Origin of the sequence: Acutalibacter caecimuris (genome assembly GCF_034335085.1) — a bacterium.
Lineage (GTDB): Bacteria > Bacillota > Clostridia > Oscillospirales > Acutalibacteraceae > Acutalibacter > Acutalibacter caecimuris.
Genome location: NZ_JAWXXJ010000001.1, coordinates 1 through 111,106, shown reverse-complemented (window position 1 = coordinate 111,106; position 111,106 = coordinate 1). Strand labels below are relative to the sequence as shown.

Genomic DNA, 111,106 nt, shown 5'->3' with positions numbered 1-111,106 from the left:
CTTTGCCAGCCGCCCGCCCCGCACAGGCTCCATCACCCACACCGGGATATGGTACTCTTTCAGCAGTTCCATCTTGGCTTTGGCGTCCTGCAATGTCCAGTCCACATAGTTCAGTTGTAGCTGGCAGAACTCCATGCCCTCGTGGTAAGCCTCCAAAAACCGCCGCATGACCTCCACGCTGCCATGGGCCGAGAAACCCAAATGCTTGATTTTTCCCGCCTTTTTCTGCTCCAGCAGGTAGGAATAAATGCCGTATTCCTCCTCTTTTAAGTAGGCATCAATGTTCATCTCGTTGACGTTGTGGATAAGGTAGAAGTCAAAATACCCCACTTGCAGCTTTTCCAACTGTTTGGGGAATATCTCCTTCACCTTGGGCATATTGGCCAGGTCATAGCCTGGGAATTTGGTCGCCAGGTAGAAACTCTCCCTGGGATGTTTCTTCAGCGCCTCCCCCATCACCAGTTCCGAGTTGCCACTGTGGTAGCCCCAAGCGGTGTCAAAATAGTTGACGCCGTGGGCCAGGGCATAGTCCACCATCTCCTGGGTGGCGGCAGCGTCTATCTTGGCGTCGTCCCCTTCCACGGTAGGCAGGCGCATGGCGCCCATGCCCAGGGCAGAGAGTTTCAGCCCCTGAAAGTCCTTGTAAATCATATGCTCGCTCCTTTCCGGTGGTTGCTGTCAGATACCATTATACAACCTGGAGCCCAGTCCAGGTCAAGGGTTTTCTATATGCTTTTCCCCGCAATCCCCCCGTCCTCTCCACGCCCCCAAATGCGAAAAAAAGGGTACGGCAGGGATAAGGGCCAGAAAGCCGCCAATCCCCCACCGTACCTCTGTGATATGTGCGTAAAACCGTTCACATTATGGCAGAAAAAACGCCGAATGGGACAGGGAAAGTTCCCCGCTGGCGTCTTTGAGGAAATGGTTCTCCTCGAAAAAGACGAAAAGGCGCAGGCTGGGCCCTTCAAAATGGGGGATGGCGAAATAGAGCCGGTTCACCACCGAAGAATCGTCCTCCAATATATCCTGGTCAGCCAAAGCCAGCCGGAAAAGTTCGTCCTGCGCCAGCGGGGCGCTGCCGCCCAACCAAGTAATGTATTCGGCATAAAGCTGTTCCTGTGTCATAGCCAGGCTGCCCCCTTTTCTTTCGCGTCTACTGCCCATAAAGCCGCAGCTATCTTTTGATGCGTATGATGCGTACCGCAAATGTCCTTCCGTCCCCCGGCTGATCCCTGCAAGTGCGCCCCTCGGCAATAGCCCTCCCTTTGTCAATCCGGTTTTGCCCCTTTCCCCTTCGGCATCACCATACCAATGAAGAGGAGTACGATGGAGCGCAGCAATTCCGAGCGGTTATCCAACAGCCATTGGGCCCAACTGGGGTAGCAGGTCGCGCCGGCCATTGTCAGCCGCCCCACCCGGCCGTAGATTTTGACGGGGTACGGGTACTGGCAAAGGTTCTCCACCTCTACGCACAAGTCCCGTATCTCCGCCGTGTCCCCTTCTACCTCCACATGGCCCAGTTCGCTGAATTTGGTTTCCGCGAAATAGGTGACTTCCAGAATATCCCTTTCCGAATTGGTAAACCGGAAATGCTCCAGGGGGATATGGTCCAAGCTGGTGGCCAGGCTGACCGCCGGATCCTGGGTGCCGGCCGCCAGTGGGGCCAGATCAAACCGGATGGACTTACAGCCAATGATCCGGTAGTTCCCGGTAGGCATCTGCACCGTGGCACCAAGCATATGGAGGTCATGGCTGCTCTGCAAATAAATACCCATACCCTTTGGGAAGTTTTTCAGTTCGATCTGGTTCTGCTCCTGGCTGCCAAATTCCTTCCCCCGGCTAATTTCTATGTCATAGATAAAGTCCTCCCAGGCATTCGCACCACCCGTATCCTCCCCTGGCGCCAGCGTAAGGGTCATGCCAAACTCTCCTGAAATAGTCCCGCAGCCGTCCACAAAGGGGAACACCTCGGTACCGGACAGCCAATAAGAGGGCGCATACTCGCCAGACAAAACCGCCTGTAGCACCTCCTCCGAGGCAGCCGTACTGACTGCATAGATCACATCCGTTTCGCCGGCCCTGAATTGGATTCTCCCATTGCCATAGCTGTCAGAGGTGATGCTGTACATGGCCTCTTCCTCCGGGTGGAGGGTAAATGCCGCCCTGTCACTGGCCCCGTCAAAATAAATGGTAGATGAGTGGGGGGTCAATATCTGCGCGCCCAAAAACAAGGTCATGGTCAGCAACAGCGCTATAAACAGGCCCTGATACCCTTTCACCCATCCCTTTATGCGCCTCAGCGTATATAGCGTATATCTTACATATTTTGTTGTCATTGCCCCTGTTTTCTCTTATATACCACGATAGCATATAACGATGCTCCTGCTTTTACCGACCCAATTCACTTCACAGTTCAGCAGTTCCAAATGCCGTACAGGCACCAGGGTGCGGTCCCGGTCAATGCGGGCAGGGGTGTCAAAACTCCTTTTCTGCCCGTTTAAGTACACCGTGCGGGAACCAATGGGTATCTCCAGCGCGTTCCCATCATATCGGATGGTGACGATCTGTTTTCTCCCGTTCCAGCCCACCATCCCGCCCATCTGCCGTACCAAAGCAGCTATCGGTACCATGGTGCGGTCATTCATCAGCCGGGGAACCACGCCCAGGTCGTCCCAGTAGATCGGCCCCAAGCGCGTTAGGCCCTTCCCCTGCATGGCCGACTGCTTGTCCTCAGCAGCGTACATATAGGGGTCGCCAATTTTCATCACGATCACCCTGTCATTCTGATTCCCCGCATATTCCAAAGGGGGGAACCCCCGAAGATCGATCACCGCAGGGCTGGAAACCCTCTTCCCGTCAGAAACCGTATATGTGTTGATTCCCCCCGGCAGGGTTTCTGCATCAAAAAACTGGCTTTGTTCAATGTTTTCAAATACCTTGACGCCTCCCCAGGAATCTATCCGGGTCAGTGTATAGGGCCCACCATCCACAGGCCCGTCCCACGCCAGCTTGACGCCTATTAAGTAATCCTCGTCCCCCCATCTCTCGGACACCGCCTCTGTGGTCAATAAAAACAGGTCTGATTCCCCTACCACAGAAAAGGGGGTATAGATTTCGTTTGCCTCATTGTATGCCCGAAACAGATATTTGCCGGGTTGCAGGCCAATGTCGATTTGAAAAGCCATCTCCCTGGTTTCCCGGTAAAATACCAGGCCACCTGCCCCCTGCCGGGAGATTTCCACTGAAACCGTGTCGCCGCTCCAGGTATTAAAATAGCCCGACAGTACCACCTGGAGGACCGTATGGTCCGTACTGTACACCTGCTTGTCCAAAAGGTCGCCGTACTCCATCCAGGGGGTGGGCGACGGATAAGGCTCCCCATTTGCACAGGCGGGAACCGGGCCAAAAATGCCCGTTACCACCAGCGTAAGGGCCAGTATACAGGCTGCAAAGGTTTTCATCGTGTATTTCTCCTTTCTGTTTGGGGGTTTTTGACATAGGTTCCAACTGCTTTCGGCATAGGCCGGTGTCGTCGTCCCCTACCACATATGCCATATTTTGAAACCGCCGCCACCTATATAGTCGACGTCTACAGACCAAAATTAAGCATAAACTCAAAATTTCTTTAACATTCTTGCTTGCAGTGATACCCCAAATCACCGCGATCCTCTATGCCCCGGCGAAAAAAGCAATAAAAACAGGGCCTAGGGGATCACCCCCTGGCCCTGCACCAATCTGTAAACCTGCTTATGCCGTAATATCTACGCCCTGCCGGTAGCCGGCCAAAATGCCGGTATCAAAGGGTTTCCCCCAGTCCCAGCCCGGATCCTGCTGATGGACATACTCGCCCAACCGGGCAGCCTCCTGGTGGAAGATCTCGTTGAGCGTCCAAGAGGCGCTCAGCCTGTCTTCCGGCGCCAGGGTCATGGTATAGTCCCGTATGGCGGCGCTGATGTCCTCCCCGTCGCTCATTCCATACCCATTCTGCATATGGTCAAAGGCAATCTGCTTGACCCGCTGTACCATGCCCTTATCTACCGGCACGATTTTCCGGTAGTCCCCGGCCCCTTGCAGGCTCATTCCGGGCGTACCATACGGGTTGACATGGGGCCCGGCCTGCCGCTTTTGGGCAAGTTCCCCTATCCGCTGTTGCTGCCGGCTTTGTATCATTTGTTTGACCGTCATATAGCTGCCTCCTTAGCAGGCCGTTTGGCCTATTCCCTACAAAACCTCTTTATATATTTTATCGGCTTTTTGCGGCAAAAGATAAGTGCCTGCCCAAAAAACGTCCCCTATTGCCCGCCTGCCAGCGCCATATAGGCTGCCGGACGTTATTCTCCACACCTAAAACAGGGGGTGCCAAAAGGCGGGTTATATCACGGCGCCCTAGCCCCGGAGGCAACGGCGTATTACTTTAATATATGCACACACCTCTTTCCGGTTCCCCCTTGCACTTTCCAGCCCAAAGCGGTATAATATTCCTGCTTGTTGCGCACATCTATACTTACTCAGGAGGCTGATCAGCTTATGAAAGAACTTCGGATCGGGATCATCGGCACCGGCATGATCTCCAACCGGCACATGACCATCTGGTCCCATATCCCCGGCACAAAAGTCGTGGCCGGATGCGACATTGACGAGGCCAAGGTAAAGGCCTGGGGCCAGCGCTACGATATCCCCGAAGAAAACCTATATGTGGACTTCCGGGAAATGCTGAAACGGGACGACCTGGATGCCATTGACGTGTGCGTGCACAACAACCTGCACACCCCCGTGTCGGTGGCCGTTATGAAGGCCGGCTACCCCTGCTACTGCGAAAAGCCTATGGCCGCCAGCTATGCCGACGCCAAGATCATCTACGACGCGGCCAAAGCCACCGGTCAAAAACTGGCTGTGCAACTGAGTTCTATTTACAATTTGCAGACCCGCCTGGCCAAAAAGATGATTGAAGAGGGCAAGCTGGGCAAGCTTTACCACGCCCGCAGCGTGGGCCACCGCCGGGAGGGCCGTCCGGGTTTTGATATGCCCAATTTCTCCCGTGATTTTATCTCCAAAGAGGTTGGCGTACATGGCCCCCTGTGCGACCTGGGCATCTACCACCTCTCCCAGATGCTCTACGTTATGGGGATGCCGGAGTTGGACACCGTATTTGGCGTATCCTCCGCTGACTACTACCAGGACCCCCGGCTGCTGCCGCCCGGCCTCAGCTATGATGTGGAGGATTTGAGCGTGGGCATTGCCACCTTTAAAAACGGCGTATCCCTGGACATCTACGAGGACTGGGCCATGCATATGGACGAAGTGGGCACCAGCTTTATTGCCGGCTCTTTGGGCGGCCTGAAACTGATTGATGTGGACACCACCGGCGGCGACCTGGCCGTGCCGAAAGGCGGGCGTATCTCCGGCGGCGGCAGCGCCCAAAAGCCCACCCTGGAGTTCTTCGGCTATGAGGACGGGCTTAAGACCTCTAAGGTCATCAACTGCCAGGAAAACGGCCGCAAGGAGGCCCAGGTAGACCCCAAAATGGCCCTCTATAATGACAACCAGGTCCACTGGGTGGCCTACCTGCGGGGCGACCTGGATGACAGCACCCGCATCGACTCCCCCTACATTGCCATGGAAACAGCCCTGCTCTCTGACGCTATCTTTATCTCCCAGCAGCTCCACCGCAGCGTTACCGGCGAGGAAGTCCGGGCCATGTCCCAATCTGTGGCCCTGCACCGGCAGGAAACGCCCTGGGGCGTCATTGAGTACGATTTCTAACGGTTCCCCGGCCATACAGGCCCTCACAAAAGGAAAAAAGCACGCAGAGGCCCCCTCTGTGTGCTTTTTTCTGTATGGCAAAAGGCCGTTTTGTGCGTCCTCTCTCCCCTAGAGTCTGTTTTAAAACGCCGAAACGCCGTCTATTTTGCCCCAATACGGTGCTTTCTGTGTCAAAAATCCTCGAAAGGCTGCAAGCCTTTCTGGCGGCAAGCCTTTCTTGCGGTTTTTTCCTTGAAAGCCCTCGTTTTTGGACAAAAATCCGGCATTTCTCCGGTTTTAAAACAGACTCAAGGCCATCATGGCTAGGCCATACGTCACCACATTATACACATTGATGCCGATAATGACCAGCATTAGGCACAATAAAAGGCGTTCTACAGCCCTGTTATCCATCTTTTTGCTTAGGGCGGCCCCCAGCAGCGCGCCCCCGGCGCCGCCTACGGCCATTAGCAGCAGGTGCTGCCAGGCAAACTGGGGCACGTTCTGCTGGGCTATGGCGCTGAGGAGGCTGGCTGCCTGGGAAAACAGGATGATAAAGATCGAGTTTTTGGCCGCCTCCTTGGCCTCCATAGAGAAGAACAGGAACAGCAGCGCTACATTTAGCGGCCCACCGCCAATGCCCAAAAAGGCAGACACCCCCCCCCAAAGCCAGCCCAACCAGGGCACAAACCGGCAGATTTGCTAGGTGATAGGCGGGTAATTCATCCTTTTTTAGGGTATATAGCCATACCAGCACGGTAGTTACCAGCAACAGGGAGGATTGGGCCAATCCCAACACGTTCTCATCCGCGCCAGCCTTTACCAGCTCGAACAGCCACTTGCCCAGCAACCCGCCAAGGGCCGCGCCCAAGGCCAGGGGCGTGGTGGTTCTCACCCGCAAGCGCACGCCGTTGCCCCGGCTCTTCAGCAGGGACACCACAGACATGGCCAGCACTGTGCAACCAGACAAAAAACTGATGGTGGATACCGGCAATATGTGCAAAGCATCCAAGATCGGCTTGATAATGACCCCGCCTCCATACCCGGCTACAGCACCCACGCCCGATGCGGCCAGGCATACCAAAAACATCACAAGGCCCGTCATCTTAGCCTTCCCCCTTCCTGTTGGCGAATAGAGCGTGCCAGCACTTGTAGGCGGGGCAGCGCATAGGCAAAAAACGCCTTGTAGGCCGGGCAGAAGTAATTGCTGCCTGCTGCTAAAGGCTCCCGATCCCGGCGGCAGCCGCCCCGGCAGACGGGGGCGTAGGGGCAGGTTTGGCAGCCTTGCCGGCCCGCGCTGCCCTGCTGGAGAAATCGCTTGGCGGTTTCACAGGTGGCTAACGCCCGGAAACCCTGCTCCCGGATATTGCCCAGCCGCCATTCGTCCAGGCAATAGAAGTCGCAGGGGTAGACGGAGCCGTCAGCCTCTACCACATATTGTATGACACACTGGCCACTGAGGCCACAGTGCTCTGGCGGGCAGCCCAGCAGCATACCCAGCAGGTTTTCGAAATAGCGGATGTAGATGAACTTGCCCGCAGTTACGTCCCGGTACCACAGGTCAAAGAGGGTGGTAAGGAAACTGGCGTATTTTTCAGGTGTGAGGGAGTAGGGCGATGCGCCTCGGTCCTCGTCCAGGGGGTCTAAGCATGGTATATATTGCTGATAAGGAAAGCCGGATCGTCGGTAAAAATTATATATTTTAGCTATATTTTCAGCGGTTCTGTTGGTCACAACGGTGAGCAGGTTGAACTCCACCTGATGGGCTGCCAGCTTTTGCGCCGCTTGCAGCACCCGGTTAAATGTGCCTTTCCCGCCGGGATCCAGGCGGTTTTCGTCGTGTACATCCTTGGTGCCGTCCAGGCTGAGGCCTACCAGAAAGCGGTTTTCCCGGAGGAATTGGGCCCATTCGCTGTCCAGGAGGAGGCCGTTGGTTTGGATGGCGTTGGCGATTTCCGCGTGGTGGACGTTGTACTGCTTTTGCAGTTGCACCAGGCGGCGGTAAAAGCCCAGCCCCCGTAGGGTGGGCTCTCCCCCCTGAAAGCCGAAGGAGCAGCGGGTGGTGGCGTAGGAAAGGGCGCTTTTTACTAGGGTTTCTAGGGTTTCCTCGGACATGGAACCGTAGGAGAAGGTTTCGCGGTGTAGCTGCTCGTCGTGGTAAAAGCAGTAGTTGCAACGGATATTACAGCCCCCGGAAGAGGGCTTGATCAACAGGCTGAGGGAGGGCATGGGCAGGCTCCTTTCCGGTTAGGGGACAGAAAAAGGGGGAAAAACGGGTTTTTACCCCCCGTTCCCAGGCAGTTTATGGGGCGGTTAGGATAGGATAATCCCCCGGTCTTGAGGGGTTATCAGGGCGGTCTTGGCAGGGTCTTAACAGGTTCTTTAATTTAGCTTAGTAAAGTTTTGCGCGGTATTCTCTTTTTGAGGGGGGTGCTTTTTTTGCCTCCGGCGGTTTAGGGGCGTTGCCCCTAAAAACCCCACCACTTTTGAAAAAGTGGACAAAACTTTTATGTTTTTCTTTTTTCCAGAAATAGGGAAAGGATAAATTGCGATAGAATATTATGAAGTTTATAATCTAACAAATTTATTTGATTATATATTATTATAACTATAATTTTAAAAAATTATAATAAAATGATTGCTTATATAATAACAAATATTATTTTATGTTGGACGAAAACAGATAGATGTAGTTTAACATTATACAAATTATAATTAAATAAAATTGTTATAAATAGATTGCTTATATGGTGGGGGTTATCTGTAGAAAGGTAAAGAAGGCATAGGAGTATCAGTGAGAAATAAGAAGGCGAAACACAGAAGTTTCGTCGTCTCACCTGCCGGTTCGGTCGGCTCGTGACGGCCGCCCCCGGCGGCCCTCGCCCTTTTCAAAGGTGGTGGGGTTCTTAGGGGTGAAACTCCTAAGCCGCCGGAGGCAACACGGGGGGAGGCAGGGGCTACAGGAGGTCGAAGAGGGTGGTTTGGCGGGGGGTTGGGATGGGCTGGGGGGCTTTTTGCTGGGTGCAGGCCCCGGCGGGGAGGGCTTGCAGGAAGGGGGACGGCTGGGGGGAGGTGGTGAGCAGCAGCGCCTGCTTGGCGCGGGTGAGGCCCACATAGAACAGGCGGCGTTCCTCCTGCTGGCTGGCCGGGGGCTGGCCGCCGGCGAAGGGGATCAGCCCGGCACGGACCCCATAGAGCAGCACAACCGGGAATTCCAGCCCCTTTGCGCCGTGGAGGGTCATCAGCGTGACCGCGGCGGCGGTGTACCGCTTGCCGTTGCAACGGCGCAGGTCGCTTTCCACGCCGGTTTCCAGGGCCTCCAGGAACGCCGGCATCCGCCGGTAAAAGGCCGCCATCTGGCAGAGTTTCTCCAGGCCGGGATCCTCTGCCAGGCCCATCTCCCCTGCCCATTGCTCCAGCAGTACCTGGGGGCTTTTGGTCTTTAGCCGGGGCCGGAACTGTTCCGCCAGGGCGGCGTAGGCGGTTTCGGCCTGCCCGGTGGGGCTGCCGCCCCACAGCAGCAGCCGGGCCGTGTGGGCGGCCAGGCCGTCTGCCGGGCTCAGCAGGGACCGGAAGAAACAGGCCGCTGCCCGGACGGCCTTCTCCTGCAAAAAGGGCTCGCGGCCGGCCACCTGGTAGGGGATGCCCTCTTTTTGCAGGCATTCTTCCAGCAGGGCCGCTTGCCGGTGGGTGCGGTAGAGGATGGCGATGTCCTCGAACCCCCAGGGGCCCCCTGGGACGGCGGGCTGGGCGTGGGCCTCCAGCATCCCCACACCGCCGGTGAGGCGGCCGATCTCTTTGGCCAGAAAGATGGCCTCGGCCAGGGGGCTGGGGGCCTCTACCACCCGCACCGGCGGGCCCGCCGGGCAGTGGGGGCGCAGCAGCCTTTCCCCGCCCGGATTGGGGGCAATGGCCTGGGTGGCCAGGGAGAGGATTTGGGGGGAGGAGCGGTAGTTCTCGGTAAGGGTGACGGTAAGGGCCCCGGGGAAGTCCCCGGCCAGCTTTTGGAAACAGCCGGCGTCCGCCCCACGGAACCCGTAGATGGCCTGGTCCGGGTCGCCGATAACGAACAGTTCCCGGCCCCCCTGGTTCCAGGCCCGGATCAGCCGGTATTGCAAAGGGGTGACATCCTGGAACTCATCCACCAGCAGGTAGGGGAACACGCCGGCATCCGCCCCTGCGGCGGCTTGCAGGGCCTTTAGCAGCAGGTCGTCAAAGTCTAAGAGGCCCCAGCTTTCCAAGCCGGCCTGGTAGGCGGCCAGCACCGGGGGCTCTACAAAGGTGCCCGGCGGGCCCAGGCTGGACTTCTCGTTGGAGATTTGGGTGAGCAGCCGGGACACGGGGGTTGACAGGGACAGTTCCCGGCAGACGGCCTCGGCCAGGGCATGGGTTTCCGCCGGGCCGGCCAGCGGGAGGGCTGTGCCCCCGGCCAGCAGGCGCTGGTGGGCCAGGGCGTGGAAGGTGCCGATTTGCACCTTGGCGGCCGGGCCCTTGCCCAACTGGGCCTGGATGCGCGCCCGCAACTGGCCGGCGGCCTGATTGGTAAAAGTTACCGCCGTGATGTGGGCGGGGCTGACCCGCCGGGTTTCTATCAGGTGCAGGATGTGGGCGGACAGGGTGCCGGTTTTGCCGGTGCCGGGGCCTGCCTTCACCAGAATGGCCCGCTGGGTGGCAGTAATGGCCTGGCGCTGGTGTTCGTTCCAGCAGGGGGCCGGGGGCGGGGGCGGCGGGACAGGGGCCGCCTGGGCAGGCGCTGGGGCGGGCCGGGCGGGCAACCGTGGGGGTTGGGCCGGGTTGGGGGAATCTTGAAACAGGGCGGTTTGGCCTTGCAGGGTTTGGCGCTCGCCGGGGGTGAACAGGCGGAGGGCGCCGTACATACCGTCAAAGCCGGGGCTCCAGGTAAGCTGGCCTGCCCGCAGGCGGCGGACGCCCTCTGCCACCAGGGGGCCGGCCACGGCGCGGATGTCCTCCAGCGGGAGGGCCCGCAGGATGGGGAACTCCGGGCCCAGCTTTTGCAGCAGGGTTTGGTAGAGGCCCGCTGCCCGGGCGCTGGCAGCCGTACAGCCCAGCGAGGCGGCGATGAGCTCCGGCAGGGGGACCAGGCTCTCGTAAACGGGGGCCCCGGCAGGGCGGTAGCCCAGGGGGCGGGCGGCCAGTTGCTCCACCCGGTGGGACACCCCGACCGTCAGCTTTTGGCCGCAGACCGGGCAGACGCCGCCGTAGCGGCCGGTTTCCTCCGGGGAGAGGCACAAGCCGCACTTCCGGTGGCCGTCGTAGTGGTACTTGCCCTCCTGGGGGAAGAACTCCAGGGTGCCCAGGAAACCCCGGCCGGTTTCCAGGGCGGCTTGCAGGCCCGGATAGGACAGCTCGGTATCCAGAAGGTTGGCCTCGCGGCCCAGCTTGGCCGGGGAGTGGGCGTCGGAGTTGGAGATCAGCCGGTAAGGGTCCAGGGCGGGCACCCGCCAGTTCATGGGCGGGTCGGAGGAGAGGCCGGTTTCCATGGCGTGGATATGGGGCGACAGGTCGCCGAAACAGGCCTCTACGGAATCAAACCCGGAAAAAGCCCCGAAAAGGGAGAAATGGGGCGTCCAGATATGGGCGGGGATGTAGACCGCCTGGGGGCAAAGGGCGAGGAGGATCTCCAGCAGGTCGTGGCAGTCCAGGCCCAAAATGGGCCGGCCGTCCCCATGGAGGTTGCCGATCTGCTCCAGCCGCCGGGACACCCGTTCGGCTTCCTCCAGGCCGGGCAGGAGGAGGAGGCTGTGCACCTTGCGGACACGGCCCTCTTTTTTGTAGATGGAACTGATCTCGCCGGTGACGGTAAAGTGGGGGCGCGGGTTTTCCGGGGCGGTGTTGTCCCGGATGCGGTAGGCCTCTTTGAGCACGTAAAGGCCGTTTCCGGTGGGTTCCAGCTTGTCCCGCAGCTCCTGCCGCCAGGCCGGGTGGGTGAAGTCCCCGGTGCCGACGAGGCCAATGCCCTTGCGCCGGGCCCAGAGGTCCAGGTGCTCGGGCGTGCTGGCCTTGCTGGTGGCCCGTGCGTAGTGGGAGTGGATGTGGAGATCTGCAATGTACATAGGTAACTTCCCTTCATCTGGCAGGGATATGGGACGCGTGCCGTTTTTTGCCGCTTTATGCTGCTTTATGCCGCTTTATGCCGTTTTATGTAAGTATACCACCTTTTGCGGAGAATGGCAAGCTGGCCTTGGCCGGGGCGGGGTTGGGGTGCCGCCGGGGGGGCCTCCGGGGGTGCCTCCGGCGGCTTAGGGGTTTCACCCCTAAGAACCCCACCACTTTTGAAAAAGTGGACAAAACTTTTGCGCGCGCTTGACGGGAGGCTTTTTTTGTTCGTGTGGGGAGGGATTCTGGGGGGTTTTATTACTTTTTTTCTTTTCTTATTTTTTCTTTTTTTCTTTTTCTTTTTTTCTTTTTTATTCCTTGTTGTTTATTTCTTAGGGCTTGTTTGAAAATAGAGGAAATGACGGATTTTTGACCAGAAACGGTCAGATTCAAGGAGAAAACCGCAAGTAATACTTGCGTATTACGAGGATTTTCGACGCAGAAGATGGTTGTTTCTGGGTAAAAAGACGGCGTTTTCGATTTTTCAAACAAGCCCTAATTTTGCTTTTTTGTTTTATTTTATTTTTGTTTTTCCATAATTTATTTTTCTGTTTTGTTGTTTTTCTTTTATTCTTCTTATTTTTTGGTGCGGGGGAATAGAGAAAAGAGCAGGCCCGGCGTAATCCGGGGCTGCTCTTTTTGTTTTACCTTCCTCGCGTAATGCAAAGGAATGGTGTAAATTTTGTGTAAAGCAAGGTTTCAGTTAGGCAAGAATCCCGTGTTTTCGGGGGATTTCAATGCATCATTAATACATCCCGCCCATGTCCGGGGCCGGGGCTGCGGGCGGGGTGGGCTCTTTGATGTCCGCTACCAGGGACTCGGTGGTGAGGATGGTGGCGGCCACGGAAGAGGCGTTTTGCAGGGCGGAACGGGTAACCTTGGTGGGGTCTACGATGCCGGCCTGGATCATATCCTGGAACTCGCCGGTAAGGGCGTTGTAGCCCTGGCCCACCTTGTGGTCCCGCTTAAGCTGCTCCACGATCACGGAACCCTCGATGCCGGCGTTGGCGGCGATCTGGCGGACGGGCTCCTCCAGGGCCTTGAGCACGATGGCGGCGCCGGTCTTTTCGTCGCCCTCGGCGCTGTTTACATAGGCCTGCACGGCGGGGATGGCGTCGATAAGGGCGGTGCCGCCGCCGGCTACGATGCCCTCTTCCACAGCGGCCTTGGTGGCGGCCAGGGCGTCCTCGATGCGCAGTTTCTTTTCCTTCATCTCGATCTCGGTAGCGGCGCCCACCTTGATGACCGCCACGCCGCCGGCCAGCTTGGCCAGGCGCTCTTGCAGCTTCTCTTTGTCGAACTCGCTGGTGGTGGTTTCGATCTGGGAGCGGATCTGCCCGACCCGTGCCTTGATGGCCTCGCTGTCCCCGGCGCCGTCTACAATGATGGTGTTCTCTTTATCCACCTTGACCTGGCGGGCATGGCCCAGCATATCCACGGTGGTTTCCTTCAGGTCCAGGCCCACTTCCTCAGAGATAACCTGGCCGCCGGTGAGGGTGGCGATGTCCACCAGCATCTCCTTGCGGCGGTCGCCAAAGCCGGGGGCCTTGACGGCTACGCACACGAAGGTGCCCCGCAGGCGGTTGAGGATCAGGGTGGTGAGGGCCTCGCCCTCAATGTCCTCGGCGATGATCAGCAGCTTTTTGCCGGACTGGACGATCTGCTCCAGCAGGGGCAGGATCTCCTGGATGTTGGAGATTTTCTTATCGGTAATGAGGATATAGGGGTCGTCCAGCTCGGCCACCATTTTGTCGGTATCGGTGGCCATATAGGGGGTGACATAGCCCCGGTCGAACATCATGCCCTCGACTACCTCGCTGTAGGTTTCGGCGGTCTTGCTCTCCTCTACGGTGATGACGCCGTCGGAGGTGACTTTCTCCATGGCGTCGGCGATCAGTTGGCCGATCTCGTCGCTGGAGGAGGAAACGGCGGCTACCCGTGCGATGTCTTTGGTGCCGCTGACCTTCTGGCTGTTCTGGACGATGGCGTCCACGGCAGCCTCGGTGGCTTTTTGCACGCCCTTGCGCAAGACCATGGGGTTGGCGCCGGCGGTGACGTTCTTCATGCCCTCACGGACCAGGGCCTGGGCCAGCAGGGTGGCGGTGGTGGTGCCGTCGCCGGCCACATCGTTGGTTTTGGTGGCGACTTCTTTGACCAGTTGGGCGCCCATGTTCTCGTAGGCATCCTCCAGCTCCACCTCTTTGGCGATGGTGACGCCGTCGTTGGTGATCAGGGGGGCGCCGAACTTCTTATCCAGCACCACGTTGCGGCCCTTTGGGCCCAGGGTGATCTTTACCGTATCGGCCAACTGGTTGACGCCGCTGAGCAGCGCCTTGCGGGCCTCCTCGCCGTAGACGATCTTCTTAGCCATATCTGCATCATGTCCTTTCTGATGGGTGTTTTAAATAGATTGTGTTTTTGCTTGACGTATGCTGCCGGGGGCTCTTACTCCACCACGGCCAGGATGTCCGACTGCTTGACGATGGTGTACTCCTCGCCGTCGATCTTCACCTCGGTGCCGCTGTACTTGGCGGAGATGACCCGGTCCCCTTCTTTCAGGTACATTTTTACCTCTTTGCCGTCGATCTCGCCCCCGGGGCCAACGGCGATGACCCGGGCGATCTGGGGTTTCTCCTGGCTTTTGGCAGCCAGGACGATGCCGCTTTTGGTGGTTTCCTCGGCATCCTCGGTTTTAATAAGGACTCTGTCCAGCAAAGGCTTTACCTGCATTGCAAACACCTTCGGCCCAAAATTTTAATGGCGGGGCCTTCCCTTTCTCCCGGCTTTCCGCCGCCGGGGGGCGGTATCCGCCGGGGCGCGCCGTGGCACGGCCCAGCGATAAGAGATAACGCAATTTGTGTTTTAGCACTCACCACTCTCAAGTGCTAAACCTATTCTATCCTTATGGTCAGTAAAAGTCAAGAGGCTTTTTCACATTTTTTTACAATTCACAAATCTTTCACATTTTCGCCCCGGTTTCCTGTGCGGGGGCGCCCTGCCAAAGCCTTGAAAAAAAGCTTGCAATTTCTTTGGTTTTGTGCTATCATAACCTTTAGTAAGCCGATGGGTAAGGAGGTGTTACACTTGCCGAACATCAAATCTGCCAAAAAGCGCGTGAAGGTCATTGCCACCAAGACCATGCTGAACCGCGCTGCCAACTCGCAACTGAAAACGCAGATCAAGAAGGCCAACGCGGCCATTGAGAGCAATGCGGACAACAAGGTTGCCGAGGTGCGCACCGCCATGAAGAAGATTGACCAGGCCGCTGCCAGGGGCATTATCCACAAGAACAATGCTGCCCACAAAAAGGCTGCCCTGGATAAAAAACTGCACGCCGGCGCGTAAGCTGCTTGCTTTATTACGCTGGTTTTGTTAGTTTGCTTTTCGAAGGCTCGGATCCTGCTGGGTTCCGGCCTTTTATCTTTTTGCGGGTGTCCAAAGCGGAGAGTTTGTGACGAAATTTTGGCCTCCGGCGGCGGAGAGTTGGCGTAGCCAACTCTTGGGCCCTGATTCTCGGCTGTCGCCCCCTAAGAACCCCGCCACCTTTGAAAAGGGCGAGGGCCACCGGGGGTGGCCGTCACGAGCCGACCGAACCGGCAGGTGAGACGACGAAACTTTTACTATTTGTTCGCTGGAGCCTCGTTTTTTAACTCTTCATTTTGGACGCTTCCTTTACAAATATACCCTTGACTTTTTGTAGAATACTGGTTATTATATATACATACCTATTATTTGGAGGTGGCCTATATGAAAAAGGGGACGAAACTTACACTGCTGATCGGTTTGATTACCGCCATTGCGGCCGTAGCGGCCTCGGTAACGGCCCTGCTGCTGTATTTGGATCACAAACGGGACGAGGAAGAGCTGGAGCACTATTTGGACTGCTCGATCCAATAAAAGCGGCGGCCCTCCAACGCCGGAAGGAGGTGGGCTTTGCCATGCCCAAACGGGCCCCCTGCCCCTCCCCGCCCCTGCTTAGGAGGATGTACCCTTGTTGGACAAACATGGCTTTGACCTTTGGGCGGACGGCTATGATCAGGCCGTTGGCCTTTCTGACGAAAGCAACACCTACCCCTTTGCCGGCTACAAAAAGGTACTGGGGCGTATTTTTCAGGACGTTTTGGCAGCCGGCCCCTGCCGGGTGCTGGATATTGGCTTTGGCACGGCCACACTGACCGCCCGGCTGTATGATATGGGCTGCCAGGTGTGGGGGTTGGATTTTTCGCCCAAAATGCGGGAGGCCGCACAGGCAAAGATGCCCGGCGCCCACCTGTTTTTGGGGGATATGGCTGCTGGACTGCCCTCGGAGCTGCTGGGGCAGACGTATGATTGTATCCTTTCTACCTACGCTGTCCATCATCTACCGGACAGGGAGAAGGCCGGGTTTTTGGCGGGGCTTTTACCCCTGCTGGCCCCCGGCGGGCAACTGCTGGTGGGCGACGTGGCCTTTGGGACCCGCGGGCAACTGGAAGCTTGCCGCGCCCGGAGCGGGGACGATTGGGACGGGGAGGAATTCTATTTGGTGTATGAAGAGTTGCGGGAGCATTTCCCGCAGATGCAGTTTGAGGCGGTTTCCCACTGTGCGGGAATTGTGCGCCTGACGGCCGGATAACCGAAATACCCCGCAGCATAGGGCTGCGGGGTATTTTTGTGGGTTTTGCGGGGCGGCTGTGCCTTTTCGCCTTTTTTGCCTGGATGCTTATGCCTTATCCCGCGGCCTGGCCAGCAGTGCCGCCAGGTAGCCGAAAAACACCGCCGCTGTGGTGCCCGCCGCGCCGGCTGTCAGCCCGCCGGTGAACACGCCCAGGAAACCCTGCTCGACCACCGCTTTGCGCACGCCCTCGGACAGGGCCCAGCCGAACCCGCACAGGGGCACCGTGGCCCCTGCCCCGGCGTAATCTACCAGGGGGCCGTACAGGCCCACGCCCCCCAGCAGCACGCCCAGGGTGACGAAAAGCACCATGATGCGGGCCGGGGTCAGGCCGGTGAGGTCGATGAGCAACTGGCCAATGAGGCAGATGAGCCCGCCCACCCAAAATGCGTTGAAGTATTCCATGTGGCAGTCCCTCCTTTACAGGTTAGACTGCCCCTTTTTTTGCGGGATATTACCCCAACGCCCCGGCCAGCTCCCCCAGATCGGCAAAAACCAGGTCGGGCCGGATGGGGCTTTCCGCCAGCATTTGGGGGGTGGTTTCGCCGCTCATCACCAAAATGGAGGTGACGGCGCTGTCTGCTGCCACGGCGATGTCCGTATAGAGGCGGTCGCCGACTACCGCAAGTTCTTGTGGCTGGCAGCCCGTGTGTTTCAACATATAGCGCAGCGTGTGGGGCGAGGGCTTGCCGAAGAACGGGCACTGCACCCCGGTGGACGCTTTGACCAGCGCGGCGATGGAGCCGCAGTCCGGGATGAAACCGCCCTCTACCGGGCAGTTCCAGTCCGGGTTGGCGCCGTAAACCGCCGCGCCCTGGCGGATGAACCCGCAGGCCAGCCGCAGCTTTTCGTAGGTGAGGGTGGTGTCAAAGCCCAGCACCACGTAGTGGGGGGCTGTGTCGCTTAGGGCGATCCCCGCCTGCCGGAAGTCCTCCTCCAGGGCGGGGGTGCCGACCACGTAGGCGCTCTCCCCCGGCCGGTTCTCCGCCAGCCATTCCAGCAGGACGCCGTTGGAGATCAGCATTTTTTCGGGGGGCACCGAGAGCCCCATGCGGCCAAGTTTCTCCAGGTAGGCCTGGCGGTTTTGGGAACTGTTGTTGGTGAAAAAGCAGTAGTCCCGGCCGGTTTCCAGCACCCGGCGAAGGAAACCGGGGGTGAAGGGGAACAGGCGCTCCCCCAGGTAGATGGTGCCGTCCATATCCAGCACAAACATTTTGATGTGTTGCAGGCGCTCTGTATTTTGCATGGGGCCTCCTTTTGGGGCTGCCGGCAGAGGGGGCCGGGGCCGGAAGATGGTTTAAAAAAGTAGGGCGGGGCATGGGGCGGGCAGCCTCCCCCCTGGCCGGGAAGGCCGGGCCGGGCGCTTGGGGCTACTCCACCGTTACGGACTTGGCAAGGTTACGGGGCTTATCGATGTCGCAGCCCTTCATGCCGGCGGTATAATAGGCGAACAGTTGCAGGGGCAGGATGCTCATGGAGGGTAGCATGAAACCGGCGGTTTTGGGCACGCAGAACTGCCAGTCGGTTTCCTGGGCCAGGGTTTCCCGCAGGTCTTCGGTGGTGATGCCCAGCACCACCGCCCCCCGTGCCTTGACCTCCCGGATATTGGACATCATTTTGTCGAAGAGCCGCCCACAGGTGCAGATGGCGATGACCAGCGTGCCCTCTTCGATCAGGGAGATGGGGCCGTGTTTCAACTCCCCCGCGGTGTAGGCCTCGGAGTGGATATAGGAGATCTCCTTCAGCTTCAGGGAGGCTTCCAGCGAGGCGGCGTAGTCCACATTGCGGCCGATGAAGTACATATCTTTGGCGTGGAAGTACTGGGACGCCAGGTACTGGACCGCCTCTTTATCTTGCAGGCAGCGCTCTGCCAGGGCGGGCAGGCGCTCCAGCTCCCGGATATAGCCGGCCAGTTCCTCCGGCGGCAGGGCCCCTAACTGCTGGGCCATATAGAGGGCGATCAGGTAGACCACGGCCAACTGGGTGCTGTATGCCTTGGTGGAGGCCACGGCGATCTCCGGCCCGGCCCAGGTGTACAGCACATGGCCGGCCTCGTTGGCAATGGTGCTGCCCACCACGTTTACGATGGCCAAGGTTTGGGCCCCCTGCCGCTTGGCCTCCCGCAGGGCGGCCAGGGTGTCGGCGGTTTCGCCGGACTGGCTGATGATGATCACCAGGGTGCGGCTGTCCAGGACCGGGTCCCGGTAGCGGAACTCGGAGGCCACGTCCACCTCAATGGGCAGGCGCAGCAGTTGTTCGAAGGCATACTTGGCCACGGCCCCCACATGGTAGGAGGTGCCGCAGGCCACAATGTAGACCCGGTGGATATCCCGCAACTGGGCGGGGGTGAACACGATATCGTCCAGCACCACCCGGCCCGCCCGGATGCGGGGGGAGATGGTTTTGCCCAGGGCCTCGGGCTGCTCGCAGATCTCCTTCATCATAAAGTGCTCGTAGCCCCCCTTCTCGGCGGCGGCCACGTCCCACTCCACCAGTTCTTCGGGCTTATCCAGGGGTTCCAGGTCCCCGTCGAAGAACCGGGCCCTGTCCCGCTCCAGCACGGCGATCTCCCCGTCCTGGAGCCGGCAGATCCGCCGGGTATGGCGCAAAATGGCGGTCACGTCGGAGGCGATGAAGTTCTCCCCCTCCCCCCGGCCCACGATCAGCGGGCTGTCCTTGCGCACGGCGAAAACCTTTTCCGGGCAGGCGGCGCAGATAATGCCCAGCGCGTAGCTGCCCTCTACCCGGGCGATAACTTGCTGGATGGCTTGCAGCACATCGCCGTGGTAGTAGTATTCCAGCATCTGGGCCACCACCTCGGTGTCGGTATCGGACACAAAGGCCACGCCCCGGCGCTTGAGATGGTTTTTTAGGTACAGGTAGTTTTCGATGATGCCGTTGTGCACCACCGCGAACAGGCCGCCGTCGCTGACCTGGGGGTGGGAGTTGACGTCGGAGGGCGCCCCATGGGTGGCCCAGCGGGTGTGGCCAATGCCTGCCAGGCCCGGCAGCCCGGCCCCGTCTGCCAAAATACCCCGCAGCACCGACAGCCTGCCCTTTGACTTGACAACCTGCACGCCGCTGCCATTGTACACGGCTACCCCTGCCGAGTCATAGCCCCGGTATTCCAGCCGCTCCAGCCCCTCTAACAGTACCGGGGCAGCCTGCTGCCCACCTATATAGCCTACGATCCCACACATGGTGATGCGCCTCCTTTATGGGGTTAATTTGCTTGGTTTGCTTTTTTACCTCTGGCGGCTTAAACCCCTTTCTGAAGAAAGGGGTTTAAGAATCCCCAAAGACTTTTGTGACGTTATCTGCCGCTCTTAGGAGGCCGGGTGGTTTGCTCGACCGGCGGGTGGGAGCGGGTTTTTTGTTTCTTTTTGTTGGGGATGGGCGTGGAGGTTCAGCGGTAGATGATGTCCTCGCGGCCGGGGCCGTTGGAAACCATGGTGACGGGGACGCCCAGGGCCTTTTCGGCAAACTCTACGTACCGGCGGGCGTTTTCCGGCAGGTCCTCGTACCTTCTGATGCCCCGGATATCGCACTTCCAGCCGGGCAGGGTTTCCAGCACGGGCTTGCACTTTTTCAACTGGGCTGTGGGCGGGAAGTGGTCGATCTGCTTGCCGTCCAACTCGTAGGCCACGCACACGGGGATCTCGTCCAGATAGCCCAGGGCGTCCAGCACGGTGAAGGCCACATCGGTGGCGCCCTGCACCATGCAGCCGTAGCGGGCGGCCACCAGGTCCAGCCAGCCTACCTGCCGGGGGCGGCCGGTGGTGGCGCCGAACTCGCCCTCGTCGCCGCCCCGGCGGCGCAGCTCCTCGGCCTCCTGGCCAAAGATCTCGGACACAAACTCCCCGGCGCCTACCGCGCTGGAATAGGCCTTGACCACGGACACGATTTTGCCGATGGCATAGGGCGGGATGCCCCCCGCCCCCACCGCGCCGTAACCGGCCAGGGGCGAAGAGGAGGTGGTCATGGGGTAAATGCCCATGTCCGGGTCCCGCAGGGAGCCCAACTGGCCCTCCAGCAGGATGGTCTTGCCCTCCCGCACGGCGTTGTACAGCAGGGTGGTGGTGTCGGCGATATAGGGGGCCAGCATCTCCTTGTAGGTCATCAACTGCTGGTAGATCTCCTCCCGGTCCAGGGGCTGCTGGTGGTAAAGCTGGGTATACAGCACGTTTTTCAGGCCCAGCACATGGTCGATGCGCTCCATGAGGGCGTCTTTGCCGTCGAACAGGTCGCTGAGCTGGAAACCGATTTTGGCGAATTTGTCGGAATAGAAGGGGGCAATGCCCGATTTGGTGGAGCCGAAAGCCTTATCGGCCAGACGGGCCTCTTCCAGGCCGTCCAACTCCTTGTGGTAGGGCATCAGCACCTGGCAGCGGTCGGAGATCAGCATCTTCGGCTTGGGCACGCCGCCCTTTTGGATGTATTCCAGCTCGCTGAGGAAGTTTTCCGGCGACAGGGCCACCCCGTTGCCAATGATGTTGGTGATGTTTTGCCGGAATACCCCCGCCGGCAACTGGTGCAGCACGAAACGGCCGTACGCGTTGATGATGGTGTGCCCGGCGTTGCAGCCCCCCTGGAACCGCACCACTATGTCCGAGTTCTCGGCCATGGTGTCTGTGATCTTGCCCTTACCCTCGTCGCCCCAACAGGCGCCCACGATTGCTTTTACCATATTTCTCCTAGCCTTTCTTTTGCTTGTGTTGCTTGCTTGTGTATTTTTGTTAAAGGCGGCCTCCGTGCCTCCGGCGGGCAGGGAAACTTTTTGAAAAAAGTTTCCCTGCACCCTTCAAAAACTTTTGTGCCGTTAGCTGCCTTTTCTCTGACCTTTTTGCTTGCCGCTCGACCCTTCGGCCGCTGCGTGTCCGGCGTTTTTCTTTTTCTCTTTACTTATTTTTTATTTTCTTCTTTCTTTTTCTTATTTATTTTCTTCTTAATTTTATTTTTCTTTACTTTATTTTTCTATCTGTTTCGTATCTATTTATTTTATGTTTTTTCTTTTTCTTTATCTATTTTTTCTTTATCCATTTTATTATCTTTTTATTTTTCTTTTTATCCATTTAATTTTCTTTATCTTTAGTTATTCTTCTTGGTTTTATTTTGCTTTTTGGCCTGCGCTTGCCGGTTTAATTGCCGGGATTGGGGTCTGGGTTTCTGTGCCGCGCCGGGCCTTACCTGGCTCTTACTTGGTTGCTTTTCGGTAGCCCTCTGCCGTAAGGGAAAGGTACAGCAGCCCGGCTTCCTCCTTTTCCACCTGAAAGCCCACGGAACGGTGGAGCTTTAGGGCAGCGGCGCGGGCGGGCTCAAAGGTGTTGGTGACCTTGCCGGCAGCCAGTTCCCCGAAGGCATACGCCAGCAGCAGGCGGAGGCCCCCGGCGGAATAGCCCTTGCCCCGCTGGGCGCTGTGCAGCACGATGCCCATCTCATAGACCCCCGGAGCGGTGGTCTGGTACAGGCTTACCTCGCCCAAAAATGCCCCGGCCGCTCCAGCCTCCTGCTGCCGCAGGTAGGCGTAGAACCGCTCCGGCTGGGCGTTGACCCAGCGGGCATACCAGCCGGGCCAGTCGCTCTCTGGAAAGTCTATGCAGCCCGTATCGTTATGATACGCCGGGAAACCAAGTGCATAACCTTTGTTATACCCCATGGTGGCCGGGTCAGCCAGCATTTGCCGGCGGAACCAGAGGTCCTCCAGGCGGGGCACATACAGTTCGATTTGGCTCAAACAGTTACCTCCGGTTTCTCGGTTTCCATATCTTTATATCTGTCCAGCACGGGGCCGGCCACGTCAGCCAAAAACTCCCGTGTCTGTTCGGGGGCGCGGCCCACATACTTCTCCGGCTGGAGGATGTTTTGCAACGCCTCCATGCCCACCCCGAAGAGGGGGTCGCCGGCGATGCGTTCCAGCAGGTCGTTTTCGCCGCCCTGCTCCTTTACCACCCGGGCCGCGGCCATGGAGTGTACCCGGATGGCCTCGTGCAGTTGCTGGCGGTCGCCGCCCCGCTTGACCGCGTCCATCATGATGTTCTCGGTGGCCATAAAGGGCAGCTCTTTCATCAACCGCTGGTGGATGACCTTGGGGTAGACCACCAGGCCGTCCGCCACATTGGCGTACAGGTTGAGGATGCCGTCGGTGGCCAGGAAGGCTTCGGCCACGCTGATGCGCTTGTTGGCGGAGTCGTCCAGCGTCCGCTCGAACCACTGGGTAGCGGCGGTGAGGGCGGGGTTCAGGGCGTCGCTCATCACGTAGCGGGCCAGGGAGGCGATGCGCTCGGTGCGCATGGGGTTGCGCTTATAGGCCATGGCGCTGGAGCCGATCTGGCCCTTCTCAAAGGGCTCCTCCACCTCTTTCAGGTGTTGCAGCAGGCGTATATCGTTGGAGAACTTAGCGGCGCTTTGGGCAATACCGGAAAGGAGGTTTAACATCTGGCTGTCCAGCTTGCGGGAATAGGTTTGCCCGGACACGGGGAAACTATCTGTGTAGCCCAGCTTTTGGGCGATGCGGCGGTCCAGTTCCTTCACCTTTTCGTGGTCGCCCTCGAACAGCTCCAGAAAACTGGCCTGGGTGCCGGTGGTGCCCTTGCAGCCCAGCAGCCTGGCCTTGCCCAACTGGTACTCCACGTCCTCCAGGTCCAGCAGCAGGTCCTGCATCCACAAAGCGGCGCGTTTGCCCACTGTGGTGGGCTGGGCCGGTTGGAAGTGGGTAAAGGCCAGGGTGGGCAGGCCGGCGTAATCCCCGGCGAATTTTGCCAGCACCCGCAGCACGTTCACCAGCTTGTCCCGGATCAGCTTAAGGGCGTCGGTCATGATGATGATGTCGGTATTGTCGCCCACATAGCAAGAGGTAGCGCCCAGGTGGATGATGCCCGCCGCCTGGGGGCACTGCTGGCCGTAGGCGTACACATGGCTCATCACATCGTGGCGGACCTCTTTTTCGCGGGCCTCGGCCACCTGGTAGTTGATGTCGTCCGCGTGGGCTTTCAGCTCGTCCACCTGCGCCTGGGTTACGGGCAGGCCCAGTTCGTGCTCTGTTTCGGCCAGGGCGATCCACAGCCGCCGCCAGGTGCGGAACTTCATGTCCGGGGAGAAAAGGTACTTCATCTCCCGGCCGGCATAGCGGGCGGACAGTGGGGATTCATACACATTCCGGTTGCTCATTGACGGGTCGCTCCTTCCAGGGATACAAAAATACAAAAGGTCAAAATAAACCGCACCATTCGGCACGCAATCTCAGGATGCGCGCCAAAACGGCACACATACATTGTTATTGTACTTGATGGGCGGGCCGATGTCAAGGTGTTTCCTGCAAGCATTACAATTCGCTAGGGGTAATCCAAATTTGCAACTTCCTTCTGGTGAATTTGTAAAAATTTTACGGGGTGCTGTTTTTTTACTTGCAATATCATGGGTTTTGTGGTAATATAGAAACATAATTTGCAGGACAAGATAGACGGACTTGCAGTTTGGAGGTAAAATTTATGTCTTATGTATCTACCCAGCTAGAACTGCTGAAAGCCAAAAACACCCATGAGCCGGAGTTTTTGCAGGCGGCGGAAGAGGTGCTGACCTCTTTGGAGCCGGTGATAAACGCCAACCCCAAGTATGAGCAGGCCGGTATTCTGGAGCGCATTACCGAGCCGGAGCGCCAGGTCATCTTCCGGGTGCCCTGGGTGGACGATCAGGGCAAGGTACAGGTGAACCGGGCCTTCCGGGTACAGTTCAACTCGGCCATTGGCCCCTACAAGGGCGGGCTGCGGCTGCACCCCTCGGTGAACCTCAGCGTCATCAAGTTCCTGGGGTTTGAGCAGATCTTTAAAAACAGCCTGACCGGCCTGCCCATCGGCGGGGGCAAGGGCGGCAGCGACTTTGACCCCAAGGGCAAGTCTGACCGGGAGGTGATGGCCTTCTGCCAGAGCTTTATGACCGAGCTGTTCCGGCATATCGGCGCGGACACCGACGTGCCTGCCGGGGATATCGGCACCGGGGCCAGGGAGATCGGCTTTATGTTTGGCCAGTACAAGCGGCTGACCAACCGCTTTGAGGGCGTGCTGACCGGCAAGGGCCTGGCCTACGGGGGCTCTTTGGCCCGGACCGAGGCCACGGGCTACGGCTTGCTGTACTTTACCAATGCCATGCTGAAAAAGAACGGCCACGAACTGGCCGGTAAGACCGTGGCCATCTCCGGCGCGGGCAATGTGGCCATTTACGCTGCCCAGAAGGCCATACAGTTGGGCGCGAAGCCGGTGACCATGTCCGACTCTACCGGCTGGGTCTACGACCCGGAGGGCATTGACCTGGCCGCGGTGAAGGAGATTAAGGAAGTGAACCGCCAGCGGCTAAGCGAATACAAAAAGCACCGGCCCAACGCGGAATACCACGAGGGCAAGGGCGTGTGGAGCGTAAAGTGCGACGTGGCCCTGCCCTGCGCCACCCAGAACGAACTGAACGCGGACGACGCCAAGCAACTGATTGCCAACGGGGTGATTGCCGTGGCGGAGGGTGCCAATATGCCCACCACCCTGGAGGCCACCCAACTGTTGCAGCAGGCGGGCGTGCTGTTTGCCCCGGGCAAGGCGGCCAACGCCGGCGGTGTGGCTACCTCCGCTTTGGAGATGAGCCAGAACAGCCAGCGGCTTGCTTGGAGCTTTGACGAGGTGGATGCCAAGCTGAAGGGCATTATGGAGGATATCTTTGCCCATGCGGACGCGGCTGCCGAGCAGTACGGCCACGCGAAGAACTACGTGATGGGTGCCAACATCGCCGGGTTTGTGAAGGTTGCCGACGCCATGATCGCCCAGGGCGTGGTGTGACCGGCCGCATCCGCTGCAACGGGATCTGCAACCGATAGAAAAAACCGCCACTTTGTCAGGTGGCGGTTTTGCTCTATGTTCCCCCTGCCTGGGGGGACCGTTATTCCGGCTGGGCTACCAGGGGTTTCCCGTCCTGGCCCAGCAGCGGCGTAAGGCCGCCTGCGTACCCGTCTTTATGGAACAGGTAAAGGACGCCTGTTTCCCTGTCCTTCCAAACTTCTGTTACGTTCAATTTTCCCTTGCTGGAAACTTTTTCAAAACGGTCCATCTTGATGCTCCTTTTGGGTTGAAAATTTCCGGGCAGTACCCCGCACGGCCCTGTAGGGGCCAAAAGGCGGTGTTTTTAGCCTTTTAAGCAGGCCTTGATGCCCGAAAGGAATTATAGCACAGCCACTTGGCTGTGTCAAGCCCGGCGGAGGAGGGTGTGTCCAAAGCGAAGAGTTTAAGAGCAAGGCTCCAGCAAACAATCCGGCAAACAAATAGTAAAAGTTTCGTCTTCTCACCTGCCGGTTCGGTCGGCTCGTGACGGCCGCCCCCGGCGGCCCTCGCCCTTTTCAAAGGTGGTGGGGGTGGAGGGGGCAAGGCCCCCTCCCCGCCGGAGGCCGTTACTTCGTCATTAAGCACTCGTTTTGGGCACGCCCAGGGGGGCCTTCCCCCTTGACAAATCCTTTGCAATCGATATAATAAGAGTGAAAACCCAATACGGCGCAGCGCAGGCGGGAACCGCCGGTAAGCGCGGGGGACGACCAATCAACCGGAAAAGGCCGGCGGCGATCCCCCAAGGACAAAGCGGCTGCCTGCGCGGCGCAACATAGCGAATATAGATTTGCCATACCTTTGACCGCGTGAACGTCAACAGAACCTGCCGGGGGCTGTGCCCATCGGCACGGCCCTTCCGGCTTTCGGAAGGAGTTTCCTGATTTATGAGCTATTCAAGCAATTCGAGCAATGCAAGCAATGCAAGCAATTCAAGTAAAAAGCCGGCCGGCCCAACCGGGCCCCAGCCGGCGAAAAAGGGCCTGAAAGCCTACTTGCAGCTATACCTGGTGGACGCTATGAGCGCGATGGCCCAGGGCTTATTTGCCTCGCTGCTGGTGGGCACCATTGTCTCTACATTGGGCACCCAACTGGGGGTGCCTGTGCTTACCGAGGTAGGCAACTTTGCCAAGGGCATGGCCGGGCCCGCCATGGCCATTGCCATTGGCTACGCCCTGAAGGCCCCGCCGTTGGTGCTGTTCTCCCTGACCGCTGTGGGCAGCGCCGCCAACTCTTTGGGGGGCAGCGGGGGGCCGCTGGCGGTGCTGCTCATCGCCATAGCCGCCGCTGAACTGGGCAAGCTGGTCAGCAAAAAGACCCCGGTGGACATTCTGGCCACCCCCCTGGTGACCATTGGCGCCGGTGCGGCGCTGGCCTACCTCATCGCCCCGGCGGTGGGGTCGGTGGCCACGGCCTTTGGGCAGTTGATTAAGGACGCCACGGTGTTGCAGCCCTTCTGGATGGGCATGGTGGTGTCGGTGCTGGTGGGCATTGCCCTGACCTTGCCGATCTCCTCTGCCGCCCTGTGCGCCGCTTTCGGGCTTACGGGCCTGGCCGGGGGCGCGGCTGTGGCAGGCTGCTGCGCCCAGATGGTGGGCTTTGCGGCCATCAGTTTCCGGGAGAACCGCTGGGGCGGGCTGGTGGCCCAGGGGCTGGGGACCTCTATGTTGCAGGTGCCCAATATTGTGAAGAACCCCCGCATCTGGATCGCCCCCACCCTGGCAGCGGCCATTACCGGGCCCATTGCCACCTGCCTGTTCGGGCTGGAGATGAACGACCCCTCCGGCGGCGTGGCCTCCGGCATGGGTACCTGCGGGCTGGTGGGGCAGATCGGCGTATACTCCGGCTGGGTCAACGACGTGGCAACCGGCGCCAAAGCTGCCATTACCGCCTTTGACTGGGCCGGGCTGCTGCTGGTATGCTTTGTCCTGCCCGCCCTGCTGGCCCTGGCCTTTGACCTGCTCTTCCGGCGGCTGGGCTGGGTGAAACCGGGGGATATGGCTTTGGATTGAGGTTTGCCGTGGGCCTAGGGCCTCCGGCGGCTTAAGGGGCTCCGGTCTTGCCTGCTGGCTCGGTCGGCGCTAAACGGTCGCCTCTGGCGGCTTAAGGGGCTCCGCCCCTTAAGAATCCCGGCCAAAGGGCCAGCGGCCCTCTGGACTCCCGACCACGCGCACCGGGGGCGGTATTGCCGGCTGTTTTTGCCCGCGAGTAGCGTCGGAGGGTGTTTACACTTTTTGGTTATGCTGATGGGGAAAGCCCATACGCGCTGTGCGTATGGGCTTTCTTTTTTTGCTTTCTTTCTTTTTTGCTTTCTCTTTTTGCTTTTTATTGTATATTGAAATGGCCAAAGCCCCTTCCGGCAGGCCCGCGCCCCTGCCGCCTATTTGTGGTAGGGGGAGCCCCGCAGGATCAGCAGGCCCCGGTAGATCTGCTCGCAGAGCATCACCCGGGCCAGTTGGTGGGGGAAGGTCATGGGGGACATGGAGATGCCCGTCCCGGCCGCCTTGACCGCCGGGGCCAGCCCGTGGGAACTGCCGATGACAAAGCTGACGCTGCCCGGCGCCTGCATGGCATCCCCCAAAAGCCGGGCCAGGCCGGGGGAATCCAGGCGTTTCCCCTCAATACACAGGGGGTAGGCCGCCCCCCGCAGCCGGGGCAAAATGGCCTTGCCCTCTTTCTCTAAGGCCGCCACTACCTGGGCCGGCGAGGGGGCGGCGGGCAGTTTGGCCTCCGGCAGTTGCACCACCCGGAACCGGCAAAGGCCTCCCAGGCGCTTTTCGTATTCCCCCACCGCCGCCTGCCAGAAGGGCTCTTGCAGCTTGCCTACACAGATCAGGTCTACGCCCAGCATCAGAAGATCACCGCCCTGCCCTTAGTGTTCTCCCGGGGCGCGGTTTCCAGCAGGTAGTCTACCTCTTGGACATAGCCCGCCTGGGTGAGGGCCGCTATGCCGGCCTGGGCGGCCAACTGGGGGGTGTTGTTTTCGCTGCTGAGGTGGCCCAGAATGAACCGCTTGACCCCTGACTCTGCCAGGCCCGGCAGGATGCCGGCACAGGCGGCATTGGACAGGTGGCCGTGGCTGGAGAGGATACGGCGTTTCAGGTAGGCGGGGTAGGGGCCGTTGCGCAGCATCTCCACATCGTGGTTGGACTCCAGCACCACGGCGTCGCAACCCAGCAACTGTTCCTTTACCATGCCGGTAAGGCAGCCCAGGTCGGTAGCAAAGCAGAACTTCCGGCCGTCGGCGGTGTCTATGCGGTAGCCCACCGGCTGGGCGCAGTCATGGGACACCGGGAAGGCCCGTACCTGCATACCGGCCAGCGCCGTGCCGCCGGAAATATCCACCAGCTCTACGCCCTCCAGCCCCGGTGCAATGGCCTCCAGCGTGCCGGGGCTGCCGTATACGGGCAGGCCGTACTTTCTGGCCAGCACCCGGATGCCGCTGGTATGGTCTGTGTGCTCGTGGGTCACCAAGATGGCCCGTACCGCCTGGGGGGCTATGCCGCAAAGGCCCAGCACGCCTTCTATCCGGCGGCAGGAAACCCCCGCGTCGATGAGCACCCCCTCGCTGCGGGAGCCTATGTAATAGCTGTTCCCGGAACTGCCGGAAAACAGCGGGCAGAGCCTTGCCATGCCGCATCCTCCTCAATAAAACCGCCCCGCCCGGATGAACCGCCGCGGGGCCGATGCCTCTTTTAACCGCATTCTACCTGGGCTTAGCCCACATGGTAATGGGCGTAGCCTTCCGGCGTGGATTGCAGGTGGATATCCGCCCCTAAGGCGGCCAGCTTGTCCACAATGTTCTCGTAGCCCCGCTCAATAAACCGGATGTTCTCTATCTGGGTCACGCCGCTGGCCATCAGCCCGGCCAGCACCATGGCCACGCCGGCCCGCAGGTCCAGGGCCCGCACCGGCGCGCCCTTCAGGGCCGGTACGCCCTCTACCACCGCCAAACTGCCCTCTACGGTGATTTTGGCGCCCATATTCCGCAACTCGTCCACATACTTAAAACGGCCGCCGCTGAAAATGCTTTCCGTCACCATGCTGATGCCCCCGGCCGTGGTCAGCAGGGTGGTGATCTGGGGCTGCATATCCGTGGGGAAACCCGGATGGGGCAGGGTTTTTACATTGCACTTGCGCAACTGCCGGTCGCAGAACACCCGGACGCTGTCATCCCCCTCCTCCACGGTCACGCCCATTTCCACCAGCTTGGCGGAGATGGACTCCAGATGCTTGGGGGTCACGTTCTTCACGGTGATGTCCCCGTGGGTGGCGGCGGCGGCCATCATATAGGTGCCCGCCTCGATCTGGTCGGGGATAATGGCGTAGGTGACGCCCCGCAACTGCTGCACCCCGTGTATCTTGATGGTGTCCGTGCCCGCGCCCCGGATGTCGGCGCCCATGGTGTTGAGGAAGTTGGCCAGATCCACCACATGGGGCTCACGGGCGGCGTTTTCAATTACCGTAACGCCCAGCGCCTTTACGGCGGTGAGCATGATGTTCATGGTGGCGCCCACGGAAACCACGTCCAGGTAAATATGGGCCCCGTGCAGGTCGTTGGGGGCGGACACCGAGATCATGCCGCCGTTGTCCAGGCTGTGCACACACCCCAGGGCCTCAAAGCCCTTCAGGTGCTGGTCAATGGGGCGCACGCCAAAATCGCAGCCGCCGGGCATGGGCACCGAGGCCCGCCGGGTACGCCCCAGCAGCGCCCCGATAAAGTAATAGGAACCGCGCATTTTCCGGGCCACATCGGCACAAACCATATGGGTTTCAATGGGCCGGGGGTCGATGTCCATGGTGTGCCGGTCCGGGTAGGTGATGCCGGCGCCCATCTCCGCCAAAATGCGGGCGGCGTCTTTCACGTCAGAAATATCCGGCAGGTTTTCAATGCGGCAGGGGGAATCAGACAGGATAACGGCGGGCAGAATAGCCACCGCGGCGTTTTTCGCCCCGTTTATATTGACCTCGCCACACAGGCGGCGGCCTCCGTGAATCACATATTTATCCAAAATTACACATCCTAACGGCGCAATTTGCGGCCGGGAATTTAACTTTTGACCACACCAGTAGTATTGGGACTTTATGCTATAATAATACATCCTGCCAAAAAAGTCAAGTGGGCGTTGCGGGAGGGCGGGTTCCCCGCCCTCCCGCAAGCCCCGGCCTTTTACCACCCGGCCCTGCAAGGCCCGGTTTCCCGGCGGGAAATACGGGGCAAAACGCCTACCGGTTTCGCCGGTATTGGGCCCCTGCAAACCTTGCCCACAAGCCCCGACATCGCCCCTTACCAACGTAACACGCGGCCTTTCCCATCACCCCATGTAAGCCCTTCAAAAAAAGAAAGAAGAAATAAAGCCAATAAAAGCCATAAAGGCGCAGCCGCCCCCTATGCCCCTACGCCTTGCGGGAGGCCACATAGCGGGTCCAGCGCCGCAGCGCTGGCGGGGTCCAGGGGCAGCGCCCCTGGTGGGGTTTGGGGCAAAGCCCCAACAAAAAAAGCAGGAACCCCCCGGCGGGGCGCAAAGAGGGCCAAGCTACATCCCCAAGAGGCGTTTCACGGCCCAGCGCTGGGTTTCCAGGTAGAGGCCTTGGGCGGCGTCTTTGGCCGGGACCAAGCGCGGGGTATGGCCGGGCTCGGTGGGCGGTGCAAGGGCCTGGCCCAGGGCGCCGGTATAAAAGTGGCAGATGGGATGAAAAAAGGGGATGCTGGGGTGCTGCAAGTAGGCATCGACACAGCCAAGGTAGGCGCCCGGCGTGGCCTCCCGGCCCAGTTCCTCCAGGCATTCGCGGCGGATGCACTGGGCGTGGCCCTCCCCCGGCTCTATGCCCCCGCCGGGGAGAAACCAGCCTTTGGGCGTTTCCACCACAGCCAGCAGGCCGCCTTCCAGGGCCAGCAGGTAGGCCCCCTCGCGGTCCACGTACCCGGCGCCGGGCAGGGGGCTGCCAAAGGTGGCGCTGGCCGGGCAGCGGTTTTGGGGGCGGGCCGCCCGGTCCCGCTCATCCGTCACCAGCACCAGACTTTCCGGCAGGTTAGGGAAACTCTCCTTGAGCGCCAGCGGGTAGATCGCCGCCCCGGCCACTTCATCCCCAGCCAACCAGTGGAACAAATGCTCGTCCCCGTCGGTGTCTGTCAGCGTGAAATCCTCCGTCAGGCTGGGCAGGGCGTCCCAATCCGGCTCCACCAGAAAATACAGGGCGATCTCGTGGACCGGCACATCCAGGCTGAAAAAACTCTCGCACAGCCACAGGGGCCGCACCACCCGGGCGCTGATGTCCAACTCCTCCCGCAGTTCCCGAAGGACCGCCTGCTCCGTTGTTTCCCGCAGGCGCACCCGGCCACCGGGCAGGTAATAGTGGGCGATATCCGCCTCCTTCATCGCCAGCAGCCGCCCGTTGTACACCATCACCGCTGCCGCCCGGAAATTGAACAGGCCCTCATCCCGGCGGCATTTGCAGTCCATCAGGCTGCCCGGCCAGGCACCGTTGGCCGCCAGCGTAAACTGCCCCGGCAGGCGCAGATGGGCCTGGCCCAGCACAGCAGGGCACAGGTTTTCGCGGTTGACCTCCTCCCCGCCCAGCCAGCGGAAATAGTGGGTGTTCCCGTCTGTGTCCCTACGGGTAAAGGGTTCTGTCAGGCTGGGCAGCCGCTCCAACTCCCGCGGGCCGGCCTCTACTTCAAAAACCACCGCCAGCTCATGCCAGGGCGTGCCCCCCGGCCCGGCAAAGCTGCTCTCCCATAGCCACAGGGGCCGCACCGGCTGCACCCCTATGCCCAGTTCCTCCCAAAACTCCCGGCGCAGGGCATCCGCCATGGTTTCATGCAGTTTCACCCGGCCGCCGGGCATATAGTGGAAGGAGTCGCCGGGGACGTCCTGGCCCTTCATGCCCAGCACCCGGCCGTTATGTACCAATACGCCGGTAACTTTGTAGCTAAACGCCGCATTCTCTGTAGAAATTGTACAATCCATAATAAGGAACCCTCCTTGCAGGCCGATTCGAGTCAGACTCTTATCATACCACAACAGGAGGGGCCAAATGTAAATTTTCTGTTAATTTTCAGCCGGGCAGCCCTGCCGCACCAGCCGGCCGCCGGCCAGGGCCAGGGTGCCTACATCCCCCACAAAGCTTTGCAGGTAGCTGGCCAAAACCCCCAGCGCGTCGGCCATTTCTTGGGATTCCGCCCCCCGCTCCAGCACGGCCAGGGTGGACATACCGGCCCGTATCAGCCGGTGAAGTTCGCCCAGTTCCTCAAACAGCCGTTCCAGGGATTCCCGGTCGATCTCTCCGTTCCCCATATAACTTCCTCCTTGCAATTTATCCGCAAGGCTGGTATAATAGGTTTGCCAAACCATGCGCTTGCGGGTTTGTTTTTTTGAGGATGTTGGCACGTCTTTCCAGGAGGGCCAACATCCTACTTTTTTTTAATGGCCTGATTGACACACGCAATGCCCCGGCGCAGTGAGGCTGCGCGGGACTCCTGATGATACGCCGCGTTTTCGTCCAGCTTTTCCAGCGTTGCATCATCCAGCCGCACCGTGATCTGTGTGGCTTTCGGGTTGTCAATTTTGGGCCTTCCCATCTTTCCAGACAATCGCCCACCTCGCTTTCTGGCTTTGATTATAGATTACGACAGTCAAATTGTCAAGGGGATTTGCAAAAATAATTTCCTTTCAGGCCCGCGCCGTGGAAGGGGCAGTTTTCTGCAAACCCTCTTGTTTTATTTTTTTGCCTTGATAATGGGTTTTTCCTCCCCCCGCAGCAGGCGGCCGATATTGGCCCTATGCTTAAAGAGCACCAGCCCGCCGATAAACGCCGCGATGCCTGTTGCAAAAACCAGATAGCCCAGGGAGCAGCCCTTGGGGAAATAGTCCAGGAAAAGCACCAGCAGGAAGGTATACACCGGGTACAGCGCCGCACTGGCCACAGAGGCCAGGGAGATGATCTTCTTCCAGAGGAACAGGACGCCGAAGGTGGCAATGGCCAGCAAAAAAACCCGCCAGTCTGTCAGGGCGATCATGGCCGCGGCGGCAACGATGCCCTTGCCCCCACGGAAACCGTAGTAAACAGGGAAGATATGCCCCACCACACAGGCTGCCCCGGCCAGGGCCCTGGCCACCTGCACCACCTCCGGGTTGGCAGGCCCGCCGGCCATGCCGTAGTACAGCGTTACCAGGAAACCGGCCAATGCTACCGCCGCCACGTTTTTCAGGAAATCCCCCACAAAGGTGAGCAGGGCGGGCAGCTTGCCCACGCTGCGCAGCACGTTGGTCATACCCGCGTTGCCGCTGCCCTGGTCCCGGATGTCCCGGCGCTGGTAGAGGCGGGTCAGGATAATGGCCCAGTTGATGCCCCCCAGCAGGTAGCCGGCAACCATCCCCCCTATGATAATAAGCACAATGGCCCCATGCCCGCTCATTTGTCCGCCCCCTTCTCATCCTTCTTGTCCCGGATCAGCAGCCGCACCGGGGTGCATTCCAACCCAAAGGTTTCCCGTATGCGGTTGACGATAAACCGCTGGTAGGAGTAGTGGAACAGTTCGTGGTCATTGACAAAGCACACAAAGGTAGGGGGCTTTGTGGATGCCTGGGTCATGTAGTAGATCTTCAGCCGCCGGCCCTTGTCGGTGGGGGGCTGCACCCGGGCCACGGCCTGGGCCAGCACGTCGTTCAGGGCGCCGGTGGTCACCCGCATGGCGTTGCTCATGGCGGCCAGCTTGATCAGCTCAAACATCCTGTCCAGCCGCTGGCCGGTCTTGGCGGAGATAAAGAGGATGGGCGCGTAACTCATAAAGGCGAAGTCCTCGGCCAGTTTCAGGCGCATCTGGTCCATGGTCTTATCGTCCTTCTCCACGGCGTCCCATTTGTTTACACACACAATGCAGCCTTTGCCAGCCTCTACGGCAATGCCCGCCACCTTCGAGTCCTGCTCGGTAAAGCCCTGGGTGCCGTCGATCATCACAATGCACACATCGGCCCGCTCCACGGCCATTTCCGCCCGGAGGTTGCTGTAATACTCCACCGAATCCTCCACCTTGGACTTTCTCCGCAGGCCGGCGGTGTCAATAAAGGTAAAGCTGCCGTAGCTGTTCTCCACGGTCATGTCGATGGCGTCCCGGGTGGTGCCGGCTATGTCGGAAACAATGCAGCGGTTCTCCCCGGCCACCCGGTTAACCAGAGAGGACTTACCCACGTTGGGCTTGCCGATCACCGCCACCTTGATATCCTCCCCCTCCGGCCCCTCTTCGGGGGTAGCGGGCAGCACCTCCACCACCCGGTCCAGCAGGTCGCCGGTGCCGTGGCCGTGGACAGAGGACACCATCACCGGGTCGCCCAGGCCCAGGTTGTAGAACTCGTAGAACTCGGCGGGCGGTTCGCCAATGCTGTCGCATTTGTTCACACAGAGGACCACCGGCCGGCCGCTTTTCAGCAGCAGTTCCGCCACCTCCTGGTCCGTGGCGGTAACCCCGGCGCGGATGTCCGTAACCAGCACAATGGCGCAGGCAGAGGTAATGGCGATCTCCGCCTGCTCCCGCATCTGGCTCAGCAAAATGTCCTTGGAGGCAGGCTCCAGCCCACCGGTATCCACCAGGGAAAACTGGTGGCCGCACCACTCGGCATCGCCGAAAATGCGGTCCCTGGTCACGCCGGGGGTGTCCTCCACAATGGAGAGCCGCCGGCCCAGGATTTTATTGAACAGGGTAGACTTGCCCACATTAGGCCGGCCCACAATGGCTACGATCGGTTTTGGCATAAAACCGCCCCCTCAAAGTAAAATAAAGGTCAAATTAGCAAATCACGCCGCCGGCAAACCGGCGGGAAAAGACCCCGGAACCCTCAGTCATGCTCCCAACTGCCGGATTCATAGGGGTTATGGCCTTTGCCGCCCGGCTGCTCCCGGCCCAAAATAGCCGCCAACAGGTCCTCGCCGCCGGCCCCCACCCGCCTGGCAGGCGTCCCCAGTTTTTCCGAGAGCCCCGCCAGCGTCATATCGTCCAGGAAGATATCCTCCCCCGCCTTCAGCATATTACCCGCCACCAGCAGTTCGTCCCCCAGGTCCCGGCCCGCCAGTTGGGCGCAAATGTCCCGCCCTGTAAGCAGCCCGGTCACATTCACCGTGCCCCCGAAAAAGTCATTCCGCACAGGCACCATATCTATCTTTAAATTATGGCACTTTTTCCGCAGTACGTCAAGCATTTCGTTGAGAAAAGCGTATGCCCCCTCCCCGGTAGGGATGGTCACCCGCCGCCGGCCGGCCCAGGGCTCCATATCCTCCACCGCCCACAGGAAACCGTCCTCCAAATCCCGCAGCATTCCCACGCCGTTCTCAATTTGGGGGAAATCCTCGTAAAACTCCACCGGGGGCAGCGCCCGCCCGGCCAGTAAATACAGTTCGTCCGAGGCATACACCGTGCGGGCGCCCCGCTGCTCCCGGCACAGCGCGCCGTACTTTTCTATAATAGAAAGGGCCGCCTGTGCCGACGCCTGGTCAAAGGGTTTTAGGGGGTACAGCCCCTGCCGGTAGCGGGTAAGGCCCACAGGCACGCAAGCCACGCTTTGCAGGTTCTCCCCCAGCCCGCACAGCTCCCCCAGCGAAAATTCCAGCGCCGCCCCGTCGTTCAGCCCCGGGCACAGCACAATCTGGCAGTTCAGCCGGATACCCCCCGCGGCCAGCCGGTACAGGTGCCCCAGGGCCTCCCCGGCAAAGCGGTTGCCCATCATCTGGCAGCGCAGGGCCGGGTCCATGGTGTGCACCGAGATGTTGATGGGGCTGATGTGCATTTCCAGTATCCGGTCGATCTCCCGGCTGTCGATGTTCGTCAGCGTAATATAGTTGCCGAACAGGAAACTCAGCCGGTCGTCGTCGTCTTTGAAGTACAGGGTGTCCCGCATCCCCTTGGGCAACTGGTCGATAAAGCAGAACACGCACTTGTTCCGGCAGGCGTGCTGCTTGTCCATCAGGTAGCTTTCAAACTCTAGCCCCAGCCCCGCATACTGTGGCTTAACCACGTCCGTTTCATACGCCTGCCCGGCCCGGCGCAGCACCAGCCGCAACTCCCGCTCGGTTTCGTAAAAGCGGTAGTCCAGCACGTCGGCAATGGGGTGCCCGTTTATGCTGACCAACTGATCCCCCGCCAGAATCCCCGCCCGTTGTGCCCGGCTGCCTTCCTCTACGCTGTATATTGTAACCATTGCTGGCACTCCTTTCTGGGCTGGCCGCCTGCTTGGCGCTCCCCCGCTTCTTTGCCTCCGGCGGCTTAAGGGACTTTCTGTAGAAAGTCCCTTAAGAAACCCCAAAGACTTTTGTATCGTTATCTGCCGCCCTTGTGGGGGCAAGTCCCTCCGCTCGACCGGCGGTTGGGCGCTCTCTGTGTGTTTGTTTGCCTCCGGCGGCTTAAGGGACTTTCTGTAGAAAGCCCCTTAAGAAACCCCAAAGACTTTTTTGCCGTTATCCGCCGCCCTTGTGGGGCAAGGCCCTCCGCTCGACCGGCGGTTGGGCGCTCTCTGTGTGTTTGTTTGCCTCCGGCGGCTTAAGGGACTTTCTGTAGAAAGTCCCTTAAGAAACCCCAAAGACTTTTGTACCGTTATCTACCGCCCTTATGGGGGCAGGCCCTCCGCTCGACCGGCGGCCCGGCGGTTCGCTGCGTCTTTTTTTGCCTCCGGCGGCTGTGGTTGGGCGGTTACAACCGGCTCTGCAATGCTCTACCTTTGTAATCAAAAAAGGGAGCGCCTGGGGGCGTTCCCTTTTTATCGTTTTTTGCACGCGCCCTTACTGATCTACGTCGATCACTTTCCGGCTGTTATAATAGCCGCAGGTGGGGCACACCCGGTGGGGGGACTTGAAACTGCCGCACTGTGAACACCTGGTCAGCGCGGGCACCTTCAGTTTCCACACATTGGAACGCCGCTTGTTCTGCCGCGCACTGGATACTTTTCTCTTAGGAACCGCCATCTTCAGCACCTCCTCGCCGTCAATCTATATGGATGCAATCCTTTATAAAGCTATAAAAGCTGCCGCAGGACCTCCAGCCTGGGGTCGCCCTGGGGGACGCCGCAGCCGCAAAGGCCTTCGTTCAGGTTTTTGCCGCAAAGATGGCACAACCCCTTACAGTCCTCCTTGCAGAGGAACTGCCCCGGCATATCCAAAAGGATATCCTCCAACAAAAGCCCGTCCAGGTCCAGCTTTTCTTCCGGCACAAGCACCAGTTCGCCGTCCTCCTCGCCCTGGGTTTCCCGGACAAGGGTATGGGCAAATTCCCTGGTATACGCGCGGGTGAATACCTCGGCGCAGCGGTCGCAGGGCATGGTAAGGGTAAACCCCGCCTTTGCCACAAGGGCCACCGAGCCCGCAAAGCCTTTCAGCCGGACCTGAACCTCAACGGGCGCACAAAACGGCTTGGCACCGCCCAATTCCACCCCGGAAAAGTCCAGCTTATAGCAGGCCGTATCCTCCAGCCCGTCCGCCTGAAAAAACCTTTTTAAGTCAATCACCATATTCACACCTCATGCCGTACCAAAATATTATAGCCGCCAGCCCAGCATTTGTCAAGGCTTTTCCGCAAGGAACCCGAAATTGGCACGCCCTATGATTAGTTTGCAGGGTACAAGCACCATTAGCTTGCTACCCAGCAAGCTAATTTTTTTATACCTTTATGCCAGAAAAGAGGTGAAAACAGCATGGCAGGCTACGCTTTTCAATCCCTCCAGGCCAGGCAAAAGCTCCAGACACTTTGGGAGGAGCAAGGCCAGACGGCAAAGGCCCTGGCCAATTCCCTGAGCGTGCCCCTCTCCACTGTCTACACGGAGCTGCGCCGTGGCAGATCAGGGGACAGGCTTCCGGACCAGCGCCTCAAATATGACGCTGACCTTGCCCAGCTAAGGATGCAACAGGAGCTTGAGCAGAGAGGCCGCAAGACTGCCAGGGCATAACACCCGCACCGTCAAAACTTCTAACCAAGGAGGAAATCAGACCATGCCCCCTGTCAAGCCCATCATTCTGAACGCACGCACGCCCCAGGGGGAGTGCATCGGAGCCGTCCGGCTCACCCCGGAGGCGGAGCGGGTGGTCCGCCGGTTGAGCTTTAAGACCGGCCTCCCCATCCGCCAGATCGTCTCTGAAATCATCATCCAGGCTGAAAACCTCATCGAGATCAACACCCCCGGCGCTGAGGAGGATGACACCCTGGACCAGAACAACTAAGGAGGAGAACACAACATGAAAGTCCCCGTCTCAAGCATCGCCCCCGGCAAGACTGTCCTCTATCGTGGGGAGCCCTGCATCGTCCTGGAGCACCGCAAGGAGGGCACCCTGCTGGCCGTGGCCGAGCAGATTGAGCAGTCCTTTGGCAAGACCAACAACTTCAAGGATGAGGACAACGCCCTCCGGGTGCACCTCAACGGCGCTTTCCTGGACAGCATCACCCAGGGGCACCCGGAGGAGGTCATCACCCGCACGGTGGACCTCACCGCCCTCAACGGCTCCAAGGAGTACGGGACCGTGGAGTGCAAGGTGGCCCCGCTCACCTTGGATGAGCTGCGCAAGTACCACGGCATCTTGCCCAACCCGGAGAGCTGGGAGTGGTCCGTGACCCCCTGGTCCACGCCCTGCGTGGATGATGACCACGCCTGGGTCTTGAACTCCAACGGCAGCCTCAACGGCGTCAGCTGCTCCGGCACCCACGGCTCCCGCCCCGCTTTCCTCATTCCCTCCGATTTTGCGGTGGAGGATGACAGCAACCCGCTGGAGGGGTACAGCAACCGGGAGCTCATAGAGGAGCTTTTCCGCCGGGTGGACAAATGAGGACCGCCCAGGACCCGTGGGACAAGCCCCGGCGCAACCCCTGGCCCATCGTCATGGCCTGCGCCGCCATCGCTCTGGCCATCATCCTGGCCCTCACCGTTTCCGCCCTCACCTTAAACTTTATCTTTGACGCCCTGCTGGCGGACAAGCCCCCGGTGACCGTGGCCACGTCTGCCCCGGAGCCCACCAGCACCCCACCGCCCACCGCTCCGGCTGAAACGCCGGAGCTGGTGAGGCACCGGGATGACATTGTGAGTGACGGGCGGCTCCTGGCCTATGACCTCCAGGAAATCATGCAGGACCAATGTGAGCGCTACGGCGTGCCCTATGCCCTGGCGCTGGCCATCGCTGAGGTGGAAACCCACTTTGACCCGGACGCCACAAGCCCCACCAGTGACTATGGCCTCATGCAGATAAACCAATGTAATCATGAATGGCTCCAAGGCCTGGGCATGGACCCGCTGACCCATGCCGGAAATATTGAGGCTGGCGTCTACATCATCGGCGGCTACCTTGACCGCTACGGGGACACGGAGCGAGCCTTGATGGCCTACAACTGCGGCCCCAGCGGTGCCCAAAAGCTCTGGGACGCCGGTGTCTACCAAACGGACTACACCCGCAAGGTCATGACCGCCCTGGAACACTGGACAAGCATTTTGGAGGACTGACCTATGCCCTATTATACCACCTGCCCCTATTGCGGGGCCCACCTTGACCCCTGTGAGCCCTGTGACTGTCAATCTGAAAACAAGGAGGATTTACAAGATGAGTAACCTGTCCATGACCATCAATGTGGAGGCCCCGGCCCTGGTGGCTGCCGTTGAAAAGCTGGCCGCTGCCATGACGGTGGACCCCAACATCCTGACCCCTGACGCTCCCCGGCCCCAGATGCCCGCTCCGGCGGCTGTTCCGCCCCAGATGCCCGCTCCGGCGGCCCCTGTTACGCCCCCCGCTCCTGCGCCCGCTCCGGCTCCTCAGACTGCCGCTCCTGTCATGCCGGTGGCCGGTGCCCCCACCTACACCCTGGACCAAATCTCCAAGGCCGGGGCCGCCCTGGTAGACGCCGGGAAGATGGAGCCCCTGCTGGCCCTGCTGACCAAGTACGGCGTCCAGGCCATCACCCAGCTCCAGCCCGCCCAGTATGGCGTCTTTGCCACGGAGCTGCGAGCTCTGGGCGCTCAGATTTAGGAGGTGCCCCATGCCCCCTGAGAAACACGCTTTGCTTTCCGCATCATCCGCCTCCCGCTGGCTGGCGTGCACGGCGGCCCCCCGCTTTGAGGAGGGGCTGCCGGAGAGCACCAGCGACTATGCGGAGGAGGGCCGCCTGGCCCACGCCATTGCGGAGCTCAAGGTCCTCAAGAAGTTTACCATCATGACCAACCGCACCTATAACACCCGGCTCAACAAGCTCAAGAAAGAGGCCCGCTATGACCCGGAGATGGACAAGACCACGGACCTCTACCTGGAGCACCTGCTGGAGCAGGCCATGACCTACAACAGCTCCCCCACCGTGGCCGCTGAGGTCAAGGTGGACTTTGCGGACTATGTGCCGGAGGGCTTTGGCACCTGTGACTGTGTGATGATTGGGGGAGATACCCTTTGCATCACCGACTACAAGCACGGCAAGGGCGTCCCCGTGTCCGCTGAGGGCAACCCCCAGATGCGGCTTTATGCCCTGGGTGCCCTCAAGCGCTATGCCCCCATTTTCGGGGATGCCATCAAAAAGGTCCGTATGAGTATTGACCAGCCCCGCCTTGACAGCTACACCACGGACACCATCACGGTGGAGGAACTGCGGGCCTGGGGAGAAAGCATCAAGCCCACCGCACAAAAGGCCTTTTCCGGCCTGGGGGAGTTTGTCCCCGGTGACCATTGCCGGTTTTGCCGGGGCAAGGCCCAGTGTCGGGCCCGTGCCGGTGTCAACACCGCCCTGGAGGACTTTGCCGGGTGTGTCCCGGCGGGCTCCCTCTCCCCGGAGGAGCTGCAATCTATGGAGGCCGCCAAGGCCAGCGGGATGGAGGCCCCCGGCCTCCTCACGGATGAGGAAATCGGTGACCTGCTGGTCCGGGGCAGGCTCCTGGTCCAGTGGTACAAGGACCTGGAGGAATACGCCACCACGGCCCTGCTGAACGGCAAGCCCATCCCCGGCTGGAAACTGGTGGCCGGGCGGAGTGACCGGGCCTTTACGGACCAGGACGCCGCCCTCAAGGCCATCATGGAGGCGGGCTATGATGAGGCTGTCATCTATGAGCGCAAGCCCTTGACCCTGGCCCAGCTTGAGAAATTGATGGGCAAAAAGCCCTTTGAGGAGGCGGTGGGCGGCTACGTCATCAAACCCCCCGGCAAGCCCAAACTGGCGGAGGCCTCTGACAAGCGGGAGGCGTACAACCCCGCCGCCGCTGACTTTTCCGGGGTGTCCTCCGATGCGTGACACCGTGAGCTTTTCCCAAGACAGCTTTCACGCCACCATCTACCTGCCCAGCCTCCTGGACCTGCCCGTCAAGAACGTCCACAAGATTTTCACCATTATGCTCTGGGATGACCGGGAGAATGAGCAGGCCATCCGGGACACAGAGCTTTTCCTTGAGGACATCGTGCCGGAGAGCAAGCAGGCCTGGACCGCCGCCTCTGTGCGCTATCAGCAGGAGTGGCGGCTGATCGAAAAGCGTGCCACCGTGCGGCGGACCCGGAAAGACATCGAGCGGGACGCCGCCATCCGGGCCCACAATGATGAGCTCACCAGGGCCGTTAAAAAGGCCAAACGCCAATATGAGCGCTGGGTGAAAATCCAGGCTCTTTGGAATGATACGAAACTCAAAATGAAAATCATGTAAAGGAGTAAATGACTATGTATCAGAACGACCCCATGAAAGTGCTGACCGGCGAGTGCCGCCTGTCCTACTGCAACCTGACCACCCCCAGGGCCGCCCAGCAGGGCGGGGAGCCCAAGTACAGCGTCACCCTGCTCATCCCCAAGACGGACGTGGCCACCAAGGCGGACATTGACGCCGCCATCCAAGCCGCTGCCAATGAGGCGCTGTCCAAGGTGTGGAACGGGGCCCGCCCGCCCCAGCTCCGGGTGCCCATCTATGACGGGGACGGCGTGCGGCCCTCCGGGGTGCCCTTTGGCGATGAGTGCAAGGGCCACTGGGTCATGACCGCCTCCACCAAGAACAAGCCCCAGGTGGTGGGCATCGACAACATCAACTGTGAGCTGGCCCCCTCTGACATTTACAGCGGGATGTATGCCCGTGTCACCATCCGCTTTTTCGGCTACTCCAACAGCGGCAATAAGGGCATCGGCTGCGGCCTGGGCAATGTCATGAAAACCCGTGACGGTGAGGCCCTGGCGGGTAGCGCCTCCGCCTCCGTGGACTTCGCCGGGGTAGGTGCCGCCCCTGCTGCCGCTCCCGCCTACGGCGTCAACCCCACGGCTCCGGCGGCTCCCGCCTACGGTGTCAATCCGGCGGCCCCTGCCGCTCCGGCCTATCAGCCCCCCGCTCCCGGCCCTGCCGCCGCCACGCCGCCCTGGAACACCGCCAGCGGTGTCAACCCCATCACCGGCCAGCCCATGTAATAGGAGGACCGCACAATGAAAACGAGGTTTGACGGAAAAATCTGGGTCATGGCCTATGGCGTGGCCATTGAGGTTAAGGAGATGGAAACGGCCCACCTCCTCAACACGGTCAAGATGCTGGTGCAAAAGCCCGCACGGGTCCAGGCCATGCTTGTGGATGACATTGAGCGGGCCACTTTCGCTGACCCCACGGTGTGGACGCCCACCGGCGAGGGGGACACCCGCAAGCTGTCCCTCCGCAACGTGACCAGCCTCTCCGCCGATGAGCTCACCACCTATGTGACCGGCACGCCGCTTTTTAAGGCCATGCTGGAGGAGCTGGAAACCCGTGGCATCAACACGGAGAACATCATGCAGCTCTACACCAAGGATGAGGCTTTCCGTAATTAAGAAAGGACGGCGCTATGCACCATCTGAGCATTGACCTTGAAACCTTTTCCAGCGTCCCGATTGCCAAGGCCGGGGCTCAAAAGTACATCTCCAGCCCGGACTTTGAAATCCTGCTTTTCGCATACAGCCTGGATGGTGCACCTGTTGAGGTAATAGACCTGACCACGGGGGCGTACCTGCCCCCGTGGCTGGTCCAGGCCATCACCAGCCCGGAGTTTATCAAGCACGCATACAACGCCCCCTTTGAGTGGGGCTGTCTGTCCAAATTCCTGGGATGGCTGCCGCCGGACCAATGGCGGTGCACCATGTTCCACGGCCTTTACTGCGGCTATACGGCGGGCCTGGAGGCCACTGGGCGGGCCCTGGGGCTCCCGGAGGACAAGCGCAAGCTGAACACCGGCAAGGCCCTCATCCGCTATTTCTGTACGCCCTGCGCCCCCTCCAAGGCCAATGGTGGCCGCACCCGCAACCTGCCCCAGCATGACCCCGCCAAATGGGAGCTTTTCAAGGAGTACAACCGCCAGGATGTTGTCACCGAAATGGAAATTGACCGGCGGCTGGCCTCCTATCCCGTCCCTGACTGGGTGCAAAAGCAATGGGAAACGGACCTCATCATCAATGCCCGTGGCGTGGCCGTGGACATGGAGATGGTGGCCGGGGCCCTCTACCTGGGGGACACCGTGCGCCAGAACCTCATGACGGAGGCCGTGCGTCTGTCTGGGCTCAACAACCCCAACAGCGTAACCCAGCTTACCAAATGGCTCCAAGAGGAAACCGGGGAGGAACTGGGGGACTTGCGCAAGGACACCGTGACCCGCCTGCTGAAAAAGGACAGCAACAGCCCCCAGGTGACCAGGATGCTTGAAATCCGCCAGGAGCTGGGCAAGACCTCCACCAAGAAGTATGACGCCATAGAGGCCGCTGTGTGCCCGGACAAGCGGGTCCGTGGGCTGCTCCAATTCTATGGGGCCAACCGCACGGGGCGCTGGGCGGGGCGGCTGGTGCAGGTCCAGAACCTCCCCCGCACCTATACGGAGCCCCTGGCCCTTGCCCGTGACCTTGTACGCCAGCGCAACCTGGGCGGCCTCAAGGCGGTCTATGGCTCCGTGCCTGATACCCTCAGCCAGCTCATCCGCACCGCTTTTATCGCCCCGGAGGGCCACGTCCTCATTGACGCTGACTTTTCGGCCATCGAGGCCCGTGTCATCTCCTGGCTGGCCGGTGAGCAATGGCGGCTGGAGGTGTTCCGCACCCACGGCAAAATCTATGAGGCCAGCGCCTCCCAAATGTTTGGCGTCCCTCTTGAGCGCATCAAAAAGGGAAATCCCGAGTATTCCCTGCGGCAAAAGGGCAAGGTGGCGGAGCTGGCCCTGGGCTATCAGGGCAGCACCGGGGCCCTCATCAACATGGGGGCCCTGGACATGGGCATCCCGGAGGAGGACCTGCCGGACATCGTGGGCCGCTGGCGGGAGGCCAATAAGCGCATCCGTGACCTGTGGTATTCCATGGACAACGCCGCCGTGCAGGTCATCACCCAGGGCGGCTCCATAGGCCTCAACGGGCTCATCCTGTCCCATGAGTACGACTACAACCAGGGGACGGATTGCATGACCATCACCCTCCCCTCCCGGCGCAAGCTCTACTATAACACCCCCGGCATCGGTGAAAACCAGTGGGGCAAGCCCTCCATCTCCTACATGGGCATGGACCAAAAGACCAAGCGCTGGAAACGCATCGAAACCTACGGCGGCAAGCTGGTGGAGAACTGCGTCCAGGCCATTGCCCGTGACTGTCTGGCGGATGCTATTGAGCGCCTGGAGGCCGCTGGGCTGCCGGTGGTGTTCCACGTCCATGATGAGGTAGTCATTGACGTGGCCCCCTGGACGGATGAGGACACCATGCTCCAGACGGTGGTGGACATTATGCGGCGGCCCATCTCCTGGGCCCCGGACCTGCCCCTCAATGCAGACGGCTGGGTGGGGCAATTCTTTAGAAAAGACTGATTGAACAAGCCCCCCCCCGCTACCCATGCGGCGGCGGGCTGAGGGAGGCCATATGAAAATCCTTGTTGCCTGCGAAGAAAGCCAAGCCGTTGCCATAGCTCTGCGGCAGCGTGGCCATGAGGCATATAGCTGTGACCTCATCCCCTGCTCCGGCGGGCATCCAGAGTGGCACATCCAGCAGGACGTGCTCCCCTTGCTTGACGGATACGCCTTTTTCTACACCTGCGATGGAGCCCCGCACTACATACTGGGCCGGTGGGACATGATTATTGCTTTTCCGCCGTGCACCTACCTCACCAATGCCAGCGCTGTCCGTATGCGGGTAAAGGGTGAAATCGTCCCGGAGCGATATGCAAAGGCGATGGAGGCCAAGGCTTTCTTTATGCGCTTTCTGACCGCTGAGTGTGAAAAAATCGCCGTTGAAAATCCCACCCCCATGAAAATCGTGGGCCTGCCGCCCTATACTCAGGCGGTGCAACCGTGGCAGTTTGGGCACCCATACACAAAACGGACCTGCCTGTGGCTCAAGAACCTGCCGCCGCTGACCCCCACCAAAATCATCACAGAGGGCGTCACCCCCTGGGTAAACGGCGGATGCAAAGATGCCCACGGCAATTACAGACGCTTTCAAGGCCGCCGGGAGCGGGACCCACTAAACCGGGCCAAAACTTTCCCCGGCATCGCCACCGCTATGGCGGAACAGTGGACCTAAAACACCTTTTAGAAAGGATTGATTGACCTTGCAGTATCAGGGCGGAAAAAGCCGGATTGCCCGGTCAATCGCTGGCATTATCAGCCTGACGGGGGGGGGAGAACCCAATGAGATACCAGGGAGGGAAATCCCGCATATCCGCTCAAATTGCCCAGCTAATCTCCGCACGGGGGGGGCTTGCTTTGTCAGCCTGTTTTGTGGGTCCTGCGCCGTGGAGAGCAAGGTGCAAGGCTTTTCCCGCAAGATACTCAATGACAAGCACGCCTATCTCATCGCCATGCTGCGAGGCGTTCAAAGCGGCTACGAACTGCCGGAGCTCATAACCCCGGACCAATACCAGCTCATCAAGGCCCATAAGGACTGGGACCCCGTGCTGGCCGGTTTTGTAGGCTTTGGGTGCAGCTTTGGCGGCAAGTGGTTTGGAGGCTACGCCAGAAACGCCACCGGCACCAACTACGCCCTGCAAAGCAAGCGCTCTTTACTCAAGGACATGGCCACCCTGCAAAATGCGGAGTTTGTCTGTGGGGACTACCGCCACCTGGGCATCCCGCCCGGCTCCGTCATCTACGCTGACCCACCCTATAACAACACAACCGGCTACGGCGGAGAGGTCTTTGACACCGCCGAATTTTGGAGGGCCATGCAGCTCCTGGCCGATACCGGCCACGCTGTTTTTGTCAGTGAACAGGAGGCCCCGCCCGGCATCGTCTGTGTCTGGGAGCGCCCCTTTACCCGCACCCTGGACCGCAACAAAAGCAATCAATTCAAGGTGACAGAAAAGCTCTTTTACTTACCACCAAGGAGGCTTGAGCCATGCGCATGATAAATGACAAAGGCGAGGCGGTCTATTTTAACCCCATCCGCAAGAATGGCAAAGACCAGTGGCTCATCCAGGGCATTGGCTCCACCATCGTCCTGGGCCGTGACCGCCAGCGGCGCAAGAGCCGGACCTTTACCCAGTATTCCCAGGCGGAGCGCTACCTGGCCAAGCACGGCTTTAGAGCGGATTGATTTTTCCGCCGGAAAAAACGTACCCGGCAAGACATAAACCCATGAAATGACAAGCCCCCCCCCGCCAGCAGCGGTGGTGGGGCCGGGGAGGCACCCATGAAATACATTGCATCATGCTCTTTCGGCAAGGATAGCCTGGCCATGATACTCACCATTATTGAGCACGGCCTGCCGCTGGATGAGGTGGTCTATCGTGAGGTCATGTTTGATGACACCACAAGCGGCGAATACCCGGAACACGCTGATTTTATCCACAATAAGGCCGTCCCCATCTTGGAGCTGGTGTACGGCCTCAAGGTGACGGTGCTGAGGGCAAAGACCAATTATAAAGAGCGGCTTGCCAGACCGAACACAAAAGGCAAGCACATTGGAGAGCCGAGGGGCTTTCCGTTGCGACTTGGCCCGTGGTGCAACAGTGAGCTAAAGATGAAACCGTTACGGGATTATGAGAGGGGCCTGCCTGACACGGTGCATGAGTATGTGGGCATTGCAGCGGACGAACCCACCCGGTTGGAACGTGTTCTGAAAACCAATAACGCCTCCGCCCCTCTGGCTGACTTCGGCATCACGGAGGAAATGGCTTTCAAAATGTGCCAAGAGCACTACCTGCTTTCTCCCATATACAAAACGCAAAAAAGGAGTGGCTGCTGGTTTTGCCACAATGCCCGCCTTGATGAAATGCGGGACCTTTGGAGGAATTATCCAGAATTATGGGAGGAGCTGCGAAAGCTCCAGGCTATCTCACCTATTAAATTTACATCCAGAAATAGCGTTTTTGACCTTGAAGAACGCTTTAAGAAAGAAGATGCAGACCATGAAAAAACGCAAGAAATACCAGCACCGGGACAAGCCCCGGATGTGTGACCACTGTGTCTACATCGGGGAGGGTGACTTTATCTGTGACAAGGGGCCCGGTGAGCCGGTCATCGTGGTGGAGGACTGGGTGCCTAATGAGGACGCCGGACGCTGCCGGAGGGGCAAGTGAGCGGCTTTAAGGTGGCGGAGGTGGCCAACAGCAAAAATGATGAGTTTTACACCCCGGCCTATGCAATCACCCCTCTGCTCCGACATCTCCCCCCCCCCCTTACTCAGACCGGCCCGTCTCTATATGGTGCCCGTTTGACACGGAGGAAAGCCTTTTCGTGCGGATTTTCCGCTTGTTTGGCTACCAGGTGACCGCCACGCACCTCTCCACCGGCAAGGACTTCTTTTCCACGGAGCCCCCGGCCTGTGACTACATAATCAGCAACCCACCCTATTCCCTCAAGGGAGAGGTGCTGGAGCGGCTTTTTGACCTGGGCAAGCCCTTTGCCATGCTGGTGGGGGTGGTGGGCCTCTTTGAAAGCCAGCGGCGGTTTGAAATGTTCAGAGCGCACGACTTTGAAATCATGTATTTCAACCGCCGGGTGGCCTATTTCAAGAGTTATGAGGACCCCGCCCCCTCCCTAAATCCTCCGTTCAGCAGCGTCTATGTGTGCAAGGGCATCCTGCCCAAAACCATTATTTTTGAAGAAATCGCAAAGAGGTGACCCAAATGGCAAGAAACAAATACCCCGGCACCTGCTACTGCTGCGGAGCCTGGACCCCGCCCGGCTATGGCCACTTTGAACGCCACGCCGGACACTGGCGCATCAAATGCGTCAAGTGCGCCAGCGGGCGGGTCCTCACTGATAAGGACCCCGGCGTGAAGTGGGCCCAGAGAGCTGCCAAGGAGGCCCAAAATGCCTGACAACAAAAACCCTTTTCTCAACGCCAGTGGCTACCCGGACCCCACGGCCTACCACGCATTAAAGCCCATCGTCCGTGAGGAGGAGGCCCTGGATGGCAAGGTCAATTTCCTCATCAAAGTCCTCAAGTATATCATAGCGGAGAGCGGCTTTGAGCTGCTGGCCCGCATTGAGCTCCGGGACAAAAAGACCGGGAGGTGTTTTCGATGAGGGACGCCATCGCCATTGACTTTGACGGCTGCCTGTGCGTGAACAAATTCCCTGACATCGGAGCCCCTAACTGGGCCGTGATTGCCAAGGCCAAGGAGCGGCAGGCCGCCGGGGCCGGGCTCATCCTCTGGACCTGTCGGGAGGGCCTGCTGCTCCGGGCCGCCGTGCAGGCGTGCCGGGAGTGGGGCCTGACCTTTGACGCCATCAATGAGAGCCTGCCGGACTGGATTGAGGCCTATGGCACCGGGCCCCGCAAGGTGGGGGCCACCGAATACTGGGATGACCGGGCTGTGAGGATGCCGTAAACAGGAAAAGGAGCACATCCGCCATGCAATATGAACGCAAAATAACAATCTCCGCCGGAAACAACCGGCGGGCCATGAACTGGACGCCCCAGACCATGCTCATTTCTGAGCTGTGGGCCCGGCTCCGGACCCCGGCCAGAGGCACGGAGCCCCTGGCGGAATATCTGAATATGAAAAAGGCCCAGCAGGATGACCTCAAGGACGTGGGCGGCTTTATGGCGGGGACCCTCTCCGGCCCCCGCCGCAAGGCCAACGCCGTGACCGGGCGGGACATCCTGACCCTGGACCTGGACAACATCCCCGCCGGCGGCACGGAGGACGTACTGCGCCGGGTGGATGGCCTGGGCTGCGGCTATTGCATCTATTCCACCCGGAAACACAGCCCGGCGGCCCCCCGGCTCCGGGTCCTGCTGCCCCTTGACCGTACCGTGTCAGCGGACGAGTATGAGCCCCTGGCCCGCAAAGCGGCGGAGTTTATAGGCATGGAGCTCATGGACCCCACCACCTTTGAGGTGTCCCGGCTCATGTACTGGCCCTCCTGCTGCGCTGACAGCCAATATATTTATCTCTGGCAGGACCGGCCCCTCATCTCCGCCAATGGCCTGCTGGCCAAATATGAGGACTGGCGTGACTGTGCCCTCTGGCCGCAAGTGCCGGGCGCTGTGAGCCTCCCCAAGCTGGCCGTCAAGCAGGGTGACCCGGAGGGCAAAAAGGGCGTGGTGGGGGCTTTCTGCCGCACCTATGACGTTTTCCGGGCCATGGATGAGCTCATCCCCGGAATGTATGAGCCCGTGGACAATATGCCGGGCCGCTACACCTACCTGGGCGGCTCCACCACCGGCGGGGCCGTGGTCTATGACAACGGCAAATTTCTGTATAGCCACCACGCCACGGACCCCTGCTCCAACCGGCTGGTCAACGCCTTTGACCTTGTGCGCCTGCATCGCTTTGGGGACAAGGACGATGAGGCCCAGCCGGGGACGCCCACCAACCGCCTGCCCTCCTATGTGGCCATGTGTGAGCTGGCCGTGCAGGACGCCGGTGTGGCCGCCCTCATGAGCCAGGAGCGCTACCAGGAGGCCGTGCAGGACTTTGAGGGCGTGGCCGGGGACAATGATGAGGACCCCGCCAACTGGATGACCCTGCTGGCCTTGAACACCCAGACGGGGCTCCCAAAAGCCACCATTGACAACGTGTGGATTATTCTGGAGCATGACCCGCTGCTCAAGGGCAAGTTTGCCCTCAACCGCTTTGCGGGCCGTGGTGAGGTCCTGGGGCCCCTGCCTTGGGACACCCGCACGGTGCGCCGCCTGTGGGATGACAATGACAATGAGGGCCTTTACTGGTACATGGAACGATACCACCATATCACCGGCAACGGCAAGATTGACGGGGCCCTCTCCCTCCACTCCACCGCCCACGCTTTTAATGAGATACAGGACTTTTTGGGCGGCCTCCAGTGGGACGGCGTGCCCAGGCTTGACACCCTTTTTATCGACTACCTGGGGGCCGCTGATACCCCATACACCAGAGCGGTGACCCGCAAGGCTTTCACCGCCGCCGTGACCCGTGCCATGATGCCCGGCAGCAAGTATGACAATATGCTGATTTTGGCCGGGCCCCAGGGCCTTGGCAAGAGCACCCTGCTGGACAAGATGAGCCGGGGATGGTTTAACGACAGCATCCGCACCTTTGAGGGCAAAGAGGCCTCTGAGCTCTTGCAGGGCGTGTGGCTGGTGGAAATATCAGAGCTTGACGCTTTCCGGCGCACGGACGTGGCCCGCATCAAGCAGTTTTTGAGTTTACGCACGGACCGCTTTCGGGCCGCCTATGGCCGCCACGTCAAGGAGCTGCCACGGTGCTGTGTCTTTTTCGGCACCACCAACACCAAGGACTTTTTGCAGGACAGGACCGGCAACCGGCGCTTTTGGCCGGTGGATGTTGGCATTGAGCCTGTGACCAAGAGCGTGTGGGCTGATCTGGCGGGAGAGATAGACCAGATATGGGCGGAGGCCGTGGTCCGCTGGCGGCTGGGTGAGCCCCTATACCTGCGTGGTGAACTGGAGGAGGCCGCCAAGATCAAGCAGGAGGAGCACCGGGAAGTCAGCACCCGTGAGGGCATCGTCCTGGACTTCCTTGCAAAGCAGGTGCCAAGCGACTGGGCCAAGTGGCCGCTGGACCGCCGCCGGATGTTCTGGGCGGGCGCTGTGCAGGGTGACCTCAAGCTGGTGGACCGTGACAAGGTGTGTGCCTTGGAGGTGTGGTGTGAGGCCCTGGACGGCAAACAAAAGGACATCCGCTACATTGACACGGCGGAGATCAACGGCATCATTGAGGCCTGTGCGGACTGGCAGAAAGCGGAGAAAACAATGCGCTTTGGCTACTGCGGGGTGCAAAGGGGCTTTGAGAAAACCGTGTAACATTGCCTGTAACATTGGTGTAACATTGACCCCTTGAATGTTACAGGCATTTTGTAACAGGTTACAGGCAATGTTACAGTAAATGTTACGGCTGAAACCGTTGCGCCGCAAGGCTTTCAAGGATTTTGTAACATTGTAACATTTATTTTCTATTGATTGAAAAATAGAGGATTTAGAGAGTATATAAACCGCCTAATCCGCCTAATACGCATAAAAGAATAGGAAAATTGTTAAATGTTACAGGCTAAAAGGAGAGGTCAAAATGCTGGAAAAAGAAGTGGAGCGCTACTTGCGGGAACAGGTCAAGAAAAGACTGGGAGGCATGGCGCTAAAATTTGTGAGCCCCGGATTGAATGGGGTGCCGGACAGGGTGGTGTTATTGCCGGGCGGAAAGATCACCTTTGTGGAGACAAAGGCCCCCGGCAAAAACCTGAGAAAGCTGCAAGAGTACGTCTGCGGGATGATCGCCGCCTTGGGCTTTGAGGTCCGGCGGATTGATACCAAGCCGGGCGTGGACGCCTTTATCCTGGAAATGGAGGCCCGGCTGTGAAGTACACACCGCATGAGTATCAAGCCTATTGCATCCAGCGGGTGGTGGAGGACCCCGCCGTGGGGCTGTTCCTCCGGCCAGGCCTGGGCAAAACCGTCATCACCCTCACCTCTGTCAACATTCTCAAGTATTTCCGCTGGCAGGTGAGCCGGGTGCTGGTGGTGGCCCCTAAAAAGGTGGCGGAGGCCACCTGGAGCAAAGAGGCCGCCAAGTGGGACCACCTCCAGCACCTCCGCATCTCCGTGGTGCTGGGGTCCACCAAAAAGCGCATCAAGGCCCTCAACACACCGGCGGACGTGTATATTATCAACCGGGAAAATGTGGAGTGGCTGGTGGACTACTACCAGCAGGCCTGGCCCTTTGACATGGTGGTCCTGGATGAGAGTACCAGCTTTAAGAACTCCCAGAGCAAGCGCTTTAAGGCCATGCGGCGAGTCCGCCGTTTCATCAAGCGGATGGTCCTGCTGACCGGCACGCCGTCCTCCAAGGGCCTCATTGACCTGTGGGCCCAGGTGTATCTCCTGGACGGTGGTGAGCGTCTGGGGCCTACCCTGAGCGCCTACCGGGAGCGATACTTTGACCCGGACCAGCGGAGCCGGACCCAGATTTTCAGCTACAAGGCCAAGGACGGAGCGGAGAGCGCCGTGCTGGCGGCCATTTCTGACATCTGCATTTCCATGAAAGCGGAGGACTACCTGCAACTGCCGGACTTCATCCAGCATGAAATCCCGGTGATGCTGGATGCCAAGGCCAAGCGGGACTATGACCAATTTGAGCGAGACCTGCTGCTGGAGGTGGATGAGGACATCATCACGGCGGGCACCGCTGGGGTGCTGGTGGGGAAACTTTTGCAGTATTGCAACGGGGCCGTCTACAACAACGATGGCAAGGTGGTCCCGGTCCATGATTGCAAGCTGGACGCCTATGTGGAGCTGCTGGAGCAGTTTGACGGGGAGCATTGTTTGACGTTCTACGGCTACCAGCACGACAAGGACCGCATCCTGGAGCGGCTGGAGAGGTACAACAAGGGCCGCCGGGACAAGCTGCGGGTGAGGGTCTACAAGGGCACGGAGGATGAGGACGCCTGGAACAACGGGGAGGTGGACGTGCTGCTGGTGCACCCGGCAAGCTGCGCCTATGGTCTAAATCTCCAGGCCGGGGGCCGTCATGTGGTGTGGTATGGCCTCAACTGGTCCTTTGAACTGAATGACCAGGGAAATTGCCGCCTATACCGCCAGGGCTCCCCCTTTGACAAGGTTTTCGTGCATTACCTGGTGGTCCAGGACTGCGAGGATGAGGATGTCATGGAAACGATACGGGACCGGGCGGACACCCATGAGGCGGTCATGCGGGCCCTAAAGGCCAGAATTAAGAAAATCAAGGAGGAAACAACAAAATGAGCAGTATTGTGATGGATAAGGAAACGATTTTCACCGATGAGCTCATCCGGGAAAACGCCCGGCTGACCGTCCAGCATGAGGCGGACCTGCTGAGGGCTGACCAACTGGAGGAGCGGCTGGCGTCTGCGCCGTCCGCCCAGGACATCCAGCAGGCCGTGGAGCGGGCCCACATCGCTGAGGACAAGCTGGGTGGCGTCAACGCCATGCTCCGCCGGGCCCTTGATGACCTGCATTTTGTCATGGCGGGCGGCGATGCCTGCAAGGTGTGCGCCTGCAAGTGCACTTTCGGCACGGGTGAGTGCAAGCCTGTCTGGAAAGGTGAGGAGGCGGAGGAATGACCCTAAAGGAGCTGTCCCAGCTTTACTATCTCAACCGGGAGATTGAAATGGACCAGCGCCGCCTCCGTGAGCTTGAGGCCAGGGCCCTGCCGGGGGCTCAGGTCATCACCGGGATGCCTCACGGCACCGGCGTGGTGGACAAGGTGGGGGAATGTGCGGCGGAAATCGCTGACCTGCGGGGCATCATTGAGGCCAAGCACCAGCAATGCCTTTATGAGCGGAGCCGTTTGGAGCGTTACATAGCGGGCATTGATGACAGTTTTCTCCGGCAGGTGTTCACCTATCGCTTTATCAGCGGATTGCCCTGGCGGCAGGTGGCAGCCTGCATCGGCGGAGGGAACACGGAGGACGGATGCCGCAAGGCCGTGAAACGCTATCTGGAACGGTGACACGGGGGCGAATGTGTAACAAAATTCAATTTGTCCGTTTTGTCCGCTTTGTCTGTGGTATTCTGTATAAGCGGGTGTATGCCTCAAGGTGCAGCACCTCCTTGGTTGACGGCGGCAAGGTGATGGAAGATGAAACCCGGACCCTTGCCGCTGTCATTTATTTTGATTTGGGGTGGTGAGAATGGCCAAGCTGACACCAAAGCAGGAGCGGTTTGTGGATGAGTACCTGGTGGACCTCAACGCCACCGCCGCCGCCAAACGGGCGGGGTACAGTGAAAAGAGTGCGTCCAGGATAGCGATTGAACTACTCAATAAAACTCACGTTTCTGCGGCCATTCAAGCACGCCGGGACAAGCTGAGGGGAAAGCTGGAAATCACCCAGGAGGCGGTGTTGCAGGAGCTGGCGTCCATCGCTTTTGCCAACGGAACGGATTTTGTAACGGTCACCGGGGCCGGGCTCCTTTGCGTAAAGGCCACCAGTGAGGTGCCAAAGAACAAGCTCCCTGCCATTGCCGGTATCAAGTACAGCCAACTGGGCATTGAGATAAAGCTGCATGACAAGGTGAGGGCCCTGGAGCTGCTGGGCAAACACCTGGGCGTGTTCGCCACCGGCGGCAGCGCTGCCGCCGCTGAGGAAAACAACATCTTTGAGGTCATCGAACAGAGCACACGGGAGGAAATAGACACCAATGCAATACCAGAAATTGAGCCCCCGGCAGAACCTGGCGATGACGTGGTGGAATAGGCCGGGCTTTGAGGCCTATGACGGCATTATCTGTGACGGCTCCATCCGTTCCGGCAAGACGGTGGCCATGACCGTGGGCTTTATCATGTGGGCCATGTCACGCTTTACAGGCCAGAATTTTGCCCTTTGTGGCAAGACCATTGAGAGCTTGCGCCGCAACGTGACCTCCAACCTGTCCACCTGGCTGGCCGGGGTGTTTTCGTTCAAAGAGCACCGCACGGAAAACAAGATCGTGGTGAGCGCCGCCGGGCGGAGCAACAATTTTTACTTGTTCGGCGGCAAGGACGAAAGCAGCGCCGCCCTCATTCAAGGCATCACCCTGGCGGGCATCCTGCTGGATGAGGTGGCCCTGATGCCGGAGAGCTTTGTCAATCAGGCCACCAGCCGGTGCTCTGTGGAGGGCTCCAAGTTTTGGTTTAACTGCAACCCGGAGGGCCCCTCCCACTGGTTTTATCAGGGCTGGGTGCTCAAGGCCAGAAAGCGCAAAATGCTCCACCTGCATTTCACCATGGATGACAACCTCAGCCTCTCCGCCCGCACCAAGGCAAGGTACGAAAATCAATACTCCGGGGTGTTCTATCAGCGCTATATTCTGGGGCTGTGGGTGGTGGCTGAGGGCCTGATCTATACCATGTTTAACAAGGATTTTCACATTGTCCCCTCTGTGCCCCGGCCATATGACAAGTATTATATTTCCATCGACTACGGCACCAGAAACCCCACCAGCATGGGACTGTGGGGCCGTTCATGCGGCGTGTGGTACAGGATGCGTGAGTATTATTACGACAGCCGCAAAGAGGGCCGCCAGCTCACGGATGAGGAGTATTATGCGGAGCTTGAAAAGCTGGCCGATGACCTGCCCATTGCCGGGGTGATCGTGGACCCGTCCGCCGCCTCTTTCCTGGAGACTATCCGGCGGCATGGGCGCTTTTATGACATCAAGGCCTCCAACGCCGTGCTGGACGGCATCCGCAACGTGTCCACCCACCTCAAGGCTGGGGACCTGCTGATCTGTGACGGGTGTACTGACTGCATCCGGGAGTTTGGCCTCTACCGCTGGGATGAAAAGGCCATAGGCGGTGACAGGCCTGTCAAGGAAAATGACCACTCCATGGACGATGTGCGCTATTTTGTCAACAAAGCCTGGGCTCCGGCCCTTATCAGTTTTTAGCGGGGTGCTTTTATGCGTGTTTCTGTTTTGGGCGTGCCCTATGCCCTGGAATATCGGACAAAGGCCAAAGACAAGGAGCTTGAGGAGTGTGACGGCTACTGTGACACCAGCGTCAAGCTCTGTGTGGTCCGCAAATTCACGGCGGCAGAACGCCGGGAGCCTGGGAGCAAGAAAGACCTGGATGCCTATATGCGCAAGTGCATGAGGCATGAGCTCACCCACGCTTTTCTGTATGAGAGCGGGCTGAGTGTCAACGGCCTGGGCGTGGACTGCTGGCCCACCTGTGAGGAGCTGGTGGACTGGATGGCCATACAGGGGCCGAAACTATACGCCGCCTGGCAGCGGGCGGGATGTCTGTGAGGTGACATCTGTGGTAACGCTGAATTTGAGGGATGACTGCATTTTTAGAACCGGCACCAGTTTCCGCCGGGGCATGACGGACAAGCGCTTTCTGGAGCTGGAGATTACCGCATGGCTGGCCTCCAAAGAGCGCCAGCGCCAGATTGCGGGTGAGGCCTACTATGACGGGGACCAGGCGGCAGCTCACCGCAAGCGTATTGCTTTGGACGATGACGGCAAGCCGGTGGTGCTGGAGCACCTGCCCAATAATTGCCTGGTAAATAATCAGTATTCCAAGATGGTGGACCAAAAGACCAATTATTCTTTTGGCCGTCCTTTTTCGCTTGATACGGAAAATAAAGCCTATGCGGCGGCCCTGGCCACTGTTCTGGGGGCCCGTTTTCGCCGGGTCATGCACAATGTTGGCGAGGGGGCCTGGATAGGCGGCAAGGCCTGGCTTTACCCCTACTATGAGGGCGGGGAGCTGGCTTTTAAGCGTTTCCCGGCGGATGAGGTCCTGCCATTTTGGGCGGACGCTGACCACACCGTCCTGGATGCGGCGGTCCACGTCTACGCCGTGCTGGAGTATGACGAAAACGAACAGGCCAAAACGGTGGTCAAGGTGGAGGTCATGCACGGCGGGGGCGTGGATTGCTTTATCCGCAAGGATGACGGCACGCTGGAGCCGGACCCGGACGCCAATTCTGGCCCCTATATCACGGAGGTGGAGCAGGACACCGGCAAGGTGACGCCCTACAACTGGGAGCGCATCCCCCTGATCTGCTTTAAGAGCTCCCACCATGAGCTGCCCCTCCTCTCCCGTGTCAAGTGTCTCCAGGATGCCTACAATGACGTGCTTTCCAACTTCGCCAATCAGATGGAGGAGGACATCCACACCACCATTTTGGTCATCAAGAACTATGAGGGGGAAAACCTTGGCACCTTGCGCAAAAACCTGGCCACCTATGGGGTCATCAAGGTGCGCTCCTTTGAGGGCTGTGAGGGCGGTGTGCAAGCGCTGACCCTGGAGGTGAACGCCGAAAACTACAAGGTGCTGCTGGCTCTGCTCAAGGACGCCATCATTGAGAACGCCAGAGGCTATGACGCCAAAGATGAGCGCATGGGCGGCAATCCTAATCAGATGAATATACAATCCATGTATTCTGACATTGACCTGGATGCCAACGGCATTGAAATGGAGTTTCAAGCCTCCATGGAGGAGCTGCTGTGGTTTGTCAACCGGCACCTGGCCAACACCGGCAGGGGCAGCTTTGACGGCACGGAGGTCAAGGTGATCTTTGACCGGGACGTGCTCATCAATGAAACGGAGGCAATCAACAACTGCCGCAACTCCGTGGGCATCCTGTCCAATGAGACTATCGTGAAGATGCACCCCTGGGTCACTGACCCGGAGCAGGAGCTCCAGCGCATCAAGGACGAAAAAGAGGAGGAGGCCGCTGACCCCTACCGTGCCGCTTTTGAGAATAACCGGGGCAGGGGGAATAAGCCCGGCGGCTCAGGCCAGCAGGACCCGCCCATAAAGGACGGTGAGGGCGATGGCCAGACAGAGTAATGCGGACTACTGGGCCCAGCGTTTCAAGAACATGGAGGACGCCCTCCAGGACCAGTCCTTTGCCTATGTGGAAAACCTTGAGGCCCAGTTTGCCGCTGCCCAGGTGGAGATTGAGAAACAGATCGCCGCATGGTATCAGCGCTTTGCCGTCAACAATCAAATCACCCTGGCGGACGCCAAGCGGCTCCTCAACAGCGGGGAGCTGGCGGAGTTTCGCTGGACGCTGGGGGAGTACATCGCCTATGGCCAGCAAAACGCTCTTGACGGGGCCTGGATAAAGCAGCTTGAAAACGCCAGCGCAAAGGTGCATATTTCCCGGCTGGAGACCCTAAAGCTGCAAATCCAGCAACAGGCTGAGGCCCTATATGCCAATCAGCTTGACTTTGTGGACGCCGCCGCCCGGCAGATGTATGTGGGCAGCTACTACCATACCGCCTTTGAGGTCCAGCGGGGCCTTGGCGTGGGCTGGACCATGCACGCTATCAACGAAAACACCATCACAAAGGTGCTTTCCCGCCCCTGGACGGTAGACGGCCAGACTTTCCGGGACCGCTGCTGGACGAACAAGCGGGACCTGGTGAACAGCGTCAACACCCAGCTCACTCAGATGATCATACGGGGGGAGGCTCCTGACCGGGCCATTGATGCTATTGCCCACCAATTCAACGTATCAAAGGGCAAAGCGGGCCGCCTGGTGATGACGGAAAGCGCCTATTTCTCCAGCGCCGCCCAAAAAGACTGCTATGGGGAGCTGGGCGTGGAGCGCTACAAGATCGTGGCCTCCTTTGACCGGGACACCTGTGAGCTGTGTGGAGCGCTGGACGGCAAGGTTTTCAAAATGTCGGACTATCAGGTGGGCCTCACGGCTCCCCCATTCCATCCTTGGTGCCGGTGTTGCACCTGCCCCTACTTTGAGGACATGGCCAAAGTGGGTGAGCGGTGGACCCGTAACCCGGACGGCACCACCCGCAAAGTCCCGGCGGACATGAGCTTTGAGGACTGGCGGCAGCAGTTTGTCCAGGGTCCGTTGCCAACAGGCTCCGCCGGTGGTACAATAACACCGGCCCAGCAGCATTTTTCTGGAGCCGTCCAAGGCATGAACAGCATGACCCAGAGCTATCAAGACGGCCTGGAAAACCGCTTTGCTACTGGCACACCCACCGCACAAAGCGCTTTCTCCAAGTATGTGACCTCCAGCTCTGTGGCAGACGGAGCCTACACCAAGGGCGCACATTTTAGCCCTGTGACCCAAAAGGTCAACATGAATTTTGCGGAGGACGCCATCAACCCAAGGGGCCTGGGCACTACGTTCTTTCATGAACACGGGCACTATATTGATTTTCTTTCCTGCTCTGGGCCTGGCTACACGTCCACGCTCACCCCGGACTTTGGGAACGCCCTGCGGGGTGACTACGCCGCATATATCAAGGCGGCCATGAAACAGTATGGCATCAAAAAGACGGAGGCCTATCTGGTGGTGTCTCAAGAAATCCAGGGGCCGCTCTATAACGCTATTTCTGACCTGTTCGGCGGGATGTCCGGCAACAGGTGCGTGGGCAGTTATGGCCACTGGAACAAGCGATATTGGAAACTGCCGGGAGCCGTGGAAAAAGAGGCTTTTGCCCATATGTATGAGGCACAATTTAGTGCTGATAAATACGCCCTGATGCAAAAATACTTTCCCACGGCTCTGGCCGAATTTGAAAAACTTTTGAATGGAGTGATATGATGACCTATCCTAAGTTTGCAAAGGACCAGACGCTCCAAAAGGCTGCCGCTGAGTACACCGCCAAGTTTGGGGGGCGTTTCGGCGGGGAGGAGCCTGGGGTCCGTCTGATGTATGCCCCGGATGATGAGGACACGGCCTACACGCCCCCGGACGGGGCCACCGCTGACCAGGTGCGGCGTGACCTCAAGAGCGGCAAGCCGCTCAAAGAGCTCTGGCCGGAGCTGGAATTTGACCCGGAGCTGCTTTATTGATGATTAGAGCATCGTGCTGAAAATGCACGGTGCTTTTTTCATACCCATCACCGCCCGGCCCGGCGGACTATAAAAAGGGCCCTGCAATACCGGGACTGGCCGGACTAAAAAGGACAGCAGAACAAACTAAGGAGGTAAAAAAAATCATGCTTGAATGGCTCAAGACTATCCTGGGGGATGCGTACACCCCCGAAATTGACACCGCCGTGTCTCAGGAGATCGGCAAGGGCTTTGTCTCCCGCACCGACTTCAACGCCACTAGCGGAAAGCTCAAGGAGGCTGAGGCCAAGGTGGGCACGCTGGAGGAGCAGGTCAAGACCCACGCCACCCAGCTTTCCGAGCTGAAGAAGTCCGCCGGTGACACGGAGGCCCTGACCAAGAAGATCACGGAGATGGAGGAACAGGCCAAGACCGACAAGGCCAACTATGAGAAAGAGCTGGCCAAGGTCAAGCTGATGGCCGCCGTGGATGCGGAGCTCACCGCCGCCGGGGCCAAGAACAACACCGCCGTCAAGGCTGTGCTGGAGGACTTCCTCAAGGATGCCAAGATCGTGGACGGCAAGGTCACCGCCAAAGTCTCCGGGGAGAGCGTCACCCTGGCCGCACGCATTGAGGCGCTGAAAAAGGACACCTCCACGGACTTCCTCTTTGGCTCCGTGACCCGTGAGGGCTGGAAACCCGGAGAGGGCGGCGATGGTGGCGGAAAGCCCGGCGGGGGCAAAAAGCCCTCTGAGATGTCCTATGCGGAACTGGCTGAGTACCTGGCCGCCAACCCGGACGCCAAGCTGGACTGAGAGGTGCAAGATGAGTAAAAACATTGTCAAGCCCCGCACCGTTTCCTTTGAGGAGGCCCTGCGCAACCTGGCCAGCCGTTTGACTGGCCGCCCTGCCGCTGATCTGCCCCGCACCCAGGAGGCTATTGTGCAATACATGGCCGAAAACGTCCCCGTCCCCTCCGCTGGGGGCGTCAACGTGGACGCTCTGGGTGAGGCGGTGACCCAGGAGGTTATGGCCCGCATCAAGCTGGATGAGCTGGCGGAGGCCGTCACCAAGGAGGTCATGGCCCGCATTGACGTGGAGGAGCTGGGTGAGGCTGTCACCAGAGAGGTCACGGCCTGTCTGGTGGAAAGCAACGGAGCCAATCCGGCGGCTACAGAGCCCGCTGAGGGGCCCCAGGACGGCGCTGAGGCGGCTGGGGGTACATCTACCCCTCCCGCTGCTGAACCGCCCCAGGAGCCCGCCCAGACGGCCACGGAGGCCCCCAAGGGAAAGACCACCCGCAAGACTACTAAGAAGTAACAGAAAGGAAGATGCATTATGCCTAACGAGAAATTTGACGCAAAGAGCTTTAATCCCCAGGCTTTCAAGTATCGGGCGGACCGCATCCCCCGCACCCGCCTCAATGAGATGCGCAAGAGCCGTGTGCTGACCGGCAACCCGGACATCCGGGCCGTGTTCACCACTCAGGACGGCACCGCCTACGCCCGGCTGGCCATGCGGGGCCTGCTGGATGGGGACGCCGTGAACTATGACGGCCAGACCGACATCACAGCCACCAGCACCAAGACCTTTGAGCAGGGCGTTGTGGTGGTGGGCCGGGCCAAGGCGTGGGTGGAAAAGGATTTTTCCTACGACATCACCGGCGGCCAGGACTTCATGGACAACGTGGCCAAGCAGGTGGCGGATTACTGGCAGGACATTGACCAGGACACCCTCCTGGCCATCCTCCGGGGCGTGTTCGCCATGACCAGCACCAAGGGCGCTGAGTTTGTGAAAAAGCACACCTATGAGGTGGACGGCCCCATGGAGGCCACCACCCTCAACAGTGCCACCGCCCAGGCCTGCGGGGACCACAAGAAAAAGTTTTCCATGATTTTCATGCACTCCGTTGTGTCCACCAATCTGGAAAACCTCAACCTCCTCACCGCCCTCAAGTACACGGACAAGGAGGGCGTGACCCGTGACCTGACCCTCTACACCTGGAACGGCAAGCTGGTCATCGTGGATGACGGGATGCCCACCGAGCAGGCGGAGGACGGCTCCACCGTTTACACCAGCTATGTGCTGGGTGAGGGCACCATCAACTATGAGGACATCGGTGCCAAGGTGCCCTATGAGATGGCCCGTGACCCCAAGACCAACGGCGGCCAGGATACGCTTTACACCCGGCAGCGCAAGGTCTTTGCCCCCTTTGGCCTCTCCTACGAAAAGGCCAAGCAGGCCAGCCTCTCCCCCACGGATGATGAGCTGGCGGACGGGACCAACTGGGACCTGGTGCACTCCGGCGAGGCTACGGAGGCGGAGCGGTCCTACGTCAACGATAAGGTCATCGCCATCGCCCGCATCAAGTCCAAGGGGTAAGCCGTGGACGTGTATGAGGCTGTGGTGTCCCGGCTGGCCATGCTGGGGTATCAGGTCACCGAACAGGACAAGCCCGCCATCGACTACCTGACCAGCAAGTGCCGGGTGGCGCTCCTGGCCAGCATCCACCACAAGGACGTGCCGGACGGCCTCATCTACACGCTGGTGGACATGGTGGCGGGCTCATTCCTGCAAGACAAGCTGAACGCCGGGGGGCTGGAAATTGAGGGCCTGGACTTTTCCACCGCCGTTAAGAGCATCACGGAGGGGGACGTGTCCGCCACCTTTGCCGGGGCCAGTGACGGCGTTTCCAGCCCGGAGGGGCGCTTTTTGGCCACCCTGGACAGCATGGTCCACCCATCGGAGAAAATCCTGGGGGCTTTTCGGAGGTTGAAATGGTGACGCTTGAACGCTACAAGGCAGCGGTCCAGCGCCTTTGGACCGGCAAGGCCACCGTCACCGTGCGGGAGGGTGTGCTGAATGAGGCCAATGGCCGCACGGAGCCCGTTGAGCGGGTGCTTGTGGAGGGGGCGGCCTGCCGCATCTCCCACAAGACTGTCACCGCCACGGAGCCCTCTGAGGAGGCCGCCAAGACAGTCCAAACCGTTACGCTCTACATTGACCCCTCCGTGGACATCCCGGAGGGGTCAAAAATCACCGTGACACAGAACAAGGTCACCCGTGACTATGAGCGGAGCGGCACCCCGGCGGTCTACACCGTCCACCAGGAGGTGCCGCTTGAGCTGTGGGAGGGGTGGGCCTAATGGCCAGATGGGGCAACTGCGATTATAGGCAGCTCCAAAAGCTCCGGGAAAACCTGGACCGGCTCCAAAGCGCTGACCTGGAGAATTTCTGCCGGGACGTGTCCAAGGAGCTGGCGGCCCGTCTGCTGGCCCTGGTGATACCCCGGACCCCCGTGGGGGACTACTCCAAGGAGGTCACCGTGACCGTCAAGCGGGACGGTAAGCACCACAAAAAGGGGGACACCTACACCAAGCGGGTGACCCCCAGCGGCAAAAAAGGCGGCACTCTGCGCCGGGGCTGGACGGCCCGAACGGAGCAGGAGGCCGCCAGCCGTGGCGGGAACAGCAACGCCAAGGCCTATGCCCAAGCCCTGCCCATCAAAAAGCAGGGCGGCAGCTACCTTGTGGAAGTCATCAACCCCGTCCATTATGCCAGCTATGTGGAGTTTGGCCACCGCACGCCCGGCGGCAAGGGATGGGTGGCCGGGCAGTATTTCCTCACCCTATCAGAGCAGGATTTGAGGTCCCTGGCCCCGGCGCACATTGAGAAAAGGCTGGAGGCGCTTTTGCGGGAGGTGTTCCGTGTCTGAAATCAGTTTTAACAGCATCTTTGACGGCGTGAGCCTTGCGGTCCACGCCGCTTTTCCTGCCCCCGTTCAGGTCCACGGCGGTGAGGTCAAGCAGGGGCTCAAGCCTGGTGACTTTAACGTGGCCATGCCCGCCGCCAGCCACGCCCAGGAGGTGGGGTCCCGCTACCGGCGGAGCCCCACGCTGGACGTGATTTATTACCCCAAGCGGGGCAATGCGGAGTGCTACGCCGTGGCGGACCGGCTCACGGCGGTCCTGGGGAGCATCACCACCCCGGAGGGGGATGTGGTGCACGCCACAAGCTGCGAGTGGACCATCACCGGCGGGGTGCTCCATGTGCTTGTCACCTATGACCATTTTGTCCGTGTTCCCCAGGAGCACATCATGATGGAAACCCTAAAAATCGAACAGGAGGGATGACCCTATGGCAAAAAATGAAACTGCGGCGGCTCCGGCCAGAACTGCGCCGGAGGCCGTTTACACCAGGGAGCAGGTCATGAGCTCCCAGCGCTACGCCGCCCGGCGGGACCTGGTGAGCGTCCTGCTGGAGAGCGGCAAGTCCTACACCTTGGCTGAGGTGGATGCGCTCATCAACAAATTCATGAAAGGAGCGGTGAAATAATGGCACTGGGAGGCGGCACCTGGCTGGTCCAGAACAAGGTCCTGCCGGGCAGCTATATCAACTTTTCCAGCGTTGCAAAGGCCTCCGCCACACTGTCCGACCGTGGATATGCGGCGGCCCCCTTTGTCCTGAGCTGGGGCCCGGAAAATGAGGTTTTCGCTGTTACCTCCGGGGAATTTCAGAAAAACAGCAAGGCCATTTTCGGTTACTCCTATGACCACCCCAAGATGCTGGCCCTGCGGGAGATTTTCCTGCACGCCACCACCGTCTACTGCTACCGGCTGGGGCTGGGAGCCAAAAAGGCGGCCTGTGCGCTGGCCATCGCCAAGTACCCCGGCGTCCGGGGCAATGACCTCTCCATCGTCATTGCGGTCAACGTGGATGACCCGGATGCCTTTGACGTTGGCACCTATCTGGATGGCATCCAGGTGGACCTCCAGACGGTGACCAAGGCGGAGGATCTGACCGGCAATGACTATGTGGACTTCAAGAAAGACCTCACGCTGGAGGCTACGGCGGGGGCACCCCTGACCGGCGGGGAGGACGTGGCGAACATCACCGGGGACAGCCACCAGGCATTTTTGGACAAGATTGAGGCCTATGCCTTTAACGCCATGTGCTGCCCGGCGGCTGACCCCATCATCGTCAAGCTCTACGCCGCCTACTGCCAGCGGGTCCGGGATGAGGTGGGCGCAAAATTCCAACTCATTGCGTGGAAACCCTCCACGGTGGACTATGAGGGCGTCATCGGCGTGTGGAACAGCGCCACCCACCCCTCCATGGATGTGGAGGAGCACGCTGTGGTCTACTGGGCCACCGGGGCCCATGCTGGCGTGGCCGTCAACAAGTCCCTGACCAATGCCAAGTATGACGGGGAGCTCACCCTGAACACGGACTATAAGCAGGCGGAGCTCACGGCGGCCCTCAAGGCGGGTAAATTCATGTTCCACAACGTCAACGGCCTCACCCGTGTCCTGGAGGACATCAACACCCTGCTGACCCTCTCCGATACCAAGGGGGAGGTTTTCCAGAGCAATCAGACCATGCGGGTGTGTGACCAAATCGCCAATGACGTGGCGGTGCTGTTCAATGAGCGCTACCTGGGCACCGTGCCCAATGATGCCTCCGGGCGGTCCGCCCTGTGGGGTGACATCACCCACTACATCAAGCAGCTTGAGGACATCCGGGCGGTGGAGAACTTTGACCCGGACACCGTGAGCTGTGAGCAGGGTGACAAGAAAAAGGCCGTGCTGGTCACCGTCAATGGCCTCAACATCATCAACGCTATGGCCCAGCTCTACATGAGCGTGATTATCCAGTAAAGGAGGAGAAATAAATGCCTGACGGAGCTATGATGAACGCCAAGGACGCTGTAAGCGCCCACCGTGCGGAGTGCTTTGTCACGATTGACGGCAGACGCTACTCCATGCTGATGGCCAAGGACTTTGAGGGCAAGGCCCAGGTCAACACCAAGGAGGTCCCCCGGCTGGGCAATATCGTCGTCGGCCACAAGGCTGACACGGTGGTCCTGGCCTTTTCCATGACCATCTACAAGTGCACGGAGATTTTCGATGACGTGATTGAGCAGTTTATCCGCACCGGCGTGATGCCCACTTTCACCATCCAGACCTCCAACGATGACCAGGCCAGCAGCGTGGGCCGGAGCACGAAAATCTATAATGATTGCGTGCTGGACGGGGACGTGCTGCTGTCCATGTTCAACGCTGAGGGTGACTTCATCGAGCAGTCCATTGAGGGCTTTTGCGATAGCTTTAGCCGTCCTGAGAAATACACCAACCCGTCCTATATGTGATAGGGCGGCATGACTACAAGGAGGAAAAACATCATGAGTAAGAGCCTGTCCGCATTTATGCGCCCCAATGTGGCGGAAATCAAAAACGCCTGCTTTGCCCCCTCCCCCCGCTTTGTGGGGGAGGACGGCAAGCCGGTGGAGTGGGAAATCCGCTGCATCTCCGCCGATGAGTACGCCCGCATCCGCTCCGGGTGCATCCGGCAGGTCCCCGTAATTGGCAAAAAGGGCCAGTATACGCAACAGCTTGACACCTACACTTTCCAGGCCAAGGTGGCGGCGGCGTGTACCGTGTTCCCGGACCTGACCAATGCGGAGCTCCAGGACAGCTGGGGCGTGGCCACGCCGGAGCAGCTGGTGGGGGTTATGCTCATCGGTGGGGAATTTGATGACTACATCACGGAGGTCTTTGAGGTCAACGGCTTTAAGGATGAGCCGGAGCTGGTGGATGAGGCAAAAAACTAATTGCGGACGGTGACCCGGAGGCCAACTTTGCCCATTTCTGTCTGCAAAAGTTTGGCTGGGAACCGTCCAAATTTATGAACTTGCCCGTGAAAGAGCGGGCCTTTGTCATCGCCTCCATCAAGACCCGTATTGAGGCCGAAAAGAAAAAAGAGGCAGAGCTGAAAGCAAAGGCCCGCAAGAAAGGAAAACGGTGACAGCGTGGAAGTACGCATTTATGGGACGCCCAAAGAGCTGGCCGCTCTTGTGCAGGGGCTGCGGCCAAGGATTGTGACGCTGGCGGAATGGGCTGAGGAAACAGCCCAAAAAATCCCCGACCTGTTTAATCAGGTAGATGCCGGAGAGCAGGACAGCAACGCTCCATCTTCTGAATGATTGAGCGGAGCATCTTCTCTGTGCTATGGCCGCTGCTGACACCGGCAGCCCTGGCATCGTTCAGAGCTTTTAATTGCTTTTTGCACTCCCCATAGATGTAAATAATTTCAACCTGGGAAAATCCAAAATCCATTGTAATCACCTCCTGCTGAGAGCATACCATATTTTCGGCGGGAGGCGAAAGTGAAGTTATAACATCTTTTGGGCTCTGATACTTGACAACGTGAACCATATTAGCCTAAAATGGTAGTATCACCGCCAAGGAGGTATGCCATTATGGGGCTGCTAAAACCCAAATTAGACCCCGCAATAAAAGCAAAGATGGAAAGGCCGGGTGTTCGTGCGTTTGTATCTGTGGATTGTATAGCTGGCATTTCTGGCCCCGCCAACCCTCTCTGCCAAATCTACTACCTTGATGACCGCATTGAGGTTGACACCCCGGATACGGAATACTCCATTTCTATGGAGCGGGTGCGGGATGTCTCAATTCAGCGAGAGTTTTACGAGAAATCCAAAATCACCAGCAGCATGGGCGGGGCGTTTGTGGGCGCACTGATTGCAGGACCCACGGGCGCTATCATCGGAGGCAGGCCGAAAGAAAAACGGACGGTGCACAGCGCATCATTTTTGGTGATGGAGTACACTGGAGCGGACGGCGCTTCGGCGCAAATGGTCTTTGACGCCACCTATACCCCCAAATGCAAAGACATGGCCACGCTATTCCGCCAGCAGCACCCAATAGCAGCACAAGCCAAAAAACAAGTAACTTTATGAGCGTGTCACCCTCCTATTGCGGGAGGGTGACCTTTTTATACCCCCCGGAGGTGAGAACTTGGCAACAATACGCTCCCAAATGGTGCTCAACGATGGGATGAGCGCTATTTTGAAAAAAATTACCCACGTTTTAGATTTTACCATCCATTCTTTTGAGGATATGAAACGGGCATCCGGGGAGGCCTTTGACCCGGCCATCTTTCAGGCTACTTATGCGGAGATTGGCCAAATCAACGAGCAAATGGACAAGATGGAACGCTACTATATCAAGGCAGCGCAAAATCAAGACCGTTTCAATAAAGGGCTCCTCACCGGCACGGGCCACGCAACCGGCTTGACTAACCAAATCGGGAAAATAGCCGCTGCCGCCGGGGCGGCTTTTGGCGTGAAACAGCTTTTTAACCTATCAGACCAAATGACCAGCAACACGGCCCGGCTTAATCTCATCGTGGATGACGGCGGCAGTGTGGAGGCTCTGGAGGCCAAAATCATGGCCTCCGCCCAGCGTTCCCGTGCGGCCTACCTGGACACTGCCAGCGCCATTGCCAGCATGGGGGCCAACGCCGGGGCGGCCTTTTCCGGCAACGATGAGCTCATTGCCTTTATGGAACAGGTCAATAAGCAGTTTGTCATCGGCGGGGCCAGCGCACAAGGCCAGAGTGCCGCCATGCTCCAGCTCACCCAGGCTATGGCCGCCGGGGCCCTGCGGGGCGAGGAGCTAAACTCCATTCTGGAGAACGCCCCCGGAATTGCCAGGGCTATTGAGAGCTATATGGGCATCGCTGAGGGCAGCATCAAGCAATACGCACAGGAGGGTGCTGTTACCGCTGAGGTTGTCAAAAACGCCCTTTTTGCGGCGGCGGACGAAACCAACGCCAAATTTGAGAGTATGCCCATGACCTGGGGGCAGATATGGACCTCCATGCAAAACCGGGCGCTCACGGCCCTGGACCCCGTTCTCACCAAGCTAAACGGGATTGCGAACAGCGAACAATTCAGCACGGTGGCAGACAGCGCTTTACAAGCCTTTTCTGTCATTGCCTCTGTTGCAACGGTGGCGCTTGATGCCGTTTTCGGACTGGGGGCGGCTATTGTGGACAACTGGAGCTGGATTGAGCCCATTGTCTGGGGCGTGGTGACCGTTATGGGGATTTATCAGGGTATCGTTTTGGCTCTGGCGATTGCGGAGGGTATCAAAACCGCCGCAACAACCGCTGCCGCTTTCTCTGAAAACGCCCATGCAGCGGCATTGGCTATGAGCACAGGTGCAACTTTTTCCGCTACGGTAGCTCAGTACGGATTAAACGCCGCTCTTTATGCCTGCCCCATTACATGGATTGTCATAGCTGTCATTGCCCTTATCGCTGTATTCTATGCGGCTGTGGCGGCGGTCAACCATTTTGCGGGGACATCCCTGTCCGCTACCGGGATTATCTGCGGGGCCTTTGCCGTGGCGGGTGCTTTTATCCTCAACCTTATTCTGGGTGTGGTCAATTTCGTTATCAGCATCGGCGTGGAAATTTACAACCTGATTGCCACTTTCGCCAACTTCTTTGCAAACGTGTTCAACGACCCCGTGGGGGCAATCATCAACCTGTTTGCGGGGATGTTTGACTTTATTCTGGGTATCGTTCAGAGCGCTGCATCCCTCATTGATACTGTGCTGGGCACCGATATGTCCGGCGCTGTGGCCGGTTTTCGCAATACTGTGGCCACAAAGGTGGAGGAAATCGTGGGGGAACAGGTTGAGGTGATGCAAAAGCTGGACGCCTCCGATTATCAAATCCAGCGGATTGAATACGGGGACGCCTGGGCCGCCGGTAACAACTTTGGCCAGGGCATTGAGGACACTGTTGGCGGTCTGTTCAGCGGTTTTAGCACCGACCCCAGTAATATGGGAGATGACCTTGGCGGGGGCGGAGCTGGATATGTCCCCTATGATGAACTGAGTAAAGGCGTGGGGGATATTTCCGACAATACTGGCAGCATGGCCAAGTCCCTGGAGGTGAGCGGTGAGGAGCTGGAATACCTGCGGGACATTGCGGAGCGTGACGCCATCAACCGTTTCACCACGGCGGAGGTCAAAATCGACATGACCGGCATGACCAACAAAATTGACGGCGGTGCAGACCTGGATGGCGTCATCCGGGAGCTGACAGACGGCTTTACTGAGGCCCTGGTCACCGCCGCTGAGGGGGTGCACGCATGAGCTATGCCTGTTATCTGGCCGGGGTGCAAATGCCCACCCCGGCCAAGCTGACTGTGAAAATCAAGAACAAAAACAAAACCCTCATCCTACTCAATGAGGGTGAAATCAATTTCCTGCGCACGCCGGGCCTCACGGAGATTGTGGTGCCGTTTGTTTTCCCCATGCTGACCGGCAGGTCCCCGGACTACTACCTGGGGACCTTGGAACGGCTCAAGACCTCCAAGGAGCCCACCCAATTCATCCTTGTGCGGTGCTCCCCGGATGGGCGGACCCTCTACGACACCAACATGAGGGTGAGCGTGGAGGACTACAACATCGTGGAGGACGCCACCAAGGGCCTGGACGTGGCCGTGGATGTCAACCTCAAGCAATGGAGGCCCTACGGGACCAAGACCGCCACTGTGGAACAGCCTGCCGAAAGCGGCCAGGCGGCCACGGTGACGGTGGAAAAAGAGCGGGACGCCAGCACGGCTCCCACCGCCAAGACCTACACGGTCAAGGCCGGTGACAGCCTGTGGGCCATCGCCGCCAAGTATTACGGCAAGGGGGCCGAATACTCAAAGATTGCCAGCGCAAACACGGACAAAATCAGCAATCCCAATTTAATCTATCCGGGGCAGGTGCTCACCATCCCATGACCTATGAGCTGATTATCCAGCACAATGGGACAGTGATGTTTCCCGCCGTGGTGGAGGACGTGACCATAGAGTGGGAGCGCCAGGGACAGCCCGGAAAACTATCCTTTGAGGTAGTAAAGACGGACGGCCTGAGCTTTCAAGAGGGGGACCCCTGCCGTTTTTCCGTGGACGGCTCCCCCATTTTCTATGGCTTTGTCTTTGAGAAATCCCGCAAGGGCAGCAACCCCAAGGTCATCAAGGTCACCGCCTATGACCAGCTCTATTACCTCAAGAATAAGGACACATACGTCTACACCGATAAAACCGCCACGGAGGTCATCCAGATGGTGGCGGATGACTTCCAGCTCAACCTTGGAAGTTTGGAGGGCACCGGCCACAAGATTGCAAGCCGGGTGGAGGACAACCAAACCCTCTTTGACATCATCCAAAACGCCTTGGACGAAACCCTCAAGGCCACCGGCAAGATGTATGTGCTTTTCGATGACGCCGGAAAGCTGACCCTCAAGGCGCTGGGGAGTATGAAACTGGGCATGGTCATTGACGATGAAACCGCCGGTGATTATGATTATAAAAGCTCCATTGCCTCCCAGACCTATGACAAAATCAAGCTGTCCTATGAGAACAAGGACACCGGCAAGCGGGAAATCTACATTGCCCAGGACGGCTCACACATCAACCAGTGGGGCGTCCTGCAATACTATGAAAAAATCGACAGCACCGCCAACGCAAAGGCGATGGCGGACGCCCTGCTGGACCTCTACAACACCAAGACCCGGACGCTCAAGCTCCAGGACGTTTTGGGGGACGTGCGGGTCCGGGCGGGCACGCTGCTGGTGGTGACCCTGGGCCTGGGGGACATCAACCTCTCCAACTACCTCATGGTGGAACAGGTCAAGCACACTTTCAAGGAGAGCGTGCACCTTATGGACTTGAAAATGAGGGGTGGTACATTTGTCGCTTGACATCAATGAGCTGGTCAAGGCGGTCAAGCAGGCCGCCGTGGAGGCCGTGCGGGCGGAGGCTCCTGTGGCCGTGTGCTATGGCACCGTGACCTCCGCCTCCCCGCTCAAAATCCAGGTGGACCAAAAAAAGACCCTGACCGACCCCCAACTCATCCTCACCGACAACGTGCGGGACTTCAATGTGGAGATGTCCACCATTGAGGGCACGGGCAAAAGCCTGGGGCCGCACTACACGGAGGACGAAAGCGGCGGCTCCGGCTATCCGGCCTTTGCGGCCCACAAGCACCGATACCAGGGCCGGAAAAAGTGGCGAGTGCACAACGCCCTCAAGGTAGGGGAAAAGGTCATCCTGCTGCGCTGTGACGGCGGGCAAAAATACATTGTTTTGGACAGATGGGAGGCGAGAGAATAATGGCAACTTTACCCACCACGGGGGATGACCTGGACCTCATCACCTTTGTCATGGGCGAACAGCCCGGATATACCCACAAGCTGGACATTGACCGGCAGCGGGTGAGCGGCATGACGGACAAGCGGGATGCGCTTTATCAGGCCATCTATCTCATTTTGAATACGGAGCGCTACGCCTACCCTATCTATTCCCGCAATTACGGCTCCGAATTTTCGGACCTCATAGGCAAGCCCAAGGACTATGCCATGAGCGAGATGAAACGCCGCATCACGGAGGCGCTGGAGCAGGATGACCGCATCACCGGCGTGGGCAACTGGAGCTTTGAAACGGGCAGAAAAACGGTCCTGGCCAACTTCACCGTCTACACCATCTATGGTGAGATAGACTTTTCAAAGGAGGTTGAGGTGTAGATGTTTGAATACAACACCTATGAGGTGCTGGTCAAAAGCGCTCTTTCCCGTGTGTCCAATGACATTGACAAACGGGAGGGCTCCATGGTGTTCAACGGCGTGGCTCCCTCCATGGCGGAGCTGGCCCAGCTCTTTATAGGGCTTGACTTCGTTTTTAAGGCCACCTACCTGCTGACCGCCCCCAGGGAATACCTCATCAAGCGGGCCTCTGACCGCAACATGGCCCCCAAGCCCGCCAGCCCCGCCGTGTTCCGGGCGGAGTGTAACATTGAGGTGCCGCTGGGCACCCGTTTCTCCTGCGAGGACATCAACTTTGTGGTGACCGCCCGCATGGAGGAGGCTGACACAGAGGACGCCGTGAGCCATGAGGTGACCTGCGAAAAGGCCGGAGCCCTGGGCAACGGCTACACCGGGCATCTCATCCCCGTGGAGTATGTGAACGGGCTGACCCGTGCGGAGCTGGTGGAGCTGCTGGTGCCCGGTGAGGACGATGAGGAAACAGAGGCTTTCCGCCAAAGGGTGCTGGACAGCTTTCAATCCCAGGCCTTTGGCGGCAACCAGGCGGACTACAAGGAAAAGGTGCTTGCCATGCCCGGCGTGGCCGCCCTCAAGGTCCACCCCGTCTGGAATGAGGGGCTGAGGCCCAGCACCCTCATCCCCGGCGATGAGGTCACAGCCTGGCTGGAGGCCTCTGTGGGGGCCCTGGAGCCCGCTGTGGCGGCCTGGCTGACCGCCGTATATACAGCGGCCAAGGACAAGCTGCTGACCGTTGGAGGCACCGTCAAGCTGGTCCTGCTGGCCGCCAACAACACCGTCCCCACCGACACCCTCATTGATGAGGTGCAGACGGCGGTGGACCCCACGGAAAACGCCGGGGAGGGCCTGGGGCTTGCCCCCATCGGCCATGTGGTCCATGTGACCGGCGTGACCCCGGAGCCCGTCAACGTCACCCTCAACCTGACCTTTGCCCCCGGCTGGAGCTGGGAGGCGGTGCAGAGCTATGTGACGGGCGCTCTGGACGCCTATTTTTCGGAGCTGACCGGGCAATGGTCCAGCTCCGATTTTTTGACCGTGCGCATTTCCCAGATTGAGAGCCGTATTTTGTCCGCCTGCCCCACGATGGTCACGGACATTGGCGGCACGAAAATCAACGGGAAAGAGGAAAACCTGGTGCTGGGCCCGGACAGCATCCCGGTGAGGGGGGCTGTGAGTGGATAGAAAGCTCATCAACTACCTGCCCCCGGTGCTGCGGGATGTTACGGAATTTAAGGCCATCAACGATGCCAACGAGCCGGAAATCTCCCTTGCATGGGACGGCCTTGACCGGGTGATGGCCAATCAATTCCTGGATGACGCCGATGAGCGGGGGGTGTCCGTGTGGGAGCAGGAGCTAAAAATCCACCCCAAGGACACGGACACGCTGGCGGTCCGCAAGGCCCGTGTCAAAGCCCTGTGGAACCGGGAGCTGCCCTATACGGTCCCCTGGCTCAAGAACTGGCTCCAAGGCCTGTGCGGGCCCCAGGGCTATGAGGTGGCCATCGTGGACTACTCCATCCACATCCAGCTTGACTATACCATCCTGCCGGACGCCGCCCTCATTGCGGAGCAAATCATGGACCTGCTGCTGGCGGTCCGTCCCTCTAATATGTGGATGCTCATGGTGTCCTTTGTGCAATCGGATGGCATCGTGCAGATGGGGGCCATGACGGAGCGGTCCGTCTACATGGACGTGTGGCCCATGCTGGTCAATGAGCTGGAAAGCGCTGGCGGTGTCAGCATGGCCGGGCCGCTGGAGTATCACGCCACCGTTGAAATCTACCCATACAAGGAGGAGCAATAAAAATGCCTGATATTGAGAAACGATACGGCACGAAAATCACCGCCGTGGGGGCCGCCCGCATCACTGCCTGCGTTCTGGCGGGCACCAAGCTGAAAATCACCCAGGCCGCCGCCGGTGACGGTGGTGGGGGCTACTATGTGCCCACGGTGGACCAAACGGAGCTGGTGGCAGAGCTGTGGCGGGGCCCCATCGTGTCTGCCGTGCAAAATCCCGCCGTGCCCAATATGCTGGATGTCAAAATCGTCATTGATGACAGCGTGGGCAATTTTGTCTGCCGTGAGATGGGGCTTTTCAGTGAGGACGGTGAGCTCATCGCCATTTGCAACACCCCGGACACGGAAAAGGTGGCCATCTCCACCGGCGTGGACGGGCGGCTCACCATGGTCATGCACATTGTTGTGGCGGACGCCTCCGTGCTGGAGTTTACCATCATCCCCGCCCTGGACGTGGTGAGCCGGGAGGACCTGGAGCGGGCTATTTCTGAGCACAACACGGACCCCGCCGCCCATGAGGACATCCGGCAGGCCATCACGGACGCCGTGGAAACCCATGACAACGCTGCCGATGTGCACCCGGAACTCCAGAACACGGTGGGAGGCATTGACGCCCGCCTGGCTGTCCTGGAGCTGAAATACGGCACCAACATCACCGGCAACTCTTTCACCGTGACCTTTGCCGCCCTCACCGGGCTGGTGGTGACTGGCGTGTGGAATGAAACCTACCAGCGGGTGGAGTTTTAGCCATGCCCAATTATGACATCATCCCTCTGGCCCTTGACCTGCTGGAGTACACCATCCAGCGGGTCAAGGCCAAGGAGGCCGAATACCGGCAGGTCAAGGGCTACGTCATGGAAAACTGCCAGCTTGTGGAGCGGGTGCTTTACGAAAAGGTCAAGGATGACGGCAAGCCCCATTTCCCCAAATCCCAGACGTTCCACCTGTGCGCCCGGCTGGAGGACTGTGCCGCTGACATCCTGGAAAAGTGCATCTCCGCCGATGGCCGTTTCTTTGAAACGGAGTATGAGGAGCGGCTGCGGGACCTGGACGTTGTGGTGGTCAAGTGTGACACCATGCTCCAGTATATCAACCTCAGCTTTAAGAAAGGGTACATTTCCGGGGACCAATGCCACTACTGGGCGGAGATGGTCCGCCCGGTCAAGCAAAAGGCCTTTAACTGGCGGAGGAATGACGGCACCCGTGCCGCCGCACTTCGGGAGGCCAAGGCGGCCCAGGAGCTTGCCCAGATGGCGCAAATGGCCCAGCAGATTGCGGAGGCCATGCAGCGGAGCCCCTAAAGCGGATATACCAGCCAAAGGCTGTTATATTTGGGTGTGACCTATATTTTGCGTTTTCCCCGAACACGAACAACACCAACAACGCCTGGAACTTGAACTCCGATGGCAACCTCAACAACAACAACTGCTCCAACACCAACGGGTCCCGCCCCGCTCTGATGGTCAAGGCCGGACTGAGTAGGCCCAAAGCCGAAAACAGCGCCATCCATCACATCAAAGGAGGTCACATCCAGCCTTGAGTTTTTCAAGGCAAACACATTGCGCCGATGCCGCCCGCCCGGCATTGAACGGGAGGGGGCTGCTGGTCCTGTCACCCGGCACCTAAACGGCGCATGATGAGAGGATGGCCAGCCGTACAAAGACAGGAGGCCACCCGCTTGAGATTTTCCGATATTTGCACCTTTGCGGTGCTCTACGCCGCATATCTTGCCGCCCGGAGGGGCAAGCGCTCCAGAGCTGCCACGGCCCACTACGAGGCCCACCTGCTGGAGCGCATCATCAACCTGGTCTATATCCTCCGCACGAAAATATATAGGCCGGGCCGTTTCCGTGTGTTCTACGTTTTCGAGCCCAAGAAAAGGCTGGTGCAGGCTCCGGCGTTTGTGGACAAAGTGGTCCAGCACGCCATAGTGGACAATCTGCTCTATGACCGCATCACGCACAGCTTTATCCTGGATAACTACGCATCCCAAAAGGGCAAGGGCCTCCACTTCGGCCTGGACCGCCTCAAGGGCTTTTTCACGGAATACTGGAACAAATACCGCACGGCGGAGGGCTGGGTCCTCAAGTGTGATGTGCGCAAATTCTTTGCAAGTATAGACCATGACAGGCTCAAGGAAAAGCTGCAAAAGCTGGACCTTGAGCCTGTTGTTTATGACCTGCTCTGTACTTACATCGACTGCTCAGACGGCTTGCCCCTGGGCTATCAGACCAGCCAGCTCTTTGCCCTGCTATTCCTGGACGATTTTGACCACTTCGTCAAAGAACGGCTCCACATCCGCTGGTATGGCCGGTATATGGATGACTTTTTCCTCATCCACCCGGACAAGGAATATTTGCAATTTTGCCTCCGGGAAATCAAGGCCTACATGGCCAGCCTGGGGCTGGAGCTCAATGAGAAAACCCAGATTTTCCCCTTGCGCAACGGGATTGACTTTTTGGGCTTTCACACCTACCTCACGGACAGCGGCAAGGTCATCCGCAAGCTGCGGCACAGCAGCGTCAAGCGGATGCGGTCCAAGCTCCGCCGGTGGGAGCGGGACTACCCCACGGGGCAGGTCACCCGTGAGGAAATCCTGCAATCTTGGCAGGCGTGGGATGCCCACGCCGCTCACGGCAACACCTGGCTCCTGCGCCAGCAAGTGCGGGACCGTGTGCAAAACATTCTAAAGGAGGTCATCTAATGGCAACTGTCACCCTTGGCAGCAAGGCAGAGGGCTCCATCATCAAGCTCAAGGAAAACGGCGTGCTGGTGGAGTTTTACATTGCCAAGCAGAACTATGAAAGCGGGCTGAACGGAGCCGGGCGGGTGCTGGTGGTCCGCAAGGACTGTTATGACCAGCGCCAGTGGCACAGCTCCAACATCAACGCCTACGCCAGCAGCGCCATTGACACCTGGCTCAACGGCACCTACAAGAACCTGCTGGACGCCAACATCCGCACGGCGATGGGCACCACCAAAATCTACTACACTCCCGGCAACGGGAACAACAGCAAGACCACCTTGCAGCGGTCCGTGTTCCTGCTGTCCGCCACGGAGCTGGGCCAGTCCCACACCTACATGAACGCTGAGGGCACGGCGCTGTCCAGCACGGTCCTCAATCTGCTGAAAATCGCAAAGCTGAATGGCTCCGCATATCCTCAGTGGACCCGTTCCCCGAGCACGTACTACACCGGCAGCGCCTGGAACTTGGGCTCCGGTGGCAGCCTCGACGACGGCGGCTGCTCCAGCACCCGCGGGTCCCGCCCCGCTTTCACTCTCCCCTCCTCCCTCTATGTCAGCGATGACGGCTCTGTGTCCGTCAACACCGCCCCCGGCACCCCCTCCAGTATCAGCTATCCCACCAGCATCAACGGCGGCACGGACATCACCGTGAGCTGGGGAGCGTCCACGGACGCTGAGGGCAACCTTGCGGGCTATGTCGTGGAGCGGAGCACCAACGGCGGCACCACCTGGGCCCAGGTCTACCAGGGCAGCGCCCGGAGCACCACCAACAACGTGGCCTTTGGCACCGCCTCCGTCATGTTCCGGGTCAAGGCCTATGACACAGAGGGCCTTAACTCCGGCTGGAAAACCGGCAGCAATGTCACGGTGGTCAACAACCGGGCCCCCTCCGCCCCCGGCTCCATCACGGTGCCCGCCGCCGTCCGGGGCGGGGCCACCCTGCCCATCTCCTGGACCCGTGCCACGGACAGCGATGACAACCTCAGCGGCTATGAGCTGGAGCGGAGCGTCAACGGCGGCGCATGGTCCCAGGTCTACAAGGGCTCCGCCCTGACCTTTACGGACACCATCACCGCCGGGTGGAATACGGTGGCCTACCGTGTCCGGGCCTATGACACGCTGAACGCCACCAGCGCCTATGTCACCAGCGACACCCGCACGGTGGACAATAACGCCTATCCCGTCATCACCAGTGACACGGCCTCCGGCACGGACCTGGGCACCAAAAATGAGGGCTTTGCCCTGACCTACAAGGTGACCGATGCGGACGGGGGCACCGTGACGGTCAAGGAGTATCTGGACAACGTGCTCCAGCGGTCCTATACGGCCACCCTGGGCCAGTCCAACACGTTCCAGGCCGTCACCGCCGCCAACTATCAGAAAATCCTCAACGGGGCCCACACCCTCAAGGTGGTGGCCAATGACGGCAAGGCGGACAGCGCCCCCTACACTGTGACCTTTACCAAAAAGGTCATCAGCGCCAGCATCACCCTGGCGGAGCCCCTGGACGCCGATGACGCCATCACCGTCATGGTCCTCAACATCGTGGGCGCTCTGCCCGTTGACGCCGTGCTCCAGGTCCTGGTCACCAACAACGCCAAGGACGCCGCCCCCGTGTGGGAGGACGCCACGGCGGACATCAAGAGCGGAGCCAACCATGTCTTTGAGAACAAGACCGCCGCAAATGGCTTTGCGTTCAACTTCAAGCTGGACGTGAGCCGGGGGGGCAGTGACACCGGCGGCTATATTTCCAGCATCGGAGGTGCCTTTGAATGAGCGTTGAATACACCCAGAATAGCCTCAAGGCCATCAATGAGGCCAAGCTCTACGCCAAGCAGCGGGAGGACGCCGCCGCCATCGCCTTTGTGGTGCTGGCGGAAAACGGCCAGATTGACGCCGTGACCGCTGCCGAACAGTCCACCCTCTTTGCGGAGTGGGTGCCCGGCGTCAACTACGCCGTGGGCAACCTCCGCCGGTATGGCGGCACCCTTTACCGCTGTGTCCAGGAGCACACGTCCCAGGAGGGGTGGGAGCCGGACAAGGCCGCCTCCCTCTGGGCGGTGACCTCTGACCCGGCGGAGGAGTGGCCCGCCTGGAGCCAACCCCTGGGGGCCCATGACGCATACAGCGCCGGGGCTAAGGTGAACCACAAAGGCAAGCATTGGACCTCTACCGTGGACGGCAACGTCTGGGAGCCCGGCGTCTATGGCTGGGATGAGGTCACCGAATAAGGAGGGGGACATCATGGTCATTGAGCTTTCTGTCGGGGGCCTGGTCACGCTGCTGGGCCTCCCCACCGCCATTACTGCCTTTTGTTTTTGGCTGCTCCAGCAGCGCATCACAAAGCGGGACAAAGCCCAGGAGGAGCGGGAGCGTGCCCGTGAGAAAAATGAGGTGCTTATCATCAAAGGGGTGGGGGCCGCCATCGCTCTGGGGGAGGCTACGGCGGAGGCCGTCCAGCGCATCCCGGACGCACACTGTAACGGTGATATGCACGCCGCCCTGGAATATGCCCGCAAGGTCAAGCATGAACACAAGGAATTTTTGACGGAGCAAAGCGTCCAGGCGCTTTACTGAGGAGGGCGGCATTGGATGGAGTTTTCCAAGAAAATGCTGGTGCTACACATCTTCATCTCCGTGGTCCTGTGCGCCATCACCGTGGCCGGGACCCTCCGGGGGTGGGATGTTACCGCCATTGCCGTCCTTGCGGGCACCTCCCTGGTGACAGACGGAACCTGGGGCGGCTTTTACCTGTGGAAGTCCAAGAACGAAAACCGGGCCAAGTACGCCCAGCGTTTTCTCAAACAGTTTGCGGGCCAGTATGGGGCGGATGTAGCCCTCCGGGCCGCTGAAATCGTGCTGAAAGACTAAAGGAGGAAAGACATCATGAGCAAAATGAAAGCCCAGACCCTTGTGGACAAGGCGGTGGACATCGCCAAGAACTACAAGACGCTGTATGTCATGGGGTGCTTTGGCGCTCCTATGACGGCAGAAAACAAAACCCGGTACACGCAAAATCACGCCTACAACAAACAGGCGGCCCGCACGGCCATGATTAAGGCCGCCACGGCGGACACCTTTGGCTTTGATTGCGTCAACCTCATCAAAGGCATCCTCTGGGGCTGGTGCGGGGACGCCTCCAAGCGGTACGGCGGGGCCACCTACCCCACCGCTGCCATGTTTGCCGCCGGAGCGTGCCCGGACGTGGGGGCGGATGGCATGATCGCCAAATGCACCGGCGTGAGCACTACCGGCTGGGCATCTATGGTGCCCGGTGAGGCTGTCTGGCTGTCCGGCCATATCGGCATCTATATCGGGGACGGCCTGGCGGTGGAGAGCTCCCCCGCCTTTGCCAACAAAGTCCAGATCACCGCCGTGGCCAACATTGGCAAAAAGGCTGGGTACAGCGCCCGAACCTGGACCAAGCACGGCAAAATCCCCTGGGTGGACTATACGGGGGCCGTGGCGGGCGGCAGCGCCCCGGTGGTATCTCAGCCCACCCAGCCCGACACAAACGCCCAGGGGCCCGCTGTGGGGGCCGTGGTAGCCTTTACCGGCATCCAGCACTACACCAGCTCCAACAGCACCAGCCCCAAGACCTGCAAGCCCGGTGAGGCCAGGGTCACCGCCGTGGCCAAGGGAGCCCGGCATCCCTATCACCTCATCAAGACCACCGGCAGCTCCTCCACCGTCTACGGCTGGGTGGACGCCGCTGACATCGCCGTGGAGGCCTCCGCCGCCATCGCCAAGGGCTCCACCGTCAAAGTCAAGGCCGGGGCCAAGACGTACACCGGCGGGGGCCTGGCCTCTTTCGTCTACGCCAACACCTACACGGTGCTGGAGCTGTCCGGGGACCGGGCCGTCATCGGCCAGGGCAAGGCGGTCACCGCCGCCGTCAACATCAAGGACCTCACCCTTGTGGGGTAAAATAACAGGGAGGTAAAAAGTTATGGAAAGCATTTTCGACTGGTCCGTCATTCTCAGCATCGTGGGCGTCCTGGTGGTGCTCACCAACATCATCGTCCAGGTCCTCAAAAAGCTCACCTGGGACCGGCTCCCCACCAACGTCCTGGCCGTCATCGTGGCCATGGGTCTCACGCTGGTGGCGTTTTTTGCCTGGTGCCAGATTAAGGGCATGGCTGTTCTGTGGTACATGGTGGTGGCCGCCGTTGTGGTGGGCTTTATGGTGGCTTATGCGGCAATGTTTGGCTTTGACAAGCTACGGGAGGTCATCTTGCAGCTTGAAAAGAAAAAGGAGTAAAGCCCCCGGCGGGAAATGCCTCTATTGGGCCCGTAAAGGCCCCCACAAGGGCCGTCAAGGCCGGGAGGGGTAAAGATACCCCCGCCGCCCTGGGTTGGGCTGTTTTTTCCGATGGAAAAAAGCCGGAGGGGCCTGCTGGCCTCTCCGGCTTTTTGCGTCTACGGCATGAGGACCTTTGTGTCCCTCACCACTTTGTCATAGGTGTCCGCCACGTCTAAAAAATCAGTCTTGTGGGCCTCCAGCTTTGCCAGATATGCCTCCATCCTTTTACGCTGTCCAGACGGCGTTTTTAACAGCATGGCCTCCGTTGTTTCTTTTATGTAGCTGTTTTCAAGGAAAGCAATTTTTAGGTCTTTCACGCTGGAGAGCACCTGGTCACACGTTTTGCTTGTCCCCGGCAAAATCCCTTTGCACCCCGCTTTTTCGGCTTGCAGGAGGGTCAACGCTGTCCGCTGTGCCAATGCCAACCGGCTGGTGAATGTGTCAATGTTGGCCGTCTGCTGAGCCAGCTTGAAACTTTCGGAGAGGATGCGCACGTCATTCTCTATCTGCTCTTTTGTGTAGTACATCCGCATATCCCGCAATGTTTCCTCCGGCGCATCCGGCGTGTATTGACTGGCCTCCCGGCGCACGGCCCCCGCTGTTGGGCTTTGCGGCTCCGGCTTTACTTTCTTTTTCCTCAGCAGGAAATAGGTAGGAACAGCGAACAACACCGCCCCCAGCACCATCTCCGCCTTGTGCGTATCTACCGCCAGCCATATAAAAACAGCCACATAAATGACGCAAACAACGCCAAAGAACGCCTTTAGAAACCGCCCCAGCTTTTTCACCTTTTCGCCCTCTCTTTCTTGTTCTTTCTTGACCTTTACAAACCCCATTATATCTGGCCTCCGCCGTGCTGTCAAGCAACAGAGCCTATTTGATAATGACTTGACGGCCATGCAAAGTATAATTACTTTGAAAGGAGGCGCTGCGGATGATTGCGGAGAAAATAAAGGCGTTAAGAGAGGCACGGGGCTGGACACAAGCGGAGCTTGCCCGCCGTATGGGTATCACCCGCAACGGCGTGAACTCCTGGGAGCAAGGGCTTTCCATCCCGTCCCCGGCCAGCATCGTGGAGCTGGCAAAGACCTTTTCCGTGTCCACGGACTACCTCCTGGGCCTGGAGCCTCTGGCCAGCATCAACGTGTCCGGCCTGGATGAGCGGGACGTGGCAACGCTGGCCATGCTTGCGGACCGGCTGAGGGCCACAAAGGATTAAAAAATTGCCCGGCAAAATTTCCTTTTGCACGGGCTTTTTTCTATCTTGACATTATACAACTTTTGTTGTATAATAGAGAAAACGGAGGAGGTGCAGCCCTATGGGCCAAACAAGAAACAAACTGCAAAGCGCACGACTGGCACACGATTTTTCACAATCTGAACTGGCCACCGCCGCCGGTATCAATGGCCGGGTGCTCCAGACCTATGAGCAGGGAGGCCGTGACCTGTGCGGTGCAAAGCTGGCCACGCTCCTCAAAATCTGCCTTGCCCTCAACTGCAAGCTGGAGGACATCTTGCCAGATGGAGAGACGGCGGAGCTGCTGGAGCGATACATGGCCAGATAACAACACACGGGCAAGCGGGGTGGCAACACCCCGCTTTTACTATTTTCTGGAGGTGCAATATGAACCATAAAGGAGCCACCCATTTCACGCTCAATGACCGGCAGACCCTGGAGCGGATGCTGAGAAAAGGCTTTTCAAAGCCTGCTATTGCGGAGGCCCTGGGCAAGTGTGAACGGTCTATCTACTATGAAATAGGCCGGGGCCTGTGCGTCCAGCGCACCACGGACCTCATTGACGTTGAGGTCTATTGTGCGGACGTGGCACACCGCAAATACAAGGCTTTCCTCAAGGAAAAGGGCAAGGAGCTCAAAATCGGCCATGACCACGCCCTGGTCAAGCGGCTGGAGGAGCTCATCATGGTCCAAGGCTTTGCCCCTGGTGCCGCCCTTGCGGAAATCCGAAACAACGGGGAGAAATTTGACACGGAAATCTGTGAGAATACGGTCTATAATTACATCTACCGTGGGGACGTGTTCCTTTTCCTGACCCCGGAGCACCTGCATGACAAGGGCCGCCGCCACTACGCCGCCAAGAGTAAAAAGGAGGCCGCCAGGGCTCCCCGTGGCCAGAGCATCGAAAAGCGCCCGGAGGAGGTCAAGAGCCGGGGCAGCTTTGGCCACTGGGAGATGGACAGCGTCATGGGGTGCAAGGGCTCCAAGCAAGCCCTCCTGGTGCTTACAGAGCGGCGGACCCGCATGGGGATTGTCTTGCTGGTGGAGGACCACACGGCGGCCAGCGTGGTCAAGGCCATCAACGGCCTGGAGCGGCGCTTTGGCAAGCTGTTCTATAAACTTTTCAAGAGCATCACCGTTGACAATGGCTGTGAGTTTCAAGACTTCGAGGGCATAGAGATGTCCCACCGGCGCAAGGGCAAGCGGACCATCGTGTTTTTCTGCCACCCATACAGCGCTTTTGAAAGGGGCTCCAATGAGAACATGAACCGGCTGATTAGACGGTTTTTCCCCAAAGGCACCAACTTTGATGAGGTCACAAAGGAGGAGGTGATGGCAGCGGAGCGGTGGGTCAACAACTACCCCCGCAAGATACTGGGCTGGAAGTCCGCCGCCATGCTCTTTGACCAGGAGCTCCAGGCGGCGTGACGCCTTGACCCCATACAAACGTACCAGCCGAATGGGATTGACCCATCCGGCTGGCTTGCCATGTCATTTTGTTGTGAAAACGCATAAAATCCGCCCGCCCCGCTTGTGCAGGGTGCTAATTTTTCTTGACTTTTGCAAATTTCTCTTGACTTTTAGCAAGGAACCCGAAATTCCGGCAGCAAAAGCCCCAGGGCTTGTGTACGCGTAAAGGGGATGGCGGATTTCTGGCCTTTTACTTCAGCACGCAGTCAGCCACCTCGGCGGGGATGTCCTCATCCGCCGCGGAAATGGACAGCACAATGTTCGTATCGGCAGACTGGCTGAGCTTTTTCAGCTCCGGCACCAGTACGGCGCAGGCTTCGGCGCCGGTGCCGGTGATCTTCAGGGTAGAGTCCACAAAAATGTCGGTCACGTCATAGTTCCCCGCGCAAATGCCGCTGATAAAGCCCAGCAGCGCCTCCGCGCCCTTGATGTCATAGGCGTCGGAATCCACCAGGCGGGCGGCGTAGGGGATGTTAAAGGTCATCTGCTTGCCTTTCTCGATGACCACTACATTGCCGTTGGACTTCTCTAAAGCGGCGTTTACCATCTCAATCAGCTTTTTCGTCTTGCCGGAACCTTTTTTCCCAGTTAAAAGAGTAACCATTTGAACGCTCCTTTACAATATTGTTCTGATTTTTTATCCAAACGGGTCGCCCCGCACAGATGGTTTCCTCAGCCCTGCAACCGTTCCTCCAGCCTGGCTTTTGCGTCCTCATAGCCGGGCTTGCCCAGCAGGGCAAACATATTCTTCTTGTAGCTTTCCACGCCCGGCTGGTCAAAGGGGTTAACCCCCAGCAGGTACCCGGAAATGGCGCAGGCCTTCTCAAAAAAGTAGATCAGTTGGCCCAGGCTGTCCTCCGAAAAATCGCTGACGTGCAGCACCATGTTGGGCACGCCCCCGTCGTTGTGGGCCAAAACCGTGCCCTCAAAGGCCTTCTCGTTTACAAAGGCCATGGTGCGGCCCTCCAGGTAATTAAGGCCGTCCACATCCGCCGGGTCGTTGCCCAAAGTAATCTGGTACTTGGGCTGGTCGATGTGCACCACGGTTTCAAACAACTGCCGCCGGCCGTCCTGGATATACTGGCCCATAGAGTGCAGGTCTGTAGAGAACACCACGCTGGCCGGGAACAGCCCCTTCTGGTCCTTGCCCTCGCTCTCGCCGTAAAGCTGTTTCCACCACTCGTTCATCATGGCGTAGCAGGGCTCGTAGCTTACCATCACCTCAACGGACTTGCCCTTGCGGTAGAGGATATTGCGCAGGGCGGCATACTTGTAGCAGTCATTCTCCTCCAAAAGGGGGCTGCTGTAGGCCCGCATCGCCTTGGCGGCGCCGGCCATCAGGGCGTCTATATCGCAGCCGGCCACCGCAATGGGCAACAGCCCCACCGCCGTCAGCACAGAGAACCGCCCGCCCACGTCGTCGGGCACCACAAAGGTTTCGTAACCCTCTTTGTCGGCCAGTTGTTTCAGGGTGCCCTTCTGCCGGTCGGTGGTGCAGAAGATCCGCGACCGGGCGCCCTCCTTGCCGTATTTCTTCTCCAAAAGCTCCCGGAACACCCGGAAGGCAATGGCCGGCTCGGTGGTGGTGCCGGACTTGGAGATCATGTTGATGGAAACATCCTTGCCCTCGCAAAGGGTCACCAGTTCCTGCAAAGCGGTAGAACTGATGCTGTTGCCGGTAAAATAGATGTCCGGCGTGTCCTTGGGCAGGGCGTTGTAACGGTCCGATTTCAAAAACTCAATGGCGGCCCTGGCTCCCAGGTAGGAGCCGCCAATGCCGATAACCACAAACACCTGGGAATTCTCCTTCACCCGCCCGGCGGCGGCCTTAATCCGGGCGAATTCCTCCTTGTCGTAGTCCTCCGGCAGGGAAACCCAGCCTAAAAAGTCGCTGCCCGCGCCCTTGCCGGACATCAGCAGCTCGCTGGCGGCCTTGACCTGGGGCTGGATCTGCTCCAGCTCGTGCCCGGAAACAAAGCCTTTCAGATACCTGTCCTCCAATTTAAGCGGCATTTACAAAACTCCTTTGCCCGCTGCGGCAGCAAACGCCCCTGCCGCACGGCTTGAATTTTCTCTGTGCTTATATTCTACAATAAGTCGCGGGATTTTTCAAGGCTGGTTTACGAAATGAAAAAATTTTTCTGCCGCCGGGGTGGAAACCCTGCCCCCTACAGGCCCATCAGCCCGCCCAGCAGGTACATAAACGCCGAGCGGAAGGTGATGGGCCGCACCTGCCCCGCGGCGGTAATATCCACCGTGGCCACGGTTTTGCCCCCGGCGGTGTAGGTGATCTTCCCAATCACCTCCCCCTCTTCCACAGGGGCCGCCAGCCCCTCCCGCCAGGTAATTTTCTCCTCGATCTCCCCCTGCCCGGCGGCGGGCAGCAGGATCTCCGGCATGGCCCCGGCCTTGGCGGCCACGGTTTCCTCCATGCCCCCCGCCACCGGCACAGGCCCCAGGGCCGGGGCCTGTGGCACCGTTACCGACCACCCGGCAAAGCCGTAGTCCAGCAAGGCCGCCGCGTCTTTAAAGCGGTCGTCCGTGCTGGAGGCCCCCAGCACCACCGCGATCAGCCGCAGCCCGTTTCGCTCCGCCGTAGCGGTCATGCAGCTTCCCGCCTGGGAGGTGGTGCCCGTTTTCAGCCCGGTAATGCCCTGGTAGCTGCGGATCAGCTTGTTGGTGTTCACCAACTGGGTGGCCCCGTCCCGCACATAGTCAATCCAGGTCAGGGTGTAGTCGGTAATTTTCTCGTGGCGCAGCAGTTCCCGGCTCATCAGGGCCACGTCATAGGCGCTGGTCACATGGCCCTCCTCGTCCAGGCCGTTGCAGTTTTTAAAGGTGGTGTCCTGCATCCCCAGTTCCTGGGCCCGGCTGTTCATCCGGGCCACAAAGGCCTCCTCGCTGCCGGCCACGTTTTCGGCCAGCACCACGGCGGCGTCGTTGGCGCTCATAATCACCGTGGCCTTAATCAGGTCGTCTACGGACATCTGCTCCCCCTCCTTCAGCCAGATGTCCGAGCCCCCCATGGAGGCCGCGTGGGCCGAGGCCGTCAGCACGTCTTGCAGGCCCAACTGGCCCGCTTCCAGCGCGTCAAAGGTCAGGCACAGGGTCATCACCTTGGTGATGGACGCGCAGGGGCGCACCTGGTGGGGGTTTTTCTCAAACAGCACCTGGCCCGTGCCCGCCTCCATCAGCACCGCCGCCGGCGCGGAGATCTCCAGCCCCTCCCCCTGGGCGGCCGTGGCGGGCATTACCCGCAGGCAGAGTACGCAGGCCAGTACCAGCGCGGGTATAGCCAACCGTTTTTTCATGGCAACCATTCCTTTCTTGCCGGGCCCTGGGGCCCTGGGTTCCAGTTTGGTATAATATATGTTTGCCCCCGGCGGCTTAAGACCCTTTCTGTAGAAAGGGCCTTCCGGCCCCCATCCTCCAAACAAAAGGCCCGGCTCATTTCCCTGAGCCGGGCCCTATCAATTATCTTTTATTCTTCCAAAAGGGTGAGTTCCCACGCCAGGTGGGCGGGCAGCAGCCTGTCCAACAGGCGGCGGGCCTCGGTTTCGGTTACGCCCCGCAGGGCGCCCGTAACCAGCAGCTTGCCCGCCTGTTCCCTCACCGTGCCCTCCACCCCTGCCACCGGCAGCACCTCCTGGCAGAGGCTGCCCAGCGTCGCCGGGCCGTACCGCAGCCCGAGGGCTTTGGCCGCCGCTTGCCGCCGGAAACCCAGCCCCGCCCCGGAGGCCTGCCGCCGGAACAGCAGTTCCCAGGCGGCCAGCCGCCCGGCCGGTGCCGTCAGCGCGAACAGTTCGGCCTCCAGCGCCGCCATTGCCTCCTCTATCACCGCAAACCCGGCCTGATAGGCCGCCAGTTCCCAATCCACCGGGCTCTCCCCGGTCAGCCGGTACAGTCCTGTGGCCCCCATCAGCCGGGCCATGTTCCCGCCGCAGGTCATATCAGCCCTCGCTAAAGGCCACAGCCCCCAGGGCCAGCAGCACCCCTGCCGCCCCCTCCACCGCTGTGGTACTGCTGTTAAACGTCACTTTGCAGATGGCCGGGTCCGCGTCCAGCACTGCCCTGGTCAGGTCGCTCAGGTACATCCCCTCCCCGATCTTCCTCTGCCCGAACCAGTCCCGCACCCCCTGTATGGCGGCCTCTTTGGCCTGGGCGAACACCGTCCCCGGTTTCACCCCCAGGTAGCCGATCACCCCCACCTTTTTCACTGTGGGCGCCTTTACCGTCACGGCCACCCCGGCCTCCCGCAGGCCCTCCAGCTTTTCCGCCAGGGCGTCCATGGCCGCCTGGCCGGGGGCGGCCCCTTGCCCCCATACGTATACGCCCACCGTGCCCGCGCCCCCCTCCCTGGGCACGGCCTGGGCGTCGGATACCCCTTCCTCCTCCAACGCCACCGCCTCGTACCAGGCGGCGCTGCCCGCGGGCCCCATAAGCCGGTAGCTTTCCAGTACCCTGGCACGGTAGTCCCCGTCCCGTTCCGGGTCCATACCGCCGGTAAAGGGGGCCGGGTTTGTCACGTAGTTGATGCCATTCACCTCCGTTACCAGCGTGTTCACGTACCCGGCGGCGGCATTGCCCCTGCTGCCCCCCTCCGCCGCTTGGGCAGGGGCCTCCACGGTCACGGTCCCCGCGGCAAGGGTCACGTCCGCCGTGGTTTCATACTCCACCGCCTCCTCCCCGTAAGAGGCGCACACCGTCCCCTTTGGGATCAGCAGGTCAAACCCCGCCGGCACATACCGGGAAAAGGCCAGCCGGCCCCTGGCCTTTTCCTGCCCCCGGCGCACCACGCCCCGCTGGGCCCCGTGCATATCCAGTTGGGCCCCGTCCGCCGTCTGGGGGAAGGCCTGGCGTTTCAGCCACTCTATCCCCGCCTGTAGGCGGTACAACTCCCCGGCCAGCAACTGCAACCGCAGCCCCAGGTCGGAAACATCCTCCGGCGCCCAGCCGCTTTTTGCGGTATAGGCCGCCTTCATCCGCCCCCATATCTCCTCATAGCTCTCCAACCTCTATCTCCTCCTCCCCCAGCGGGGTCGCTATCAAAAAAGCCACGCCCTTTTCCGTCAGCCGGGCGGCTTTGGCCCGTACGCCGGGCAGGCGCAACAGGGCCTCGTTGGCCAATGCCAAAGCCCGTTCCTCCGGGTGATCCTCCCCCCGGTCCAGTTGCCACAGCCCGCTTCCCAGTTCCCGGTTGTAGGGCCATGCGCCCCGGTGCATCTGTAAGTTCATGCGGGCGTACTGCAAAAGTTCCGCCCGGCCGGCCACGGTTTTGGGCAAGCCCCCGGCGCCCAGCACATAGCCGCCGTTTACCAGTTCCGTATCCACCCCTCATCCCTCCTTTGGCTGGAACACCTGCCCGTTGATGACCACGCATCCGTCGTTGCACAGCCGTATTTCCGCGCCCCCCGCCGAATACAGCCGCACCTCCCCCTGCTCCAGCGCCCCGTCGGCGGCGCTGGCCAGGCCGGCGCAGTAGCCGCCCAGCATCACGGCCTCCCGGCCCTCCTCCGCTACGCTGGCAAAGCCATACGGGAATATCTGCGCCGGCCGGTCATGCCGGCTGTCGGCCTGCACCGCAAAGCCGCCCTGGTTCTCCACCGTCCCGCTGGTCAGCTTAAGGGGCTGCCCCGCTGCCAGCCGTTCCGTCAGCCACATCCGTTTCCCCCCTTTCCAGCACAAAGCGGGTACGCGCCCCGCCGCTGTCCTGATGATACACCGCCCGGCACACCGGGCAGCCGGTAAAGCGCCCGGCCTTGGGTATCTCCACATCCGCCACCCCCCAGGCGGGCCACCAGGCCCCCTGGCAGGTCACGGTAAGCAAAAAGCTCTCCTGCTGGGCCTTTTGCAGCACGGCGCGGGGGTTTTTCCCGCTTTGGGCGCTGATGTACCGCCGCCGCGCCACCGGTGCGCCCGCATCCCGGTACAGGGTGTCATAGCCGCCCCGGTAGCCCTGTTTCCACACCGCGCTCAGCCGTTTATACGGCCTGCGGCTGATCTCCGCCGCCAGCACCTGCCCCAGGGCCAGCGTCCGGGGTTCCCGGCCTTCGCAGCGCACCCGGCCCGCAAAGTCCACATAGGGCACGGTGCCCAGGCAGTCCCGGCAAAAGCCCGCCAGCACCTGCCAGCAGGAGGTACCCTTTTCCACCGCCAGTTCCCCCGGCATGGCCCCCTGCCCGCCGGTAGCCTCCCCAAAGCCCAGGGGCTCCAGCAGCCGCCTGCGCAGCCGCTCCAGCGAAGGGTTCCGGATAGCCCTTGGCTCCGCCTCGCTGTCCAAAAGCAGGGCCTCCCTACTGCGGCACACCAGTTCCACCCATAACCCGCTGGCCGTAAGCCGGGTATTCTGTTCGTCCACAATCCCCCGGAACACCCCTTCGCCCCCGTGGTATACCCACACCTCCGCCAGGTCCTCCCAGGCCCTGTCCGCCGGGAACACCGCCTTCAGTTGGTCCGCCGGCGCCTCCCGGTCGTAAGAGAGCACCGCCTCTGCCGGGGCCCCCAGCAAAAACTGCCCGCCCCCCGGCAATATCCCCCAGTAGGTCACGGGGCAAACACCTCCTCCCCCTGCTCCAGCCAGGCAATGTCCCGGATATGCAGGTTGGCCCGGCGCAGGGCCTCTATGTCCCAGCCATACCGGCCGGCATAGTCCCACAGGCTCTCCCCGGCGGCAGCCAGGTTCCTGCCCTGCCCCTGCCAGCGGGCCCCGGCCCGGTACTCCGTAAAGGCAAACCCATACTTCACCTTGCCCGCGCCCTCTTCCCCCAGCAGTTTCAGGCTGTCCATCACCGCCAAAAAGGGCTCCTGCCCCGGCAGTTGCAGGCTACCCGGCCCGCCCTTCGCAAACAGTTCCTCCAGTTGCCTCCACTGGTCCATACAGTCCCCGCCCACCAAATACCCTTGCCCGGAAACCCGGCGCTTTTTCGCCCCCAAGTCCGCCGCCGTGCTGCCCGCAAAGGGCAGCGGGGTTTCCCGCAGGTTCCGCTGGCACTCCACGCACAGCGCCGTAGGGTTCACCCGCCAGGTAAACCCCTTAAAGCGCATGGCCATCAGGTTCATATACCCGCCCCCTTATAGCTGCGCCGGATACCGCCGGCTGTCCCGTTCCATCTCCCTGCTCAGTTCCTCCGCGCGCTCCAGGCTCTCCATCCTCACCCCTCCTTCACCGTTTTCGTCCTGCTGATTGCCACCGCCGTCCCCCCGCTGCCGCGGCTTTTCCACCGGCAGCCCATATACAGCCAGCCCGGCCCCTCCAACCGCAAGGTGAACCCGTCCGCCACGCCCATGGCGGCAGCGCCCAGCCCCTGCAACTCAATGGTATAGGTCCTCCCCGGCTCCCAAAAGGGCACATCCTCCCCCATCGCCACCAGCGCCTCCCCTTCCCGGCTGACGCTCTCTTTCCAGCCCGTCACCGGGTAATGTTTCCCGTCCAGGGTGATGCCCCCCTTGCCGGCCCCACCGCCGGCCCCGGCGGGCCGGGCAAAGCTGAACGTACAGTGCATGGCCGTGCCCCCAAAGGTTTTGTCCGCCGTTACCGGGCCCAGCACGGTTTCGGCCAACAGGGGTTGGCTCTCCCGCGCCGCCGTTTCCATGGCACTGGCCACGGCCTGGGCTTGCCCCTGGCCCCTGCCCGGGGGCAGGTAAACGGTAAACCCCAGCCTGGCCTGCCAGCCCGAACCATCGGTGCTCTCCCGCTCCACCTGCCCGGCCGCCAGCACCCGCCCCAGCCGCCGGGAGGCCGTTTCCGGCCCATAGGCCTCCCGGAAGTCCGCCTCCGGTATGGCCGCCCGGAACGCCTCCAGCAGCCCCGCCAATATCTCATAGGCCGTCATTCCCGTCCGCCCTCCTTTCCAGCAACAGCCGGCAGCACACCTTTGTGCCGCCCACACACAGTTCTTCCACGCTCAGCACGGTATAGGCCCGGCCGCCCTGCTCCAGCAGGTCCCCTGCGGCGGCCTGCTCCGCCCAGCCCGTAAATACCGGCAGCGGGTCCTCCAGCAGCCCGGCCTCGTGCCGCTGGCCCCGGCAGGGCAGGCCGCCCTGGCCCCGCCGGTAGGCTACCCGGCCCCTGGCCCTGGCCTTCCCCCCGTCCGCCCCGGTCAAAACCGCCGCCGGCTCATGCCGGAACAGCCCCCGCGACATATCCTCCATAGCCCCGCCCCCTTCCGCTTTCAAATCCGTCCAAAGTAAAAGCCCTCCTCCCGCAGCAGCCCGGCGGCGGCCCGGCGCTTTTCCTCCCGCAGATGCCCGGCATATCTGGCGCGGTCCCCCAGTTCCAGTTTCAGTTCCGGCGTGCTCACCGCGCCCGGCGTCCCCGCCTGGTCCAGCAGCGCCAACTGGTAAAGGGCCTCTGCCGCGGCCAGGCCCTCGGCCGCCTCCCGGCCGGTTTCCGGGGCGCCGGGCAGCAGCCGTGCCTGTACCCATTGCACGCACTCTCCGCACAGCCCCTGGCACAGGGCGTCCCTGCCCGGCTCCTGCCCGTCCAAGGCCTCCCCGCTGTACTGTTTAAACTTCTCCACTGCCCCCGCCAACGTGATCTCCATATCCCCCTCCTCTATGCTCCCGGCAGCCGCCCAACCGGGCCCTGCCCCAAAACCCGCCCTACGCCCGCCCCTGTTTGGCCCTGTCCGGCTTACCCGTTCCCGCCGGTGCAATCCAGCCCCGCGGCCGCGTCCTGGAATATCCGCGCAAACCCATAGGTCACGGTAATGGCCGCCCGCTCCAGTTGCCGGTCAATCAGCCTGTCATGGTCCGTGGTGATGTCCCCGGCCTGGGCCATCTCCAACGCGCAGTTTTTGTCCAGCACCAGCAGTTTCCCGGCGGCCATCCCCGGCACATGGATCAGCTTTGCCCCCAGCGGGGTGCACAGCCTGCCCGTCCCCTGGAAGTTCATCCCCGCCTGGGCGTCCTTGAACTCCGGCACCTGCAACAGTTTCTGCATCACGGCGGTACCCGCGGCCACGGTGTTCAGCTCAAAGGGGGCCAGCTTGCCCCACAGGGCGATAAAGTCGGCATAGTTGGGGGTGCCGCCCTCGGTAAAGGCCACGCCCCCCATGCTCCCGTCCCCCTCCAGCAGCACGTCTACCCCGTCCTGCAACTGGGCCGCGGCCATATAGGCGCCTATCTGCCGCAGCGCCACGGTCAGCAAATCCAGCTTTTGGAACCGCAATGCCTCATAGCTGCTCACCAGCATACGGCCCCGTTTTTTCAAGTTCACCAGTCCCTTGCTGGCCCGTATGTCCGTGCTGGGCAACTGGCCGCCCTCCTCCACCGGGGCCAGGGCGGGAGGCTCTTCCGTGGCCGTGGTGATGGTCCGGTAGTCCATCCCGTCGACCTTGGTCACCACCGCCACCAGGTCCTGCACCTTCCCCGCGCCCTCCATCCCCTGGCGCACGGCCCGGGCCACATACTCCGGGAACAGCGCCGCGCTGGCCCCGCTCTGGAAAAACTGCTCCACCGTGCCGGAGCCCGGCCCGTTCACCTTAATGGCAAAGCGTTTCAGTTGGCGCTGGTAAGCGTCCAGGCCCTCCAGCGGGGTGCCCCGGTAGTTCTCGCTGCTGTCCAGTTCCTCCAGTACCTGGGTAAAGCTCTTACCCGGCACAGCGTACATCCCCTTCTCCAAAGAAATGTTTTTGCAATACCCCATCTGCCGTTCCTCCTTTATACGATTCGTTTCCGCCGTCCCTGCCTCCTATCTTCCCGCAAGCTGCCGCCCCGCAGCCCGCGCCCCACCATATTCCCCCTAAATACCCCCTCTTATGCTGAGGATCCCCCACCCCCTTCCACGTCCCCCTCCCGTAAGCCCCCCTTCTTAATTGCAGAAGAAATCCTACCTCCCCGCCACCCATCCCCCACGTCCCTCTTCTATCCAATACCCCCTCTTATGCTGAGGATCCCTCCACCCCCTTCCACGTCCCCCCTTCCCGCAAGCCCCCCTTCTTAATTGCAGAAGATATCTCGCCCCCCTCCCCACCACACATTCTCCACCCCCCCACCCCTCCCCCTAAGTCCCTTTCTATATATAGAAAATGCCTGCCACCTTTCCCCTCTCCCCACTGTCCCCTCCCCAATGCCTTCCCCCTCAAACACCCCCTCCTCCGCCCCAAAACCCGCCCAATACCCACCCCATACCCGCCTCCTATCCCCTCCCTATCCCCCCGGTATCTGCCCCTTAACCCCTCCATACCCGGCAATCATCCCCCTATAAACCCGCCCTGATCCGCCCCTCCGGGGCTTACCGGGTATAAGCGGCTATATGCGGAAGGCCCCGTTCCCCCCTTCCCGCTTTGCCTCCGGGTCAGGGGCCAGTTGCGGGCGAAGGGGGATGGTGCGCTGGGCCATGGCCGCGTAGGCTTTTTCCAGCAGTGCCAGTTCTTCCATCCCCAGCCCCTCTACCACCGCCTGCATAACCTGCCGGGGCACTTCCGGCTGCGTAACCGCGCTGTACTTCAGCACATTGCTTTCCATCCCCCGGCGGTACGCCCTGCCCCACCGGGCCTTTTCCGCCAGTTCCCTAAACCGCGCCCCGATCTCCCGTACCTGCCCCTTGCGCAGCAGCACATCCCCCTGGGGCAGGGCCTGCAACAGCTTTTCCACCTCCACGCCCCGGCCGTCAAAGCCCTTTGTCACCCCCGCGCCCCGCTGGGCCGGCACCGCTACAAACGAGCACTCATAGGCGTCCGTAGGCTCCAGCAGCACCACATGGGCCAGCCTGCCCCCATAAACCTTCCCTTTCTCATGGCCGCAGCTTTCTTTCCCGCACAGGCCGCACACCCGCCGTCCCACCGCGCAACTGACGCTCACCTCCTTCAAAATACCGCTGTCAATCAACTCCACCGTTTCCCTTGTCCCCTCGGTGCGGGGCAGGTACGCTTTGGCTGTCAGCCTGGCCAGCGGCTCCCCGGCCCTGGTCATCTGCCCCGGCGCCCGTTCCACTTCCGTGTGGTAGATGCGCGCCGTCTGGTTGGCGCTTTTCAGTTCGTGGTCCAAAATGCAGGTCCTGCCCAAAAACAGCGCCTGCAATTTCTCCAGGCTCTCCAGGGCAAACCGCTCATAGTCCCGGTCAATCTCATTGTCGCATAGCACCAGCGCGAAGGTATACACCTCCTCCGGCCCGTAAGGCCGCCGTGTATAGCGGTTGATCTCCTCCATCTCCCCCTGCCCCGGCGCCCCTGCCTTCATCACCAAACCGTCTTTCAACTGCTCCACGCCCCTTTCCTTATTCTTCCGGTACCTGCCTGTCCTCTCCTGCGGCCTTTCTGGCCTGTTCCAGTTCAAACTCCAGTTTCCGTGCCCTGGCCGCGGCGTACATGGCGTTGGCATGGTCCACCTCGTCCTGCATGGTAATCTCCTCCCAGTGGATGCCGCACGCCGGCGGGTAGCCCTCCAAAACCAGCCAGGTCTGGCAGATCTTCCTGGCCACCGGCGTCAATATCCGCCGGTAGGCCTCCAGTTCGCTGGTCAGCACATCCGCCTGCTGGCTGGACATCCGCTCCGTAGACGACCAGGAGAGCCCCAGCAAAAAAGGGGGCAGCCCCAGCTTTGCCACAATCTGCTCCAGCATCTGCCGCACCGGCACCTGGCTGTCCAGTATCTGGTTATCCGCGCCAATGGCCCGTATATCCACATCCCCCACGGCCACAAAGTCCATGGGCTCCTGGCTGGCCATCACCCTTCTCCACTCCGCGGCCACCTGTCCGGCCCGGTCCCCGGCCGGGGCCATCATGCCGTCCGGGCGGCAAGTCACCGCAAACCGCACATTGCCCAGCCGCTCCCAGTTCTTCCCCAGGGCCTGGTAGATCTGCAACAGCACCTGGCTGACGAAAGGCAGCCCCCGCAGCAGGGAAGTCCCCCAAGGTGACCCCGCCGCCGGGTTCAGGGCCGAAACCAGCAGCAGTTCCGGGTACGGGCAGGCCTGTTTCCCCTGGCCGGTCCGGGCCCACACCTTTATGCCCAGGGCCCCGTCCGCCTCCAGTTCCAGGTCCTGCAACCCCGCGTTGTACAGGGCCGCCACCTGCCCGCCGCTTACCACCATCTCCCCCACGGCGTTGCCGTACGTGACCAGCTCCTCCAAATACACCCCCAAAAACTCGTAGATGCCCGCCCCGGCCGCGTTCACCTGTACCCCCTCCAAAAACCCGTGCAGCCGCGCCTGGGCCTCCGGGTCCGGGCAGCTTACCCGGAACTCCCCAATCAGCCGCCGCAGCTTGTAAATAGCCGCGTCAATAATGGGCACATTCTCCCGCAGGGCCCGGTACAGCCCCCATTCCCCCGCGCCCAGGGGCAGGCTCGCCAGGCATTGGCCGCGGCCTGTCTGCACACAGGCCGCGGCAGCCCCCCGTTTTTTCCGAAACCCCAGTATTTCGTCCATCCCCTTTCCCCTGTAATCCAATAAGGCTTTCCGGGACCTCCCGGCCACCGCCCCTTTTGCGTTCCCCGTAAAAGCCCTCTCATATATCCCTCCAAAAACCCAAAAAGTTTCCCTCTAAAAGGAAACTTTCCGAAAATTTTTTTGTTTTTTTTCAAATTTTTTTCCAAACCCCTGTCAAAACCCTTTCGGTAAATTAAGAATCCCTTACTTTTCCCCCTAACCCCTTGCTTCCCCCCGCCCCGCGTGGTAAGATAAGGGCACAACAGGATATCGGGCAAAAAATATTTCAAAGAGGTGCATTGATATGGCAGATTACAACAACAACGGCTACCAGCCCCAGGGCCAGCAACCCATGTACAATCCTCCCCAGTACCAGCCCCAGGCGGGCATCGACCCGCCTCCCGGCTACTTACAGCGCAGCCGCATGGCGGCGGGCATCCTGGCCATCCTGCTGGGTGCCTACGGCGTCCACAGCTTTTACCTGGGCAATACCTCACGGGGGCTCATCCAACTGCTGGTTTCCTTTCTCACCTGCGGTTTCGGCGCCATCGCCATGGCCATCTGGGGCATCATGGACGGCGTCAAGCTGCTGGACGGCCGCATCAACACCGACGCCAACGGCGTCTACCTAAAAGACTGATAAGGAGGAGCCAACCATGTGTGATCTTGATAACAACACCCCCACCCCGGAAAACCCCGTAACCCCCTCCACCCCGGAAACGCCCCAGCCTGCGCCGGCCGGGCAGCCAGCCCCCCAACCGGCAGAGGAGCCCGCTTGGACGCCCCCCACCCCCCAGCTCACCCTGGAGCCGGACCCGGTGGCCCCGTCCATCCAGTTCCCCCAGCCGCCCCGTGCCCCGGAGCCTCCCGCCCCGGAGCCCCAGCCGGCGCCCCCTCAGCAGCCCGGGCAGGAGCAGCCCCCTGTGCAGTACGCCACCTACAACTACAATTTCAACGCCCCGCCTGAGCCCAACGGCTACCAGCCCCCCAACTTCACGGCCCAAAGCTACCAGGCGCGGCCCCAGCAGCCCAAGTACACCACGCCCCCTCCGGGCTATCAGCAAAAAAGCCGCCTGGCTGCCGGCCTGCTGGCCTTTATGCTGGGGGGCCTGGGCATCCACAACTTCTACCTGGGGTTCAATACACGGGGCACCATCCAGCTTATCCTCTGCCTGGCAGTGGGCCTGTTCACCTGCGGCCTGGGCTCTATCGCCGCCTTCATCTGGGGTTTCATCGAGGCTGTGGGCCTCCTCTCCTCCAACAACCCCCGGTTCGACGGCAACGGTGTCATCCTGCGGGATTGACCCCCAACCGCCGGCAAATTCTACCCAAAAAGCGCCCGGGGCCACCCCCGGCGCTTTTTGTATACCTTTTAAATAGGCTGTCCCCCGCCCCCTTTAAAAACAAGTATTTACAAATCAGGAAATAAATGGTAAAATATATGTTAATTACAGTTTTATACGGAAACTGGAGGCGTTTATGAGAGATAAGCGGACCCTTTTCGTGCGGGTCACCGCCGGCCTGCTGGCCCTTCTGATGCTGGCCGCGGTGTTCTCCGCGCTGCTGATGCGTTAGCAGCCCCGCCGTTTGCCGCAGATCATGGGAGGAGGAAGGTAAGTTGCGCATCTTTTTGGCCATCATAAAGTGTAATGTGTTTTCCCGGCGAATGTGACCCCCGCACACATGGCCGGGCGTCCGGCCATGGCACAGTAAGATCATACGGTAGAACCGTTACTTTGGGAGGAAACTATGGAAAACAACTATAAAGGGAAATATTATATCACCACCGCCATTGCCTACACCTCTGGCAAGCCCCACATCGGCAATGTGTCCGACCCCGTTGTGGCGGACGCCATCGCCCGTTTCAAGCGTATGCAGGGCTATGACGTATACTTTCAGACCGGCACCGACGAACACGGCAAAAAGAACGAGCAAAAGGCCAAAGCCCAGGGCGTTACCCCCCAGGCGTACGTAGACGGCACCGCCGCCCTGGTCCGGCAGCAGTTCGACCTGATGAACCTCTCCTACGACCACTTTATCCGCACCACCGACGAATACCACGTCAAAGAGGTGCAAAAGATTTTCAAAAAGCTCTATGACCAGGGGGATATCTATAAAGGCGCCTACGAGGGCCTCTATTGCGACGAATGCGAGTCCTTCCTCACCGAAAGCCAGTTGGTAGACGGCAAGTGCCCCGACTGCGGCCGCGCCCCCCGCCCGGAAAAGGAGGAGGCCTATTTCTTCAAGATGAGCAACTACGCCCAGCGGCTCATCGACCACATCAACGCCCACCCGGACTTCATCCAGCCCGTGTCCCGCCGCAACGAGATGATGAACAACTTCCTGCTGCCCGGCCTGCAAGACCTTTGCGTGTCCCGCACCTCCATCAAGTGGGGTGTGCCCGTAGACTTTGACCCCCAGCACGTGGTCTATGTCTGGCTGGATGCCCTAACCAACTATATTACCGGCATCGGCTATCACTGCGGCGGCGAAAGCGGCGAGCTCTTCAACCGGTTCTGGCCCGCCGACTTGCACGTTATCGGCAAAGACATCACCCGGTTCCACACCATCTACTGGCCCATCTTCCTCATGGCCCTGGGCCTACCCCTGCCCAAGCAGGTGTTCGGCCACCCCTGGTTCATGATGGACGGGGGCAAGATGAGCAAATCCGCCGGCAATGTCCTGTATGCCGATGACCTGGTGGATATCTTCGACGTAGACGCCGTGCGGTACTTCGTGCTGCGGGAGCTCCCCTTTGAAAGCGACGGCGACATCACCTGGGAGGCCGTGAACAACCGCACCAACAGCGACCTGGCCAATGTGCTGGGCAACCTGGTAAACCGCACCATCTCCATGCTCAATAAGTATTTTGACGGCAAGGTGGAGGACTGCGGCGTGGCCGAGCCCTGCGACGATGACCTGCGGGCCGTGGTCAGCGCCTGCCGGGACAAAATGGCGGCAAAGATGGACCAGTTGCACACCGCCGACGCCCTCAACGAGCTCTTCACCCTGTTCAAGCGCTGCAATAAATATATTGACGAAACCGCCCCCTGGCTGCTGGCCAAAGATACCTTCAAGTACGCCCGGCTGTCCACGGTGCTGTATAACCTGGCCGATTCCATCACCACCGGCGCCACCCTGCTCTTCCCCTTTATGCCGGATACCTCCGTGTCCATCCTCCGGCAGTTGGGCACCGTTCCCCTGCCCTGGGAGCACCTGGCCCAGGCCCACAACTACCCTGTTAAGGGCGGCAAGGTGACGGACAAGCCGGAAATCCTCTTCCAGCGCCAGGAACTGGACGACGTCTACGCCCGGCTGGAGGAGAAGTACGCCGCTGAAAAAGCCGCTGCCGCCGCCCCGGACCCGGATATGGAAGCCCGCATCCGCCTGGGCCAGCAGCTCCACGAAACCTTAAAGATCGGTATCGAGGACTTCATGTCCATTGACCTGCGGGTGGCCAAGGTGGTCGATTGCCAGCCCGTCAAGCGGGCCAAAAAGCTTTTGCGCCTCACCCTGGATGACGGCACCGCCACCCTGCGCACCGTGGCCTCCGGCATTGCCCAGTACTATAAGCCGGAGGAGCTGGTGGGCCGCCAGGTAGCCGTGGTGTCCAACCTGCGCCCCGCCACCCTCTGCGGCGTAGAGAGCCAGGGCATGATCCTGGCCGCGGACGCCGGCGAGGGGGTCCGGGTCCTCTTTACCGACGGCCTCCCGGTAGGTTCCAGGCTCCGGTAAGCTGCCGCGGGCAAAGCTATGCGGCCTTTACCCGCGGTAAACCCTTGTCCCTTCTCCCTGAAAGGAGGATAGCTATGCCCGCAAAAGAGATCTACGAGATCTACGATTCCCACGCCCATTACGATGACGATGCCTTTGCCGGCGACAGGGCCTGGTTGCTGGAGCACGAGTTACCCCTAGGCGGTGTGCGCTGTGTTATCAACATGGGCACCCGCATCCGTAGCTGCGCCGCCTCTATGGGGCTGGCCGACCTGAACCCCTACTTCTTCGCGGCAGTGGGCATCCACCCGGAGGAGATCGATGACTCCCTGCCGGAAAACTGGCTGGACTGCCTGCGGGTCTGGCTGGAGGGCGGCGCCGTAGCCGTGGGCGAAATCGGCCTGGACTACCACTGGAAGGACACCGCCCCGCGGGACCGGCAGATCCAGGTGTTCACCGCCCAGTTGGAGTTGGCCAACCAGATGGGGTTCCCCGTCTGTGTCCATGACCGGGACGCCCACTCCGACGTGCTGGAACTGCTCCGGCTCTACCGCCCCCAGGGGGTCGTGCACTGCTTTTCCGGCAGCGTAGAGATGGCCCGCGCGATTGTGGATCTGGGGATGTACATTGGCATCGGCGGGGCGGTCACCTTTAAAAACGCCCGCAAAATAACCGAGGTCGCCCGGGCCATCCCCCTGGACCGCCTGCTGCTGGAAACCGACGCCCCCTACATGGCCCCCGACCCCCACCGGGGCACCCGCAACGATTCCACCTATATCCCCCTCATCGCGGAGAAGATCGCCCAACTGCGGGGGGAAACCACCCGCAGCATCCTGGAGGCCGCCAACGGGAACCTGCGCCGGCTCTTCCGCCTGGACAACATCCCCCAACACATCGCCCCGGTCACACATATCTATTAAAGCCGGGTAAAATATGGTTTTACATGGGAGTCGATCAAGCTATGGAAAACGAAAAGACTGAAATCGGCCTTTTTCACGGGGCCAGTATTACCTATGCGTATCAGGAAAACCTGTATATCAACATGACCAACCTCTGCCCCAACCGCTGCGATTTTTGCCTGCGCCAGAACAGTTCCGGCAGCCTGTACGCCACCAACCTCTGGTACCAGGACGGCGAGCCCACCCGCCAGGAGATATGGGCCCAGCTACAGCGCCGGGACCTGAACCGCTATATGGAGATCGTGTTCTGCGGCTATGGCGAGCCCGCCTGCCGCTGGGACGACATGATGTGGCTCTGCGACCAGATCCGGGCCTGCGGCTCCCACTTCATCCGCCTCAATACCAACGGCCTGGCCAACCTTATCACCGGCCGCAACGCCGCCCTTGAGTTGGACGGCCGGTTCGACGCCGTTTCCGTCAGCCTCAACGCCAGCACCGCCGAGGGCTACGACGCCATCTGCCACAGCCGTTTCGGCCTACAGGCTTTCCCAGCCATCCTGCGGTTTACCAGCACCGCGGTGCTCAACGTCCCCCATGTGCGCATGACGGTGGTCAGCACCATGCCCAAAGCCGAGCAGGACGCCTGCCGCCAGATTGCCGAAAGCGTCGGTGCCGATTTTTTCGTGCGGGAATATATTGCCTCCTAATTGGCATCCTAATGGGGAAACTTCTCTCTTCGGGAGGAATCCCCATGTATCTTGCCAAAATATGGCTGGCCCTGCTGGGCCTGTTGCTGGCCTTGTCCCTCACCGCCTGCGCCTCCCCCGCCGGCCCCGCCCAGGGCACCGAGCTGGGCGGCCTGCGCCGGGTTTCTGTCCTTACCCCCGGCGTTCTGCCTCCGGCGGCTTAAACCCCTTTCTGTAGAAAGGGGTTTAAGAATCCCCAAAGACTTTCATGCCGTTATCCACGGCCCTCTTTGCGCCACACCCCTCCTAGCGGGTTTCCATCCTTGCCTCCGGCGGCTTAAACCCCTTTCTGTAGAAAGGGGTTTAAAAATCCTCAAAGACTTTCATGCCGTTATCCGCGGCCCTCTTTGCGCCACGCCCCTCCTCGACCATCCGCTCCGCTTGGTGTTCTTTTATTTTTCTTTTTCTATTTTTCTTTTTTTCTGTTATATTTTTTGTTTTTCTTTGATTTTGTGTTTTTTGCAATTTTTTCACTTTATTTCCGATTTTCCCATCCATTTCCTCTATCTATATAAAGAGGCCGCTCCCTGCCCGCCCCACCGGCTATTCTCTCGACTATCTGTCGAGAAAATAGCCGGTTTTTCTTTTTCTCTCCACGCCCCTCCCCCAACTCGAATCCGCCCTATTATAGGGGCGTATCCAAAATAAAGGGTTTAAAAATGAGGTTTCGGCGAACAAATAATAAAAGTTTCGTCTGCTCGCCTGCCGGTTCGGCCAGTTCGTGACGGCCGCTCTACTTGGCTGCGCCAAGTAGCCGGTGGCCCTCGCCCTTTTCAAACGGGCAAACAATAAAAGTTTCGTCCACCTTTTCAAAGGTGGTGGGGTTTTTAGGGGGCGACAATCGCCAGTGGCGATTTCCCGTTGCCGGCCGAGGCGGCAGCCGAGAATCAAAGCCCAAGAGTTGGCTACGCCAACTCTCCATCGCCGAAGGCCAACATTTCGTCATAAACTCTTTTTATAGGCCCGCCCTGCTGTGGGCGCTACTTGACATATTAGGCCAATCAGAGTAGAATAGGGTAAGATATTGCCCACGGCAGAGCGCGGCCCCTATGCGGTTAAAGGGGCGGCGCGTATTCGCATATCCCCGGAGGAGAGGTAGATGTACCCGTGAAAGCCATTACAGCCCGGCTGCACGCAGCCCCGCGCATTTTTTTAACTGGCGCCGTAACCGTCCTGCTGCTTTTAGCGTCCCTATATTGTACCCCCACGCCGGCCCGGGCAGAGAGCGCGCCCGCCACCCAGTACCCCCAGCCCGGGCAGGCGTTCTATTATTATGATGAGCCCAATGTACTGGGCGAGGCCACCCGTGCGGACATCCTGGCCAAAAACGCCACCCTCTATGAAAAATATGGGGTACAGGTTGTGGTGCTGGCCGTCAACAGCCTGCCGGCCGGCGATTACCCCCAGCGAGTCGCCTATCTGCGGGGGCTGATGGACAACTGGCAAGTAGGCGGCCCTGAGGGCCGGGGCCTGCTCCTGGCCCTGTCCATTGCCGATGAAGACTACCTGGCCGTGTCCGGCTCCCGGCTGAAGGACAGCTTTACCACCGAGAGCCTGAAAACCCTGCTGGACCAGCAGCTTGAGCCGGACTTCAGCGCCAAAAACTACGACGCCGGCGCCGCCAAGTTTTTTTCCGCCGCCGTATCCCAGGCAGATGCCTACTGTGCCGCCCACCCGGAGGTATTCGGCGCCCCCTCCCAGGACCCCGCGTCCAGCCAGGGCTCCATCGTCAGCGTCAAAACCGGCAAAAAGAAGGGGGCCGTCCCTGTGCTGGTGTGGGTTGCCTGCGCGGCCGGGGCGGTCGCGGTTCTCAGCATCGCGGTATTTGTACTGGCCGGCCAGGGCCACCGCCGCAGGCGGGGCAGCCGCCACGGGGTCCACCGGCGCAGCCCGATTATCACCCCGTCCCGCACCAATGTGCTGCATTACGAGAGCCGCCCAACCCTACATATCCGCTCGTCCAGCCGGGCCACCGGCGCGTACCGCAGCCAAAAAACCACCCGCACCCGTACCAATATCGACCGCCGGCCCTGATAAAGGGCTGGGTGCCTGCCCCCACGCCGTCCCATGGGCGGCGTAGCCCCGGCGCGTAAGGGGGCTTTGGGCCCGCCTGGCAAAATTTGCCGAAAGCCCCCGCCCCTTGTCCCAAAACCGCCCGAAAAGGAGATGTCGTCATGGTCTTTGCCGATTTGTTTTTCATATACTGTTTCCTGCCCCTTTGCCTTATCTGCTACCTGCTGGCCCGCAGCCTGCCCGCCAAAAACGTGGTGCTCATTGTGTTCTCCCTGGTTTTCTACGCCTGGGGCGAGCCCCTGTGGATCCTCCTGCTCCTGTTCAGTTCCCTGCTGAACTGGGCCATCGGCCTGCTGGTGGAAAAAAGCCGGGGCACCCCTGGCGCCAAAGCCGCCGTGGCCGCCGGCATTATCATAGACATCGCCCTGCTGGTCATCTTCAAGTACAGCGGTTTCCTGGTAGAAAACTTCAACGGCCTCACCGGCCTCCAACTGCCCGTGCCCCAAATCCGTATGCCCATCGGCATCAGCTTTTTCACCTTCCAGGCCATCTCCTATGTGCTGGACTGCTACTGGGAAAGCGTCACCGTGCAAAGGCATTGGACCCGTTTCCTCCTGTACCTCTCCCTGTTCCCCCAACTGATCGCCGGCCCCATCGTGCGCTACAGCGTGGTCGAGGACGAGATCGAGAACCGCCAGGTCACTGTCACCGACCTGTGCGAGGGGGCCTTGCGGGTGATCGTCGGCCTGGCCAAAAAGGTGATCCTGGCCAACAACCTGTGGGCCATTGTGGCCACCTTTTTCGGCAAAGATATCACCGGCCTGTCGGTGCTGGGCACCTGGTACACGGTCATCGCCTATTCCCTGTACGTCTATTTTGACTTCAGCGGCTATTCGGACATAGCCATCGGCCTGGGCCGTATGTTCGGTTTCCATTTTGACGAGAACTTTCGCCACCCCTTTGCCTGCAAAACCATTGCCGAGTTCTGGCAGCGCTGGCACATCTCCCTGGGCTCCTTTTTCCGCGACTATCTGCTCTATGTGCCCATTTTCGGCCAAAACCGCAAGTATTTCAGCCTGTTCCTGGTGTGGTTCTGCACCGGCGTCTGGCATGGCGCCGCCTGGAACTACATCCTCTGGGGCCTGTACTTCGGCTGTTTCATCTTCTTTGAGCAAAAATTGGGCAAAAAGCGCATCAAAAGCTGGCCTGTTTGGTGGAAACATATCTACAGCAAGCTGGTCATCATCATCGGTTTCGGCATTTTCTATTTTGAGGACCTAGGCCAGTTGGGGCAGTTTTTCCTCAACCTTTCCGGTGTCAGTATGCTCACCAACAGCGCCCCCTTCTGGGACTCCATCACCTGGGTGTCTTTCCTCAACAACATTTTCCTGGTCGGCGGCTCCATCCTGTTCAGCCTACCGCTGCTGCCCAAAGTCAAAAGCTTTTTCCTGGAAAGCGGCAACGATACCCTGTACATTACCGGCCGGGTCGGCTCCACGGTGCTGTGCCTGGGCCTGCTGGCCATTGTCAGCATCCTCCTGGTGGATTCCACCAACAACGTGTTCCTCTACTGGCGTTTCTGATGCCGCGCCCCACTTTATATAAAGGAAGGTGAACGTCTATGGATAACCATTACCGCCGCCCGGCCCCGCCCCAGGGGCAGGCCCGCCCCGCCCGCACGTCCCAGGGGCGTATCTCCCCGCCCATCCAAACCACCCGCCAGCCGGGGCAGGCATACAGCAACCGCCCCGGTGCGCCCTATGACCTCTCCCTGTTCGCCCCCGGCCGGCAGCCCCGCCAGCGGGACCCCTCCCGCACCGCCGTTATCCGGCAGGCCCGCCCGGCCCCTCCGGCAGATCCCCCCGCCTACACCGGCTCCGATATCCTGCTGGACTCCCTGACCAGTACCTTCGACCTGCCCAGCACCCCTGCGGAGCCCGCCGGTTACACGCCCGCCTATGGCCCGGCCGGGCCCCCCGCCCCGCAGGTATCCGCCCCCGGTGCCTCCACCCGGCAGGCGGCAGGCCCGGCCCCCCGCGCCCGCCGCAAAACCCAGGACCGCCGGGCCCTGCTGGAAAAGCGCCTGTCCCTCATCCTCGCCGGCGTGCTGGCCCTGTGTTTCCTGTCCGCCGCCGTGCTGCTGGCCCTGCTGCCCCGCCCCACCGAGTCCGCCATCGAAAAGCGCCAGCTAGCCACCTTCCCGGCCTTTTCCCTCCAAAGCTATTTTTCCGGCGAGTTCACCGCCGGCATCGCCACCTTTTATGACGATACCGTGCCCAACCGGGACGGTTTCAAGCATATGGGCAACAACTTCAAGTCCATCTTCGGCATAGCCGCCGCCAATGAGGACGGCTTTGTGGAGATCAGCGGCAACATCAAAAAGGTCAACCAGCAGGGTAGCCAAACCGGCCCGGACACCCCGGCCGGCCCCTCTGCCGCCCAGCCCACCCCGCCTGAAAACGGCAACGCCCCCCAGCCCACCCCGGACGGTGCCGGTGCCGCCGGCCAGGTAGGCGCCGGGGTCAATGTGTCCCTGGAGGGCGCCGCGGGCCGCCATATGGCAGACCCCACCCCTGTCCCGGCCAATATGCCCCCCGCGGAGGATGTGGACTCCTCCAACGGCATCACCATCATCAAGCAGGGCGGCCACTACCGGGGCCTCGAGCTCTTTGCCGGCGGCGTGGGCGATACCTACGCCCAGGGCCTCAACGAGCTCCACCGCCAACTGGGGGACAGCGTCCAGATCTACTCCATGCCCGCCCCTCTGTCCAGCCAGTTCTATATCCCGGACAGCCAGCGGGAGTACTCCGCCGACCAGTCCAAGTGCTTTGACGACACCCATGCCCTTTTGGACGCGGGCATCCACGCCATCAACCTGTGCCCCATCCTGGCCCAGCACGCCGGCGAGGACATCTACAGCCGCACCGACCACCACTGGCAGCCCCTGGGGGCCTATTACGCGGCCCAGGCCCTGGCCTCGGCGGCAGGTGTCCCCTTCGATGACCTCTCCGCCTACACCCCCGGTACCATCGAGAACTTCGTGGGCACCCTGTACGCCTTCAGCCAGTCCTCCTACCTGCTCAATGACCCGGAAACTTTCACCTACTATATCCCCTCCGCCCCCTACAGCGCCGTGTATTATAACGGTGATTTCGGTTTCGAGTGGGATGACGACGACCTGTTCGCCCAGGGCGTTACCGGGCAGGCGGGCGACGCCTACCTGTACTATTTGGGCGGCGACCAGTACGTGGTCCGGGCCGATACCCAGGTGCAAAACGGCCGCAAGCTGCTGGTAGTCAAAGACAGCTACGGCAATGCCACCGTGCCCTTCTACACCAACTCCTTCCAGCAGGTCATTGTGCTGGACGCCCGGTATTTCAACCGCAACCTGGTCAGTTTTATCCGGGATATGGGCATCACCGACGTGGTATTCACCATGTCGTCCTTCTCGGTGGTGGGGGAAAACGCCGGGTATATCGGCAGCATGATCACCCAAAACGCCGGCGAAACCATTACAGACCCCTACACCGGCCCCACATCCTGACCACAAGGAGGCAGCTATGAGAGAACTGGAATATCCCTTTGATGCCGGCGAGATCATCCGCCGGCGGAAAGCCCTGCGCCGGGCCCTGCTGGCGGACGGAGCCCCCCGCATCCCCAAAAAGATCGCCGTACTGGGCGGCTCCACCACCCATGACATCGTCAGCACCCTGGAGCTGTTTTTGCTGGACGCCGGCATCCAGCCGGCATTCTACCAGTCCGAATACGGCCAATATTTTCAGGACGCCATGTTCCCCCCCGACGCACTGCTGGACTTTGGGCCGGATCTGGTTTTCGTCCACACCACCAGCCGCAACATCACCCAGTGGCCCGCCCTCACAGACAGCCCCCAACAGGTGGAGGAGAAGTTCACCGCCGAGTTGGGCCGCTTTCAGGCCATGTGGCAAAGCATAAGCGAAAAGCTGCGCTGCCCCATCATCCAGAACAATTTCGAGCCTCCCCTCTACCGGGTGCTGGGCAACCGGGACGGCTGGGACGTCCACGGCCGGGGCCATTTTACCGCCCGGCTGAACGGGGCCTTTGCCGCCTACGCCCAGGCCCATCCGGGCTTTTACCTCAACGATGCCGCCTACCTGGCCGCGGACTTCGGCCTGCGCCGCTGGGCCGACCCCGCCTTCTGGACCATGTACAAGTACGCCATGTGTTTCGAGGCCATCCCGGCCTTTGCCTTCAGCGTGGCCCATATCGTCAAGTCCCTGTTCGGCCGCAACAAAAAGGCCCTGGCCCTGGACCTGGACAACACCCTTTGGGGCGGCGTGGTAGGCGATGACGGGGTGGACGGCATCGAGATCGGCCAGGAAACCGGCGTCAGCCAATCCTATTACGAGTTCCAAAGCTACCTTAAGCAACTCAGCGCCGCTGGCGTCCTGTTAACGGTCTGCTCCAAAAACGACGAGGAAAACGCCCTGGCCGGCCTGCGCCACCCGGAAGGCCTCCTGCGCCCGGAGGATTTTGTGGCCATCAAGGCCAACTGGGAGAACAAGGACCGCAACCTGGCCGAAACCGCCCGCCAACTGGACATCCTCCCCGAGTCCCTGGTGTTTGCCGATGACAACCCAGCCGAGCGGGCGATCGTCCGGGCCCAACTGCCCGGTACCGCCGTGCCGGAGATGGACGCGGTAGAAAACTACATCGTCAACATAGACCGGGGCGGCTATTTCGAGGCCACCAACTTCAGCAAAGACGACCTGGGCCGGGGGGAGATGTACCGGGCCAACGCCCAGCGGGCCGCCCAGCAGGCCCAGTTTGCCGACTACGGCCAGTATCTGCGCAGCCTGGAGATGCACGCCTTTATCGGCGACTTCCAGCCCGTATACCTCAGCCGCATCACCCAGTTGACCAACAAATCCAACCAGTTCAACCTGACCACCCGCCGCTACACCCCCCAGCAGATGGAAGACGCCTATCAGGACCCGGCCCGTATCCGGCTGTTCGGCAAGCTGACGGACAAGTTCGGGGACAACGGCGTGGTGTCGGTGGTCATCGGCCAAATAAACGGCAGCGCCCTGGATATCGAACTCTGGCTGATGAGCTGCCGGGTGCTCAAACGGGACATGGAACTGGCCATGCTGGACGAGCTGGCCGCCTGCTGCCAAAAGCGGGGGCTGCAAACCCTCCGGGGTTTCTACTACCCCACCGCCAAAAACGGCATGGTCAAGGGCCTCTACCAAAGCTTTGGCTTTACCCTGGTGTCCAAAGACGAAACCGGCGGCACCGTTTGGGAACTCCCCTTGGCGGGCTACCAAAAGAAGTGCCAGGTCATAGAGGTATCGCCCCCCGAAGGCGCGTAACCCCCCGCATCCCAGGGAAAACCCGTATGCCCACACCATAACAAACCACAGAAAGGACGATCCCCATGAACGAAAGAGAAATCTTCACCCGCCTAAACCGTGTATTCCAAGAGGTTTTCGACGACCGCACCATCCGCGTCGGCCCCCAAACCACCGCCGATGATATCGAGGACTGGGACAGCCTGGAGCACATCACCCTCATCTCCGCCGTAGAGCGGGAGTTCCGCATGAAGTTTAAGATGGGGGAGATCTCCTCCATGCGCAATGTGGGCGAAATGGCCCAAATCATCGCCCAGCGCGCCAAAGCCTAGGGCTTGTTTGAAAATAGAGGAAATGTTGGCTTTTTGGCCAGAAGTGGCCAGATTCAAGAAAAAAACCGCAAGGCAACCTCGTGGTTGACGAGGATTTTTGACGCGGAAGATGGCCGCTTTCGATGTTCGCTTTGCGAAATCGGGCAAAAGACGGCGTTTTCGATTTTTCAAACGATCCCTAAAACCGCCTGTGAATATGGCCAAAAAAACGCCCATATTCTGCAAGTTTCCCCCTTTCCACAAGTTGACAAATCCCTACCGGAAGTGTACTATAAGGGATGCCGGGTTTTGCGCCCGGCGTTCCTTTTCGTTTCTCCCACTTTATTATAGAAAAGAAGGATAACCCCATGATTTTGCTCCTATGCATTTCCGTAGCCCTGGTGGCCGGCCTGCTGATGACCCGCCTGTTCAAGCGTTTCCACCTGCCGGACGTTACCTCCTACCTGATCGCCGGCGTGCTGCTGGGTCCCTGCCTTTTGGGCCGGCTGGGCGTGCCGGGCCTGGGCTTTGGCAGCTTTGCGCTGGTAGAAACCTACCAGCCCATCTCCGACGTAGCCCTTGGCTTTATCGCCTTTGCCATCGGCAGCGAGTTCCGCCTCTCCTCCCTGCGCACCACCGGCCGGGCCGCGGTCATTGTGGGCATCTTCCAGGCCCTGGCCGCCACGCTGCTGGTCGATGCCGCCCTGCTGGTCCTCCACCTGTTTTTGGGGGACAAGCTACCCGTTTCCGCCGCCATCACCCTGGGGGCTATCGCCGCCGCCACGGCCCCTGCGGCCACCCTTATGGTGGTACGCCAGTATAAGGCCAAGGGCCCCCTCACCGAGCTCCTGCTGCCTGTGGTGGCCCTGGATGACGCCGTGGGCCTGGTCATCTTCGCCATCTCCTTTGGCGCGGCCCAGGCCATGGAGTCCAACAGCGCCAGCCTGGCCTCCATCGCCGTAGAGCCCCTGCTGGAGATCCTCCTCTCCCTGGCCTTGGGCGCGCTTTTGGGCTGGGTCCTCACCTTTATGGAGCGCTGGTTCCTCTCCAACCGCAACCGGGTGGCCATGATCGCCGGGTTCGTGGTGGCAGCCGTGGCCCTGTCCATGATCACCCTGCCTCTGGGCGGGCTCACCGTAAAGTTCTCCTCCCTGCTGGTCTGCATGATGATGGGCACCGTGTTCTGCAACACCTGCCCCAATTCCGAAGACCTTATGGGCCGGGCGGACAAGTGGTCCGCCCCCCTGCTCACCCTGTTCTTCGTGCTCAGCGGCGCCGAACTACACCTGGACGTGTTCACCGACCTGGCCGTGGTGGGCATCGGGGTGGTCTATATCCTGTCCCGCTCCCTGGGCAAGTATTTCGGGGCGATGGCCAGCAGCAAAGCCGCCCAGTGCAGCCCCGCCATCCAGAAGTACCTGGGTATCACCCTGCTGCCCCAGGCGGGGGTGGCCTTGGGCATGGCCTCCCAGGTGGGGGTGCTGGGGGATATCGGCTCCACCATCCGCAGCATCGTGCTCTTTGGCGTGCTGATCTACGAGCTGGTCGGCCCCACCCTCACCAAAATGGCCCTTACCGCCGCCGGGGATATCCAGCCCAAGCAGCCCAAAGGCTCCAAAACCGCCACCACCGCTTAGGGCTTGTCTAGATAGTGTCTACACAAGGTAGAGGAATTGTGATAGAATGGAAGCATCAAAAAAGACAGGAGAGGAAAAGATGGATGCTTCCTATCACAGACACGACATAAGCGATCAAGTGTGGTCG

At 60.1% G+C, this 111,106-nt stretch carries 129 protein-coding genes and 2 pseudogenes (1 of these 131 cut by a window edge); 83 read left to right on the top strand and 48 right to left on the bottom strand.

Annotated elements, in window-relative coordinates; translation table 11 throughout:
* The 5 genes from U8U01_RS00650 to U8U01_RS00630 all read right to left on the bottom strand — a co-directional run.
* Nucleotides 1–651: the 5' portion of an aldo/keto reductase gene (locus U8U01_RS00650; protein WP_322168869.1), read on the bottom strand. The gene continues 483 nt to the left of window position 1, outside the view; the window shows 651 of its 1,134 coding nt (coding positions 1–651); it begins with the start codon at nt 649–651; its stop codon lies off the left edge, out of view.
* 210 nt (nt 652–861) lie between these two features.
* Nucleotides 862–1,125, bottom strand: coding sequence for a hypothetical protein (locus tag U8U01_RS00645; RefSeq protein ID WP_322168866.1), 264 nt, complete (start codon nt 1,123–1,125; stop codon nt 862–864).
* A gap of 143 nt (nt 1,126–1,268) precedes the next feature.
* Nucleotides 1,269–2,279, bottom strand: coding sequence for a hypothetical protein (locus tag U8U01_RS00640; protein WP_322168863.1), 1,011 nt, complete (start codon nt 2,277–2,279; stop codon nt 1,269–1,271).
* Between the two features lie 72 nt (nt 2,280–2,351).
* Nucleotides 2,352–3,461, bottom strand: coding sequence for a stalk domain-containing protein (locus U8U01_RS00635; RefSeq protein WP_322168860.1), 1,110 nt, complete (start codon nt 3,459–3,461; stop codon nt 2,352–2,354).
* 286 nt (nt 3,462–3,747) lie between these two features.
* A complete protein-coding gene (locus tag U8U01_RS00630) occupies nt 3,748–4,185 on the bottom strand; it encodes a DUF3879 family protein (protein WP_322168857.1) in 438 nt (145 codons plus the stop codon).
* Nucleotides 4,186–4,527: 342 nt separating this feature from the next.
* On the opposite strand from U8U01_RS00630, the gene U8U01_RS00625 reads away from it, so the two are divergent.
* A complete protein-coding gene (locus tag U8U01_RS00625; RefSeq protein WP_322168853.1) occupies nt 4,528–5,763 on the top strand; it encodes a Gfo/Idh/MocA family protein in 1,236 nt (411 codons plus the stop codon).
* A gap of 120 nt (nt 5,764–5,883) precedes the next feature.
* Here U8U01_RS00625 and U8U01_RS00620 read toward each other — a convergent pair whose 3' ends face one another.
* From U8U01_RS00620 to U8U01_RS00585, 8 genes and pseudogenes are all read right to left on the bottom strand, one after another.
* The gene (locus U8U01_RS00620; RefSeq protein ID WP_322168850.1) at nt 5,884–6,018 is read right to left on the bottom strand and encodes a hypothetical protein; all 135 of its coding nucleotides are present in this window, start codon (nt 6,016–6,018) and stop codon (nt 5,884–5,886) included.
* A 21-nt stretch (nt 6,019–6,039) separates the two neighbouring features.
* Nucleotides 6,040–6,429, bottom strand: coding sequence for a TSUP family transporter (locus U8U01_RS00615; RefSeq protein ID WP_367575579.1), 390 nt, complete (start codon nt 6,427–6,429; stop codon nt 6,040–6,042).
* Between the two features lie 10 nt (nt 6,430–6,439).
* Nucleotides 6,440–6,832: pseudogene (locus tag U8U01_RS00610) on the bottom strand (TSUP family transporter); the annotation flags it as partial.
* A gap of 11 nt (nt 6,833–6,843) precedes the next feature.
* On the bottom strand, nt 6,844–7,971 hold the full coding sequence (locus tag U8U01_RS00605; protein ID WP_322168844.1) for an anaerobic sulfatase maturase: 1,128 nt from the start codon (nt 7,969–7,971) through the stop codon (nt 6,844–6,846).
* 728 nt (nt 7,972–8,699) lie between these two features.
* Nucleotides 8,700–11,816 (bottom strand): UvrD-helicase domain-containing protein, encoded by a 3,117-nt coding sequence (locus U8U01_RS00600; protein WP_322168841.1) that lies wholly within the window; start codon nt 11,814–11,816, stop codon nt 8,700–8,702.
* 301 nt (nt 11,817–12,117) lie between these two features.
* Complete coding sequence (locus U8U01_RS00595; protein ID WP_322168838.1) at nt 12,118–12,351, bottom strand: hypothetical protein; 234 nt, start codon at nt 12,349–12,351, stop codon at nt 12,118–12,120.
* Nucleotides 12,352–12,604: 253 nt separating this feature from the next.
* Nucleotides 12,605–14,230, bottom strand: coding sequence for a chaperonin GroEL (gene groL, locus U8U01_RS00590; RefSeq protein WP_322168835.1), 1,626 nt, complete (start codon nt 14,228–14,230; stop codon nt 12,605–12,607).
* A 74-nt stretch (nt 14,231–14,304) separates the two neighbouring features.
* On the bottom strand, nt 14,305–14,589 hold the full coding sequence (locus tag U8U01_RS00585) for a co-chaperone GroES (protein WP_322168832.1): 285 nt from the start codon (nt 14,587–14,589) through the stop codon (nt 14,305–14,307).
* A gap of 354 nt (nt 14,590–14,943) precedes the next feature.
* Here U8U01_RS00585 and rpsT point away from each other — a divergent pair, with 354 nt between their 5' ends.
* From rpsT to U8U01_RS00570, 3 genes are all read left to right on the top strand, one after another.
* Nucleotides 14,944–15,204: a 30S ribosomal protein S20 gene (gene rpsT, locus U8U01_RS00580; protein ID WP_322168829.1), complete on the top strand. Its 261-nt coding sequence runs from the start codon at nt 14,944–14,946 to the stop codon at nt 15,202–15,204.
* Nucleotides 15,205–15,606: 402 nt separating this feature from the next.
* Complete coding sequence (locus tag U8U01_RS00575; protein WP_322168825.1) at nt 15,607–15,756, top strand: hypothetical protein; 150 nt, start codon at nt 15,607–15,609, stop codon at nt 15,754–15,756.
* A gap of 94 nt (nt 15,757–15,850) precedes the next feature.
* Nucleotides 15,851–16,471: a class I SAM-dependent methyltransferase gene (locus U8U01_RS00570; RefSeq protein ID WP_322168822.1), complete on the top strand. Its 621-nt coding sequence runs from the start codon at nt 15,851–15,853 to the stop codon at nt 16,469–16,471.
* An 87-nt stretch (nt 16,472–16,558) separates the two neighbouring features.
* Here U8U01_RS00570 and spoVAE read toward each other — a convergent pair whose 3' ends face one another.
* The 6 genes from spoVAE to purB all read right to left on the bottom strand — a co-directional run bounded on the left by spoVAE (nt 16,559) and on the right by purB (nt 23,677).
* Entirely contained in the window at nt 16,559–16,915 is a 357-nt protein-coding gene (spoVAE, locus tag U8U01_RS00565) for a stage V sporulation protein AE (protein ID WP_322168819.1), read from the bottom strand.
* Between the two features lie 49 nt (nt 16,916–16,964).
* Nucleotides 16,965–17,756 (bottom strand): HAD-IIA family hydrolase, encoded by a 792-nt coding sequence (locus U8U01_RS00560; RefSeq protein ID WP_322168816.1) that lies wholly within the window; start codon nt 17,754–17,756, stop codon nt 16,965–16,967.
* Between the two features lie 124 nt (nt 17,757–17,880).
* Entirely contained in the window at nt 17,881–19,710 is a 1,830-nt protein-coding gene (glmS, locus tag U8U01_RS00555; protein WP_322168813.1) for a glutamine--fructose-6-phosphate transaminase (isomerizing), read from the bottom strand.
* Between the two features lie 206 nt (nt 19,711–19,916).
* Nucleotides 19,917–21,197 carry an adenylosuccinate synthase gene (locus tag U8U01_RS00550; protein WP_322168810.1) on the bottom strand — a complete coding sequence of 427 codons (1,281 nt, stop codon included), beginning with the start codon at nt 21,195–21,197 and terminating at the stop codon, nt 19,917–19,919.
* A gap of 507 nt (nt 21,198–21,704) precedes the next feature.
* Complete coding sequence (locus U8U01_RS00545) at nt 21,705–22,244, bottom strand: GNAT family N-acetyltransferase (RefSeq protein ID WP_322168807.1); 540 nt, start codon at nt 22,242–22,244, stop codon at nt 21,705–21,707.
* On the bottom strand, nt 22,241–23,677 hold the full coding sequence (gene purB / locus U8U01_RS00540; protein WP_322168805.1) for an adenylosuccinate lyase: 1,437 nt from the start codon (nt 23,675–23,677) through the stop codon (nt 22,241–22,243). The genes U8U01_RS00545 and purB overlap by 4 nt, the downstream gene beginning before the upstream one ends.
* Before the next feature lie 320 nt (nt 23,678–23,997).
* Here purB and gdhA point away from each other — a divergent pair, with 320 nt between their 5' ends.
* Entirely contained in the window at nt 23,998–25,329 is a 1,332-nt protein-coding gene (gdhA, locus tag U8U01_RS00535; protein ID WP_322168802.1) for an NADP-specific glutamate dehydrogenase, read from the top strand.
* 100 nt (nt 25,330–25,429) lie between these two features.
* Here the strand turns inward: gdhA and U8U01_RS00530 are convergent, their stop codons facing one another.
* A complete protein-coding gene (locus U8U01_RS00530; protein ID WP_322168800.1) occupies nt 25,430–25,597 on the bottom strand; it encodes a DUF6440 family protein in 168 nt (55 codons plus the stop codon).
* Nucleotides 25,598–26,252: 655 nt separating this feature from the next.
* Here U8U01_RS00530 and U8U01_RS00525 point away from each other — a divergent pair.
* Nucleotides 26,253–27,377: a PTS sugar transporter subunit IIC gene (locus tag U8U01_RS00525; protein ID WP_322168797.1), complete on the top strand. Its 1,125-nt coding sequence runs from the start codon at nt 26,253–26,255 to the stop codon at nt 27,375–27,377.
* Nucleotides 27,378–27,745: 368 nt separating this feature from the next.
* Here U8U01_RS00525 and U8U01_RS00520 read toward each other — a convergent pair whose 3' ends face one another.
* The 11 genes from U8U01_RS00520 to U8U01_RS00470 form a co-directional block, all read right to left on the bottom strand.
* Nucleotides 27,746–28,216, bottom strand: coding sequence for a 23S rRNA (pseudouridine(1915)-N(3))-methyltransferase RlmH (locus U8U01_RS00520; protein ID WP_322168794.1), 471 nt, complete (start codon nt 28,214–28,216; stop codon nt 27,746–27,748).
* Nucleotides 28,216–28,998: an MBL fold metallo-hydrolase gene (locus U8U01_RS00515; RefSeq protein WP_322168791.1), complete on the bottom strand. Its 783-nt coding sequence runs from the start codon at nt 28,996–28,998 to the stop codon at nt 28,216–28,218. The genes U8U01_RS00520 and U8U01_RS00515 overlap by 1 nt, the downstream gene beginning before the upstream one ends.
* Nucleotides 28,999–29,081: 83 nt before the next feature.
* Nucleotides 29,082–30,377 carry a UDP-N-acetylglucosamine 1-carboxyvinyltransferase gene (gene murA / locus U8U01_RS00510; RefSeq protein WP_322168788.1) on the bottom strand — a complete coding sequence of 432 codons (1,296 nt, stop codon included), beginning with the start codon at nt 30,375–30,377 and terminating at the stop codon, nt 29,082–29,084.
* Between the two features lie 525 nt (nt 30,378–30,902).
* Nucleotides 30,903–32,336 carry an NUDIX domain-containing protein gene (locus U8U01_RS00505; RefSeq protein ID WP_322168785.1) on the bottom strand — a complete coding sequence of 478 codons (1,434 nt, stop codon included), beginning with the start codon at nt 32,334–32,336 and terminating at the stop codon, nt 30,903–30,905.
* 81 nt (nt 32,337–32,417) lie between these two features.
* The gene (locus U8U01_RS00500) at nt 32,418–32,663 is read right to left on the bottom strand and encodes a hypothetical protein (protein WP_322168781.1); all 246 of its coding nucleotides are present in this window, start codon (nt 32,661–32,663) and stop codon (nt 32,418–32,420) included.
* Nucleotides 32,664–32,779: 116 nt separating this feature from the next.
* Nucleotides 32,780–32,947, bottom strand: a complete 168-nt coding sequence (locus U8U01_RS00495; protein WP_322168778.1) for a hypothetical protein — start codon at nt 32,945–32,947, stop codon at nt 32,780–32,782.
* 138 nt (nt 32,948–33,085) lie between these two features.
* On the bottom strand, nt 33,086–33,784 hold the full coding sequence (locus U8U01_RS00490; protein ID WP_322168775.1) for a glycerol-3-phosphate acyltransferase: 699 nt from the start codon (nt 33,782–33,784) through the stop codon (nt 33,086–33,088).
* Entirely contained in the window at nt 33,781–35,118 is a 1,338-nt protein-coding gene (gene der, locus U8U01_RS00485) for a ribosome biogenesis GTPase Der (RefSeq protein ID WP_322168772.1), read from the bottom strand. Before der ends, U8U01_RS00490 begins: the two co-directional genes overlap by 4 nt.
* An 83-nt stretch (nt 35,119–35,201) precedes the next feature.
* On the bottom strand, nt 35,202–36,557 hold the full coding sequence (locus U8U01_RS00480; RefSeq protein WP_322168770.1) for a DUF512 domain-containing protein: 1,356 nt from the start codon (nt 36,555–36,557) through the stop codon (nt 35,202–35,204).
* 577 nt (nt 36,558–37,134) lie between these two features.
* Nucleotides 37,135–37,317, bottom strand: coding sequence for a 50S ribosomal protein L32 (gene rpmF, locus U8U01_RS00475; RefSeq protein WP_322168768.1), 183 nt, complete (start codon nt 37,315–37,317; stop codon nt 37,135–37,137).
* 50 nt (nt 37,318–37,367) lie between these two features.
* The gene (locus tag U8U01_RS00470) at nt 37,368–37,859 is read right to left on the bottom strand and encodes a YceD family protein (protein WP_322168765.1); all 492 of its coding nucleotides are present in this window, start codon (nt 37,857–37,859) and stop codon (nt 37,368–37,370) included.
* Between the two features lie 183 nt (nt 37,860–38,042).
* On the opposite strand from U8U01_RS00470, the gene U8U01_RS00465 reads away from it, so the two are divergent.
* The 61 genes and pseudogenes from U8U01_RS00465 (at nt 38,043) to U8U01_RS00170 (ending at nt 81,210) form a co-directional block, all read left to right on the top strand.
* Nucleotides 38,043–38,294, top strand: coding sequence for a hypothetical protein (locus U8U01_RS00465; protein WP_322168762.1), 252 nt, complete (start codon nt 38,043–38,045; stop codon nt 38,292–38,294).
* A gap of 43 nt (nt 38,295–38,337) precedes the next feature.
* A complete protein-coding gene (locus U8U01_RS00460; protein ID WP_322168759.1) occupies nt 38,338–38,565 on the top strand; it encodes a hypothetical protein in 228 nt (75 codons plus the stop codon).
* Nucleotides 38,566–38,580: 15 nt separating this feature from the next.
* Nucleotides 38,581–39,165 carry a hypothetical protein gene (locus U8U01_RS00455; protein WP_322168756.1) on the top strand — a complete coding sequence of 195 codons (585 nt, stop codon included), beginning with the start codon at nt 38,581–38,583 and terminating at the stop codon, nt 39,163–39,165.
* Complete coding sequence (locus U8U01_RS00450; protein ID WP_160233256.1) at nt 39,162–39,833, top strand: transglycosylase SLT domain-containing protein; 672 nt, start codon at nt 39,162–39,164, stop codon at nt 39,831–39,833. The genes U8U01_RS00455 and U8U01_RS00450 overlap by 4 nt, the downstream gene beginning before the upstream one ends.
* A gap of 97 nt (nt 39,834–39,930) precedes the next feature.
* A complete protein-coding gene (locus tag U8U01_RS00445; RefSeq protein WP_322168752.1) occupies nt 39,931–40,353 on the top strand; it encodes a hypothetical protein in 423 nt (140 codons plus the stop codon).
* A gap of 10 nt (nt 40,354–40,363) precedes the next feature.
* Nucleotides 40,364–41,596, top strand: a complete 1,233-nt coding sequence (locus U8U01_RS00440) for a DUF2800 domain-containing protein (RefSeq protein ID WP_322168749.1) — start codon at nt 40,364–40,366, stop codon at nt 41,594–41,596.
* Nucleotides 41,589–41,999, top strand: coding sequence for a hypothetical protein (locus tag U8U01_RS00435; protein ID WP_160233004.1), 411 nt, complete (start codon nt 41,589–41,591; stop codon nt 41,997–41,999). The genes U8U01_RS00440 and U8U01_RS00435 overlap by 8 nt, the downstream gene beginning before the upstream one ends.
* A 14-nt stretch (nt 42,000–42,013) precedes the next feature.
* Entirely contained in the window at nt 42,014–42,742 is a 729-nt protein-coding gene (locus U8U01_RS00430; RefSeq protein WP_322168746.1) for a DUF2815 family protein, read from the top strand.
* A 15-nt stretch (nt 42,743–42,757) separates the two neighbouring features.
* A complete protein-coding gene (locus U8U01_RS00425) occupies nt 42,758–43,132 on the top strand; it encodes a hypothetical protein (protein WP_160233005.1) in 375 nt (124 codons plus the stop codon).
* Between the two features lie 14 nt (nt 43,133–43,146).
* Nucleotides 43,147–45,135 carry a DNA polymerase gene (locus U8U01_RS00420; protein ID WP_322168743.1) on the top strand — a complete coding sequence of 663 codons (1,989 nt, stop codon included), beginning with the start codon at nt 43,147–43,149 and terminating at the stop codon, nt 45,133–45,135.
* A gap of 52 nt (nt 45,136–45,187) precedes the next feature.
* Nucleotides 45,188–45,847 carry a DNA cytosine methyltransferase gene (locus U8U01_RS00415; RefSeq protein WP_322168740.1) on the top strand — a complete coding sequence of 220 codons (660 nt, stop codon included), beginning with the start codon at nt 45,188–45,190 and terminating at the stop codon, nt 45,845–45,847.
* A 22-nt stretch (nt 45,848–45,869) separates the two neighbouring features.
* Nucleotides 45,870–46,670 (top strand): DNA adenine methylase, encoded by an 801-nt coding sequence (locus tag U8U01_RS00410; protein ID WP_322168737.1) that lies wholly within the window; start codon nt 45,870–45,872, stop codon nt 46,668–46,670.
* A complete protein-coding gene (locus U8U01_RS00405) occupies nt 46,661–46,858 on the top strand; it encodes a hypothetical protein (protein WP_322168734.1) in 198 nt (65 codons plus the stop codon). The genes U8U01_RS00410 and U8U01_RS00405 overlap by 10 nt, the downstream gene beginning before the upstream one ends.
* 96 nt (nt 46,859–46,954) lie before the next feature.
* Nucleotides 46,955–47,722, top strand: a complete 768-nt coding sequence (locus U8U01_RS00400; protein ID WP_322168731.1) for an adenine nucleotide alpha hydrolase family protein — start codon at nt 46,955–46,957, stop codon at nt 47,720–47,722.
* Nucleotides 47,715–47,843 carry a hypothetical protein gene (locus U8U01_RS00395; protein ID WP_322168729.1) on the top strand — a complete coding sequence of 43 codons (129 nt, stop codon included), beginning with the start codon at nt 47,715–47,717 and terminating at the stop codon, nt 47,841–47,843. The genes U8U01_RS00400 and U8U01_RS00395 overlap by 8 nt, the downstream gene beginning before the upstream one ends.
* A gap of 157 nt (nt 47,844–48,000) precedes the next feature.
* The gene (locus tag U8U01_RS00390; RefSeq protein WP_322168727.1) at nt 48,001–48,387 is read left to right on the top strand and encodes a sugar-phospahte nucleotidyltransferase; all 387 of its coding nucleotides are present in this window, start codon (nt 48,001–48,003) and stop codon (nt 48,385–48,387) included.
* Between the two features lie 5 nt (nt 48,388–48,392).
* Nucleotides 48,393–48,587, top strand: coding sequence for a hypothetical protein (locus U8U01_RS00385; RefSeq protein WP_322168724.1), 195 nt, complete (start codon nt 48,393–48,395; stop codon nt 48,585–48,587).
* Entirely contained in the window at nt 48,580–48,795 is a 216-nt protein-coding gene (locus tag U8U01_RS00380) for a hypothetical protein (protein ID WP_322168721.1), read from the top strand. The genes U8U01_RS00385 and U8U01_RS00380 overlap by 8 nt, the downstream gene beginning before the upstream one ends.
* Entirely contained in the window at nt 48,792–49,100 is a 309-nt protein-coding gene (locus U8U01_RS00375; RefSeq protein WP_322168718.1) for a hypothetical protein, read from the top strand. Before U8U01_RS00380 ends, U8U01_RS00375 begins: the two co-directional genes overlap by 4 nt.
* A 20-nt stretch (nt 49,101–49,120) precedes the next feature.
* Nucleotides 49,121–49,738, top strand: a pseudogene (locus U8U01_RS17615) (virulence-associated E family protein); the annotation flags it as partial.
* A 120-nt stretch (nt 49,739–49,858) separates the two neighbouring features.
* Nucleotides 49,859–51,520, top strand: coding sequence for a virulence-associated E family protein (locus U8U01_RS00370; protein ID WP_496196404.1), 1,662 nt, complete (start codon nt 49,859–49,861; stop codon nt 51,518–51,520).
* Nucleotides 51,521–51,782: 262 nt separating this feature from the next.
* Nucleotides 51,783–52,070 (top strand): PDDEXK family nuclease, encoded by a 288-nt coding sequence (locus tag U8U01_RS00365; RefSeq protein ID WP_322168711.1) that lies wholly within the window; start codon nt 51,783–51,785, stop codon nt 52,068–52,070.
* Nucleotides 52,067–53,470, top strand: coding sequence for an SNF2-related protein (locus U8U01_RS00360; RefSeq protein ID WP_322168708.1), 1,404 nt, complete (start codon nt 52,067–52,069; stop codon nt 53,468–53,470). Before U8U01_RS00365 ends, U8U01_RS00360 begins: the two co-directional genes overlap by 4 nt.
* Entirely contained in the window at nt 53,467–53,808 is a 342-nt protein-coding gene (locus U8U01_RS00355) for a hypothetical protein (protein WP_160233015.1), read from the top strand. Before U8U01_RS00360 ends, U8U01_RS00355 begins: the two co-directional genes overlap by 4 nt.
* Nucleotides 53,805–54,197: a hypothetical protein gene (locus tag U8U01_RS00350; protein ID WP_160233016.1), complete on the top strand. Its 393-nt coding sequence runs from the start codon at nt 53,805–53,807 to the stop codon at nt 54,195–54,197. The genes U8U01_RS00355 and U8U01_RS00350 overlap by 4 nt, the downstream gene beginning before the upstream one ends.
* Nucleotides 54,198–54,378: 181 nt before the next feature.
* On the top strand, nt 54,379–54,942 hold the full coding sequence (locus U8U01_RS00345) for a terminase small subunit (RefSeq protein WP_322168705.1): 564 nt from the start codon (nt 54,379–54,381) through the stop codon (nt 54,940–54,942).
* Complete coding sequence (locus U8U01_RS00340; protein ID WP_322168702.1) at nt 54,887–56,113, top strand: PBSX family phage terminase large subunit; 1,227 nt, start codon at nt 54,887–54,889, stop codon at nt 56,111–56,113. The genes U8U01_RS00345 and U8U01_RS00340 overlap by 56 nt, the downstream gene beginning before the upstream one ends.
* Before the next feature lie 12 nt (nt 56,114–56,125).
* Nucleotides 56,126–56,473: a hypothetical protein gene (locus U8U01_RS00335; protein WP_322168699.1), complete on the top strand. Its 348-nt coding sequence runs from the start codon at nt 56,126–56,128 to the stop codon at nt 56,471–56,473.
* A 1-nt stretch (nt 56,474) separates the two neighbouring features.
* A complete protein-coding gene (locus tag U8U01_RS00330; protein WP_322168696.1) occupies nt 56,475–58,025 on the top strand; it encodes a phage portal protein in 1,551 nt (516 codons plus the stop codon).
* Nucleotides 58,009–59,754 carry a minor capsid protein gene (locus U8U01_RS00325; protein ID WP_322168693.1) on the top strand — a complete coding sequence of 582 codons (1,746 nt, stop codon included), beginning with the start codon at nt 58,009–58,011 and terminating at the stop codon, nt 59,752–59,754. The genes U8U01_RS00330 and U8U01_RS00325 overlap by 17 nt, the downstream gene beginning before the upstream one ends.
* On the top strand, nt 59,751–60,005 hold the full coding sequence (locus U8U01_RS00320) for a hypothetical protein (protein ID WP_322168689.1): 255 nt from the start codon (nt 59,751–59,753) through the stop codon (nt 60,003–60,005). Before U8U01_RS00325 ends, U8U01_RS00320 begins: the two co-directional genes overlap by 4 nt.
* 146 nt (nt 60,006–60,151) lie before the next feature.
* Nucleotides 60,152–60,799, top strand: a complete 648-nt coding sequence (locus tag U8U01_RS00315) for a phage scaffolding protein (RefSeq protein ID WP_322168686.1) — start codon at nt 60,152–60,154, stop codon at nt 60,797–60,799.
* A gap of 10 nt (nt 60,800–60,809) precedes the next feature.
* A complete protein-coding gene (locus tag U8U01_RS00310; protein WP_322168684.1) occupies nt 60,810–61,304 on the top strand; it encodes a hypothetical protein in 495 nt (164 codons plus the stop codon).
* Nucleotides 61,305–61,322: 18 nt separating this feature from the next.
* Nucleotides 61,323–62,366, top strand: a complete 1,044-nt coding sequence (locus U8U01_RS00305) for a phage coat protein (protein ID WP_322168682.1) — start codon at nt 61,323–61,325, stop codon at nt 62,364–62,366.
* A gap of 3 nt (nt 62,367–62,369) precedes the next feature.
* Nucleotides 62,370–62,768, top strand: coding sequence for a hypothetical protein (locus U8U01_RS00300; RefSeq protein ID WP_322168679.1), 399 nt, complete (start codon nt 62,370–62,372; stop codon nt 62,766–62,768).
* Nucleotides 62,762–63,130, top strand: coding sequence for a hypothetical protein (locus tag U8U01_RS00295; protein WP_160233026.1), 369 nt, complete (start codon nt 62,762–62,764; stop codon nt 63,128–63,130). Before U8U01_RS00300 ends, U8U01_RS00295 begins: the two co-directional genes overlap by 7 nt.
* Nucleotides 63,130–63,699 carry an HK97 gp10 family phage protein gene (locus U8U01_RS00290; protein WP_322168676.1) on the top strand — a complete coding sequence of 190 codons (570 nt, stop codon included), beginning with the start codon at nt 63,130–63,132 and terminating at the stop codon, nt 63,697–63,699. The genes U8U01_RS00295 and U8U01_RS00290 overlap by 1 nt, the downstream gene beginning before the upstream one ends.
* Nucleotides 63,692–64,117 carry a phage tail terminator family protein gene (locus U8U01_RS00285; protein WP_322168674.1) on the top strand — a complete coding sequence of 142 codons (426 nt, stop codon included), beginning with the start codon at nt 63,692–63,694 and terminating at the stop codon, nt 64,115–64,117. Before U8U01_RS00290 ends, U8U01_RS00285 begins: the two co-directional genes overlap by 8 nt.
* Nucleotides 64,118–64,121: 4 nt before the next feature.
* The gene (locus U8U01_RS00280; protein WP_160233029.1) at nt 64,122–64,319 is read left to right on the top strand and encodes a hypothetical protein; all 198 of its coding nucleotides are present in this window, start codon (nt 64,122–64,124) and stop codon (nt 64,317–64,319) included.
* Nucleotides 64,319–65,641, top strand: a complete 1,323-nt coding sequence (locus U8U01_RS00275) for a phage tail sheath family protein (RefSeq protein WP_322168671.1) — start codon at nt 64,319–64,321, stop codon at nt 65,639–65,641. Before U8U01_RS00280 ends, U8U01_RS00275 begins: the two co-directional genes overlap by 1 nt.
* Nucleotides 65,642–65,655: 14 nt before the next feature.
* Nucleotides 65,656–66,132 carry a phage tail tube protein gene (locus U8U01_RS00270; protein WP_322168668.1) on the top strand — a complete coding sequence of 159 codons (477 nt, stop codon included), beginning with the start codon at nt 65,656–65,658 and terminating at the stop codon, nt 66,130–66,132.
* Between the two features lie 33 nt (nt 66,133–66,165).
* Nucleotides 66,166–66,594 (top strand): phage tail assembly chaperone, encoded by a 429-nt coding sequence (locus U8U01_RS00265; RefSeq protein ID WP_322168665.1) that lies wholly within the window; start codon nt 66,166–66,168, stop codon nt 66,592–66,594.
* Nucleotides 66,595–66,792: 198 nt separating this feature from the next.
* Nucleotides 66,793–66,966: a hypothetical protein gene (locus tag U8U01_RS00260; RefSeq protein ID WP_322168662.1), complete on the top strand. Its 174-nt coding sequence runs from the start codon at nt 66,793–66,795 to the stop codon at nt 66,964–66,966.
* A 354-nt stretch (nt 66,967–67,320) separates the two neighbouring features.
* Nucleotides 67,321–67,740, top strand: coding sequence for a hypothetical protein (locus tag U8U01_RS00255; protein WP_322168659.1), 420 nt, complete (start codon nt 67,321–67,323; stop codon nt 67,738–67,740).
* 58 nt (nt 67,741–67,798) lie between these two features.
* Nucleotides 67,799–69,949, top strand: coding sequence for a tape measure protein (locus U8U01_RS00250; protein ID WP_322168657.1), 2,151 nt, complete (start codon nt 67,799–67,801; stop codon nt 69,947–69,949).
* The gene (locus U8U01_RS00245; protein ID WP_300346348.1) at nt 69,946–70,587 is read left to right on the top strand and encodes a LysM peptidoglycan-binding domain-containing protein; all 642 of its coding nucleotides are present in this window, start codon (nt 69,946–69,948) and stop codon (nt 70,585–70,587) included. Before U8U01_RS00250 ends, U8U01_RS00245 begins: the two co-directional genes overlap by 4 nt.
* Complete coding sequence (locus tag U8U01_RS00240) at nt 70,584–71,549, top strand: XkdQ/YqbQ family protein (protein ID WP_160233036.1); 966 nt, start codon at nt 70,584–70,586, stop codon at nt 71,547–71,549. The genes U8U01_RS00245 and U8U01_RS00240 overlap by 4 nt, the downstream gene beginning before the upstream one ends.
* On the top strand, nt 71,539–71,961 hold the full coding sequence (locus U8U01_RS00235; RefSeq protein ID WP_251319914.1) for a DUF2577 domain-containing protein: 423 nt from the start codon (nt 71,539–71,541) through the stop codon (nt 71,959–71,961). The genes U8U01_RS00240 and U8U01_RS00235 overlap by 11 nt, the downstream gene beginning before the upstream one ends.
* Nucleotides 71,961–72,371, top strand: a complete 411-nt coding sequence (locus tag U8U01_RS00230; protein WP_160233037.1) for a DUF2634 domain-containing protein — start codon at nt 71,961–71,963, stop codon at nt 72,369–72,371. Before U8U01_RS00235 ends, U8U01_RS00230 begins: the two co-directional genes overlap by 1 nt.
* A complete protein-coding gene (locus tag U8U01_RS00225) occupies nt 72,372–73,589 on the top strand; it encodes a baseplate J/gp47 family protein (RefSeq protein ID WP_160233038.1) in 1,218 nt (405 codons plus the stop codon).
* The gene (locus U8U01_RS00220; protein WP_251319915.1) at nt 73,582–74,211 is read left to right on the top strand and encodes a putative phage tail protein; all 630 of its coding nucleotides are present in this window, start codon (nt 73,582–73,584) and stop codon (nt 74,209–74,211) included. Before U8U01_RS00225 ends, U8U01_RS00220 begins: the two co-directional genes overlap by 8 nt.
* 2 nt (nt 74,212–74,213) lie before the next feature.
* Nucleotides 74,214–74,951: a phage tail-collar fiber domain-containing protein gene (locus U8U01_RS00215; protein ID WP_160233040.1), complete on the top strand. Its 738-nt coding sequence runs from the start codon at nt 74,214–74,216 to the stop codon at nt 74,949–74,951.
* Between the two features lie 2 nt (nt 74,952–74,953).
* Nucleotides 74,954–75,505 carry a four helix bundle protein gene (locus U8U01_RS00210; RefSeq protein ID WP_160233041.1) on the top strand — a complete coding sequence of 184 codons (552 nt, stop codon included), beginning with the start codon at nt 74,954–74,956 and terminating at the stop codon, nt 75,503–75,505.
* A 92-nt stretch (nt 75,506–75,597) separates the two neighbouring features.
* A complete protein-coding gene (locus U8U01_RS00205) occupies nt 75,598–75,744 on the top strand; it encodes a hypothetical protein (protein ID WP_322168649.1) in 147 nt (48 codons plus the stop codon).
* Between the two features lie 138 nt (nt 75,745–75,882).
* Entirely contained in the window at nt 75,883–76,908 is a 1,026-nt protein-coding gene (locus U8U01_RS00200; protein ID WP_251319916.1) for an RNA-directed DNA polymerase, read from the top strand.
* Nucleotides 76,908–78,725 (top strand): DUF6273 domain-containing protein, encoded by a 1,818-nt coding sequence (locus U8U01_RS00195; RefSeq protein WP_322168646.1) that lies wholly within the window; start codon nt 76,908–76,910, stop codon nt 78,723–78,725. Before U8U01_RS00200 ends, U8U01_RS00195 begins: the two co-directional genes overlap by 1 nt.
* On the top strand, nt 78,722–79,180 hold the full coding sequence (locus U8U01_RS00190) for a carbohydrate-binding protein (protein ID WP_251319987.1): 459 nt from the start codon (nt 78,722–78,724) through the stop codon (nt 79,178–79,180). The genes U8U01_RS00195 and U8U01_RS00190 overlap by 4 nt, the downstream gene beginning before the upstream one ends.
* 13 nt (nt 79,181–79,193) lie before the next feature.
* Nucleotides 79,194–79,526, top strand: a complete 333-nt coding sequence (locus tag U8U01_RS00185) for a serine/threonine protein kinase (protein ID WP_251319988.1) — start codon at nt 79,194–79,196, stop codon at nt 79,524–79,526.
* Nucleotides 79,527–79,541: 15 nt separating this feature from the next.
* Entirely contained in the window at nt 79,542–79,820 is a 279-nt protein-coding gene (locus U8U01_RS00180; RefSeq protein ID WP_322168642.1) for a hypothetical protein, read from the top strand.
* Nucleotides 79,821–79,835: 15 nt separating this feature from the next.
* The gene (locus tag U8U01_RS00175) at nt 79,836–80,876 is read left to right on the top strand and encodes a hypothetical protein (protein WP_322168639.1); all 1,041 of its coding nucleotides are present in this window, start codon (nt 79,836–79,838) and stop codon (nt 80,874–80,876) included.
* A gap of 22 nt (nt 80,877–80,898) precedes the next feature.
* Nucleotides 80,899–81,210 (top strand): hypothetical protein, encoded by a 312-nt coding sequence (locus U8U01_RS00170; protein WP_160233046.1) that lies wholly within the window; start codon nt 80,899–80,901, stop codon nt 81,208–81,210.
* A 158-nt stretch (nt 81,211–81,368) separates the two neighbouring features.
* On the opposite strand, the gene U8U01_RS00165 is transcribed toward U8U01_RS00170, so the two are convergent.
* Entirely contained in the window at nt 81,369–82,088 is a 720-nt protein-coding gene (locus U8U01_RS00165) for a hypothetical protein (protein WP_322168635.1), read from the bottom strand.
* Nucleotides 82,089–82,186: 98 nt separating this feature from the next.
* On the opposite strand from U8U01_RS00165, the gene U8U01_RS00160 reads away from it, so the two are divergent.
* The 3 genes from U8U01_RS00160 to U8U01_RS00150 all read left to right on the top strand — a co-directional run bounded on the left by U8U01_RS00160 (nt 82,187) and on the right by U8U01_RS00150 (nt 83,917).
* Entirely contained in the window at nt 82,187–82,471 is a 285-nt protein-coding gene (locus U8U01_RS00160) for a helix-turn-helix domain-containing protein (protein WP_251318318.1), read from the top strand.
* A gap of 100 nt (nt 82,472–82,571) precedes the next feature.
* Nucleotides 82,572–82,817 carry a helix-turn-helix transcriptional regulator gene (locus tag U8U01_RS00155; RefSeq protein WP_160233049.1) on the top strand — a complete coding sequence of 82 codons (246 nt, stop codon included), beginning with the start codon at nt 82,572–82,574 and terminating at the stop codon, nt 82,815–82,817.
* 59 nt (nt 82,818–82,876) lie between these two features.
* Nucleotides 82,877–83,917, top strand: coding sequence for an IS30 family transposase (locus tag U8U01_RS00150; protein ID WP_251318672.1), 1,041 nt, complete (start codon nt 82,877–82,879; stop codon nt 83,915–83,917).
* 232 nt (nt 83,918–84,149) lie between these two features.
* On the opposite strand, the gene U8U01_RS00145 is transcribed toward U8U01_RS00150, so the two are convergent.
* The 15 genes from U8U01_RS00145 to U8U01_RS00075 all read right to left on the bottom strand — a co-directional run bounded on the left by U8U01_RS00145 (nt 84,150) and on the right by U8U01_RS00075 (nt 96,329).
* On the bottom strand, nt 84,150–84,563 hold the full coding sequence (locus U8U01_RS00145; RefSeq protein WP_322168631.1) for a hypothetical protein: 414 nt from the start codon (nt 84,561–84,563) through the stop codon (nt 84,150–84,152).
* A gap of 68 nt (nt 84,564–84,631) precedes the next feature.
* Nucleotides 84,632–85,972, bottom strand: a complete 1,341-nt coding sequence (locus tag U8U01_RS00140; RefSeq protein ID WP_322168628.1) for a glucose-6-phosphate isomerase — start codon at nt 85,970–85,972, stop codon at nt 84,632–84,634.
* A 155-nt stretch (nt 85,973–86,127) separates the two neighbouring features.
* Nucleotides 86,128–87,270: a D-alanyl-D-alanine carboxypeptidase family protein gene (locus U8U01_RS00135; protein ID WP_322168626.1), complete on the bottom strand. Its 1,143-nt coding sequence runs from the start codon at nt 87,268–87,270 to the stop codon at nt 86,128–86,130.
* A 170-nt stretch (nt 87,271–87,440) separates the two neighbouring features.
* The gene (locus U8U01_RS00130; RefSeq protein ID WP_322168623.1) at nt 87,441–87,908 is read right to left on the bottom strand and encodes a hypothetical protein; all 468 of its coding nucleotides are present in this window, start codon (nt 87,906–87,908) and stop codon (nt 87,441–87,443) included.
* Nucleotide 87,909: 1 nt separating this feature from the next.
* The gene (locus U8U01_RS00125) at nt 87,910–88,971 is read right to left on the bottom strand and encodes a baseplate J/gp47 family protein (RefSeq protein WP_322168619.1); all 1,062 of its coding nucleotides are present in this window, start codon (nt 88,969–88,971) and stop codon (nt 87,910–87,912) included.
* Nucleotides 88,958–89,290, bottom strand: coding sequence for a histidine kinase (locus U8U01_RS00120; protein WP_322168616.1), 333 nt, complete (start codon nt 89,288–89,290; stop codon nt 88,958–88,960). Before U8U01_RS00120 ends, U8U01_RS00125 begins: the two co-directional genes overlap by 14 nt.
* Before the next feature lie 3 nt (nt 89,291–89,293).
* Nucleotides 89,294–89,620, bottom strand: coding sequence for a hypothetical protein (locus U8U01_RS00115; protein WP_322168613.1), 327 nt, complete (start codon nt 89,618–89,620; stop codon nt 89,294–89,296).
* Nucleotides 89,580–90,506, bottom strand: a complete 927-nt coding sequence (locus U8U01_RS00110; protein WP_322168610.1) for a hypothetical protein — start codon at nt 90,504–90,506, stop codon at nt 89,580–89,582. Before U8U01_RS00110 ends, U8U01_RS00115 begins: the two co-directional genes overlap by 41 nt.
* The gene (locus U8U01_RS00105) at nt 90,503–91,018 is read right to left on the bottom strand and encodes a LysM peptidoglycan-binding domain-containing protein (RefSeq protein ID WP_322168607.1); all 516 of its coding nucleotides are present in this window, start codon (nt 91,016–91,018) and stop codon (nt 90,503–90,505) included. The genes U8U01_RS00110 and U8U01_RS00105 overlap by 4 nt, the downstream gene beginning before the upstream one ends.
* Nucleotides 91,019–91,110: 92 nt before the next feature.
* Nucleotides 91,111–91,791 carry a hypothetical protein gene (locus U8U01_RS00100; RefSeq protein ID WP_322168604.1) on the bottom strand — a complete coding sequence of 227 codons (681 nt, stop codon included), beginning with the start codon at nt 91,789–91,791 and terminating at the stop codon, nt 91,111–91,113.
* Complete coding sequence (locus U8U01_RS00095; RefSeq protein WP_322168602.1) at nt 91,778–92,110, bottom strand: hypothetical protein; 333 nt, start codon at nt 92,108–92,110, stop codon at nt 91,778–91,780. Before U8U01_RS00095 ends, U8U01_RS00100 begins: the two co-directional genes overlap by 14 nt.
* 20 nt (nt 92,111–92,130) lie before the next feature.
* Entirely contained in the window at nt 92,131–92,502 is a 372-nt protein-coding gene (locus U8U01_RS00090; RefSeq protein ID WP_322168599.1) for a hypothetical protein, read from the bottom strand.
* Nucleotides 92,503–92,591: 89 nt separating this feature from the next.
* Entirely contained in the window at nt 92,592–93,605 is a 1,014-nt protein-coding gene (locus U8U01_RS00085; RefSeq protein WP_322168596.1) for a phage major capsid protein, read from the bottom strand.
* A 605-nt stretch (nt 93,606–94,210) separates the two neighbouring features.
* Nucleotides 94,211–95,167 (bottom strand): hypothetical protein, encoded by a 957-nt coding sequence (locus U8U01_RS00080; protein WP_322168593.1) that lies wholly within the window; start codon nt 95,165–95,167, stop codon nt 94,211–94,213.
* 10 nt (nt 95,168–95,177) lie between these two features.
* Complete coding sequence (locus U8U01_RS00075) at nt 95,178–96,329, bottom strand: serine/threonine protein phosphatase (protein ID WP_322168590.1); 1,152 nt, start codon at nt 96,327–96,329, stop codon at nt 95,178–95,180.
* A gap of 304 nt (nt 96,330–96,633) precedes the next feature.
* Here U8U01_RS00075 and U8U01_RS00070 point away from each other — a divergent pair, with 304 nt between their 5' ends.
* From U8U01_RS00070 to U8U01_RS00045, 6 genes are all read left to right on the top strand, one after another.
* Complete coding sequence (locus U8U01_RS00070; protein ID WP_322168587.1) at nt 96,634–96,969, top strand: TM2 domain-containing protein; 336 nt, start codon at nt 96,634–96,636, stop codon at nt 96,967–96,969.
* 16 nt (nt 96,970–96,985) lie between these two features.
* A complete protein-coding gene (locus U8U01_RS00065; protein ID WP_322168584.1) occupies nt 96,986–97,633 on the top strand; it encodes a TM2 domain-containing protein in 648 nt (215 codons plus the stop codon).
* A gap of 445 nt (nt 97,634–98,078) precedes the next feature.
* The gene (gene metG, locus U8U01_RS00060) at nt 98,079–100,064 is read left to right on the top strand and encodes a methionine--tRNA ligase (RefSeq protein WP_322168581.1); all 1,986 of its coding nucleotides are present in this window, start codon (nt 98,079–98,081) and stop codon (nt 100,062–100,064) included.
* 74 nt (nt 100,065–100,138) lie between these two features.
* Nucleotides 100,139–100,963, top strand: coding sequence for a TatD family hydrolase (locus U8U01_RS00055; protein ID WP_322168578.1), 825 nt, complete (start codon nt 100,139–100,141; stop codon nt 100,961–100,963).
* Between the two features lie 41 nt (nt 100,964–101,004).
* Entirely contained in the window at nt 101,005–101,649 is a 645-nt protein-coding gene (locus tag U8U01_RS00050; protein WP_322168575.1) for a TatD family nuclease-associated radical SAM protein, read from the top strand.
* A 44-nt stretch (nt 101,650–101,693) separates the two neighbouring features.
* Complete coding sequence (locus U8U01_RS00045) at nt 101,694–101,852, top strand: hypothetical protein (protein ID WP_322168572.1); 159 nt, start codon at nt 101,694–101,696, stop codon at nt 101,850–101,852.
* A 139-nt stretch (nt 101,853–101,991) separates the two neighbouring features.
* On the opposite strand, the gene U8U01_RS00040 is transcribed toward U8U01_RS00045, so the two are convergent.
* A complete protein-coding gene (locus U8U01_RS00040) occupies nt 101,992–102,186 on the bottom strand; it encodes a hypothetical protein (RefSeq protein WP_322168569.1) in 195 nt (64 codons plus the stop codon).
* A gap of 609 nt (nt 102,187–102,795) precedes the next feature.
* Between U8U01_RS00040 and U8U01_RS00035 the strand changes: the two genes are divergently transcribed.
* The 7 genes from U8U01_RS00035 to U8U01_RS00005 all read left to right on the top strand — a co-directional run bounded on the left by U8U01_RS00035 (nt 102,796) and on the right by U8U01_RS00005 (nt 110,979).
* Nucleotides 102,796–103,722 carry a TPM domain-containing protein gene (locus tag U8U01_RS00035; protein ID WP_322168566.1) on the top strand — a complete coding sequence of 309 codons (927 nt, stop codon included), beginning with the start codon at nt 102,796–102,798 and terminating at the stop codon, nt 103,720–103,722.
* A 140-nt stretch (nt 103,723–103,862) separates the two neighbouring features.
* Nucleotides 103,863–105,284: an MBOAT family O-acyltransferase gene (locus U8U01_RS00030; RefSeq protein WP_322168563.1), complete on the top strand. Its 1,422-nt coding sequence runs from the start codon at nt 103,863–103,865 to the stop codon at nt 105,282–105,284.
* Between the two features lie 38 nt (nt 105,285–105,322).
* Complete coding sequence (locus U8U01_RS00025; protein WP_322168560.1) at nt 105,323–107,245, top strand: DHHW family protein; 1,923 nt, start codon at nt 105,323–105,325, stop codon at nt 107,243–107,245.
* Between the two features lie 16 nt (nt 107,246–107,261).
* Nucleotides 107,262–109,052 (top strand): HAD-IIIC family phosphatase, encoded by a 1,791-nt coding sequence (locus tag U8U01_RS00020; protein ID WP_322168557.1) that lies wholly within the window; start codon nt 107,262–107,264, stop codon nt 109,050–109,052.
* 65 nt (nt 109,053–109,117) lie between these two features.
* The gene (locus U8U01_RS00015; RefSeq protein ID WP_322168554.1) at nt 109,118–109,363 is read left to right on the top strand and encodes an acyl carrier protein; all 246 of its coding nucleotides are present in this window, start codon (nt 109,118–109,120) and stop codon (nt 109,361–109,363) included.
* A 3-nt stretch (nt 109,364–109,366) separates the two neighbouring features.
* On the top strand, nt 109,367–109,693 hold the full coding sequence (locus tag U8U01_RS00010) for a hypothetical protein (RefSeq protein WP_322168551.1): 327 nt from the start codon (nt 109,367–109,369) through the stop codon (nt 109,691–109,693).
* Nucleotides 109,694–109,710: 17 nt separating this feature from the next.
* Nucleotides 109,711–110,979, top strand: coding sequence for a cation:proton antiporter (locus U8U01_RS00005; protein ID WP_322168548.1), 1,269 nt, complete (start codon nt 109,711–109,713; stop codon nt 110,977–110,979).
* The last annotated feature ends 127 nt before the right edge of the window (nt 110,980–111,106 follow it).

Coding starts and splice junctions, on each gene's coding strand:
- U8U01_RS00645 (WP_322168866.1), bottom strand. CDS start 1,125: ATGACACAGGAACAGCTTTATGCCGAATACATTACTTGGTTGGGCGGC.
- U8U01_RS00635 (WP_322168860.1), bottom strand. CDS start 3,461: ATGAAAACCTTTGCAGCCTGTATACTGGCCCTTACGCTGGTGGTAACG.
- U8U01_RS00630 (WP_322168857.1), bottom strand. CDS start 4,185: ATGACGGTCAAACAAATGATACAAAGCCGGCAGCAACAGCGGATAGGG.
- U8U01_RS00625 (WP_322168853.1), top strand. CDS start 4,528: ATGAAAGAACTTCGGATCGGGATCATCGGCACCGGCATGATCTCCAAC.
- U8U01_RS00605 (WP_322168844.1), bottom strand. CDS start 7,971: ATGCCCTCCCTCAGCCTGTTGATCAAGCCCTCTTCCGGGGGCTGTAAT.
- U8U01_RS00600 (WP_322168841.1), bottom strand. CDS start 11,816: ATGTACATTGCAGATCTCCACATCCACTCCCACTACGCACGGGCCACC.
- groL (WP_322168835.1), bottom strand. CDS start 14,230: ATGGCTAAGAAGATCGTCTACGGCGAGGAGGCCCGCAAGGCGCTGCTC.
- U8U01_RS00585 (WP_322168832.1), bottom strand. CDS start 14,589: ATGCAGGTAAAGCCTTTGCTGGACAGAGTCCTTATTAAAACCGAGGAT.
- U8U01_RS00575 (WP_322168825.1), top strand. CDS start 15,607: ATGAAAAAGGGGACGAAACTTACACTGCTGATCGGTTTGATTACCGCC.
- spoVAE (WP_322168819.1), bottom strand. CDS start 16,915: ATGGAATACTTCAACGCATTTTGGGTGGGCGGGCTCATCTGCCTCATT.
- U8U01_RS00560 (WP_322168816.1), bottom strand. CDS start 17,756: ATGCAAAATACAGAGCGCCTGCAACACATCAAAATGTTTGTGCTGGAT.
- glmS (WP_322168813.1), bottom strand. CDS start 19,710: ATGTGTGGGATCGTAGGCTATATAGGTGGGCAGCAGGCTGCCCCGGTA.
- U8U01_RS00550 (WP_322168810.1), bottom strand. CDS start 21,197: ATGGTAAAAGCAATCGTGGGCGCCTGTTGGGGCGACGAGGGTAAGGGC.
- purB (WP_322168805.1), bottom strand. CDS start 23,677: ATGAGCAACCGGAATGTGTATGAATCCCCACTGTCCGCCCGCTATGCC.
- gdhA (WP_322168802.1), top strand. CDS start 23,998: ATGTCTTATGTATCTACCCAGCTAGAACTGCTGAAAGCCAAAAACACC.
- U8U01_RS00530 (WP_322168800.1), bottom strand. CDS start 25,597: ATGGACCGTTTTGAAAAAGTTTCCAGCAAGGGAAAATTGAACGTAACA.
- U8U01_RS00525 (WP_322168797.1), top strand. CDS start 26,253: ATGAGCTATTCAAGCAATTCGAGCAATGCAAGCAATGCAAGCAATTCA.
- U8U01_RS00520 (WP_322168794.1), bottom strand. CDS start 28,216: ATGCTGGGCGTAGACCTGATCTGTGTAGGCAAGCTGCAAGAGCCCTTC.
- U8U01_RS00515 (WP_322168791.1), bottom strand. CDS start 28,998: ATGGCAAGGCTCTGCCCGCTGTTTTCCGGCAGTTCCGGGAACAGCTAT.
- U8U01_RS00505 (WP_322168785.1), bottom strand. CDS start 32,336: ATGGATTGTACAATTTCTACAGAGAATGCGGCGTTTAGCTACAAAGTT.
- U8U01_RS00500 (WP_322168781.1), bottom strand. CDS start 32,663: ATGGGGAACGGAGAGATCGACCGGGAATCCCTGGAACGGCTGTTTGAG.
- U8U01_RS00495 (WP_322168778.1), bottom strand. CDS start 32,947: ATGGGAAGGCCCAAAATTGACAACCCGAAAGCCACACAGATCACGGTG.
- U8U01_RS00490 (WP_322168775.1), bottom strand. CDS start 33,784: ATGAGCGGGCATGGGGCCATTGTGCTTATTATCATAGGGGGGATGGTT.
- der (WP_322168772.1), bottom strand. CDS start 35,118: ATGCCAAAACCGATCGTAGCCATTGTGGGCCGGCCTAATGTGGGCAAG.
- U8U01_RS00480 (WP_322168770.1), bottom strand. CDS start 36,557: ATGGTTACAATATACAGCGTAGAGGAAGGCAGCCGGGCACAACGGGCG.
- rpmF (WP_322168768.1), bottom strand. CDS start 37,317: ATGGCGGTTCCTAAGAGAAAAGTATCCAGTGCGCGGCAGAACAAGCGG.
- U8U01_RS00470 (WP_322168765.1), bottom strand. CDS start 37,859: ATGGTGATTGACTTAAAAAGGTTTTTTCAGGCGGACGGGCTGGAGGAT.
- U8U01_RS00465 (WP_322168762.1), top strand. CDS start 38,043: ATGGCAGGCTACGCTTTTCAATCCCTCCAGGCCAGGCAAAAGCTCCAG.
- U8U01_RS00460 (WP_322168759.1), top strand. CDS start 38,338: ATGCCCCCTGTCAAGCCCATCATTCTGAACGCACGCACGCCCCAGGGG.
- U8U01_RS00455 (WP_322168756.1), top strand. CDS start 38,581: ATGAAAGTCCCCGTCTCAAGCATCGCCCCCGGCAAGACTGTCCTCTAT.
- U8U01_RS00450 (WP_160233256.1), top strand. CDS start 39,162: ATGAGGACCGCCCAGGACCCGTGGGACAAGCCCCGGCGCAACCCCTGG.
- U8U01_RS00445 (WP_322168752.1), top strand. CDS start 39,931: ATGAGTAACCTGTCCATGACCATCAATGTGGAGGCCCCGGCCCTGGTG.
- U8U01_RS00440 (WP_322168749.1), top strand. CDS start 40,364: ATGCCCCCTGAGAAACACGCTTTGCTTTCCGCATCATCCGCCTCCCGC.
- U8U01_RS00435 (WP_160233004.1), top strand. CDS start 41,589: ATGCGTGACACCGTGAGCTTTTCCCAAGACAGCTTTCACGCCACCATC.
- U8U01_RS00430 (WP_322168746.1), top strand. CDS start 42,014: ATGTATCAGAACGACCCCATGAAAGTGCTGACCGGCGAGTGCCGCCTG.
- U8U01_RS00425 (WP_160233005.1), top strand. CDS start 42,758: ATGAAAACGAGGTTTGACGGAAAAATCTGGGTCATGGCCTATGGCGTG.
- U8U01_RS00420 (WP_322168743.1), top strand. CDS start 43,147: ATGCACCATCTGAGCATTGACCTTGAAACCTTTTCCAGCGTCCCGATT.
- U8U01_RS00415 (WP_322168740.1), top strand. CDS start 45,188: ATGAAAATCCTTGTTGCCTGCGAAGAAAGCCAAGCCGTTGCCATAGCT.
- U8U01_RS00405 (WP_322168734.1), top strand. CDS start 46,661: ATGCGCATGATAAATGACAAAGGCGAGGCGGTCTATTTTAACCCCATC.
- U8U01_RS00400 (WP_322168731.1), top strand. CDS start 46,955: ATGAAATACATTGCATCATGCTCTTTCGGCAAGGATAGCCTGGCCATG.
- U8U01_RS00395 (WP_322168729.1), top strand. CDS start 47,715: ATGTGTGACCACTGTGTCTACATCGGGGAGGGTGACTTTATCTGTGAC.
- U8U01_RS00385 (WP_322168724.1), top strand. CDS start 48,393: ATGGCAAGAAACAAATACCCCGGCACCTGCTACTGCTGCGGAGCCTGG.
- U8U01_RS00380 (WP_322168721.1), top strand. CDS start 48,580: ATGCCTGACAACAAAAACCCTTTTCTCAACGCCAGTGGCTACCCGGAC.
- U8U01_RS00375 (WP_322168718.1), top strand. CDS start 48,792: ATGAGGGACGCCATCGCCATTGACTTTGACGGCTGCCTGTGCGTGAAC.
- U8U01_RS00370 (WP_496196404.1), top strand. CDS start 49,859: ATGGATGAGCTCATCCCCGGAATGTATGAGCCCGTGGACAATATGCCG.
- U8U01_RS00365 (WP_322168711.1), top strand. CDS start 51,783: ATGCTGGAAAAAGAAGTGGAGCGCTACTTGCGGGAACAGGTCAAGAAA.
- U8U01_RS00355 (WP_160233015.1), top strand. CDS start 53,467: ATGAGCAGTATTGTGATGGATAAGGAAACGATTTTCACCGATGAGCTC.
- U8U01_RS00350 (WP_160233016.1), top strand. CDS start 53,805: ATGACCCTAAAGGAGCTGTCCCAGCTTTACTATCTCAACCGGGAGATT.
- U8U01_RS00345 (WP_322168705.1), top strand. CDS start 54,379: ATGGCCAAGCTGACACCAAAGCAGGAGCGGTTTGTGGATGAGTACCTG.
- U8U01_RS00340 (WP_322168702.1), top strand. CDS start 54,887: ATGCAATACCAGAAATTGAGCCCCCGGCAGAACCTGGCGATGACGTGG.
- U8U01_RS00335 (WP_322168699.1), top strand. CDS start 56,126: ATGCGTGTTTCTGTTTTGGGCGTGCCCTATGCCCTGGAATATCGGACA.
- U8U01_RS00325 (WP_322168693.1), top strand. CDS start 58,009: ATGGCCAGACAGAGTAATGCGGACTACTGGGCCCAGCGTTTCAAGAAC.
- U8U01_RS00320 (WP_322168689.1), top strand. CDS start 59,751: ATGATGACCTATCCTAAGTTTGCAAAGGACCAGACGCTCCAAAAGGCT.
- U8U01_RS00315 (WP_322168686.1), top strand. CDS start 60,152: ATGCTTGAATGGCTCAAGACTATCCTGGGGGATGCGTACACCCCCGAA.
- U8U01_RS00310 (WP_322168684.1), top strand. CDS start 60,810: ATGAGTAAAAACATTGTCAAGCCCCGCACCGTTTCCTTTGAGGAGGCC.
- U8U01_RS00305 (WP_322168682.1), top strand. CDS start 61,323: ATGCCTAACGAGAAATTTGACGCAAAGAGCTTTAATCCCCAGGCTTTC.
- U8U01_RS00295 (WP_160233026.1), top strand. CDS start 62,762: ATGGTGACGCTTGAACGCTACAAGGCAGCGGTCCAGCGCCTTTGGACC.
- U8U01_RS00290 (WP_322168676.1), top strand. CDS start 63,130: ATGGCCAGATGGGGCAACTGCGATTATAGGCAGCTCCAAAAGCTCCGG.
- U8U01_RS00280 (WP_160233029.1), top strand. CDS start 64,122: ATGGCAAAAAATGAAACTGCGGCGGCTCCGGCCAGAACTGCGCCGGAG.
- U8U01_RS00275 (WP_322168671.1), top strand. CDS start 64,319: ATGGCACTGGGAGGCGGCACCTGGCTGGTCCAGAACAAGGTCCTGCCG.
- U8U01_RS00270 (WP_322168668.1), top strand. CDS start 65,656: ATGCCTGACGGAGCTATGATGAACGCCAAGGACGCTGTAAGCGCCCAC.
- U8U01_RS00265 (WP_322168665.1), top strand. CDS start 66,166: ATGAGTAAGAGCCTGTCCGCATTTATGCGCCCCAATGTGGCGGAAATC.
- U8U01_RS00245 (WP_300346348.1), top strand. CDS start 69,946: ATGAGCTATGCCTGTTATCTGGCCGGGGTGCAAATGCCCACCCCGGCC.
- U8U01_RS00240 (WP_160233036.1), top strand. CDS start 70,584: ATGACCTATGAGCTGATTATCCAGCACAATGGGACAGTGATGTTTCCC.
- U8U01_RS00230 (WP_160233037.1), top strand. CDS start 71,961: ATGGCAACTTTACCCACCACGGGGGATGACCTGGACCTCATCACCTTT.
- U8U01_RS00225 (WP_160233038.1), top strand. CDS start 72,372: ATGTTTGAATACAACACCTATGAGGTGCTGGTCAAAAGCGCTCTTTCC.
- U8U01_RS00215 (WP_160233040.1), top strand. CDS start 74,214: ATGCCTGATATTGAGAAACGATACGGCACGAAAATCACCGCCGTGGGG.
- U8U01_RS00210 (WP_160233041.1), top strand. CDS start 74,954: ATGCCCAATTATGACATCATCCCTCTGGCCCTTGACCTGCTGGAGTAC.
- U8U01_RS00195 (WP_322168646.1), top strand. CDS start 76,908: ATGGCAACTGTCACCCTTGGCAGCAAGGCAGAGGGCTCCATCATCAAG.
- U8U01_RS00190 (WP_251319987.1), top strand. CDS start 78,722: ATGAGCGTTGAATACACCCAGAATAGCCTCAAGGCCATCAATGAGGCC.
- U8U01_RS00185 (WP_251319988.1), top strand. CDS start 79,194: ATGGTCATTGAGCTTTCTGTCGGGGGCCTGGTCACGCTGCTGGGCCTC.
- U8U01_RS00180 (WP_322168642.1), top strand. CDS start 79,542: ATGGAGTTTTCCAAGAAAATGCTGGTGCTACACATCTTCATCTCCGTG.
- U8U01_RS00175 (WP_322168639.1), top strand. CDS start 79,836: ATGAGCAAAATGAAAGCCCAGACCCTTGTGGACAAGGCGGTGGACATC.
- U8U01_RS00170 (WP_160233046.1), top strand. CDS start 80,899: ATGGAAAGCATTTTCGACTGGTCCGTCATTCTCAGCATCGTGGGCGTC.
- U8U01_RS00165 (WP_322168635.1), bottom strand. CDS start 82,088: ATGGGGTTTGTAAAGGTCAAGAAAGAACAAGAAAGAGAGGGCGAAAAG.
- U8U01_RS00160 (WP_251318318.1), top strand. CDS start 82,187: ATGATTGCGGAGAAAATAAAGGCGTTAAGAGAGGCACGGGGCTGGACA.
- U8U01_RS00155 (WP_160233049.1), top strand. CDS start 82,572: ATGGGCCAAACAAGAAACAAACTGCAAAGCGCACGACTGGCACACGAT.
- U8U01_RS00150 (WP_251318672.1), top strand. CDS start 82,877: ATGAACCATAAAGGAGCCACCCATTTCACGCTCAATGACCGGCAGACC.
- U8U01_RS00145 (WP_322168631.1), bottom strand. CDS start 84,563: ATGGTTACTCTTTTAACTGGGAAAAAAGGTTCCGGCAAGACGAAAAAG.
- U8U01_RS00140 (WP_322168628.1), bottom strand. CDS start 85,972: ATGCCGCTTAAATTGGAGGACAGGTATCTGAAAGGCTTTGTTTCCGGG.
- U8U01_RS00135 (WP_322168626.1), bottom strand. CDS start 87,270: ATGAAAAAACGGTTGGCTATACCCGCGCTGGTACTGGCCTGCGTACTC.
- U8U01_RS00130 (WP_322168623.1), bottom strand. CDS start 87,908: ATGACCTGCGGCGGGAACATGGCCCGGCTGATGGGGGCCACAGGACTG.
- U8U01_RS00115 (WP_322168613.1), bottom strand. CDS start 89,620: ATGTGGCTGACGGAACGGCTGGCAGCGGGGCAGCCCCTTAAGCTGACC.
- U8U01_RS00105 (WP_322168607.1), bottom strand. CDS start 91,018: ATGAACCTGATGGCCATGCGCTTTAAGGGGTTTACCTGGCGGGTGAAC.
- U8U01_RS00100 (WP_322168604.1), bottom strand. CDS start 91,791: ATGACGGCCTATGAGATATTGGCGGGGCTGCTGGAGGCGTTCCGGGCG.
- U8U01_RS00095 (WP_322168602.1), bottom strand. CDS start 92,110: ATGGAGGATATGTCGCGGGGGCTGTTCCGGCATGAGCCGGCGGCGGTT.
- U8U01_RS00090 (WP_322168599.1), bottom strand. CDS start 92,502: ATGGAGATCACGTTGGCGGGGGCAGTGGAGAAGTTTAAACAGTACAGC.
- U8U01_RS00085 (WP_322168596.1), bottom strand. CDS start 93,605: ATGGGGTATTGCAAAAACATTTCTTTGGAGAAGGGGATGTACGCTGTG.
- U8U01_RS00075 (WP_322168590.1), bottom strand. CDS start 96,329: ATGGACGAAATACTGGGGTTTCGGAAAAAACGGGGGGCTGCCGCGGCC.
- U8U01_RS00070 (WP_322168587.1), top strand. CDS start 96,634: ATGGCAGATTACAACAACAACGGCTACCAGCCCCAGGGCCAGCAACCC.
- U8U01_RS00065 (WP_322168584.1), top strand. CDS start 96,986: ATGTGTGATCTTGATAACAACACCCCCACCCCGGAAAACCCCGTAACC.
- metG (WP_322168581.1), top strand. CDS start 98,079: ATGGAAAACAACTATAAAGGGAAATATTATATCACCACCGCCATTGCC.
- U8U01_RS00055 (WP_322168578.1), top strand. CDS start 100,139: ATGCCCGCAAAAGAGATCTACGAGATCTACGATTCCCACGCCCATTAC.
- U8U01_RS00050 (WP_322168575.1), top strand. CDS start 101,005: ATGGAAAACGAAAAGACTGAAATCGGCCTTTTTCACGGGGCCAGTATT.
- U8U01_RS00045 (WP_322168572.1), top strand. CDS start 101,694: ATGTATCTTGCCAAAATATGGCTGGCCCTGCTGGGCCTGTTGCTGGCC.
- U8U01_RS00040 (WP_322168569.1), bottom strand. CDS start 102,186: ATGGATGGGAAAATCGGAAATAAAGTGAAAAAATTGCAAAAAACACAA.
- U8U01_RS00030 (WP_322168563.1), top strand. CDS start 103,863: ATGGTCTTTGCCGATTTGTTTTTCATATACTGTTTCCTGCCCCTTTGC.
- U8U01_RS00025 (WP_322168560.1), top strand. CDS start 105,323: ATGGATAACCATTACCGCCGCCCGGCCCCGCCCCAGGGGCAGGCCCGC.
- U8U01_RS00020 (WP_322168557.1), top strand. CDS start 107,262: ATGAGAGAACTGGAATATCCCTTTGATGCCGGCGAGATCATCCGCCGG.
- U8U01_RS00015 (WP_322168554.1), top strand. CDS start 109,118: ATGAACGAAAGAGAAATCTTCACCCGCCTAAACCGTGTATTCCAAGAG.
- U8U01_RS00005 (WP_322168548.1), top strand. CDS start 109,711: ATGATTTTGCTCCTATGCATTTCCGTAGCCCTGGTGGCCGGCCTGCTG.